Source organism: Aquitalea sp. FG25 (assembly GCF_057809375.1).
In genome coordinates, this window is record NZ_JBMDJV010000002.1 from 1 (window position 1) to 115,343 (window position 115,343).

Sequence of the window (115,343 nt, forward strand, 5' to 3'; positions counted from 1 at the left end):
CTGCGTTTCGTTTCCGTCGCTGCGTTGTCTGCTGAGGAGGCGAACTATACCGCCCTGCCCCACCCTCGTCAACACTTTGCGTGAGAAAAACTGCACGATTTGCTGAGAATCCGGCCCACCACGCGCTAAGTCACTGAGCGGCAATGCTTTATGAAATGCGGGTTTTATGACTGTTTTGCTGCGGGTGCACAGCCAGCAGCGTACTACCACCCATGCCAGCACTGACCAACGGGGAAAACTGGCGCAAAAAGCTGGCCTTAGCACTGGCACAGGCAGCAAAAAGCCCGGCTAGGCCGGGCTTGGATCTTGCGATTACTTATATATAGGCTGACTTGTCAGCGCTGCTTGAGTTTGGCAAAAGCCGCAGCCATGGCAGATTCACCGGCCGGCTGTTGCGTCCTCCCCTGTGACTGGCGGTTGCGCTGCTCACTGGAGCGTCCGGCATCTGGCTTTACACCACGACTGGTCGTGCCCACTTCATCACTCAGCCGCATGGTAAGTGCGATACGCTTGCGTGCCACGTCCACCTCCAGCACTTTGACCTTGACCACGTCACCGGCCTTTACCACCTTGCGCGGGTCGTCGATGAATTTGCTGGACAGTGCAGAGATGTGCACCAGGCCATCCTGATGCACGCCAATATCAACAAAGGCACCAAAGTTGGCCACATTGGTGACCACGCCTTCCAGCACCATGCCGGGCTGCAGGTGCTTGATATCCTCGACGCCATCCTGGAAGGTGGCGGTCTTGAACTCTGGGCGCGGATCGCGACCCGGCTTGTCCAGTTCCTTCAGGATGTCCATGACGGTGGGCAGGCCAAAACGCTCGTCGGTGTAGTCGGTTGCCTTGACCGACTTAAGGGTCACTGAATCACCCAACAGGGATTTCACTTCTCGTCCCAGTTTGGCAACGATCTTTTCCACTACCGGGTAGGCTTCCGGGTGCACTGAAGAAGCATCCAGCGGATTGTCGCCGCCGCTGATACGCAAGAAGCCTGCTGCTTGTTCGAATGTTTTGTCGCCCAGGCGCGGCACTTTCAATAGTTGCTTGCGGTTTTTGAACGCGCCGTTCTGATCGCGATAACTCACGATATTGGCAGCCAGCGTGGCATTCAGGCCGGAGATGCGCGTCAGCAATGGTACAGAAGCAGTGTTCACGTCCACGCCTACCGCATTGACGCAATCTTCCACCACGGCATCCAGTGCACGCGCCAACTGGCTTTGATTGACGTCATGCTGATACTGGCCGACGCCAATGGATTTCGGGTCGATTTTCACCAGCTCGGCCAAAGGGTCTTGCAGACGGCGAGCGATGGAGACTGCGCCGCGCAAGCTGACATCCATATCGGGAAACTCTTTGGCAGCCAGCTCGGATGCCGAATACACCGATGCGCCTGCCTCGGATACCACGATCTTGGTCATGCCCAATTGCGGGTAGGCTTTGATAAGGTCTTGCGCCAGCTTGTCGGTTTCCCGGCTGGCCGTGCCATTGCCAATGGAAATCAGGTCAACATTGTGACGGGTGCACAGCGCGCCCAGGATGGCGATGGATTTATCCCACTCGCGGCGCGGTTCGTGCGGATAGATGGCGGTGGTGTCCAGCACCTTGCCGGTACCATCCACCACAGCAACCTTGACGCCGGTGCGCAAGCCCGGATCCAAACCCAGCGTGGCGCGCTGACCGGCCGGTGCGGCCAGCAGCAGGTCGTGCAGATTATCGGCAAATACCTTGATGGCTTCACCATCAGCCGCTTCTTTCAGCTTGCCCATCAGTTCCAGTTCCAGCGACAGGAAGATCTTGGCGCGCCAGCACAGCCGCACGCTGTCCAGCAGCCATTTATCAGCCGGACGGCCTTTGTCTTGCACACCAAAGCGCTGTCCGATCAGCAACTCATAAGTCGAGCGCTCGGTAATCGGGGTTTCGTCGGGCTGGTATTTGAGCGCAACGCTGAGCACACCTTCGTTACGCCCGCGCAGCAAAGCCAGGGCGCGATGGGACGGTGTGGTGCGGATGGCTTCGCGATGATCAAAGTAATCAGCAAACTTGGCACCCTCCTGCTCCTTGCCCGCCACAACGGTGGCGGCCAGTTCGCCTTCATTCCACAGTTTTTCGCGCAGGCGGCCCAGCAGTTCGGCATCTTCAGCAAACTGCTCGATCAGGATGGCGCGCGCACCATCCAGTGCGGCCTTGGTATCGGCTACGCCAGCTTCAGCGTTGAGATAGCCTTGCGCCAGGGTTTCCGGTTGCTGCGTGGGATCGGCCAGCAAGCTATCGGCCAGCGGCTGCAAACCGGCTTCGCGAGCAATCTGCGCCTTGGTGCGGCGCTTGGGCTTGTAAGGGAGGTAAAGGTCTTCGAGTGCCGTCTTGTTGTCGGCACCGTATAGCGCAGCAGTCAGCGCCGGGGTGAGCTTGTCCTGTTCGCGGATACTGGCGAGGATGCTGTCGCGGCGGTCGTCCAGCTCACGCAGATAAACCAAGCGCTCAGCCAGGGTACGCAGCTGGGTATCATCCAGCCCGCCGGTCACTTCTTTCCGGTAACGGGCAATAAAAGGAACGGTGGCACCACCGTCGATCAGTTCGATAGTGGCCGCCACCTGGTTTTCGCGGACGGCTAGTTCAGTAGCAAGACGGCTGGCAATGCTTTTCAACATCGGTTTTTATTCTTTCGTGCTGAACAAAAACCGCTACTGTACCGTCATTTACCCCAAAATCAAGCGACAACCGGCCCGGCCAGCCACGCCTGGGCTTCCTCGACCGTATCAAAGTATTCAAGATGGTTATGTGAAAGCAGGCCGGCAATGTGCGCTGCCAGCTTGATCCACACATCACTCACCACCAGCGCGATACGGCCAAAGTCCTGCTCGTGCGCACGCACGAACTTGACCTCTTCCACTGCCATGTCCAGGGTAAAGTCCACCAGCTCGGTCAGATCCAGCAGTACGTCCGGCTTGCCTTGTTCGGTAACACGCTTCACCAGCGCGTCTTCAAACAGCTTGAAATCTGCCAGCGAGAATTCATTGAACAACGCCACATCCAGACCATAATCCTGTTCGCGGATAGAAATCATGCTGCATCTCCTAAAGTGTGAGTCCTGCCTGTTATTGTTGAGTCGTGCCAACGCTGACCGCACGGCCATGATTGCATTCTAGCCCCTGTCAGTTGGGATTCTGCTGATAACCATCAAGCTATCGCATGTTTTTGGCATGCTTCAGCGCAAAGCCGCCAGCAAACCCGCCCCGACAATCAGCGCCATGCCCAGCACGGCATCCGGCCCCAGCGCATCACCCCATAGCAGCATTCCCAGCAGGGCAGAAAATACCACGGTGAGGTAGGCAAAGCTGGCCACCAGGTATTTACTTCCCACCTTGTAGGCCATGGTCATGGCCAGTTGCCCCAGCATGCCGCAGACACCCACGCCCAGCAAGGCCGTGACATTGCCAGCATGCACCGGGGAAAAGCCCGGCCCCAGCAACAGCCAGACCGCACCAAACACACTGGCGATGGCAAAGAACCAGAACACCACCCGCCATGACGGCTCGCCCATCTGCCCCAGCTCGCGCACCTGAAACACGGCAAACCCGGCACTTACCCCGGAGAGCAGCCCGATCACCCCCGCCAGCCACTGATCCGAGCTGAAAGTTGGCCGCAGCAGCAGCACAATTCCCAGAAAACCCAGCCCTAGCGCCAAGGCAGCCGGGCGCGACAGTCGGTCTTTAAGTTTAACGACGCAGATCAGCGAAAAGAATAACGAAGAGGTGTAATTGAGGGTAACCGCCGTAGACAGCGGCAAATGCGTCAATGCATAAAACAGTGCCGACATCGACAGATAGCCAACAAAGCTGCGTTTGACATGGCCTTGCCAGTGCGGCGTTGACAATGACAGGCCACGCCAACGGATACCGCCGCCCAGAATGATAGTGCCGATCAGTGTGCGCCAGAACAGCAGCTCCACCGAATTGAAATGCTGCGCACCAGATTTGACAAAAACCCCCATCAGCGCAAAAAAAGCAGCGGCCACCACCATCCAGCCAGCCCCTAACTGACCTCGACACAGCCGGGCAGTCAAGGATTCAGACATGATGGCGACACTTCAGACAAGCGCATTGCACTGCAGAATGCATCATGGTTTGCGCAAACTAGTGGCCGACAGACAGATGGTTTCCATCTGGTGACGGTAGGTTTTGAACTCTGAGGCATTGGCCGCGCAGCGCGCCTCCAGCATCCGCTTGCCAGGCGTTGGCAGGAATACATGCAGATTGAGCCGCACAATCCACAAGCGGCCAGAAACAAAGCGGCCCTCGCGATACTCGGTTACCAGCCGCCCGCTGTGCGGGTTAAGCCGGGTGTAGAGCGCGGCCTCGCGGTCGCCGCTGGCCTGTCGATAGCGGCGCTGCAGCCGCTCCGGCGTATCAGCGCGCCCGGCCTTGTATTCCTGCAGGCTTACCTCGATGGCCGCACGCTCGCGCTGGTCCGCCTTGGGCGGCACCACCTTGATCACGCGCACGCCTTCCTGCACCACGCTGCGGACTTTCCAGCCTGGGGGCAATGTAAAGCTGATTTTGCTGGCCGGGTCGGTAAAGCTGGCGGCCAGCACAGGCCCGGCCAGCAGGCCAAGGGCGAAAATAAGTAAATGTTTTTGCCAGTGCATTGTCATCAAGACAAAGAAAAAGGCGCGGAAACCCGCGCCTTTGCCATTCTGCACTGAAATGTCCGGCTTAGCCAGCCATGGCATCGCCCATCAGGCGACGATAGAACTCGTGGAAGTGTTGCATACCTTCCTCGGTGGGGAATTGATACGGCCCCACTTCGCTCTCGCCACGCAGCCACAGCGCACGGCGGCCCTGGTGCATGCGGTAGCAGATTTCGTCGTCTTCCTTGGCGGTTTCGAAGTAGGCGGCCTGCTCTGCCTCAACGAATTCCGGCTCGAAATACACCACATCTTCCGGGTAGTAAAACTCGGTAAGGACGGTGCATTTTTCCGGACCACGCGGAATCACCACGCTGACCACCAGCACATGCGGATACCACTCCACCATGATGTTGGGGTAATAGGTGAGCCAGATGGCACCGAATTCGGGTTGCTGGTCGGCAAAGCGGCGGCGTACTTCTTCGTGCCACTTGCCATACACGCGGGAACCGGAACGGGCCAGCTGGTTTTTCACCCCCACCGTCTGCACGTGATACTGCGCACCCCACTCCCACTTCAGTTCGGCGCAATCAACAAAATTGCCCAACCCCGGATGGAAGGGATCAACGTGGTAGTCCTCGGAATAGACTTCAATAAAGGTTTTCCAGTTGAAGTCGTACTCAGTGGTATGCGTTGAATGGAAGGCAAACTCTGAAAAATCCAGATGTTTGGCCACACCAAGCTGCGCCAGATCAGCAGCGATATCGCGACCGGCATCAAACAGCAAACCGTTCCAGTTGGTCAGTTGCGTCTGATTCAGGTTCAGGCAAGGCGTTTGCGGGAAATGCGGCGCACCCAGCAGCTTGCCTTCGGCGTCGTAAGTCCAGCCATGCAGATTGCACACCATGTGGTTACCATTGCCGCGACCCTGATAAATCAGTGCCTGACGATGGCGGCAGACGTTGGAAATCAGCTTGATTTCCCCGCCCACATTCTTGAGCATCTTGCCGTGGCCCAGCCATTCCAGCGTGTGATAGTCGCCCTCATTGGGCACCATCAGCGCATGGCCGTAGTACTGCGGAGCAGTAGCAAACAGTTGTTTTTGCTCCAGCTCGTAATGAGCCGGGTCAAAGTAGCTATAGATAGGCAGCTGAGCAGCAGATGCTTGTAGCATCTGCGAAGAAGCCAGATCAGACATTATTCCCACACCTCCGTGGAAGAAGATATAAGACCAGCCGAATCTCGCTAAACGAGTTTACGGAACCATCAAAACAATAATGAAAACAAAGGCCAAGCCCCTGCTTTTCGAGGCCGGGATTATGCCCCGCCCCGAAAGGGGGGGCAAGCTATTTTTGGTGATGGCAAGCATTCGCAGAATGAAACGATGTGGTGACAACATGTGTTTTTGCGGAATTTGACACAACATCTCCACCCGGATCCTTAAAAATCATTGCGTTAGCGCAAATTGTGCGCAGCAATATCAGCACTTCATAATGGCTATGCTATACTCGTCGCACGGTTGAACCGGCCGTATTGCCAGTAGCTAGCTGAAACGTGACAGCACACCTGTACACCACCGGCACTGGCAGACAAGAGCAGCCCGGAGGACGCCGGGCAAAGCCCCGCCAGCAAGGCCATGCGGCTGCAAGGTAAAACCCGTATTGCCGCCTTGCAGGATGCGCTGGATAATCGCCGCCCGGTTCAAGCCGACCAAAGGAAAATCAAGAGGAGCCCGTCTACTGCACAGCCGGTCATCAGGCCGACATAGTCATAACCCTAATATGGCCAATCCACCGGATTGCTGCAGTGATTTTCCCAACGGACCCCTTTTTCGTCATTTACGACCCCCAGCGCCTATGAAATCAAGCATTCTCGTTATCAACTGCGGCAGTTCCTCGCTGAAATTTGCCCTGATCGACACCACCACCCAGCAAGCCGTCCTGACCGGTCTGGCAGAAAAACTGGGGCTGGAGCAAGGCCAGATCAGCTTCAAGCATGCAGGCCAGAAAGATAGCCAGCCGCTGAGCGAAGCCAATCACACCGCCGCCATGCACGCCATCATCGCCCGCCTGCGCACGCTGGATTTGCTGGACAGCGTAAAGGCCGTTGGCCATCGTGTGGTACATGGTGGCGAGCACTTCAAGGCCTCCGCAGTGATCGACGACACCGTCATCGCCGAAATCGAGAAATGCGCCAAACTGGCACCGCTGCATAACCCGGCTCACCTGCTGGGCATTCGCACTGCCATGCAACAATTCCCTGGGCTGACACAGGTGGCCGTATTCGACACCGCCTTCCATCAGACCATGCCCGAGCAAGCCTATCTGTATGCCGTGCCGATGCAGCTGTACCGCGAACATGGCGTGCGCCGCTACGGCTTCCACGGCACCAGCTACCGCTTTGTCACTGGCGAAGCCGCCCGTCTGCTGAACAAACCGCTGGAAGAAACTGCTTTTGTCTGCGCCCACCTGGGCAATGGCGCGTCTGCCGCTGCCATCAAGGGCGGCAAGAGCGTGGACACCACCATGGGCCTGACCCCGCTGGAAGGCCTGGTGATGGGCACCCGCTCCGGCGACATCGACCCGGGCATTTTCGGCTACCTGGCTTCCGAGCTGGGCCTGGATGTGAATGGCGTGACAGATCTGCTGAACAAAAAGTCCGGCTTGCTGGGCCTGTCCGAGCTATCCAGCGACTGCCGTGAGCTGGAAGACGCCGCCATGGCCGGCAAGCCCGAAGCCATCCTGGCACTGGATATTTTCAGCTACCGTCTGGCCAAGCACATTGCCGCCCTCACCGTGGCATTGGGCCGACTGGATGGCGTGCTGTTTACCGGCGGCATTGGCGAGAATTCGTCCTACCTGCGCGCCCGTGTAATCAAACAGCTGGGCTTTTGGGGCCTGCAGCTGGATGAGGCAGCCAATGAAGAGTGCATTCGCGGCAAGGCTGGCCGCATCACCACCGCCGACTCCGTGCCTGCCCTGGTGATCAACACCGATGAAGAACTGATGATTGCCCTGGACACCGCCCAACTGGCGGGCTTGTCCGTCTGAGGCAGCGCAAGAAAGAGTCCGAAGCATGCATACTTTTTTCCTGGCACCGACCGGCTTTGATGCCGGACTCACCTCGGTAGCGCTGGGCATGATCCGCGCGCTGGAGCAATCCGGCCTGCGCGTGGGTTTTGTCAAACCCATCGCCCAGGGTGCAGACAGCTCGCCAGAGCGCTCCACCCACTTTGCCCGCGCCATCTGCCACCTGAACCCGCCAGAACCCTTGGCGATGGAACGGGTGGAGCACCTGCTGTCGCAAGGTGAAATCGACCAGTTGATGGAAGAGGTGGTCTCGCTTTACCAACAGGCCTCGCACAATGTGGACCTGATGATTGTGGAAGGCCTGGTACCCGACCAGAAACAGGTGTTCTCCACCTTCCTCAACACCAAGATTGCCCGCAACCTGCAAGCGCAAACCATTCTGGTGACCGCTGCCGACAAGCTGGCCAGTCATGAAATTGCCGAACAACTGGAACTGAGCGTACAAGCTTTTGGCGCTCAGCCCGGCCACGTGGCGGGTTATATCCTTAACCGCTTGTCCAAGGAGCAAAACGCCCCGCAACTGGCGATGGAAATTCAAGAGTCCGGCCATCTGCTGCAAAAAAACCGCTTGCCGATGATTGGTGCCATCCCCAACGAGCCGGAGCTGCTGGCCCCGCGCACGCTGGACGTAGCCCACTACCTGCAAGCGCGTGTGCTGCATGCCGGACAGATCAGCCGCCGCCGCGTGCGCAGCATGGCGGTAACCGCCCGCACCGTACCCAACGTGGTGCATCTGCTGAAGCCGGGCGCGCTGATTGTCACCGCTGGCGACCGCGAGGACATCGTACTGGGCACCTCCATGGCCGCCATGAACGGCGTACCGCTGGCCGGCCTGCTGCTGACCTGCGACTCCCTGCCCGACCCGCGCATCCAGCAACTGTGCCACCAGGCCTTCACCAGCGGCCTGCCGGTGATGTCCACCACGCACAACACCTTCGAAACCGCCAGCTTCCTTAGCAATATGAGCCGCCAGGTACCGGCGGACGACCTGGAGCGCATGGAACGGGTGATCGACTTTGTCGCCGAACATCTGGACGCCGACAAGCTCAAGCGCAATGTGGGCGCACCGCGCGAGCACCGCATGCCGCCGCCAGCGTTCCGCTATCAGCTGATGGAAAAGGCCCGCCGTGCCGGCAAGCGCATCGTACTGCCGGAAGGCAACGAACCGCGCACCGTCAAGGCCGCCGCCATCTGCCAGGAAAAAGGCATTGCCCACTGCGTGCTGATTGGCAACCGCGTCGAGATCGAACAGATTGCCGAAGCCCAGGGCGTCACCCTGCCCGCCTCGATTGAAATCCTCGACCCCAACGAAGTACGCGGCAACTACATCCAGCCCATGGTGGAACTGCGCAAGGGCAAGGGCCTGAACGCGCCGATGGCCGAGCAGCAACTGGAAGACAATGTGGTACTGGGCACCATGATGCTGGCGCTGGGCGAAGTGGACGGCCTGGTATCCGGCGCGGTACACACCACCGCCAACACCATCCGCCCGGCCCTGCAGCTGATCAAGACCGCACCGGAGGCCAAGCTGGTTTCCAGCGTGTTCTTCATGCTGATGCCGGAACAAGTGCTGGTTTATGGTGACTGCGCAGTCAACCCGGACCCAACAGCAGAAGACCTGGCCGACATTGCCATCCAGTCAGCAGATTCTGCCGCCGCCTTTGGCATTCCGCCGCGTGTGGCGATGATTTCCTACTCCACCGGCAGCTCCGGCAGCGGTTCGGACGTAGAAAAAGTACGTGAAGCCACCCGCATCGCCAAAGAAAAGCGCCCGGGCCTGGAAATTGACGGCCCGATGCAATACGACGCCGCCAGTGTGGAGTCCGTAGGCCGCCAAAAAGCCCCGGACAGCACCGTAGCCGGCCGCGCCACCGTGTTTGTATTCCCCGACCTCAACACCGGCAACACCACCTACAAGGCGGTACAGCGCTCGGCTGGCGTGGTGAGTGTGGGCCCGATGCTGCAAGGCCTGCGCAAACCGGTAAACGACCTGTCGCGCGGCGCGCTGGTGGACGACATCGTCTACACCATCGCCCTGACTGCCATTCAGGCCGACAAGCGCTAACGCTGCTCCACACCCGACAGACAGCCCGACAAGCCTTGCTTGCCGGGCTGTTTTTTTGGCCATGCCCGCTATGCGCCGAAGATGCAGGAACTGCCTTGAATGGTTGAGACAGCCGCGCAGGCTGGCGACAACCCCGACCACACCATCCACCAAGCCACCGCTACCGGTTTGGCTGTCTTGCTACCTAGCCATGGCTAGCGACCGTTACCTTGTGTGCTTCTTGCCTTCCCACCCGCTGCACTAGATAATCCCCTCCGTGCTGTTCAATAGCGGCACCGGGATTGGCGTCCCGTTCCAGACGGACTTTGCACAAGGCCAAGCTTTGTCGCGTCCGTAACCATTGCACGTCTTCTATGGCGGGCCATGGTGGGAGCCTCTCACGAGGCACCGCTCCTGGAACGGTACGCCAATCCTGCCATGTGCCTGCCACCCCCGATTGGCGTCGGGCGGCAGGTAAACATTCCAGGAGACCATTCATGATTTTCCCTGTTTACTTGCTTGCCGCCTCCGCCCTATGCCAACCAACGGGAGGGCGCAGCTCATGACACACCAAACCACCACACACGTCCTCCCCCTGATGCGCCAACACATCGTACTGCTACAAGCCATGTTGCAGCAGGACCGCTTTGCCGCGCTGCGCTGCCCGGTGCAGGAGTTGGCACGCAGTTTTGATCAGCTGGAATCGGCATTACGGGAGCAGGCCCAGACGCTGGAGGCGGTATTGGCCTTGCTTGCCCTGCACCCGTCTGATGCCTATCGCAGGCACTTGATGCAGCGCTTGCAGCGCTTGCAGCAGCAACAACAGCAATTGCTGGCTTAAACCCGCGTAACCCTCCCATGAGTAACAAGCCCGGTGGCCTGATGGAGAACCGGGCTGTTGCTGCTAGCGCCCGAGTGAGCGACAGAACCCGCTTTTAGCGGATAGGCTCATGCCGGTAATGGCTGGTCAGTCATCGCCTGACCATTCCTCACGCACAGGCTGTCGCTGCGTTGCAGAACAAAAAATGCACCGCTTTCACTGACTGACCACCCAGCTATCACGTGCTCAGCTGACACCACGATTGCCGATTTCAAACACTTGTTTTACATTAGCCAATCGCCCGAAATCAGGCGTAGAAATCAAAACAATACTTACAAATCAAGACGCAACGAGGGAGACTCACCACATGACTGCCAAGTCCGTAACCGACTGGTTCATACCGGAATCCATCCGCCAGTCGCCTGCCCAGGCCATCGGCGCACGTACCACCGTAGGGGTTGGCCTGCTGGCCGGCTGTATTGCCCCGCTGTTTTCCATCGAGTATTTCATGCTGCATCACCCGGCCATGGGCACTGGCATTGCGCTGGGTGGCTTGGGTTTGTTGCTGGCACCACTCTTGCTGAAACTCACCGGCGCGCTACGTTTTTGTGCCGAGCTGATTACCAGCTGCATGTTCGTGATGGTGTGCTGGATGGTGTATGTCAACGGCGGCATCATGTCCACCAGCGTGGTGTGGTTTGCTTCCATCCCGTTTACCGCCATTTTTGTGTCCACCCGCCGCTCCGGCATGGTGTGGATGGTGCTGACCATTCTGGCTATCGGGCTGTTCTTCTTGCTGTCGTCCGACCCCGGCGCGCTGCCGCCGGTGCCGATTGACCATGCTGAAATCCCCAAGCTGCAAGCCAAATCCTTGATCGGCCTCACCATCGTGGTGTTGTCGCTGGCCATGGCGTTTGACAAGGCCAAGGTAAAAAGCCTGGAGAAGCTGGAACAGGCGCGCGCCGAGTCCGAGCTGGCCAGCCGCGCCATGCGCGAGATGATGGAACAGGTGGCCCGTTCCATCCGCGCCGCTTCCAGTGCCAGCCGCGATATCGCCAACAGCACCGGGTTGATGGCCGAAACCATGGCCGACCAGCGCAGCCGCGCCGAAGACATGATGGTGGTGGCGCAGCAGATGGCGGTGACAACCAGCCAGAACGCCGCCCAGTCCGACAGCGCCACCCGGCTGGCACAAACCGCAGGCCATGCCGCCAGCAGCGGCGGCCAGGTGATGGACCAGGCCGTGCTGCAGCTGGGTCGGGCCGGGGAAGTTATCTCGCATGCCGCCAGCAAGCTGGAAGACCTGGGCCAACGCAGCACCGAGGTTAACGGCATTGTGCAGCTGATTCGTGACATTGCCGACCAGACCAACCTGCTGGCGCTCAATGCCGCCATCGAGGCCGCCCGCGCCGGTGAAATGGGTCGCGGCTTTGCCGTGGTGGCGGACGAAGTGCGCAAGCTGGCCGAACGCACCCAGAACGCCACGCTGGATATCGAAACCAAGATCAAGCTGATTGTGGATGGTACCAATCAGGCCATCATCGCCATGCGCGACGGCAATAGCCAAATGCAGGCCGGGCGCAGCAATGCCCAGGAGGCACAGCAGAACCTGCAGGGCATCATTCAGGAAACCCGCCAGCTGGCCAGCCTGCTGGAAGAGGTATCCCACGCCGAAAGCAGCCAGAACCAGGGCTTTGCCCAGTTTGCCGGTGACATTACCGCCGTGGGCGAATCTACCCGCTCGCTGTCCACCGAAACCCGCTCCATTGCCGATGCCATCAAACGGCTGGACCAGCTGCTGGACGAGCTGGGCCGCACCTCGCAGGCGCAGCAGCCAGTAACGGCTTAATCGCCAGACGCACACTTCAGCCGCAGACCGCCGCCCAGGCGGTCTTTTGCATTCTGCCCCCCTCCCCCCTCTGCTATACTGGCGGGCTTGTGTAAACCAGTGCTCTTTGCCCGATGACCACCCCAGTCCAGCAGCTGTCCCAACTCAAAACCCGCCTTGCCCATTGTCTGATCCGCGATCGCCATGTATTGCGCCGCAAGTTGAACGATGCCGGTGAGCGCCTGAAAAAAGGACAGCCTGCCGACAAGCAACTGGCCGACATCAGCCAGCAACTGGAACGCTCGATCGCCCGCGCCGAAGCGCGTCGCAGCCACCTGCCACGGCCACAGTTTGACAATGCGCTGCCGGTCAACCAGAAGCTGGACGATATCAAGGCCGCCATTGCTGGCAATCAAGTGGTGATCATCTGCGGCGAAACCGGCTCCGGCAAAACCACGCAGATTCCCAAAATCTGCCTGGAGCTGGGCCGTGGCGTGTACGGACTGATCGGCCACACCCAGCCGCGCCGTCTGGCCGCGCGTTCGGTGGCCACCCGCATTGCGCAGGAGCTGGGCTCACAACTGGGTGAGCATGTCGGTTTCAAGGTGCGCTTTACCGACAAGCTGTCGGAGAAATCCGTCATCAAGCTGATGACCGACGGCATCATGCTAGCGGAAACCCAGACCGACCGTTATCTCGAAGCCTACGACACCATCATCATTGACGAGGCGCACGAACGCAGCCTCAACATCGACTTTCTGCTGGGCTTTCTCAAGCAGCTGCTGCCGCGCCGTCCAGACCTGAAAATCATCATCACCTCGGCCACCATCGATGCCGACCGCTTTGCCCGCCATTTTGATGGCGCACCGGTGATTGAAGTGTCTGGCCGTACCTTCCCGGTAGAAGTGCGCTATCGCCCGCTCAAACAGCGTGACGAAGACGAGCGCGAGATGGAAATGGAAGACGCCATTGTCGATGCCGCCGACGAGCTGTCACGCCAGGGCGCAGGCGACATGTTGGTGTTTTTGCCCGGCGAGCGCGAAATCCGCGAAACGGCGGAAAAGCTGCGCAAGTCCGGCATTCGCGGTTATGAAATCCTGCCCTTGTTCGCCCGCCTGTCCAATGAGGACCAGCAGAAAATCTTCAAGCCATCAGGCGGACGGCGCATCGTGCTGGCCACCAATGTGGCGGAAACCTCGCTTACCGTGCCGGGCATCAAGTATGTGATTGACACCGGCCTTGCGCGCATCAACCGCTACAGCCCGCGCGCCAAGGTGGAACAGCTGCAGGTAGAGAAGATTTCCCAGGCGGCAGCGCGCCAGCGTGCCGGTCGTTGCGGCCGGGTAGAAGCCGGTATCTGCGTGCGCCTGTATGCCGAAGAGGATTTCAACGCCCGCCCGGCGTTTACCGACCCGGAAATCGTCCGCTCCAACCTGGCGGCGGTGATATTGCGCATGGCCGCGCTGCGACTGGGCCAGGTGGATGCCTTTCCCTTTCTGGAAGCCCCCAGCAGCCGCCTGATTGCCGACGGCTACCAGGTGCTGACCGAGCTGGGCGCAGTCACCGACAGCAATGAACTGACCCCGATCGGCAAAGAGCTGGCGCGCATTCCGGTGGACCCGAAAGTGGGCCGCCTGCTGCTGGCCGGTCGTGATTTTGGCTGCATGCGCGAGGTGTTGATCATCGCCTCGGCGCTATCCATTCAGGACCCGCGCGAGCGCCCGTTTGAAGCGCGCGAAGCCGCCGAGCGCGCACAGGCCCGCTTTAACGACGAAAAATCTGACTTCCTGTCTTACCTGCACCTGTGGGACTTCTTCAGCGACGCCATCAAGCACAAAAAGTCCAACCGTCTGCTGGTGAATACCTGCCACGAACACTTTTTGTCCTACCTGCGCCTGCGTGAATGGCGCGAGCTGCATGGCCAGTTGGCGGAAATTGCCAGCGAGCTGGGCCTGATCAAGCGTGAACAGGCCCATGCCGACGCCGAACAGCCTGACGCCCAGATGTCACAGAAAAAGCGCCAGCAGCTGGATGCCGTGGCCTACGAAAATCTGCACAAGGCGCTGCTGACCGGCCTGGTGGGCAATATCGGCATGAAGAATCTGGAAGGTGATGACTACCAGGGCGCGCGCGGCGTCAGCTTCCATGTCTTCCCCGGCTCCGGCCTGAAAAAGAGCAAGCCCAAATGGCTGGTGGCGGCCGAGCTGGTGGAAACCACCCGTCTGTACGCCCGTTGTGTGGCCAAGATTGAGCCGGAATGGGTAGAGAAACTGGCCCCGCATCTGGTGAAGTACCACTACTTTGAGCCACATTGGGAAAAGAGCCGTGGTGAGGTGGTGGCCAACGAGCGCGTCACCCTGTACGGCTTGACGCTGATTCCGCGCCGCGCCGTCAGCTATGGCCGCATTGCACCAGAAGAAGCCCGCGAGCTGTTTATCCGTGGCGCGCTGGTGAATATGGATTACGTCAGCAATGCACCCTTCTTCCAGCGCAACCAGCAGCTGATCCGCGAAGTGGAGCAACTGGAACACAAGGCGCGCCGTCAGGACGTGCTGGTGGATGAAGAGGCGCTGTATGCCTTCTACCATGAGCGCATTGCCGCCAGCGTGGTGGATGCCGCCAGCTTTGAGGCCTGGCGCAAGGAAGCGGAAAAAACCGAACCCAAGCTGCTGCACCTGACCCGCGACGAACTGATGCGTCACGCCGCCCAGCACGTCACGGAAAACCAGTTTCCGGAATGGCTGGAGCTGGAAGACGGCAAGCTGCGGCTGAAGTACCGCTTTGAACCCAAGCACCCGCTGGATGGCGTGACCATGGATGTTCCGTTGGCCATTCTCAACCGCCTACAGCCCGCCCCGTTTGAATGGCTGGTGCCGGGGATGATCCGCGACAAGCTGCAACAGCTGATCAAGGGCCTGCCCAAGCAGGTAAGACGCTGTTGCGTGCCGGTGCCGGATTTTGTCACCCGTTTTCTCAGCAGCAATCCGGACTTGCAACAGCCCATCGCCGCGCAACTGGCGCGCTTTATCTTGCTCGAAACCGGTGGCGTCAAAGTCGACATCGACGAGTTTAATAAACAGGAATTGCCTGAGCATTTGCTGTTCAACTTCCGCATCATCGACGATGGCAAACAGGAAATCGGTCTGGGCCGGGACCTGATCGCCCTGCAAAAGCAGTTTGGCCAGGCGGCACAACTGACTTTCCGCGACAGCAGTGCCGACTTCGAGCGTGACGAAGTCAGCAGCTGGGATTTTGGCGATCTGCCGGAAAGCATCCAGTTTGCCCGTGGCCGCCAGCAACTTACCGGTTATCCGGCGCTGACGCTGGAGCAGGACAAAGTAGCCATCCGCCTGTTTGACACCCAGCCAGAGGCCGAACGCCACCACCGCGCCGGGGTCATCCGCCTGCTGCAATTGCAGTTGAAGGAGCAGATGAAGCAACTGGGCAAGGGCCTGTCCGGCATGACGCAAATCGGCCTCAACCTGCGCAATGTGGCCAATGTGGAGCAACTGCTGGCCGATGCCATCGCCTGCATCTGCGACCGTGCCTTCATTGGCGAAGACGCCCTGCCACGCAGCGAAAAAGCCTTTAACGAGCAGAAAACCCGCGCCCGCACCCGCCTGCCGGCAGTGATTCAGGCGGTTACGCAGTATTTAAGCCAGATCGGCAGCGAATACATGGTGCTGTATACCAAATTGCAGAAACACCGGCTGGGCAGTGAGCTACAACAACAATTGGGCAAGCTGGTTTATGCCGGTTTCCTGCAAGCCACACCGTGGGCGCAACTGCCGCACATCACGCGCTATATGCGTGCCATGAGCCTGCGCATGGACAAACAACCGGCCAACCCACAACGCGATGGCCAGCGCGCGGCAGAAATCCGCGAACTGTGGAACAAGTGGGAAGCCAGGCTGGCTGACGAGCGCGAGCGTGGCGAACCATCCGCCGCCTTGCTGGATTTCCGCTGGCAGCTGGAAGAGCTGCGTGTCAGCCTGTTTGCTCAGGAACTGAAAACACCGTATCCGGTTTCGGTAAAGCGATTGCAAAAAGCATGGCAGGACTTACCTAAACAATGATCATTATCAATATTTAACCAGGGCAAACACTGGCCGGCCTAATGACATATCTATAAAATCCTGCCATTACACGATAACGGCCCGCCATGTCAGACAACCCGCTTTCGGACAAGCTGAAATCCAGCGCCATTTCCATCGGCAAGGAGTTGCCGATGGATGTCTACGCCAAAAATGGCATCCTGCTGCTCAAGCGTGGTCATTATGTGCTGTCGCCGGACATGAAGCACCGGCTGGTCAAGCTGGGTTTTGCCGAGCACCAGGAAGAAAACAAACCGGCAGAAAAACCAGACCCGGACCAGCTCAAGACCCAGTCGCTGTTTGAAGAAATCAACTTCCTGCAACAACGGGTGCGCAGCATGCTGCTGCACGCCTTGAGCCGACCGGGACTGGAAAGCCGCGTCCGCTCCATTGCCCAGAAAATCATGGAACTGAGCGAGCGCCATCCCGACGGGCTGCTGGCCTCCATGCTGCTGCTGCCGTTTCAGGACTACGGCGCGGCACATACCCTGCATACTGCCGCCCTGCTGGCACTCATCACCCGCCACATGCCGCTGCCCGCCGGCCATCGGGAAGTGCTGCTTTGCGCGGCACTCACCATGAATATCTCGCAGATCGAACTGCAAAACGAACTGTTCAGCCACCAAGGCATGCTGGCACCAGAACAGCAGACGGCCATCCGCGAACATCCGTTGCTCAGCTCGGCCATCCTGCGTGAAGCCGGTATCGAGAATGAGCTGTGGCATGCGCTGGTACAAACCCACCATGAAAACTGGCAGGGCAAAGGCTACCCCTTTGGACTGGAGCGCAAGCAGATATTGCCGCCAGCCCATTTGCTGCATCTGGCCGACGTTACCTGTGCCAAGCTGGCCCCGCGCCGCTACCGCCCGGCCCAGCTACCCGCCACCGCACTGGGCAATCTGTTCCAGCGCAAGGATGTCGACTTTGACACCGCCTTCACCACCATGCTGATCCGCGAGCTGGGCATTTACCCCCCCGGCAGCTTCGTCAAGCTGGCCAATAATGAAATTGCCGTGGTGCTGGCCCGCCGCAACAAACCCAGCGAACCGCAAGTAGCCGCACTGCGCAAGGCGGATGGGCCAGCGTATGCTGAAGTGTTGCTGCGCGAAACCAGTCAGTCCGCCTACAAGATTACCGGCGCCTGCTCCGCCAGCCTGGCGGGGGTGCGCATTTCGTTTCTGGCCAGTCTGTGGAAGGGCTAAGCAGCCAGCCCGACACCAGAAGCTGCGGATAAAAAGCAAACGTTGCTTGGTAGTTGGCCCTATAATTGCCACTGTCCGACAGAACTGACCTTTTGGCCATTTGCAAACCCGAGCCGACGATACCCGCCGCATGACCACCCGCTTCAAAAAGCAACTGCATGACAAGGTAGTGCCCGAACAAATCCGCATGGGCAAGGAACTGCCGCTGGATGTCTACGCCCGGAACGGCCTGTTGCTGCTTAGCAAGGGACATTTCGTGCTAAGCGACCGCCAGCGCGAAAAGCTGCTGGAAATGGGTTATTCCGTAGACGGTAACCGCATGGTCGCAGTCAGCCTGCCCGAACAACCGGACACCATGACCGTGCGCGAGAGCGTACTGCATGAAATGGCCTTTCTGCAGCAGCGCACCCGCACCCTGCTCACCTATGCCATGCAGCTGGAGGATTTTCCGCGCAAGGTTGGCCTGCTGGTGCGTGATATCGTCCAGCTAACCGAGCAGCACCCGGATGGCGTGATTGCCAGCTTGCTGCTGGTGCCGTTTAACGAGTACGGCCCGGCGCATGCCCTGCACACCACTGCCTTGCTGGCCTTGCTCAGCCGCCGCATTCCCGACCTGTCCGCCACCCGGCGCAGCAGCATGCTGTCGGCGGCACTCACCATGAACATGTCCATCTGCCAGCTGCAGAACACGCTCTATCATCAACAAGACGCACTGTCACCACAGCAAGAAGATGAAATTGCCGGCCATCCCTTGATGAGTTCCGCCATTCTGCGCGCAGCCGGCGTGGCCGACGAGCTATGGCACTGGCTGGTGCAGACCCACCATGAATCCTGGCTGGGCAATGGCTACCCCTACGGCCTGGCACGCAGTGAAATCGAATCGCTGGCTCATATGCTGCACATGGCCGACATTACCTGCGCCAAGCTCACCCCGCGCAGCTATCGGGCCGGCATGGTACCGGCCGCCGCGCTGGGACATATTTTCCAGCGCAAGGACAGCGAGTTCGACCCGGCCTACACCACCCTGCTGATCAAGGAGCTGGGCATTTATCCGCCCGGCAGTTTCGTCAAACTGGCCAACGATGAAATCGGCGTGGTGCTGGCACGCAGCGAAAAAGCCAGCGAACCGCAAGTGGCGGCCATCCGCCGCAGCGACGGCCCGGCCTATATCGATGCGCTGATCCGTGATACCAGCCTGCCGGCGCACAAGGTGGTGTCTCCCTGCCCGGCGTCCATGGCAGGGGTGCGTGCCTCACACCTGGCACGACTGTGGCGCACTCAGGTCAACTGATGCCATCATCCAGTCCATGAAAAAAGCCGGCTTAATGCCGGCTTTTTTGATTAGATCAACGCACTTAGCTGGCCTCACCCACCGCCGGGCCTTGCAACACATTCTGCGGAATGGTCAGCGCCTTCACCTGCGCCTGACGGGTAGCAAAATCAGCGCTGCGGATTTGCTGCTGCCAGCCAGAAACCGTTCCGGTGCCGGCCATGCGCTGCAGGCGCTCGGCCAAACGCGGCTGCGCGGGCGGCTGCAGTCCGGCCAGCACTTCGTCGGCGCGTTCCGGCTGATTGCATACCAGCACCATATCGCAGCCAGCAGCCAGTGCAGCCTCTGCCCGCTCGACAAACCCACCCACACCGGCAGCACCTTCCATGCCCAGGTCGTCGGAGAAAATCACGCCGTCAAAGTGCAGCTGGCCGCGCAGGATGTCTTGCAGCCATACCGGCGAGAAACCGGCCGGACGGCTGTCCACCGCCGGGTATACCACATGCGCTGGCATCACCGAGCCCATGCCGGCCTGCGCCATGCGGGCAAACGGAATCAGGTCGTCGGCTTCCAGTTCGGCCAGCGTGCGGTCGTCCTGCGGCATCACAAAGTGGCTGTCGCCAGCAACAAAACCGTGGCCGGGGAAATGCTTGCCGCAAGTGGACATGCCGCCTTGCTGCAGGCCACGCTGCAAGGCCAGTGCCAGTTCGCTGACAATGTGCGGGTCACGATGGAAGGCCCGGTTGCCGATCACGGCACAGCGGCCCCAGTTCAGGTCCAGCACCGGGGTGAAGGACAGGTCGATACCGCAAGCGCGCAATTCGCCAGCCAGCACCACACCGACATTTTCAGCGGCAGCACGGGCGGCAGCTTCGTCCTGCTGCCATAGTTCGCCCAGCACATTCATGGGCGGCAGACGGGTAAAGCCATCGAGAAAACGCTGTACGCGGCCACCTTCGTGGTCAACGGCAATCAGCAGTTCCGGCGTGCGCAAGCTGCGAATTTCAGCCGTCAGCGCCTTGAGTTGTTCGATATTGTGAAAATTGCGGCGAAACAGAATGACACCACCCACCAGCGGATGGGACAAACGCGCCCTTTCCTGCTCGCTCAGGGCAAAGCCGTGTACATCCACCATCACCGGACCACGCGGCAAATTCAGCGCTTGCATGGTTGCTTCTCCAGACTGTGCGAAGGCAAATCCTCCGCAATGATTGATTGAGCCAGGCGTCGCCCGGCAGCGCTAGGCTTGCTCCAGCACCACAAAGGCCAGCGCATGTTCCCGTTCATCAGTAATGGAAACATGGCTGCGCACGATACCGCGCTGACTGAGAAATGCCTGCAAGCCAGCAGAAAAGACCAGTTGCGGCTTGCCCAGTTCGTCGTGACTGACCGCAATGGCAGTCAGCAGCACCGGCTCCACCACGCCGGTACCGACGGCCTTGGACAACGCTTCTTTTACCGCAAAGCGCTTGGCCAGAAAGCGGGCCTGATCGCGCGACTGCAGAAAATCCGCCATTTCGGATTCAGCCAGAATGCGCCGCCCGGCCTTGTCGCCCCAGCGCTGCAGCAGGCCCTGCATGCGGGCGATTTCCACCATATCGGTACCGATGCCGTAGATCATGCGCCCGTTTCTCCCTGCCGTGTCTTAGCCGCGACGGGCTTCTTGCATCAGCGCCTTCATGTCGCGCACAGCGCGCTCCAGGCCGATAAACACCGCCTGGCCGATGATGGCGTGGCCAATGTTCAGCTCGCTGATTTGCGGGATGGCGGCAATCGGCTTGACGTTGTGATAGTTGAGGCCGTGACCGGCATTCACCACCATGCCCAGCTCGGCGGCAAAGGCAGCGGCGCCGCGAATACGCGCCAGTTCGGCCTCGCGCTCGGCTGCATGCACCGCGTCGGCATAAGCACCGGTGTGCAGTTCAATCACGCGGGCACCCGCCTCGTAGGCTTTGCTGATCTGGGCGCGGTCCGGGTCGATGAAGATGGACACCCGGATACCGGCCTGCTGCAGGGTTTCGGTGTAATGGCAGACATCGGCATAGTGGCCCAACACATCCAGCCCCCCTTCCGTGGTGACTTCTTCGCGCTTTTCCGGCACCAGGCACACGTCTTCCGGGGCCACCGCCAGCGCATTGGCCAGCATTTCAGGGGTCATGGCCATTTCCAGATTCATGCGGGTCTTGATGACCTGGCGCATGGCCACCACGTCGGCATCCTGGATGTGGCGGCGGTCTTCACGCAGATGCAGGGTAATCAGGTCGGCACCGGCGGTTTCGGACACCAGTGCAGCCTCTACCGGGCTGGGATAGCGGGTACCGCGTGCCTGACGCAGGGTGGCAACGTGGTCGATATTCACACCAAGCAAAATCATGTTCAGCTCCTGTTGGCAGGCCTCAGTCGGCAATGGCGTTGATGGCCTGCAAGAGTTCACGCGAGGCAAACGGCTCCTCGCCCAGCAAATCGGTCAATAACAGCCGTAGCAGGCTGCGCGCCGCACGGCGGGTGCTGATGGCACTGTAGTTGTCGGCCTCGATGTCCAGCAGCGCGCTACCGGGCAGGCGCAAAAACGGGCCAACCGGGTCGAAACCGGCATCACGCTCCGCCAGCGCACCGCCACGGCACAGGTAGTTTGCGGTGGCATCGATGACCTCGCCGTGCTGATCGCAGGCAAAGCTGCCGGCATAACCCAGCGCCTGCAGCAGCCGCAATTCGTAGCGTCGCAGCGTGGCCGCCAGGGAGTCTGTGGTGGCCAGCGCCCGTACTGCCTGGTCGTAGACGGCAAAGGCACGCGGCTCGGCATCATCGCGCGCGGTCAGCTTGAGCATCAGCTCATTCAGGTAGAAACCGCACACCAGGCGAATGCCGGCCAGTTGCGGCACGCCGCCATTCCATTCTGCCGTGTGCAGGGTACGCACTTCGCCCTTGCCAAACCAGGACAGGGTGAGCGGCTGAAACGGCAGCAATACGCCGCGTACATCGGCACGCGGTCGGCGCGCACCACGCGCCACCATGGTGAAGCGGCCATGCTGTGGGGTAAGCACTTCCACCAGCAGGCTGGTTTCCCGATAGGGTTGCGCATGCAAGAGATACGCCTGCTGGCGATCCACCCGTCCCGGCTGGCTCATGCGCCCTCACCTCGGCTGGCATCGGCCACCGGCTCGACACGGTCCACCTGCAAGGAGAACGGCAGCTGGCCCTGAGCGCCGCTTTCGCGTGCTAGCAGGTGTTCGGCATGCACGCGCCAGGCGGCGATGGCATCGATATCATCCCAGTAACAGCGGGTAAGCGGCATGCCGTCGCCATCCTGGACGGCCTCGGCCCCCAGGTAGCCCGCTTGTAACTGAGCCAGGCGCAACATGCGCCCAGCCATGTCGACAGGCTTGGTGGGTGCAGAAAAAATCACCGCCCAACAGGGCGGTCGTGGCGGCTGCAGCGACATCAGTTCAGGCCGAAGTCCCGCAGGAAGCGTACATCGTCGGCCCAGCCGGATTTAACCTTCACCCACACTTGCAGGAAGACCTTGCCATCGAACAGCTTTTCCATGTCCAGACGTGCTTCGGTGGAGATCTTCTTCAGCTTCTCGCCACCCTTGCCGATGACGATGGGTTTCTGGTTATCCTTATCCACCAGAATGGCAATGTGGATGCGGCGCAGCGCACCGTCCATCTCGAACATTTCCACTTCCACATTCATTTCGTAGGGCAGTTCTTCGCCCAGGTAGCGGAACAGTTTTTCCCGCACGATTTCAGCGGACAGGAAGCGCTCGCTCTTGTCGGTCACCATATCGTCCGGGTACAGCGGCATGGATTCGGGCAGGTGCGGACGTACCTTGTCCAGCAGCTCGGACAAACGCTGACCATGCTTGGCGCTCACGACTTCGCAGTCGGCAAACTGGAATTCGGCACGCACGCCATCAATGAATTCCTGCAGCAGAAACTTGTCCTTGACCTTGTCCAGCTTGTTGATCACCAGGATGACCGGGGTGTGCTTGGGCAACAGCGCCATCACTTCACGGTCGGCAGCGCTGCAGCGCATGGCTTCCAGAATAAACAACACGCAATCGACGCTGCCCAGCGAATCTTTCACGCTCTTATTCAGGGTTTCATTGAGCGCCCCCTTGTGGAAGGTCTGGAAACCCGGGGTATCAACAAAAATCAATTGGGCATTGTCTTCGGTATGGATGCCGTTGACGCGATGGCGCGTGGTTTGCGCTTTTTTCGAGGTAATGCTGACTTTTTGGCCGATGAGATGGTTCATCAGCGTGGATTTGCCCACATTGGGGCGGCCCACGATGGCCACAAAGCCACAATGATATGCGTGTTCGTTCATGCGTTTTTCTTGCCTGTGGCCAGTTTTTGTTCAAGGCGCTGCAGCGCGACTTCGGCTGCCTGCTGTTCGGCAGCCCGGCGGCTGCCGCCCTCGCCCTCGGATTCGATCATCAGCTCGCCCAGATCGCACACCACCTTGAACCATTGTTCGTGGGCCTCACCGGTCTGGGTGAGGATGCGGTACTTGGGCAGCGGCCATTTCCGTGCCTGCAGCGCTTCTTGCAGGCGGGTCTTGGCATCCTTGGCATGTTTGGTGGGGTCGATGGCGGCGATGCGGCTGCTGTACAGACGGCGCACCACCTGTTCAGCCCGCTGGAAGTCCGCATCAAAGCTGACCGCAGCAAAGGTTGCCTCCAGCGCATCGGCCAGGATGGACGGGCGGTTGAAACCACCGCTTTTCAGCTCCCCCTCGCCCAGATACAGGTAGTCGCCCAGCTTCAGCTCATGGGCAATTTCTGCCAGCGTGTTCTGGTTGACCAGATTGGCGCGCAAGCGGGACAGCTCACCTTCACTCAGGCGCGGAAACTGGTCGAACAACATACGCGCCACGGTGTAATTGAGGATGCTGTCGCCGATGAATTCGAAGCGTTCGTTATTAGAGGACGCAAAGCTGCGGTGTGTCATGGCCTGACGCAAAAGGTCAGGCTTCTGGAATGAATAATCCAGCGCCTCAGACAGGCGCCGGAATCGGGTATCAACGTGGTTCACTGTAGTTACTGGGGTGACTGTCCGGCCTGGGTATCAAAATCGAAAGCCAGGCTGACATTGGCAAACAGCGGTACTTCGCGGCGATAGGCTGCACGTACGAAGACGGTGTTGGCAGTGGTAATGATGGTGAGGTTTTCCGGTTTGATCGAGGAAATGTCACCCACCATGGCGTGATTCATGAACTCGCGACGCAGTTCGGTTTCACCACGTCCGGGTTGGCTGGCCATAGCCGCTACCGCCTTGCGGACCTCGGCATACTCGCTGTACACCGGCAGCACCTTGCCAGCCAGCAAGAAGCAGGCTCCGACAATAAGCATGATGAACAGTACTGAAATGACTGATAAACCCTGCTGACGCTGCATGTAAGCCCCCTGGCGAAAACGGTTAGCGGATGGTGGTGCCAATGCGGGACAGCGCGCTGAAGTTAATCCAGATCAGGAAGGCCTTGCCCACCATCAGACGATCATCGACGAACCCCCAGTAGCGGCCATCCAGGCTGTTGTCACGGTTGTCGCCCAGCATGAAGTAATGCCCGGCAGGTACCTTGCAGACAAAGCCATTGTCATCATACTGACACTGATCACGCGAGGGGAAGTCAGCAACCTGCCCCAGCGCCACCACCGGCGCATCCGGAATATTCAACACCTTATACGACTTGCCATCCATCACTTCCTTGAACTGGTCGTTGTGAATCATCGCCATTCCTTGTTCAAGATAGTCATAAGTACCATCTTTTTCATCCGGTACGGCCTTGCCATTAATGCTGAGGCGCTTGTTGCGGTACTCCACCACATCACCAGCCACGCCGATGACGCGCTTGATGTAGTTAACCTTGGGATTGGGCGGATAGTTGAACACCACCACATCGCCACGGCTTACCTGACCCACTGGCACCACCACATTGTTAAGCACCGGCACGCGGATACCATAGGCAAACTTGTTCACCAGAATGAAGTCACCCACAACCAGCCCCGGCCGCATGGAGCTGCTGGGAATCTGGAAGGGTTCTACCAGGAAGGAGCGCAGCAGGAACACCACCAGGATGACCGGGAAGAAGCCGCGTGAATATTCAACAAAATGTCCGGGCTCGCCAGCACGTTTCTTTGCCAGCAAAAACTTGTCCAGGCCCCATACCACACCAGTTATCAGCACAAACACCAGCATGACTGCGGTAAAGCTCATGTAGTTGGACAGCAGGCCGAAGGCACCGATCACCAGGGCCAGATAGCCCCACTGTATCGGCACCGGCCAATCCTTCTGTCCGACTTCGCGCTGTCCGCCAAACGCCACCAGCATGCCGCCGATGATGACGGCCACGGTAAATACCCAGAACAGGTTTTCGCCCACTTATTTTTCCCCTACTTGAAGAATGGCCAGGAAAGCCTCTTGCGGGATTTCCACATTACCTACCTGCTTCATGCGCTTCTTGCCGGCCTTTTGTTTTTCCAGCAGCTTTTTCTTGCGGGTGATGTCGCCGCCATAGCACTTGGCCAGCACGTTCTTGCGCAAGGCCTTGACGGTTTCACGGGCAATGATATGGCCGCCAATGGCTGCCTGCACCGCAATGTCAAACATCTGACGCGGAATCAGCTCGCGCATCTTGGACACCAGTTCGCGCCCGCGATACACACTAGAGGCACGGTGCACGATCAGGCTGAGTGCATCCACCTTTTCGCTGTTGACCAATACATCCAGCTTGACCAGATCTGCGCACTGGAATTCCTTGAATTCGTAATCCAGCGAGGCATAGCCACGGCTGGTGGACTTGAGGCGGTCAAAGAAGTCCATCACCACTTCATTCATCGGCATATCGTAAGTAAGCATCACCTGACGACCCAGATACTGCATATTGCGCTGCACGCCGCGCTTCAGGGTACACAGGGTAATCACCGCACCGACATAGTCTTGCGGCACCAGAATATGTGCGGTGATGATGGGTTCACGAATCTCTTCCACCTTGCCCGGGTCCGGCAGACGCGACGGATTGTCCACATGGATCACGCTGCCGTCTTTCAACACCAGCTCATACACCACGGTCGGAGCCGTGGTGATCAGGTCCATGTCGAATTCGCGCTCCAGACGTTCCTGCACGATTTCCAGATGCAACAGACCCAGGAAGCCGCAACGGAAGCCAAAGCCCAGCGCCTGCGACACCTCGGGTTCGTACTTGAGCGAGGCGTCGTTCAGCTGCAGTTTTTCCAGCGCGTCACGCAGTGCTTCGTAATCGTGGCTTTCCACCGGATACAAACCGGCAAATACCTGGGATTGCACTTCCTTGAAGCCTGGCAGCGCCTCGGTGGCCGGGGTTTTCATCAGGGTGATGGTGTCACCCACCTTGGCCGACTTCAGCTCTTTGATACCGGCGATGATGAAGCCCACTTCACCGGCGTTCAGCACATCGCGCTGCACCGATTTGGGCGAGAACACCCCCACCTGCTCCACCAGATGCTCGGCACCGGTGGCCATAAACTTGATCTTGTCCTTGGGGCGAACCTGGCCATCCTTAACGCGTACCAGCATCACCACGCCGACATAGTTGTCGAACCAGGAGTCGATGATCAGCGCCTTGAGCGGGCCATCGGGGTTGCCTTCCGGCGGCGGAATCTTGCTGACCACCACTTCGAGGATGTCCTGAATGCCAATGCCGGACTTGGCCGAGGCACGTACGGCATCAATGGCTTCGATGCCAATGATGTCTTCGATTTCCTGAGACACGCGCTCGGGTTCGGCTGCAGGCAGGTCGATCTTGTTCAGCACCGGCACCACTTCCACCCCCAGATCGATGGCGGTGTAGCAGTTGGCCACGGTTTGGGCCTCTACCCCTTGCGAGGCATCCACCACCAGCAATGCGCCTTCGCAGGCGGACAGCGAGCGGGAAACTTCGTAAGAGAAGTCCACATGCCCCGGGGTGTCGATCAGGTTCAGGTTGTACACCTGTCCGTCGCGCGCCTTGTACTGCAAGGCTGCAGTCTGCGCCTTGATGGTAATGCCGCGTTCTTTCTCGATATCCATCGAGTCGAGTACCTGGGCACTCATTTCACGCAGTTCGAGGCCACCGCAAAACTGGATGAAGCGGTCGGCCAGGGTCGATTTGCCATGGTCGATATGGGCAATGATCGAGAAATTTCTGATATGTTTCATCGGTATCCAGCAAAAAGATAAGGGCACGCTGGCGTGCCCTTGAACAACTCACACTGGCGCGGATTTTAGCCGATTTCGCCCAAATGTGCAGCCAAAGCAGGAATATCCAGATGCCAGTGACAAATCTGGTGTTCACCGTCCATCAATACCGGCACCAGTTCATTGAATCTGGCCTCCAGTTCGGGGTCGGCATCCACATCCACCACATCCAGCTCAAAGCCATGCCTGGCTTGCCATGGCTGCAGCTCGGCCAGCATCTGATGGCACAGGCTGCAGTACTCACGAAAATACAAAGTCAGTTTCATTCTTCTCCACCAATGCCCAAGGGCACAAACAGGATGATGCCCTGACGCCAGAGCTGCAAGGCCAGCGTACTACCCTTGGGTGCACCAGCCACTGCGGCCTTGAACTGGGCAAAACTGCTCAGTGCCTCGCCACCCAGGCCGACAATCACATCCCCCGGCTGCACACCAGCCCGTGCTGCAGCACCGCTGGCACGCTTGACCTGCAAACCGTACTTGACCCCCACCTTGGCCAGTTGCTGCGGCGACAGCTCCTGCAATGCCAGACCGATCTGCTTCATGTTTTGCGAGTCAGGCACGGCTTGCGGGGAACGATATTCGCGCTGGGCGGTACGGGCGTCTTCGGACTTCAGCTCCTCCGGCACCACCGTCAGCTTCTGCATTGCACGATGACGCCACACTTCCAGCACCACCGGCTTGCCCGGACGCATGGCTCCAATCAGGCGCGGCAGATCGGAAGAGGACTCAACCGGCTGACCGGCAACGGACAGGATGATATCACCAGTACGCAAGCCCGCCTTCTCCGCCGGGCTCTTTTTCTCCACATCATTCACCAGCGCACCAGATGGCTTTGCCAGGCCGAATGAAGCCGCCAGATCTTTGTTCAGCTCCTGTATTGCCACGCCGATACGACCACGGCTGACCTTGCCGGTGGCCTTGAGTTGATCTGCCACATTCATGGCCACATCAATCGGAATCGAGAATGAGATGCCCATGAAACCGCCAGAACGGCTGTATATCTGGGAGTTGATGCCAATCACTTCGCCTTTCAGATTAAACAGCGGACCACCGGAATTACCCGGATTAACCGCAGCATCGGTCTGCAGGAAAGGGACAAAGTTCTCATCCGGCAGCAAGCGATTCTTGGCCGACACAATGCCGGAAGTGACGGTATTTTCAAAGCCGAACGGCGAACCAATAGCCAGCACCCACTCGCCCACCTTCACATCCGCCATATTGCCCAGGCGCACCACCGGCAGGTTTTTGGCATCAATCTTGAGCAGTGCCACATCGGTGCGAGCGTCCGAGCCAATCACCTTGGCCTTGAATTCACGTTTATCAGTAAGGGTGACGGTAATTTCATCCGCCCGCGCCACCACGTGGGCATTGGTCAGCAGATAGCCATCCGGCGAAATGATGAAACCGGAGCCCAGCGAGCGCTCCTGCCGCTCCTGTTGCTGCTGCGGCGCAAAACGGCGGAAGAATTCGAAGAAAGGGTCACCTTCCATGCCTTCGGGCATGGCACTGACATTCTGCTTGATGGTGGCAGTGGTGCTGACATTGACGACAGCGCGCCCTTCGGTCTCGACGATGCGGGTGAAATCTGGCAGCTCAGCAGCCCAGGCGGCCTCGGGTTGAACAGTGTATGCAGCTGCCGCCAGCATGGCAGCAACGATCAGCTTCTTGATCGACATGGTCGCTCCATCTTGATGTGGTTTGCACAGGAAACAGCGGTGAAGATTAAAACAGCCCACTCTCCCGAACAAGGCAGGAAAGTGGGCTGGCACCATCATGGCTTGAGTGTGATCTTAAGGTTCCGGATCATGGCCAGCATGGTGGGTTCAGGCAGGTCGCCAACCAGGGTGACCAGGTAATCGCCCTGCATGGCAGTTGCCATATTGACGGCACCATGCAGATTGACCGCCCTCTCGACACGACTATCAGTCTGCGGCTCGATAAACAGGGACAGCATGACCAGCCCATCACTGAACACCATATGCCTTACCGTGCGCTCGGCCTGGCCCGGCAGGCTGCGCTGCACGGCACGCAGCAGCTTGAAGCCAGGCGGCATGCCGCTAACCTCAGAAGGTGCATCGGCATCCAGCGTCATCTGCGGTGCATTGGCACTGCGCAATACATAGTTCTGCTTGTACTGCGGCCGGTAAGCTGATTTGTCTTTCGGCCCCTGCAGCTCGATCTCGGTAAAGGTGAACTGCTCCACCGCATCACCCGCAGCATTCTGGGTAATGACTTTCAGCGGCAAGTTGCTGACCGGCTCGACACACAGGCGCAGCAGATAGCGCTTGCTATCCCTGGGCTTGAGATCAATCCAGTTGCAATCCCGCTGTGCCACCCGGTCCTTACCGCTGCGTTTAAGCGTATAGGATTGCGCAATATTGCCGATGTCATCGGGCAGAATGGCGGGAAACAAGCGCATGGCGCTCACCTTGGCTGCCGACAGCGATTTTGCATCCGGCGCATAGCAAGTCAGCTCCATCCCCTTGCGGATGATTTCCCGCGACGGCCCATCCAGCGAGGTGCGTTTTTCCTGAATGTTATCGCCGGCTCCTCCCCGAACAATACGGAAAGTTTCCAGCGAACCGTTCATCTGGTGCAGGTAGGTTCCCGTCAGAGGCTGCTGCCTTGCGGCAACAGCCGCCTTCTTCACCACCAGCCAATCATCATCTGCATGGGCGAGCATGGCCACGCCCATCAGACAGACCCCGGACAGCTGTGTAAGACGCATCAGTGGCGGGCTCCATTTCCATAAGAGACCTTATAGACGCTTTGGTCCGCCGTCATTTCCTGATGTGCAGTCAGATAAAGGTCGTCATGCTCCTGGGCCGGCTGTACCGCCGCCACCGGAACGCCACGATCAGCCACCGCAGAGGCCGCATTGCCATGCGACAACTGCTGCCATCCCACTACGGCGGCAAAGCTGACGCTGGCCGCCAGTGCAACCGCACCAGCGCGCCGGTTACGCACTGGCGCAAACCAGCGGCGCGGCGCCAGCACGGTGGGCTCGCCGGCAAGGCGTTCGGCCACCTGACGGCGCACATCCACCGCAACATGGGAATTAGCACGCATGGCATCACCGATCAGGTGATAGGCATCCCACACCTGCTTGAGCTCCTCTTCTTCAGTGATGGCTTTGATGGTTCTGTCTGCGGGCTGCCCGTCCAGCTCGCCATCCATCAGTGCAGATAATTTTTCTTTCATACCTACCACCTTCTGTTCTTGGCCGTATCCAGCAATGGCCTCAATTCGGCAGCAATGGCCTCCCGCGCCCGAAAAATGCGCGAGCGGACGGTGCCGATGGGACAATTCATCACTTGTGCAATCTCTTCGTAGGACAGCCCATCCATCTCCCGCAGGGAAATGGCCGTTCTGAGTTCCTCAGGCAGAGCCTGCACAGCGCTGTTCACTGTCGTCACGATTTCCTTGTTCATCAGCTCGGTTTCGGGCGTGTTCATGTCGGGAACTTGCGACGCCAGGTCGAAGCTCTCGCCATCCTCGTCCTCAAACTCGCTGTTCACCACCGGGCGTCGCCCGGCGGAACTGAGGAAATTCTTGGCAGTATTGATGCCGATCCGGTACAGCCATGTGTAAAACGCGCTCTCGCCACGGAAAGATGGCAAGGCGCGATACGCTTTGACGAATGCTTCTTGCGTCACATCTTCGATGTCGGCACCGTCGCGAATGAAACGTGACAAAAGTCTGGCCAGGCGACGCTGATATTTTGCAACAAGCAGGTCGAAAGCTCTTTTTTCACCTCGCTGGGCACGCTCCACCAACTGTTGATCGATCTCACGATCACTCATGTCGTTGTAATGCTCCCTGAATTGTCCACTGGTTTAGTTGTATGTGCGTCTGTGTGGACACAGCACTAGACCGTAGCACTTGCAATGAGTTCCCCCGTGCTTTGCTGCCGGGAAACATACCAGACTGAACCCAAAACTGAAACTTTCCTCCGGCAACACTTGCGATAGAGCATTTGCACTCCAACCAAGCACTTGCTAGAATAATCGCAACATCACCCGCACTCCATATAAGGACCTTGCCATGAGTACTCCCGGTCAACGCTTCCGCCTCGCCGTAGAACAAGAAAAACCGCTGCAGGTTGTGGGTGCAGTCAACGCCTATGCAGCACGTTTGGCCGAACACTCAGGCTTCAAGTCCCTTTATTTGTCTGGCGGCGGTGTCGCTGCCTGCTCCTGCGGCATTCCGGACCTGGGCATCACCACGCTGGAAGATGTGTTGATTGATGTACGCCGCATTACCGATGTCACCGAATTGCCGCTCTTGGTGGATATCGATACCGGCTGGGGTGGCGCTTTCAATATCGCCCGCGCCATCCGCAGCCTGGAAAAAGCCGGCGCAGCTGCCGTGCATATCGAAGACCAGGTACAGCAAAAGCGCTGTGGCCATCGCCCCAACAAGGCCATTGTCAGCCAGGAAGAAATGGTAGACCGCATCAAGGCCGCCACCGATGCGCGCAAGGATGACAGTTTCGTCATCATGGCCCGCACCGACGCGCTGGCCGTGGAAGGACTGGATTCCGCCATCGAACGCGCTGTGGCTTGCGTGGAAGCCGGTGCCGACATGATTTTCCCGGAAGCCATGACCGACCTGGCCATGTACAAGCAATTTGCTGAGGCCGTTGGCGTGCCGGTGCTGGCCAACATCACCGAATTTGGCTCCACCCCGCTCTACACCACGCAAGAGCTGGGTGACAACGGTGTGTCGCTGGTGCTGTACCCGCTGTCGGCCTTCCGTGCCATGAGCCAGGCCGCGCTGAATGTGTACGGCGCGCTGCGTCGTGACGGCACCCAGAAAAACGTGCTGGATCAGATGCAAACCCGCATGGATCTGTACGAACACCTGGGCTACCACAGCTACGAACAAAAGCTGGATGGGCTGTTTGCCGAAGGCAAAAATAAATAACCATCTGCCGAAGGCAAAAACAAGTAATTGTCTGCCGAAGGCAAAAACAAATACCCGCCTGCCAACGGCAAGACAAGCAGCAAAACTAATCAGGCCGGGTAGCCATAGGCTGCCCAGCCATGCGCACAACAGTAAAACCAGAGAAATTGTCCAAGGAGAAATGGCATGACTGAAGTGGTTCTGACTGGCAAGCCGAAAAAATCGGTCGCCCTGTCCGGTGTTGCCGCCGGCAATACCGCCCTGTGCACGGTTGGCCGTACCGGCAACGACCTGAGCTATCGCGGCTATGACATTCTGGATATCGCCGACCAGTGCGAATTTGAAGAAGTGGCCTACCTGCTGGTGCACGGCAAGCTGCCGAACAAGGCCGAGCTGGCTGGCTACAAGCAAAAGCTGAAAGCCCTGCGCGGCCTGCCACAAGTGGTGAAGAGCGTGCTGGAAGCCCTGCCCGCCTCCGCTCACCCGATGGACGTGATGCGCAGCGGCGTATCCGCCCTGGGCTGCACCCTGCCGGAAAAGGACGACCACAACATCGCCGGTGCGCGTGACATCGCCGACCGCCTGATGGCGTCGTTCGGCTCCATGCTGCTGTACTGGTATCACTTCAGCCACAACGGCAAGCGCATCGACGTGGAAACCGACGACGACTCCATCGGCGGCCATTTCCTGCACCTGCTGCACGGTGAAAAGCCGTCCGCGCTGTGGGTGAAGGCGATGCACACCTCGCTGATCCTGTACGCCGAGCACGAATTCAACGCTTCCACCTTTACCAGCCGCGTGATTACCGGTACCGGTTCGGACATGTATTCCAGCATTACCGGTGCCATTGGTGCGCTGCGCGGCCCCAAGCACGGCGGCGCCAACGAAGTGGCGTTTGAAATCCAGAAGCGTTACGACACGCCGGACGAAGCCGAAGCCGACATCAAGGCCCGCGTGGAGCGCAAGGAAGTGGTAATTGGCTTTGGCCACCCGGTGTACACCATCTCCGACCCGCGCAACAAGGTGATCAAGGAAGTGGCGCGCAACCTGTCCGCCGCCGCTGGCGACAGCAAGATGTTCGACATCGCCGAACGTCTGGAGAGCGTGATGTGGGACATCAAGAAGATGTTCCCCAATCTGGACTGGTTCTCCGCCGTGTCCTACCACATGATGGGCGTACCGACTGCCATGTTCACCCCGCTGTTCGTGATTGCCCGTACCAGCGGCTGGAGCGCACACGTGATCGAGCAACGCATTGACGGCAAGATCATCCGTCCGTCGGCCAACTACACCGGCCCGGACGATCAGGCCTTCGTGCCGCTGGCACAACGCTGATGGTCAGGGGAGCACGCCGCAAGGTCTGCTCCCCGCTTTGCTTCCACCCTTAGAGCTTTAGCGACGCCATGAACAAAAACTACCGCACCCAATTGCCCGGCAGCCAGCTGGACTACTACGACACCCGCGCCGCCGTTGACGCCATTGCGCCCGGTGCCTATGCCACCCTGCCCTACACCTCGCGCGTTTTGGCCGAGCAACTGGTGCGCCGTTGCGAACCGGAACTGCTGACCGACGCGCTCAAGCAACTGATCGAACGCAAGCGAGACCTGGACTTCCCCTGGTACCCGGCGCGCGTGGTATGCCATGACATTCTGGGCCAGACCGCGCTGGTCGACCTGGCCGGTCTGCGCGACGCCATTGCCGACAAGGGTGGCGACCCCTCGCTGGTCAACCCGGTAGTGCCGACCCAGTTGATTGTCGACCACTCGCTGGCGGTGGAATGCGGTGGTTTCGACCCGCAGGCTTTTGAAAAGAACCGCGCCATTGAAGACCGCCGCAATGAAGACCGTTTCCACTTTATCGAGTGGACCAAAACCGCCTTCAAGAATGTGGACGTGATTCCGGCTGGCAACGGCATCATGCACCAGATCAATCTGGAAAAAATGTCGCCGGTGATTCAGGTGCGTGACGGCGTGGCCTTCCCCGATACCTGTGTCGGCACCGACAGCCACACCCCGCACGTGGATGCGCTGGGCGTGATCGCCATCGGCGTGGGCGGTCTGGAAGCGGAAACCGTGATGCTGGGCCACCCGTCCATGATGCGCCTGCCGGACATCGTCGGCGTCAAGCTCACCGGCCAGCGCCAGCCCGGCATTACCGCCACCGACATCGTGCTGGCGCTCACCGAGTTCCTGCGCAAGGAACGTGTGGTCGGTGCTTATGTGGAATTCTTTGGTGATGGCGCTGCCAGCCTGTCCATCGGCGACCGCGCCACCATCTCCAATATGTGCCCGGAATATGGCGCCACCGCAGCCATGTTCTACATCGACCAGCAAACCATCGACTACCTCAAGCTGACCGGCCGCGAAGCCGAGCAAGTGGCACTGGTGGAAAATTATGCCAAGGTGAGTGGCCTGTGGGCCGACAGCCTGGCGACGGCACAATACGAACGTGTGCTGGAGTTCGACCTGTCCAGCGTGGTGCGCAATATGGCGGGCCCGTCCAACCCGCACAAACGCCTGCCCACCTCGGCACTGGCCGAACGTGGTATTGCCGTTGATCTGGCCAAGGCCCAGGCAGAAGAAGCCGAAGGTCTGCTGCCGGATGGCGCGGTGATCATTGCCGCCATCACCAGTTGCACCAACACCAGCAACCCGCGCAATGTGGTGGCCGCTGCCCTGCTGGCCAAGCGCGCCAATGAACTGGGCCTGGTGCGCAAGCCGTGGGTGAAATCCTCGTTTGCACCGGGTTCCAAGGTGGCCAAGCTGTATCTGGAAGAAGCCGGCCTGCTGCCGGAACTGGAAAAACTGGGTTTTGGCATCGTCGCCTATGCCTGCACCACCTGTAACGGCATGTCCGGTGCGCTGGACCCGAAAATCCAGCAGGAAATCATTGAACGCGACCTGTACACCGCCGCCGTGCTGTCGGGCAACCGCAACTTTGATGGCCGCATCCACCCCTATGCCAAGCAGGCCTTCCTGGCCTCGCCGCCGCTGGTTGTGGCTTACGCCATTGCCGGTACCGTGCGTTTTGACATCGAAAAAGACGTGCTGGGTGTGGTGGATGGCAAGGAAATCCGCCTGCAAGACCTGTGGCCGTCCGATGATGAAATCGACGCCATCGTGGCGCGCTGCGTGAAGCCAGAACAGTTCAAGCAGATTTACATCCCGATGTTCGATCTGGGTCAGGTGGAAGAAGCCAAGAGCCCGCTGTACGACTGGCGTCCGATGTCCACCTATATCCGCCGCCCGCCCTATTGGGAAGGCGCGCTGGCCGGGGAGCGTACGCTCAAGGGCATGCTGCCGCTGGCAGTGCTGCCGGACAACATCACCACCGACCACCTGTCGCCGTCCAACGCCATTCTGGCTAGCTCGGCCGCTGGCGAATACCTGGCCAAGATGGGCTTGCCGGAGGAGGACTTCAATTCCTACGCCACCCACCGTGGCGATCACCTCACCGCCCAGCGCGCCACCTTTGCCAACCCGCAACTGGTGAACGAAATGGCCGTGGTGGATGGCGCGGTGAAGAAGGGTTCGCTGACGCGGATCGAGCCGGAAGGCAAGGTCACCCGCATGTGGGAAGCCATCGAAACCTATATGGCGCGCAAGCAGCCGCTGATCATCATTGCCGGTGCCGACTACGGCCAGGGCAGCTCGCGTGACTGGGCCGCCAAGGGCGTGCGTCTGGCCGGGGTGGAGGCCATCGTGGCCGAAGGCTTCGAGCGCATCCACCGCACCAACCTGGTGGGTATGGGCGTGTTGCCGCTGGAATTCAAGCCCGGCACCAACCGCAAGACGCTGGGCATTGATGGCACCGAAAGCTACGACGTCAAGGGTGATATCTCGCCGCGCTGCACGCTGACGCTGGTGATTCACCGTCGCAATGGCGAAACGCTGGAAGTGCCGGTCACCTGCCGTCTGGATACCGCCGCCGAAGTGCGGGTGTATCAGGCTGGCGGCGTGCTGCAGCGCTTTGCCCAGGACTTCCTGGAGTCCACCACCGTTTGAGTTTTGCTGCCCCCGGCCTGCAGGTATGTCCCTGCCGGCAGGCCGGATTCAGGGCAGCCCCCAACCGCAGGGCGGCGCGAAAGTAAGTTTCGCAGCCGCCCTCTTGCTTATCACCCAATACCGGCACAGGCTGCTTGCCCGCCTTGCCCACAGCATTACAGGAGAGACTGCATGGCCCATGCTCCGCAAATCCGCATTCCTGCCACTTACATCCGTGGCGGCACCAGCAAGGGGGTGTTTTTCCGCCTGCAAGATCTGCCTGCCGCCGCGCAACAAGCCGGCCCGGTGCGCGATGCCATCCTGATGCGGGTGATTGGCAGCCCCGACCCCTACGGCAAGCAAATCGACGGCATGGGCGGTGCCAGCTCCAGCACCAGCAAGACGGTTATTCTGGCCCAAAGCAGCCGTCCTGATCACGACGTGGATTATCTGTTTGGCCAGGTGGCTATCGACAAGGCCTTTGTCGACTGGAGCGGCAACTGCGGCAATCTGTCTGCCGCCGTCGGCTCCTTCGCCATCATGAGCGGGCTGGTGGATGCCAGCCGCATTCCGGCCAATGGCGTGGCCACCGTGCGTATCTGGCAAGCCAATATCAGCAAGACCATCATCGCCCATGTGCCCATTACCAATGGTGAAGTACAGGAAACCGGTGATTTCGAGCTGGACGGCGTGACCTTCCCGGCGGCCGAAGTACAGCTGGAGTTCCTCGATCCGGCAGATGAGGGCGAAGGCGATGGCGGCGGCGCCATGTTCCCCACCGGCAATGTGGTGGACACGCTGGAAGTACCGGGCGTGGGCAGCTTCCAGGCCACCATGATTAACGCGGGCATCCCCACCATCTTCCTTAACGCAGCCGAGCTGGGTTACAGCGGTAGCGAGCTGCAGGAAGCCATTAATGGTGATGCAGCCGCGCTGGCCCGCTTTGAAACCATCCGCGCCCACGGTGCCATCCGCATGGGGCTGATCAAGGACATTGCCGAAGCGGCCACCCGTCAGCACACCCCCAAGATTGCCTTTGTCGCCCCGCCGGATGGCTATACCGCTTCCAGCGGCAAACAGATTGCCGCCAGCGACATCGACCTGCGCGTGCGCGCCATGTCCATGGGCAAATTGCACCATGCCATGATGGGCACCGCTGCGGTGGCCATCGGCACGGCTGCGGCCATTCCCGGCACGCTGGTGAACCTGGCTGCCGGTGGTGGCGAACGCCAGTCCGTGCGCTTTGGCCACCCGTCCGGCACCTTACGCGTGGGGGCAGAGGCCAAGCTGGTGGCTGGCCAATGGCAGGTGAGCAAGGCCATCATGAGCCGCAGCGCCCGCGTACTGATGGAAGGCTGGGTGCGCATTCCCGGCGATAGTTTCTGAGCCTTAGCTGCTACTAAATAACAATGGCCACCTTAGCGTGGCCATTGTTATTCCGACACCAGACAAAACCAGATTCAATCCGCCTCCACCACCTGGTTGCGCCCTGCCCGCTTGGCCTTGTACAAGGCCATGTCCGCCTGCTTTACCCAGGCCGCCTTGTCCTGCATCACAATAGACGTTACGGCAACACCCAGGCTTATCGTGACCGAAATTTCCCTCTCATTGCAGTGCAGGGTTCGCGCTGCCATTTGCTGACGCAGGCGCTCGGCCAGTTGCATGCCACCTTCCAGCGTGGTTTGCGGCAGCACCAGCAAAAACTCCTCGCCACCATAACGAATGGCGGTATCGATAGCGCGGATATGCTCTAGCAACAACATGGCAACGCGCTCAATCACCCGGTCACCCACATCATGACCATATTCATCATTCACCTGTTTGAAATGGTCGATATCCAGCATGATCAGCACCGCCGGTAACCCCGAGCGCTGGCTGCGCAGCCACTCCTGTTGCAACACCTCATCACCAGAGCGCCGGTTGAGCAAACCGGTCAGGCCATCCAGACGCACCAGCCTGGCCAGGTAATCATTACTCTGCCTGAGTGCATCCAGTAGCTGTTGATTGCGCCCCTGCCAGTGCAGAAACAGTCGATAGGCAAAAAAAGCATTGAACAATACCAGCAGGGCAAACACCCAAAAGAATACCCAGCCGGTCTGGGTCATCACCAGCGCTGCATGGCGGATATCCGGCGGCAAGCCATGCTGCAGCTGCCCCAGCAGCAGGCTGCTGCCCAGGCTGAGCGACAGATAGCCATACACCAGCGCACCCACGCTAACCAAGGCCAACAACAGCACAATCAGGTGCCGCGACTCCCCCTCGGCTGCCGATTTCAGGACAATGTAGCGACTTAGCCAGCGATCGGTCACTAGCCAAGTCAAGGACAACACCGGCCCCACCAGCAACAGGTTCTGCAGAAAAAAGCCCAGCCACCAGCCCTGCCAGATGGGCAGCAGCTCGCTGAATGGCTGATTATTGCAATAGGTCCAGATCAGCGCACCGCTGGAGCTGAAGATGCTGCCAACGAAGGACAGCTGGATGAAGTGCACTACCGACTCCATGCTGCGCAGACCGCGCAACATGGGAAGCGCGCGAAAACCCAGCACCATCACCGCCACGCCCAGCGGATCGGCAAAGGCAAACAATAGCGCCCAGTGCCACGCCATACCGGCATAAAGCGCCAGCACCAGCGTAGTCAGATACGCTTGCAGCGCGCCCCACCACCACCCCAGGCACAAGCTCCACCACAGGCTGATCAGCAAGGCCGGATACAAGGTGATATAGACCGTCACGCCGCCAAACTGCAGCGGAATGCCAGACCAGTCATCCACCACCGACAACAAACCCAGGCCCAGCGAGAGCAACAGGCTGAACAGCCAGCCACCAAACAGGCAGCACCGCTCATGCCGGGAAATCACGCGCCACAGCCGCCATGGCGTCATGGCGGGTGGCCGCAGTACAGCGTCCGGAGCTGTCAGCGGCAGCACAGGAGAAGAGTCTGGCACGTCTGTATTCATGAGCGAGGTCGAATCACCGCAATAAGGAAGTAGCCCATCACTCGCCCCGGGGAGAAGGGCGCGCCACCTTGTCACATCAAGCAGCAGTGACATTAGCATAGTTCAATGCAGACCATCATGGCGCATGTGCGTTACCGCCGGATATAAAAAAACCGCCCGGGGCGGTTTTGTGTCTCACGCAATATCGGCCATGCACTCGCCAAGCCTAACCGGGCAAGCCGGCTGCCAGCCCGCATTAAAATGCAAGCCTACGCTGGCCGGGAACAACAGCACCACGGTGGAGCCCAGCTGGAAGCGCCCCATTTCCTCACCCTTGCGGATGACAATCTGCTGATCCTGATAATCCCAGCGCTGAATCCGGCCCGGGCGCGGCGGATTCACCAAGCCATGCCATACCGTGGCCATGCTACCCACAATGGTTGCCCCCACCAGCGTCAGTACAAAACGGCCATGCGGGCCGTCAAACTCACACACCACCCGTTCATTACGGGCAAACAGGCCGGACACCCCGCGCGCGGTGGCCGGATTCACCGAGAACAGCGCACCGGGCACATAGGTCATGCTCAGCAAGCGCCCGTCGCAGGGCATGTGGATGCGGTGATAGTCGCGCGGGCTCAAATAGATGGTGGCAAAGCAGCCATCCTGATAGCGCGCCGCCATGTCGGCATCACCGCCAACCAGCGCGGCGGTGGAATAGTCATGCCCCTTGGCCTGGAAAATCTGATCAGCACGAATGGCCCCAAACTGGCTGATGGCACCATCCACCGGACAGATCAACGCGCTATCAGCCAGTGGTCGCGCACCGGCACGCAATGGCCGGGTAAAAAACTGGTTGAAGCTGGCATAGCTGGCAATATCCGGGTTAGCCGCCTCGGCCATGTTCACCTGATAGCGTCCGACAAACCAGCGGATGACCGCCGTGGTCAGGCTGCCGGCCTCGGTGCCAGCCAGTTTGCCGGCCAGAATGGTCAGGGCCTGTTTAGGCAGAAGATACTGCAGCCATACGGCAAAGCGTTCGGACACGATGTAAAACCTTGAATGCGGACAGCCGGACATTATAAGCCCGACTCAGGGTGAAGCGAAACGCTGGCACGCAATCGCATTGCAAGGTGGTCGCCACGACTGGCAAGGAAGGCAGCCGCTGACTAGAATGCACAGGCAGACTTTACCCCTCGTTTAATCCAATGCAAGGAATCAAGATGAGCACGTTGAAAGTCCTGGCCATTTGCGGCAGCCTGCGCCGCGCGTCCACTAATATGGGCCTGCTACGCTACGCCAAGGCACACGCACCGGCAGGCGTGGAAATCACCATTGCCGATCTGAGCAGCATCCCCTTCTATAACGCTGATATCACCGACAAACCGGCTGCCGTACAGCAACTGCTGGCTCAACTGGCACAGGCTGACGCCTTGCTGCTGGCCTGCCCGGAATACAACTATTCCATGGCCCCGGCACTGAAAAACGCACTGGACTGGGCCTCGCGCGAGCCAGAAAACAAACTGCTGGCCGGCAAGGCCGTGGCCATTCTGGGCGCAGGTGGCGGCATGGGCACCTCGCGTGCGCAATATCACCTGCGGCAGAGCTGCGTGTTTCTCGACCTGCACCCACTGAACAAGCCTGAAGTATTTGCCAATGCCTTTGCCGGTGGTTTCGATGCCGAGGGCAATCTCACCGACGAGCGCCTGCAAGGCCTGGTCCAACAACAACTGGCAGCACTGCAAGCCCTGGCCGGCAAACTGACCGCCTGATTCCCGGACTCCGCAGCAAGCAACGCCGGCACGGAATAATCCTGCCGGCGTTTTGCATGGATTTTTACTTCATTTTTCACCCATCCTGCCGATAATCAAGCATCAGCTTGCCCTGTTGCCGACAGACTACCCCTGGCCCGGCCTGCATTGCGCGCAAGCATTCTTGTTGTTGTGAGCAGGAGCCTCCCATGACCATCAACAGCGTCAACAGCAGCCTGCTGCTGAATGCCACCCTCAGCAGCAGCACCGTAACCGACAGCAAAACCGGCAACAGCATCAGCAGCAGTACCCTCACGGTGGATGAGGTGGTAACCATCGGGCAAAACAACGCAGACAGCAGCGCCCTGACCTATGGCAAACCCACCGCCAGCAACCCGCAAAGCACGCCGGTGGATGTGTCAGCCTTGCTGGCCAAATCCAACCAGCAGGTGTCGGATTTCCTCAAGCTGCTGGGCAATCTGGTGCAGCAACAAGGGCTGCAATGGAACAAGGTGGTCAGCGGCGAACAACAGCTGACTGTCGATCCGCAAACCAAGGCGGAAGCCACCCAGGCACTGTCCGAAGATGGCGAGATGGGCATCAAGAACACCGCGCGCCGCATTCTGGACTTTGCCCGGCTGGGCATAGGCAACGACCCCAGCAAGCTGGACACTATTCGCGCCGCAGTGCAGCAGGGTTTTGACGAGGCGAAGAAGGTATTTGGCGGCAGCCTGCCGGAAATCAGCAACCAGACGCGGGATGCCATCATGGCCACGCTGGACGACTGGCAGAAAAACGGCCTGCCCAGCAATAACGACTACACGCTGATCCGCCCGGACTTGCAGCAGGACCAGCAGCAAAACTCACAAAACACCAGCAGTTGAAGCATGCCCGCAGCCTGTGACCGGGCTGCGGGGAAAACCCATTAATCAGTAAATATCGCGGCCAAAGTACTGCACGCTCAGCTTCTTGAAAGTACCGTTGGCACGCACGGCAGCAATGGCCTTGTTCAGCTTATCCAGCAAGGCCTTGTCTTCCTTGCGCACCGCCATGCCAGCACCGGAGCCCAATACCTCGCGCTCGGCGGCGTTATCCCCATTGATGGAGGGACCGACCAAGGCAAACGCCTTGCCCGGCTCGCTCTTGAGAAAACCCGCCTCCACTTGCAGCTCATCCTGGAAGCTGGCATCCAGCCGGCCATTTACCAGGTCGGCATAGGCCTTGTCCTGATCTTCATAGCGCACCACATCCATGCCGCGCGGCCCCCAGAACTTGCTCAGGTACATGTCGGCGGTGGTGCCGCGCTGCACCCCTACCCGTTTGCCTTTCATGCCTTCCACCGTAAATTTCAGCGCGCTGCCCTTGGCGGCAATCAGCCGCTGTGGCGTGCGGAAATAGCGCTCGCTGAAACTAACTGTCTTGGCGCGCTCGGCGGTAATGGTCATCGACGACATGATTACATCGTACTTTTTCGCCATCAGCCCCGGAATGATGCCATCCCAGTCCTGGTTGATCAGGCTGCAGCGGGCTTTCATTTCCTTGCACAAGGCAACGGCCAGATCCGCCTCGAACCCGACAATCTGCCCGGCGGGGTTGAGCGATTCGAACGGCGGATAGGTGGCATCCATGCCGATACGCAGATTGTTCAGATCCGTCGCGCCCGCTTGCAGGGCCACAGTAGACAACAACACGGCACACCAGGATTGCAGCTTCATCTTGATTCCTCCGGACGGGGTGAGTAGACAAACGCACGACAAGGGACGGCTTGGTGTTATCACGCCACACCCGTCAAGGGGCGTGGCGGTACGGCAAGACAGTTCTGGCAATCAGGACAGATCACACTCCAGCAGCAGCATGTCGTCAAAGCGCTCCTGACGGCGGATCAGGCGATATTGACCCGGCCCGTCAATCAGCACGGCTGCGGAACGCGGCTGGGCGTTGTACACGGTCTGGTTTTCCAGCTGGTAAGCACCCACGTCCAGGAAGGCCAGCACATCGCCCGGCACACTGGCCTCGGGCAGCAGAAACTGCTCGCCCAGCGGGCCATGGCGGAAGTAATCGCCACCGTCACACAAGGGGCCGCCCAGCTTGACTGGCTGATGGTGGCTGTCCGTCATGCGACTGGCGTTGTAGACATAGAAATACCAGTCCTTGTAATCCGGAATGGCATTGAAACCGGCATCCAGCATGCACCACTGCACCTGGCCTTCCACGCTGCCATCCTCGCGCAACAAGGTTTTGCGCTTGGCCGTTACCATGCGGGTGAGCAATACCCCGGCACTGCTCACCACCTTGCGGCCCGGCTCGATGCATATTTCGATATCCTCACGCCAGGCATGCACTTCGCGAATGATGGCAGCGGCAAATTCGTCAGCGCCGATCTGCGGTTGCATATTGTCCGGCCCGCCCAGGCCACGGTCGGTCGGGTAGCGGTACGGTGCCGGAATGCCACCACCAACATTGATCATGTCAAAGCGCACACCCAGTGCGGTTTCCAGCTGGCGGGCACAATCCACCAGCACGCGGGTGGCGGCGCCAAACGGCTCGGCATCCGGCACCTGGTCACCCACGTGCATGTGCAAGCCGCACAGCTTTACATAGGGCATATCCAGCGCCAGGCGGCAAATACGCTCGGCATCGGCCAGATCCACCCCGGACTTGGCGCGGAACGCTGTCATCAGGCCCTCATGGGTGGCGGCTTTGACATTGGGTTCCACCCGCAGGCAGATGCGTACCGGAATTTGCAGCTGGCGGCTGATGCGGTCGATCGCCAACAGTTCGTGCTCGCTGTCCACATTGATGGCATGCAGCTGCTGGCGGATGGCGAATTCCAGTTCGTCATCACGCTTCACCACGCCGTTGTACACAATCTGGCTGCCGGCAAAACCTGCGGCCAGGCAGCGGCGGATTTCATTGGCCGAATTGGCTTCGATGCTGATGCCGGATTCGCGCACCACCTGCAGCACCGCCAGCAGCGAGCAAGCCTTGGAGGCATAGCAGATGCGGGTATTGGCATGGCTGGCAAAAGCCTGCTTGATTTCGTCGACATTGCGGCGGATTTCCGGCGCGGAATACACAAATAGCGGTGCGCCGAATTCTGCTGCCAGCGCGGGCAAATCCACCCCCTCCATCTGCAATTGTCCAGCAGCGGCAGACAGGCGACGGTCGTGTTGCAGGGTGTATTGCCGTTGGGAATCGAAATTGTGGTGCATGCTATCTCCGTATGATGGTGCTGTTTGTTGCCAAACATACGGAAATCGCCTAGTTTTCACGAACGAATAATTGGCATGAAACTATTCCAATCTGTCATGAATGAAACCCACCACCTCCCCTCACTCAGCGCCTTGCGCGCCTTTGTCACCGTTGCAGACACCAGCAGCTTTACCGAAGCGGCCCGCCGCCTGTTTCTGACCCAGGGCGCCATCAGCAAGCAGATCCGCCTGCTGGAACAGCATTACGGCACGGCACTGCTACAACGGCAAAGCCGACTGATCCAGCTCACCCCCTCTGGCCGCACCCTGCTGCCGGTAGCACGTGATGTGGTGGAGCGGCTAAAGGAAGTGGAGCGCAAGTTGAAAACGCAAAGCGACATCCTCAGCCTGCAGGTGTATGTGAGCTTTGCCGTGCGCTGGCTGATGCCACGGCTGGGCAGCTTTTATCAGCAACATCCGCTTACCCAGCTGCGCATAGACAGCATGGTGTACGAACCCGCCGAGCTGGACCCGGCCATCAACCAGGCTTACATCCTGTTTGGCCATGGCCAATGGCCTGATATGCAGGCCGAACTGCTGCTGCCCGAGCTGCTCAGCCCGGTATGCGCACCAAGCATGCTGGCAGCGCTCCCCTCGCTGGACGCACTGGCCGGCCACACCCTGTTTCATACCACCCGGGACTATGAAGAATGGATTGCCTGGTTGGCCACACAGGATATTCGCTCGCTGACACAGTACAAGCATCAGGTGGTGGATCTGCATCACCTGGCCTGGACTGCCGCCGCCAACGGCTTGGGCGTGGCTATTGGTGACATGGAATTACTGCAGGACGAACTGGAACAAGGCCGTCTGGTGCGGCCCTTCGACAGCGTGCTGCGCACCGGTGCCGGGTACTGGCTGGTGTATCCGTACAGCTATGCCGAGCATCCCGGACTACAGGCCTTGCTAAGCTGGCTGCGCGAGCAAGCCGCACTCAAACGGCTGCCGCAATAGAAAAAGCCCGGCATAAGGCCGGGCCACAAGTCAACAACACAGGAGAAATTACAAGGGAAGATGGCTGGACAAGGCATTGAGCTTGCGTAATGCCAGCCGAAAGCGGGTATGGGCGCGCGACACGGTGGATTCGCTGATATCCATCTGCTGGGCAGCAAAATAACCGGTCATGCCTTCCACTTCCATCAGCCATACTGCTTCACGTGACCGCTTTTTCAGGCCGATCAGGTCGGCCACCTGGTTGAAATCATCAAGTTTCATGGCGCTGATCTCCTACATCATGGGTGGGGGATGATGTACTTGGCCAGTGCTGCTGGACACTGGCAACCCCGGCTGACATCCAGGCACGGGGTCCATATCTGCAGCATAGATGCTTGCATTAAAAATGCATCATCAGATTTTACCCGCAGGCAAAATCCTTACCCCTTAGGCTGCTCCAGCCAGTCCAGCACCCCCAGGCCCGCCGCCCGGCCACTGGCCAGGCAGCCGGTGAGCAGGTAGCCGCCAGTGGGGGCTTCCCAGTCCAGCATTTCGCCAGCACAGAACACCCTGGGCAGCGCCGTCAGCATTTGCCGCTGGTCCATGGCTTCAAATCGCACCCCGCCAGCCGTGCTGATGGCTTCGTCGATGGGGCGGGTGGCATACACCGTCAGCGGCAGGCGCTTGATGCCGGCAGCCAGGCTGGCCATGTCATTAAAAGCCTCCTTGCTCAGGCACTCGCGCAACAGACCGGCGCGTACGCCTTTCAGGTTGAGCCGGCTTTGCAGATGGCTGGAGAGCGAACGGGAACCACGTGGGTGCATCACCTCTGCCGCCACCTGTTCGGCATTTTTTTGCGGCAGCAAATCCAGATACACCGTGGCACTGCCATTGGCCAGCAAGCTGTCGCGGATGGGCGAACTGAAGGCGTAAACCAGATTGCCCTCTACCCCATAACTAGTGACCACGCACTCGCCGGTCTTGCGCACGGTATTGCCAGCCAGATCAGTAAACTCCAGCATTACCGACTTGAGCGGCTGGCCGGCATACTTGTCGGCAAAGTGTGCACTCCAGTTACAGTCAAAACCGCAATTGGCCGGCAGCAATGGCCGCACCTCCACGCCACGCGCAGCCAGCACAGGCAGCCAGCTGCCATCCGAGCCCAGCTTTTTCCAGCTGCCACCGCCCAAGGCCAGCAGCACCGCATCTGGCCGGGCTTCAATCTCGCCCTCTGGCGTGGCAAAGCGCAGCGCCCCTTGATCGTTCCAGCCCAGCCAGCGGTGGCGCACGCAAAACCGCACCCCGGCCTCGCGCAAGCGCGTCAGCCAGGCACGCAACAGCGGCGCAGCCTTCATTTCGCGCGGAAATACCTTGCCGGAACTGCCGACAAAGGTCTCCACACCCAGGCCATGTACCCAGTCACGCAGACGGTTGGCATCAAACCCGGCCAGCAAGGCCGTCATTTCGGCCTCACGCTCCCGATAGCGCCCCAGAAAATCCACCTGGGGTTCGGAATGGGTAATGTTCATGCCGCCCACTCCGGCCAGCAGGAACTTGCGCCCCACCGATGGCATGGCGTCGTACACCGTTACCCGCACGCCTGCGCCGGACAACACTTCTGCGGCCATCAGCCCGGCAGGGCCACCCCCGATAATGGCAACATGAAACGAGGACGCGGATGAGGGCATGACAACTCCTGATTCCTGGCCGGGAAGCCAGCGCTAAAGCACATAAAGCGGGCAGCGGTAAATACCCGCCACGCGATGGAGGGCGGATTGTTGCAGAAAACCCGCCAGAGCCCAAGCGTGTTGATGATTGGCCTCTGCAGCACGGCAGATATTTGATATAAGCCAAGCATTGGTCATATGTGATGCGCTAGGCTGCGCGCTGTCAGCAGCGCATCACATTGCCATGTAACAATAACAACGCTGCAACATAACAACAGAAAACAAAACCAAAGGAGGCGGGATTTCCCGTTTGCAATGAAGAAATTTTCCGAGTGGCCGATCTGGCTCAGGCTGACCAGCGCCATCTGGTGCTGTCTTGTCATTGCATGGAGTGGTCTGATTGCCTGGGAAACCACAGTCAGTCGTGATATTGCCGTATCGCAGGCCAAGGATCTGGCCAGCAGCATGAACGAAATGACCCTGGCCGGGCTTACCGGCATGATGATGACCGGCACCGTCGGCCAGCGTGATGTGTTTCTGGATCAGATCAAGGAACTGTCCGCCGTCCGCGAGCTGCGCGTCATTCGCGGCGATGCCGTCAGCAAACAGTTTGGCGCGGGCAATGCCGGTGACAAGGCCCATGCTGCGGATGCCGCCGAAAAGAGCGCCCTCTCCAGTGGCCAGCCCTTTGTTGCCATCGAATCCAGCCCGCAACTGGGCGAGCACCTGCATGTGATTTATCCGGCACGTGCCGCCAGCAACTACCTGGGCAAAAACTGCATGGGCTGTCATCAGGTGAGCGAAGGCACCCCGCTAGGTGCGGTCAGCATGCGCATCTCACTGGAAAAACCCTATGCCTCGGTGGCACAGTTCCGTAACCAGAGCATCCTGTTTGCCTTGGTGGCGTCGCTGCCGCTGATGCTGGTGGTGTTCCTGTTCATCCGCCGCTTTGTCACCCGTCCGCTGCAAGCCATGGCTTCCGGTCTGTCCGAACTGGCCAAGGGTGAAGGCGACCTTACCCATCGCCTGGAAGTAAAGCACCAGGATGAAATCGGCAAAACCGCCAGCCTGTTCAACCAGATGCTGGCGTCGATTGCCGACCTGGTCAGACAAGTGGGCACCGCCGCGCGCAGTGTGGCTACCTCGTCCGCGCAATTGCGCCAGGGTGCCGAAAAGCTGGCCGATGGATCGCGTGCGCAAAACGATCAGTCACGGGATGCCGCTCAGGCAGTAGAACAGCTGGCCGAGCATATCGGCGATATCGCACGTCATGCCGAGCAGGTACTGGTGCAATCGGACGAAAGCCTGCAACGCTCGCAGCAGGGACGGCAGAACCTGGCCCAGTTGCAACAGGAAGTAGGCCAGATTCAACAGGCAGTCGAGATGATGTCCGAAGCGGAAACCGAGCTGATGCAATCCACCAGCTCGATTACCAGCATGACCCAGCAGGTGCGCGACATCGCCGAGCAGACCAATCTGCTGGCACTGAATGCCGCCATTGAAGCCGCCCGCGCTGGCGAAGCAGGCCGTGGCTTTGCCGTGGTGGCAGACGAAGTACGCAAGCTGGCGGAAAAATCCGCCCTGTCTGCCCGCGAAATCGATACCGTAACCAGCACACTGAACAACAAGACCGAAGCCGTACGCCAGGCCGTGGCCGCCAGTCTGACCTCGCTGGAAGCCAGCCACCAATCGGCCGGCCAGGTTGCCAGCGTACTGGATGCGGCCAGCGCCTCGGCCACCTCGGTACGCAACGGCCTGCGCCAGATCGTGCAAGTGACCGAGCAGCAACGCGAAGCCAGTCAGCGCGTAACCCGCAATATCGAAAGCATTGCCGAGCTGGCCAGCACCAACGATGCCGCCATCCAGCATACGGTTCACTCCGCAGAAGCACTGGAAGAACTGGCAGGTGGACTGAATGATTCGGTAGCACGCTTCAAGGTATAACTTTCCGGCCTTGCCGCTTACACCACGCCAGTGCGCCACCGCCCACTGGCGTTTTTCATCTTCGCAAGCGCACCGGGACATGGGCAAAACCACACAAAGCAGCTGGAATTGCCAATGTAGCCAACACCTTGTTTGGACAATGCGCCGCCAACTGTTACACTGCCCACCCTTTCTGTCGTTACATCGCCAAGTCCGTGAAAAAAATCGCCTTTTCCAGCCTCACCGCGCTGCCTGAAGCCCTGCTCTCCAACCTGGACAGCCTCGGTTACCACAGCATGACCCCCATCCAGGCCGAAAGCCTGCCGGTGATTCTGGAAGGCCGCGACCTGATCGCCCAGGCCAAGACCGGTAGCGGCAAGACTGCTGCCTTCGGCCTTGGCATGCTGGCCGGTATCAATCCGCGCTGGTTTGCCGTACAGGGGCTGGTGCTGTGTCCCACCCGCGAACTGGCCGACCAGGTAGCGCAGGAAATCCGCCGCCTGGCGCGCAGCATCGACAATATCAAGGTAGTCACCCTCACCGGTGGCTCGCCCATGGGCCCGCAGCGCGGCTCGCTGGAACACGGTGCCCACATCGTGGTGGGTACGCCGGGCCGCTTGCAGGACCACCTGTTCCGTCAGTCGCTGGATCTGTCCAATGTGAAAATGCTGGTGCTGGACGAAGCCGACCGCATGATTGACATGGGCTTTATCGAAGAAATCGTCGGCATCGTGCGCGCCTGCCCGCGCACCCGCCAGACTCTGCTGTTCTCCGCCACTTACCCGGACACCATCCGCAAGGCCAGCGCGCAATTCCTGCGCCAGCCGGTGGAAGTGAAGGTGCAGGCCCTGCACAGCGGCGATCACATCGAGCAATGGTTCTACAAGGTAAAGCCGGAAACCCGGCTGGAAACCGTTACCCGCATCCTGCAGCATGTGCGCCCTGCTTCCGCGCTGGCCTTTTGCAATACCAAGGAACGCTGCAAGGAGCTGGTAAAAGATTTGCAAGCGCGTGGTTTCTCCGCGCTGGCGCTGTATGGCGATCTGGAACAACGCGACCGCGACCAGATCCTGCTGCGCTTTGCCAACAAGAGCACCACCGTGCTGGTGGCCACCGACGTGGCCGCGCGCGGGCTGGACATCAAGGAGCTGGATCTGGTGATCAATGTGGACGTGAGCCACGACCCGGAAATCCACATCCACCGCATTGGCCGTACCGGTCGCGGCGAGCTGCACGGCCTGGCCATGACCCTGACCTGCGAAAACGACGCGCGCCGTCTGGTGCAGATCGAGGACTATCAGAAAGCCCCGCTCACCTGGGCTGAAGTGACCGAACTGACCCCCGCGCCGGGTGGCCAGCTGGTACCGGCCATGGTGACGCTGGAAATTGCCGGCGGCAAACGTGACAAGCTGCGCCCCGGCGACATTCTGGGCGCACTGACCGGTGAAGGCGGCATTGCCGGCAGCCATGTCGGCAAGATCAATGTGCTGGAAGGTGCCAGCTTTGTTGCCCTGCAACGCGACATCGCCCAGCAAGCCTTCGAGCAGCTGTCGGTCAGCAAGATCAAGGGCCGCCTGTTCAAGATGCGTTTTGTCGAATAAACCTTGCGCGACGCACTATGCAAAAGCCACCCCAAGGGGTGGCTTTTTGTTTGGCTGACGCACACTTGGTTGTTCAGAACGGCTTGTCACCCAGAATGGTCGCCCTGTGCATGATGCGACGGTTGGGACGGTAATCATCCACCGCATAATGGCTGGTGGAGCGGTTATCCCAGAAAGCCACATCCCCGGCCTGCCAGCGCCAGCGGATGGTGAACTCCGGCCGCGCCTGATGGGCGAGCAGGAAAGCCAGCAAGGCCGCGCCCTCATCTTCCGGCAGTTCGTTGATTTCGGTGGTGAAACCACCATTGACGAACAAGCCCTTGCGCCCGCTCACCGGATGGGTACGCACCACCGGATGACTCAGCGGCGGATTGTCGCGCCGGGTTTGCTCCCATTTTTCCCGGTCGGCTGGCGTCAGGCCAAAGCGCTTGAGCGGGAAGGTCTTGGTAAAGTCATGGGTGGCGGTCAGCCCTTCCAGCAGGGTTTTCAGGCGGTCGGACAGCGCATCCCAAGCGGCAAAGCTGCTGGCCCACAGCGTGTCACCGCCAAACTCAGGCAACAGCCGGGCAGCCAGCACTGCCGCCGCAGGCGGGGTTTCGATAAAGGTGACATCGGTGTGCCAGATGGCATTGTCCTTCAGGTCGAAGGCATCGGTGTCCAGAATCATCACCTGCGGGGCATCCGGGTGTTGCGGGTAGATAGGGTGGGTGTGCAGATCGCCAAAGCGCGCGGCAAAGTCACGCTGCTGACGCGGGCTAATGTCCTGATTGCGGAAAAACAGCACCTGATGCTGCAACAGCGCCTGCTGCAGATCTTGCTGCAGGCGGTCCGTCAGCGGCTGTGCCAGATCCACGCCTTCAACAATCGCCCCCAGCGCCGGGGACAAACGGGTAAGAGACAGACTCATCTTGCATTCCTTGTTCTTTGAATTCGATGACGGCAACGCGCCATCCGTTTGCTGATGCGATCAATCCGGCCGTCAATCCAGCTGGCCATGCCAGGGCGCAAGCCGCCGCTGCAACAGGCGCAAACCCAGTTCCAGCGCAAAGGCAATCACCGCGATGACGGCAATGCCCAGAATCACCACATCCGTCACCAGAAACTGCGCCGCCGACTGCACCATGAAACCCAGCCCGCGCGTGGCTGCCACCAGCTCGGCCGCCACCAGGGTGGACCAGCCGGTGCCAAGGCCAATGCGGATGCCGGTGAGGATTTCCGGCAAGGCTTCCGGCAGGATGACAAACCACAGCAACTGGCGGCGGCTGGCCCCCAGTGTCTGGGCGGCACGCAGGCGGTTACGGCTGACCTGTGCCACGCCATGGCTGGTGGCGATGATGACCGGGGCCAGTACCGCCAGGAAAATCAGCAACACCTTGGACAATTCGCCAATGCCGAACCAAATGACAATCAGCGGCAGATAGGCCAGCGGCGGCACCGGGCGATAGGCTTCGATCAGCGGATCCAGCAGGCCACGCGCCACCGGGCTGACGCCCATCAGCACCCCCAGCGGGATGCCCAGCAACACCGCAGCCAGCAAGGCCAGCACAATACGTTGCAAGCTGGCCGCCAAATGCTGCCACAAGGTGGCATCCATAAAGCCCTGGGTGCTGACGGTGATCAGCTTGGCCAGCACCGCTTCCGGTGATGGCAAAAACAGCGGCGGTACCATGCCGCTATGCGACAGGCCCCACCAGCCGCCCAGCACTGCCAGCAGGCTGATCAGGCTGAGCCAGCCTTGGCGGTATTGCCGCCACCACGCGCCACGTGGCGGCCGGGTGCTGACCGGCAACTCATCCGGCACCGGTTTGCTGGCAACAACGCTGGCCAACTTGTGCTGCAGGGTGTTTTCCAGTGTGTTCATGCGGCAATCTCCTCAGCCTGGCGGCGATGATCAAACAGCGTGGTCAGCAATTGCTCGCGCAGCGCGATAAAGGCCGGGTCAGACTTGATAGCCCGCGCCGACTCCCCCGCCCGGTAGCGCTGGCTAAAGCCCGGACGCAAGCTGTGCACGATGCGGCCCGGCCCCGGCGACATCAGCACCAGTTCGGTGGCGAGAAACAGCGCCTCTTCGATATCGTGGGTAATCAGAAAGATACGGCGGCGTGCCTGCTGCCATACCTTGAGCAGCAGTTCCTGCATTTGCTCGCGGGTAAAGGCATCCAGCGCACCGAAAGGCTCATCCATCAGCAATACCTGCGAATGACTGGCCAGCGCACGGGCAATCCCTACCCGCTGACGCTGGCCGCCGGACAGCTGCCAGCTATAACGACTACCCGCTTCCGGCAGATCAACCAGACGCAGCACCTCGTCGGCCCGCGCCAGCCGTTCGGCCTTGGCCACGCCTTGCAGACGCAAGCCAAAAGCCACGTTGTCACGCACATTCAGCCAGGGCAGCAGCGCGTCGTGCTGAAACACCACCGCCCGCTCGGCCCCCGGCCCGGTCACCCTGCTATCACCAAAGCGCAGCTCGCCGCTATCCGGCTTAACAAAACCGGCAAACAGATTCAGCAAGGTGGTTTTGCCGCAACCGGACGGCCCCAGTGCCACGGTCAGGTCATCCGGGCCGATGTCCAGCGACACCTCGGACAAGGCGGGCCGCTGCTGACCGGGATAGCGCACGCTCACCTTGTTGGCGGAGAGAATGGCCATGATTATTTCGCCGCTTTGACAAACTGGCTTGTGACATAGGGGCTGTAATCAGGCTGCAGGCTGTCCACCTTGCCTTGCGACTTCAAAAAGGCTGCGGTATTGGCCACCGCCTGCACAAAAGGCTTTTGCAGCAAGGCAATCTGGTCTTTCTGGGTGAGGAAGCGGTTGCCCTGCAAGCCCAGCACCACGTCGGACGGAGCCGCGCCGGTCAGGCGGCTGATCTTGTCGATATTGTCCTTGTTGGCAATAAAGGCCTTGGGGTTGGCCACATAGCCAGCGATGGCATCCAGCGATACCTTGGTAAATTTGTTGACGAATTCCGGATGGGCATCGGCAAAGTCCTTGCGCACAATCCAGATATCGTAAGTGGGTGCCCCCCACTTGGACACTTGTGCCGAGCTGGTCAGCACCTTGCCACTGGTCTTGAGTTTGCCCAGCGCCGGGTCCCACACATAGGCGGCATCAATATCGCCACGCTGCCAGGCAGCGGTGATTTCGCTGGGACGCAAGTTCAGCACATTGACCTTGGTCGGGTCGACCTTCCAGTGTTTCAGCGAAGCCAGCAGGCTGTAATGGGTGGTGGACACATAGGGTACGGCCACTTTCTTGCCGATCAGGTCTTGCGGCTTGGCAATCTTGCTGCCATTGCGCACCACCAGCGCCTCGGCGTCACCGATTTCATCGGCCACCAGGAAGGTGACGATGGGCAGGCCACGGCTGGCGGCAGCGGCCAAGGGGCTGGACCCCAGATTGCCGATCACCACGTCGCCGGAGGCCACGGCGGCAATCACTTCCGAGCCACTTTCAAACTTGCGCCAGTTAATTTTGCTGCCGGTAGCTTTTTCGTAACTGCCATCGGCTTGTGGAATTTTGGTAGGGTCGATGCCGGTCTGGTAGGCGATGGTGACAGTATCGGCGGCGTGGGCCAGATTACCCAGCAGGGTAAGGGAAGCGGCAATCAGGGACAGTCGGATTATCTTGGCTTGAGTCATGGTGTATTCCGCAATTGGCTGTGTGTTTGATGGACACCAATCTAGCAAGCGGCACCACGAAAACTAAGCAAGAAAAAACGGTTTGCTTAGCAGAAAATTGCAATAAGCTCACCCGTCTGGCAAGGCGGGCCAGCCTGTCCACACCACAGCAAAAATAACGGGATATCGCAGCCCTGATTGATATTACGCAAATCGCAGACCATCACTCCGCGTCACTATTTAAACCATTACTCAGTAAAATTAATATCCAGCTAAAAGATATTCTTGTAATTTTCAGTAAAATATAGGGCGCAGTACAAATACTTTGCCGATTTCCTACCAAGCCAAGTAAAGTAATTGAAAATAACAAAATTAGTTTCAACAAAATATAACAACTCACCAATAGTCGGAGACCTGCATGTTTGGGACAGCAAAAAATAGACGCATTGAAGAACTACAACAACGCGTACACCAACTGGAACAGGATCTGCAGCAAAGCCAGGCACGCCAGCATGACAGCGAACAGGCGCGTCAGCAGGTCGAGCAGCAACTGCAGGACCTGCAGCTTTCCAGCCAGCGCAATCAGAGCTATATCGAACCGTTTGGCGACTTCTGCGGCAGCCTGGCCGGTATCCGCAGCTCTTTTGCCGACCTTGCCACCCTGATGGAAAACAATTTCGGAGCCGCTGCCGATGCCGTCAGCACCCTGCATGCCACCCGTGGGGCAGTGGACACGCTGGCACACAGCTTTGATGAAATTGCCCAGGCGCAGCAGAAAACTGCCGAATCGATGGATTCGCTCAACAGCAAAACCGGACAAATCCGCCAGTTTGTGCAGTTGATCAAGGACGTGGCCGACCAGACCAATCTGCTGGCACTCAATGCCGCCATCGAAGCCGCCCGTGCCGGCGAGCAAGGACGCGGCTTTGCCGTGGTGGCCGACGAAGTACGCAAACTGGCCGAACGCACGGCCAATGCCACCAATGAAATTTCCAGCCTGGTAGGTGATGTAGAAAATGCCTCGCTAAGCACCAAGCAGCAGGTAACCGAGGCCGCCAGCCAGGTGGCAGGCTATCGCGAAACCGGCATCAATACCGCTGATGCCATCCGCAGCATGGTGAATGTCAGTGAGCAGATGGCGCGCGTGATTGCCCAGGGCACCAACACCAGCTTCATGGAGGTGGTGAAGCTGGATCACATCGTGTTCAAGCTGGATGTCTACAAGGCCTTCATCGGCTATCACGATCTGTCGTCGGACAAGGTGTCCTCGCACCAGCACTGCCGCCTGGGCAAGTGGTACTACGAAGGCCGTGGCGCACAGGAGTGCAAGGGCAACAACAACTACACCCAGCTGGAAGCGCCACATGCCAATGTGCACAATTTTGGCAAGGACGCGCTGGATGCCTTCCACGCCAAAGACTTTGCCAAGGCCCAGCAGGCACTGCGCCGTATGGAAGAGGCTTCCCATCAGGTCATGAACATCCTCACGGCCATGGAACACGAACCCTGCACCCGCCAGGTCTGAAGCCGCTGGCGGCTCAAACGTAGTAACAAGAAAAAGCCGGTCCGTGACCGGCTTTTTGCTTATCCCCCTCCGCTATTCAGACTGGCACGCAAAGCGGCAATATGCGCAGGCCCGGTGCGGCAGCAACCGCCAATCAGCCGCGCACCGGCCTGTCGCCAGCACCGGGCCTGTGCAGAAAAGTCGTCGGTACTGGCGATGCCATGCCAGCACTTGTGCACGCCATCCCACTGCTCGCCGGAATTGGGGTAGGCCAGCAAGGGCTTGCTGCTGACCGATGCCGCCTGCCGTAGCAGGCTTTCCACCCAGCGCGGGTCGGTACAGTTCACCCCCACCGCCACCACTTGCGGCACGCTCTCCAGCATGGCAATACAATCGGCCAGCCGCTCGCCCTGCCACACATGCTCGCCATCGCAGCAACAAAAGCTGAACCAGGCGGGTGTCTGCGGAAATTCGTCCTGCAGCAAGCGTGCCAGCGCTTCGGCCTCCTCTGGGCAGGGAAGGGTTTCGCAGGCCAGCAGGTCCGCACCGCTGGCCGCCAGCACCGCCAGCCGGGGACGGTGAAAATCCATCAGCTGCTGCACGCTCAGGCCGTAATCACCCCGGTATTCCGAGCCATCCGCCAGCATGGCCCCATAAGGCCCGATGGATGCCGCCACCAGCGGCACTGTCGCCCGGCCTGGCTGGCCTGCCATGAAGCTGCGACGCGCCTGCAAGGCCAGGTCAACCGACAGCTGCATCAGCCCGACCGCCTGCACTGCACTCAGTCCACGCCGGGCAAAACCCTCAAAGGTAGCCTGATAACTGGATGTGGTGATGATGTCGGCCCCGGCCAGCAGATAATCCAGATGCAGCTGGCGGATCTGCTGCGGTGCCTCCAGCAGCACCCGCGCCGACCACAGCGGATCAGCCAGATCACACCCGCGCGCCTCCAGCACTGTTGCCAAGGCACCGTCCAACAACAGGCAGTCGCGTTGCTGCAGCCTGTCTTGCAGCAGCGTCAAGGCAGCACCACTCATGCGGCACTCCCCGGCTTTTGCTGCATGCGCTGGCGCAAGGCTTCGATGGCATAGCGCACCTTTGCCGGTTGGGCATCACGCCGTGGCGTCACCACAAATATGCCCAATACGGGCAGGCGCCATTGCGGCAGCACCCGCAGCAGCCGCCCCTCGGCCAGCTCTTGCCTGACTTCAGGCTCGGGCTGAATGGACAGGCCCATGCCAGCCAGCACAAACTGCCGGGCAGCCAGAATATTGTTGCTGCCCACCCGCCGCTCTACCACCGGGCGCATTACCTCGCCCGCTGCATTTTCCATGGTTAGCCAGGTGTGGCTGCGTTCATGATCCAGCATCACCCATTGATGCTGCTCCAGTTGCTGGGGGGTGGTGATGGCAGGATGGCGCGCCAGATAGGACGGTGCCGCACACAACACGCTTTCCCAGTCCGCCAGATGACGCGCCACCAGCGAGGAATCTTTCAGATCGCCAGCGCGCAAGGCCAGATCAATACGGTGCTGTACCAGATCAATCATCTCATCGTGGAAAAACAGCTTCAGCGTCAAGCGCGGATGCGCCGCCAGCAAGGGGGCCAGCGCTTCGGTCAGCATCGGTCCGGCAAAGCCGGTGGGCGCAGACAGGCGTAGCTCGCCCACCGGGGCGTCACGCATTTCGTTCAAGCGCTGCTCAGCCAGCCGGGCGGCAGCCAGCATGTCGGCGCAGCCCTGATAAAACAGGCTGCCGGCCTCGGTCAGGGTCAGGCTGCGCGTGGTCCGGTGCAGCAAGGACACGCCATGCTCCGACTCCAGCTTGCTGATGTGCTGGCTAACCGCCGAGGGTGTCATGCCCAGGCTACGCGCAGCGGCCACCATCGACCCCTGCTCCACCACGGTGGCAAACACCGCCATACGGCGCAAGATATCCATATTGTTAAGCCCTGCTAATTTATCAATGCCAGTATTGCCAGATTATCAGCTGGCCCGCAAGCAATTACACTGCAATCCATCCACTATCGAAAGGAAAGCAAGATGAAAATCGCTCTGATTGGTGCCACCGGTTTTGTTGGTTCTGCCGTACTGCAAGAGCTGCTGACACGCGGGCATCAGGTATCCGCCATTGTCAGCCGCCCGGAACGCCTGTCCGCCCACCCGCAACTGACCGCCGTCAAGGCCGATGCCTATGATGCTGCCGCTATTGCCCAGGCCGTGACCGGCCACGATATGGTAATCAGCACCTTCAACCCCGGCTGGGACAAGAGCGACATCCGCGCTCTCTTCCTCAAGGGCCATGCCGCCATCGTTGCCGGGGTGAAACAGGCTGGCGTAGCCCGCTTTCTGGAAGTGGGCGGTGCCGGTAGCCTGTATGTGGCCCCCGGCCTGCAATTAATCGACACCCCGCACTTCCCCGCCGAATACAAGGAAGGTGCCGAAGGTGCGCGTCAGGCACTGGCCAACTTGCAACAGGAAACCGGGCTGGACTGGGTATTCCTGTCGCCACCGGCACTGCTGGCACCGGGCGAGCGCAGCGGTCAGTACCGTCTGGGTGGTGATCAACTGCTGATGGATGGTGACAATCCGGCTGGCATCAGCGTGGCCGACCTGGCGGTGGCCATTGCCGACGAGGTGGAAACGCCGCGCCACAGCCGCCAGCGTTTTACGGTCGCACACTGATTTCTGCCTCCCCCGCCTTAGCCGCCTTGCTCCTGCAGGCGGCTTTTTTCATTCGCCAGCGCATGCTGCAACTGCACATCAAAACCCGCACCAATATTGGCGTTGACAGGCATTCCCGGCTTATCTACAGTGCCAGCCAGCCGTACTGGATGGCGCAGGAGAGATCACCCCGGAGGTGACGCCGAAGGGGTATCGCCCCAGAAACTCTCAGGCAAAAGAACTGCGCCATCGTCTGGCTCTCTGGAGAGAAGGTCCGGGCTTGTTTTCAGCCCTGCGGCCTCGCCGAAGGAAGATCGCGCTGCGATCACAATCTCTCAGGCAAAAGGACAGAGGGGGCTGCGCTGCGTGAAGTCTGCATGGCTACCCTGCCCGGCTGGCCAGCAAGCGACGGCCCATGCCTGCTTGCCCCTGCCTGGCAACTCATCTGCTGCAGACCCGCGCCTGTCTGCCACCCCTTGACCGCCGTTGACGCTTCACGACGCCTGATGGCCGGAAGCAGAACAGTCAGCCGGCACAAAGCATGACACGCTGACGTATAACACCAGGCTGGCTCCCCTGACGGAGACGGCCTCCCTACCCGCAACACCCGCAGCCCGCGTGGCGGACTGCCCGCATCAGACAAGAGAACATCATGGCAATCAGCGTTTTTGACTTGTTCAAGATTGGTATCGGCCCATCCAGCTCCCACACTGTGGGCCCCATGCGCGCCGCGCGCCAGTTTGTCACCCGGCTGGAAAAAGACGGCCTGCTGGCCACCACCAGCCGCGTACGTAGCGAAATGTATGGCTCGCTGGGAGCCACCGGCAAGGGCCACGGCTCGGATACTGCCGTTTTGCTGGGCCTGGCGGGCGAACTGCCAGACATGGTGGATACGGATGCAGTGCCAGACATCCTGGCCAATATCCGTCGTGAGAAACAATTGAAGCTGCTGGGCGAGCACGCCATTGCCTTTAGCGAAGCAGACGACCTGATCCTGCACAAGCGCAAAACCCTGCCCTACCACCCCAACGGCATGATTTTTGAAGCCTTCGACGCTGAGGGCAACAGCCTGTCCAAGCGCGCCTACTATTCGGTAGGCGGCGGCTTTGTGGTGGATGAAGCCGCCATCGAGGCTGGTTTCACCCCGCCGGGCGTCACCGAACTCAAGCACCAGTTCAACAGCGCCGCCGAACTGCTGGCGCTATGCAAGGAACAGGGCAAGAGCATCAGCCAGATCATGCTGGAAAACGAACTGGCCTGGCGCAGCGAGGAAGAAGTGCGCCGCGACCTGCTCACCATCTGGGGCGTGATGCAAGCCTGCGTCAAACGCGGCTGCCAGCGCGAAGGCATTCTGCCCGGCGGCATGAAGGTAAAACGCCGCGCTGCCGACATGTACCAGAAACTGCTGGCCGCACCGGAAGCCGCGCTGCGCGACCCGCTAACCGTGATGGACTGGGTCAATCTGTATGCGCTGGCCGTGAACGAAGAAAATGCCGCCGGTGGCCGCGTGGTAACCGCTCCCACCAATGGCGCGGCTGGCATCATCCCGGCGGTGATGCATTACTACGCCCGCTTTGTACCGGGTGCCAGCGAAGACGGCATCGTGCGCTATCTGCTGACCGCTGGTGCCATCGGCATCCTGTTCAAGCTCAATGCCTCCATCTCCGGTGCCGAAGTCGGCTGCCAGGGTGAAGTGGGCTCGGCCTGCTCGATGGCGGCAGGCGCACTGGCCGAGGTGATGGGCGGCACGCCGGAACAAGTGGAAAATGCAGCGGAAATCGGCATGGAACACAATCTGGGCCTCACCTGCGACCCGGTAGGCGGCCTGGTACAAGTCCCCTGCATCGAGCGCAATGCCATGGCTTCGGTCAAGGCCATCAACGCCGCGCGCATGGCCTTGCGTGGCGATGGCCAGCACTGCGTGTCGCTGGACCGCGTCATCAAAACCATGCGCGACACTGGCCGCGACATGAGCACCAAGTACAAGGAAACCGCGCGTGGTGGCCTGGCCATCAATGTGATTGAAGTGCCGGTCAACATCGTGGAGTGCTGAGCGCACTACCCATCCCACAGACCCAAACAAAACGCCGTGGACAATGTCCACGGCGTTTTTCATGTGCATATCGGCCAGAAAACTAAACCGCCAGCGGCTCCAGCTTGCGCAGCTTCAGGGCAATCAACAGCAACATCAGCAGGCCCAGCGCAATCATCGCCGCCACGCCGCTCCACTTGCCCATACCCCACAGCAAGCCGGAGAACGAGCCCACCACACTGGAACCCAGATAATAGGCGGTAAGGTAAAAGGCCGATGCCAGCGCCTTGCCACGCAGCGCCCGGCGGCCTATCCAGCTGCTGGCCACCGAATGGCCACCAAAAAAGCCAAAGGTAAACAGCGCAATGCCCGGCACCATCAGCCATAGCGAATCACTCAGCGTACTGGCCAAGCCTGCCGCCATCAGCAGCACCATCAGCCACAACATGTTGCGGCGGCCAAAGCGGTCGGCCATGCGCCCCACCCAGGCCGAGGCCCAGATGCCCACCATATACAGCGAGAACACAAAGCCCAGCACGCTGTGGCTGAGGTTGAAGGGCGCGGCCAGCAAGCGGAAGCCCAGGTAGTTGTACAGGCTGACAAAACAGCCCATGAACAGGAAGGCACACACATACAACCAGGGCAACCCGCCGTCGGCAAAATGGCTGCCGACGTCACGCCGCAGTTCGGCCAGATTCAGCGGCACCGGCTTGAAGTGGCGCGAATCCGGCAGGCTGCGCCAGAATTCGATGGCACCCACCACGCCCAGCACACCCAGGGCCAGCACTGCCGCGCGCCAGCCAAAGTGGTCGGCAATCACCGCTGCCAGAAAGCGCCCGCTCATGCCGCCCAGCGCATTACCAGCGATATACAGGCCAATGGAATGGCCCAGTGACAAGGGCTCCACTTCTTCGCTCAGATAGGCCATCGCCACCGCAGGCAAACCCGCCAGCACCACGCCGAAAATGGCGCGCAGATAGAGAAACTGCTGGAAGCTGCTGGAGAAAGCCGCCAGCAGCATCAGCAAGGCGGCAAGGCTCAGCGCAATATTCATCACCGGCTTGCGCCCCACCTTGTCCGCCAGAAAGCTGGCCGGAATCAGCGCCAGCGCAAGGCCGGTGGTGGGCACCGACAGCACACTGCTGGCCGCAGCCGGGCTCAGGGCAAAGTCTTGCGCAAACATCGGCATCAGCGGCTGCATGCTGTACAGCATGGAAAACGTGCAGAAACCACCAACAAACATGGCGCGTGCAGTAGCACGAAAAGCTGGCGTATTTGCTTGCAGACGTGTGCTGGGGGGAATGGGGTTCTCCTGTGCAGATGCAGTGCCTGCATGTAGCGTAGCAGCACAGGAAGCAGAATCGGGAGGCATGATGAAACCAGTAGCAGTGATACAGGATTCGAGCTTAATCCTTGACAAAACAGCAGTCCAATATATCTTTATTCAATTATTAATACTTTAAAAGTATCAATATGGAACTGCGCCACCTGCGTTATTTCGTCACTGTCGCCGAAGAGCTGCACTTTACCCGCGCCGCAGAACGGCTGCACATGGCCCAGCCGCCCTTGTCGCAGCAAATCCAGGCGCTGGAAGCCGAGCTGGGCGTGGCCCTGTTTCTGCGGGAAAAACGCAAGGTCATGCTGACCGCAGCCGGTCAGCAATTTCTGCAGCGTGCCCAGCGCATTCTGGCTGATACCGAAGACGCCGCCGAGCAGGCGCGTCGCGCGGCACGCGGGGAAATCGGCGAGTTGCGTATCGGCTTTACCTCCTCCTTGCCGCTTACCCCCATTCTGCCAGCCACCCTGCATGCCTACCGCCAACACTACCCGGCGGTACGGCTGACCCTGCGCGAAATGTTCACTACCGATCAGTTTACCGCCTTGCAGCAGCAGGAAATCGACGTGGGCTTTGTGCGCTTCAACGGCCTATCCCCCGCCGACAACATTCTGGTACAGGAGCTGCGGCGCGACCCGCTGCTGGTGGTGATCAACAGCAACCACCCGCTGGCGGGTGAGCCCAGCCTGTCGCTGGCGCAACTACGTGACGAGGGCATGGTGTGCTACCCACGCAGTGCCGGTACCGGCCTGCACAGCGTGATACGCCAGTTATGTGAGGCCAAGGGCTTTGAGCCGCGCATCACCCAAGAAGCGGGCGAAGCCACCACCCAGGTGGGGCTGGTGGCCGCAGGCCTTGGCATCGCCATCCTGCCCTCCCCGCTCAACTGCGTGCAGCTGCCAGGAGTGCGCTATATCCCGCTGACCGACGAGGGGGCGTATCTGGCCATGGGTATTGCCACCCGCGAGGGCGATAGCTCACCACTGGTGACCGGATTCATCGCCCGTTTGTGGGACGAAATTCCTGTCAACTGATCCACTGCTGGCAGGCTGTTGCATTTTGTCTATCCAAAATTGGCAAAAATGGCGGATTTTTCATCCCCGGCAGCCGTATTTTTCACTGATGGCGGCTTATCCCGCATTTGCAGGATAGTCAGCCGTGAATTGCTGCATGACACTGGCTCCATAACAACAGCACAGACGGCAGGCCATGCAGCCACCGCACGCCAAACAGAGGAGAACACCATGCAGCAGCCATCAGACCGGCAGCCGGATCTGGCCATGTTCAGCGCCATCTTGCTGGAAATATATCGACTGGCCCGCGAGGAGTCACTGGAGCGCTTTCATCACACCGTGCTGGAATGCCTGCGCCCGCAACTGGCCTTCGACAAAGCCTGGTGGGGCCGCGCCGCCCAGGCGGTGGATGGCCCGCACGAGCACAGCTCCTTTCTGTTTGGCCTGCCGGATCACTACATCGACGACTGGAAGTCCATCCGCCAGCACGATGTCACCGTGGCACGGGTGCATGCCCGGCCCGGACAGGCCGTGATCGTTGACATGCAGGCCGACAATGCACCACCGCAACTGCAATGGCTGGGCCAGCGTCACGACATTGGCGAATTGCTGTGCGTGATCCACATCGACCCGGTCACGCAGCTGAGCGACCATCTGGCGCTATACCGCCGCCCCGGCACCCCGCGCTTCACCGCCGCCGACTGCCTGCTGCTGTCCTGCCTGATGCCGCACCTGGCTTCCACCGTGGCCATCAACCAGATCCGCACCTTGCAAGCGCTGCGAGAAACCATCAGCGGACCACGACTGGCCATGGCGGTGTGCGACCAGCACGGCACCCTGCACTGTGCCGAACCCGGTTTTGTCGACCTGTTACTCACCGAGTGGCCGCGATGGACCGGCCCCGCCCTGCCTGATGGCCTGTCGCCACAAGGCCATGATGGTGCCCGGCTGAATATCGAGGCGCGCCGCATCAGCGACCTCTACCTGCTGACCGCGCGCTACCGCTGCGCCATGGAGCAGCTTTCCAGCCGCGAAAACGATGTCGCCCGCCTGTTCGGCGAAGGGCTCACCTACAAGGACATCGCACGCAAGCTGGGCCTGTCGCCCCATACCGTGCGCCATCACATCCGCACCATCTACGCCAAGCTGGGCATCAACGGCAAGGCGGGCATTGCCCATCTCTTGCACCAGCAAGCGCCATTCGGCTGATCTCCTCAGCCTGCTGATTCCCCCCGTACGTCGCTGAAGCTGCCATGGCCCGCCATGGCTGGCAGGGATAGCTGCGTCCACGATTTTTCGCCCACCCACCCAAAGGAGCATGCCATGACCCCGTTTCGCCCCGTTCCAACCACACTGGCAGCCAGCCTGCTGCTCGCCAGCCTGCCCGGCCATGCCGCCGACACCAATGCCCGCGACTTTTTCAGCGCGCCGGTTGGCACCTCGCTGGGAGTGCTGTACCTGCCCGCCACCTGCGGCCGACAGTTTTCACTCCGCCAGCGGCAACGACAACCATGCCCGGCTGAATGTAGAAGCCCTGGCCTGGCGCCAGCTGTGGTTTTCCGATGTCTGCGGCACGCTGTGCACACCGCAGTTCATTATCCCGGCGGCTCACATCAAGGCCACCCTGCCCGGCAGCCAAACCAGCCAGCAAGACAGCGGCATCGGTGACCCACAAGTAGGCGGCACGCTGTTCTTCATCAACCAGCCGGACAAACGCGAATACAGCGGCCTGCTGACGCTGATCACCCTGCCGGTGGGCAGTTACGATGCCCAGCACCCGGATGTTTCCGCCGGGGCAAACCGCTGGGGTGCCACTTTTCTCTACAACTACACCCGTGGCGTGGGCAAAAACTGGGTGCTGGAAGCCTCGCTGGAGGCCCAGTTCTACGGCAACAACGACAACTATCTCGGCAGCAGCCTGAAACAGCAGCCCTTGTATCGCCTGCAGGCCTTTGCCTCCTACGACTTCACACCAGGCACCTATGGCGCACTGCGGCTGTACCACACCCGTGGCGGCACCCTGCGCCTGAACGGACAGGACCTGGCCGACACCCGGCAAAACAGTACCCAGCTGGGCGTGGAACTGGGCCACTGGGTCAGCAAGCAAGACCAACTGCTGCTGATGCTGGCGCGCAATGTACATACCAGCAACAGCTTTGACAGCAGCCAGGCCATGTTGCGTCTGGTTCATGTTTTTTGAGCTGGCTGCCAACAAGAAAATCCGCCCGACGGATCACCCACTACAGAGGAAAAACCATGAACACGCTCTCCCAGGCCAAGCCTGCCGAGGTTCCGCACCATACGCGCCCGGCCATGGCCGCCATTGTCGGTTTTGCCACCATCGTCCCCGCCGTGCTGATGATGGCCCCCGCCGTCGCCAGCCAGTTGGCCAGCCAGCTGCAACTGGGGCCGGTCGATATCGGCAATCTGTTTTCCGCCGAACTGGGGGCCATGAGTCTGGCCACCCTGCCGGCATTGTTCTGGCTGCCTCGCGTCAACTGGCGTAGCGCCGCCTGGCTGGCGGTGGCCATTTTCATCATCGCCAACCTGCTGTCCGCCACCACCATCAACTACCCGCTACTGCTAGCCCTGCGCTTTGTCAGTGCACTGGCCGGGGGATCGCTGATGATTTTGTGCCTGTCGGCAGCGGCCACCCTGCCCACCCCGGACCGGGCCTATGGCTTGTGGGTGATGGGCCAGCTGGCGCTGGGTGCCGTGGGGCTGATGGTGATGCCGACGCTGTTTGCCCACTTCGGCATTGCCGCCTGTTATGTGGGGCTTGCCTTGCTGATGGCCCTGTGTGCGCCGCTGGCACGCTGCTTTCCCCAGCGCCAGCAGAACGCGCGGCCAGCCAGCGTGCCAACCGCTCCCGGCCCACACCGGGGCCGCGCCACCCTGGGCATCATCGCCACGCTGGCGTTTTACATCAGCCTGAGCGGGGTGTGGACCTTTGTCGGCCAGATCGCCCGGCAATCCGGTATCGATGCGCAGCAAAGCGGCACCATCTTCGCCATTGCCACCCTGCTGGGCGTGGCTGGTGCCGGTAGCGCCTCGCTGATTGGCCGCCGCCTGCCACGCGCCCGGCTGCTGCTGGCCGGTTTCGCCATGATGATGGCAGCCATGCTGCTATTGCTGAATAACCCGGCCCTGGCGCGCTTTGCCAGCGCCGCCTTGCTGTTCAAGTTCAGCTGGACCTTCATCCTGCCCTTCATCCTGGCCACGCTGGCCGACATCGACCACAGCGGCAAGCTGATGAATGCCACCAACCTGGTGATCGGCGGCGGCCTGGCCATTGGCCCGGCGCTGGCCGGTCAGCTGATCGCCGCCAATGGCGGCAGCCTGCACTTGCTGTTGCTGCTGGCCACCCTGGTAGCCGCCCTGTCGCTGGCCTTGTTGCTGTCCTTGCAGCAACGCCGCACCACCCCTGCCCACGCCTGAACACAAGGAGAAGCCATGACTGCCCGTACCGCCTTTTATTTTGATGAACTGTGCATGTGGCATAGCGCTGGCCTGCATGCACTGACGCTGCCAGTGGGGGGCTGGGTGCAGCCGCCAGCCGCCGCCGGCCATGCCGAATCGCCGGAAACCAAGCGCCGCCTGAAAAACCTGCTGGATGTGGCCGGCATCAGCCGCCAACTGCTACAGCGCTCAGCCGAACCAGCCAGCCGTGACGACCTGCTACGCGTGCATGGTGCCGCCTATCTGGATGAATTCAAGCGCCTCAGCGATGCCGGTGGTGGCGAACTCGGCCCGCAAGCGCCGGTCGGGCCGGGCAGCTATGACATTGCCTGCCTGTCTGCCGGATTGGCCATGGCAGCGGTGGATGCAGTGTGGCGCGGCGAGGCGGCCAATGCCTATGTGCTGACACGCCCGCCAGGCCACCATTGCCTGCCGGATGCCGCCATGGGTTTTTGCTTCCTGTCCAATATCGCCGTCGCCATCGAAGCGGCCAAGGCGCGCTACGGCATAGAACGAGTAGCAGTGCTGGACTGGGACGTGCACCACGGCAACGGCACTCAGGCCATCTACTACCAGCGCCCGGACGTACTCACCATGTCGATTCATCAGGATGGCTGCTTCCCACCGGGCTACAACGGCAGTGAAGACCGGGGCGCAGGAGCCGGACTGGGTGCCAATATCAATATCCCGCTATTGCCGGGCAGCGGCCACGATGCTTATCTGTACGCCATGCAACGCATCGTGCTGCCGGCGCTGGAGCGCTATCAGCCGCAGCTGATCATCGTGGCCTGCGGCTATGACGCCAATGCGGTGGACCCGCTGGCGCGCATGCTGGCGCACAGCGACACCTTCCGCCAGATGACCACCCTGCTGCGCAACTTTGCCGAACAACACTGTGAGGGCAAGCTGGTGCTGGCCCATGAAGGTGGCTACTCCGAAGCCTATGTACCGTTCTGCGGGCTGGCCACCATCGAGGCCCTGTCCGGCCTCTGCAGCGAGGTAGTGGACCCGCTGCAGGACTTCATCCGCCAGCAACAACCCTGCACGGCCATGCTGCAATTGCAGCGCCAGTTGCTGGATGGCATGGCTGCGCTACACGGGCTGTAACAGGCGGAAATGACCATGCACAAGGCCCGCCATTGGCGGGCCTTGTGCATGGCGATGGATGACGCCCTACATGACTAAAGCTGTACTGCAGCATGGCCCGTCATGGACTGCACCATGCCCCAGCACCGACTCAAGCATTGGAATGGGTCTTGTCATGGCGCTGCCGGGCTGCAAGCGGTGCCGGGACAGACGGAGTCAGCAAGGCAGGACTGCTATTCAGCGTGAAAGGCACTTTGGCATCCAGATAACGGGCAAAACGCATGGCGCTGGTGGCAAACACGGCATACACCAATGTTTCATCGTTGTCGGCTGCAATTCCGCTTGGATAGCAGTGATGCTCCTGATCGCAGCGCCACTGCAAGGGGAGGTCTTGTTCATGTGCATCCTCATAATGCGTGAACAAGGCAGTAATGCGCTGCCTGTTGGCATCAATTTCCAGGCTGGTCTTACTCGCATCAATAGGAATGAGTGGCAAATCAGCCTTGCCACCGAAAGCATGATTAAGCATTTCCTGACTCAGGTGAATCACCCGCTTGGCCTTGATGGCAAAAATCACCGGCAATTGGTGATTGGGCAGGCAGGACACGGTTGCCAGGCTGCGCTCATCACCCTTTTTGTCACAACGCACACTGCGCTTGGCCATCTGCTGCAAGAAACGACGGTAGTCACTGCCCGGTACCAGTTCATAAATGGCCGGATCTACGGCCAATAGTGCCTGTATGTGGTGGCTAGCCATATTGACTCCCCCACTCAGAAACTGCGCTGCATTTTCCAGCTTGATGCCACCAGACTGATCTTGCTGATACAGAAACAGAATGGCTGGTGGCATATCGGGACTTAACCAGGCGTCCAGGGCATCAGGTTTGTCCGGCATCACCACCGCTCCCGGACTACCTTTTTTACTGTAGCTGCGCCGAATGACATAGGAGTCAGAATGGTAGCCCTGTAACAGCTGGCCATCATCCAGCCTGACCCCGCCCTCAAGTGGACGAACCGACTCCAGCTCCCCATCCTGATTGAGTTTGGCATAAACAAATGGCAGTTCACCCACATCAATATTTACCACGCCTCCATTATCAAACAGCATAGAAATAAACGGAATCGCCTGATCGGTATCCGTATATTGACCACTCCCGGAATGGCGAAATGAATCCAGAAAACCAGTCAGATTGGCACTGGCACAGCCTGCCAGCGTCGAGGCAATCACAACAATGGATGCAAAGTCTTTTAATTTCATCGAATACTCCTTGAATATATAGGCAAGACAAACAGGTATTCAGATAGAGAATATTCATTGCATTACGTTCCATTAAGGGTAATTGCAACAAGCAGGCCAATTCAGCTCAAATCCTTTTCAAATGTCATCACATCGTGAATATCAGTTACCGCCCTGCTTATTTACAGGCAAATCCGATCGCTAATATAGGCTCAGGAATTTACATGACATACTCCGACGATACTGAACTAAAGTGCAGTTAATAAGAAAAATCCAATATAACCCATTGCTAATTCAGTGCAATGACTCAACAATTCATACCGCAGGGCAAGAAAATTCTCAGCAATGAGCCGCCTTGCTGCTTGATTAACAATTGATTGGATTCATCATGAACAAGATTGAAAGCAACAATAAAACATACGTCGCCCTACAAAAGGGTTTTAATTTGCGCTGGCCGATTACCAGCGAAGATGGAGCGCAGCGAATTTATATTTGCAGCACCCCGGAAGAAGTGCAGACCGCTGCCAATGAAGCCCTGAATGAAGGTTTCCGCATTACTGTACGCAGCGGCGGCCATTGCTATGAAGGCTTTGTTTCCAACCGTCTGGATAGTGCAGAAAAACTTGCCATCATTGACGTTGGTGAAATGAAAGGCATGGATCATGATGCCGCTGGCAAGGTCAAGTCACCTTATGACAAGGATGGGCACGGCTATCAGTTCCGTATTGCAACCGGTAATCAAAACTGGGATGGATACATTTCACTATACAGACAAGCAGGAAAAACCATTCCAGGCGGCTCTTGCTATTCGGTTGGTGTTGGCGGGCACGTTAGCGGCGGTGGCTATGGCCTGCTGTCGCGTCTGCAAGGTTTGACCGTAGACTGGGTCAGCGGTGTGGATATCCTGGTTGCAGCAGCCGATGGTAAAAGCTTGCAATTCAAGCATGTGCGCGCCGATAGCACTGACGAAACCGACCGCATGCTGTTTACTGCCTGCTGCGGTGCGGGTGGTGGCAACTTTGGCATCATCATCAATTATTACTACGCAGAACTGCCTGACGCTCCGCAACAAGCATATTGGTATCCGCTTAAATATGACTGGAAATGGTTCCAGGAGCACCCGGAAAATCTCACCAAACTGCTGCAGGCTTATTGGCAATGGTTTCATGACAATGATGCCAATTCCAATAACCCGGACCCGGCAATTGGCAATGGTGGCTTGTTTACGCTGTTCAAACTGAATCACATCAAGAGCGATGACAATATTGTTCTTGCCATTCAGTACACCGGTATTGACGGTCTGGTTGGCGGCGAGCGCGACAAGCCACTGAATGACTTCATCCAGAAGATGAATGATGCAGCAGGCAAACCCGGCGTGGTTCATGATGCCTTCCTGCTTCCCAATATCAACCCGTTGGGACGCCGTGATGCCGGCATGACCCTCAGCCAGGCAGACCCGCTCATGGCCATGGACTGGATTTATGTGACCCAAAGCATCAATGGCTCTGGTAATAATCAGCGCGGCAAATACAAATCTGAATATCAGATTGAAAACTTCAGCGATGAAGTATGCAAAGCGCTGTTTGAAAACCTGACCAATGTTAACGACACGGCAATGACGCAATCCCTGGTGCAGATTGACTCCTATGGCGGCAAGATCAATGCCAACGGCACTGGGCATACTGCTGTACCGCAGCGTCAATCCATCCTCAAGGCACAGTATCAGACCTACTGGACTGACCCGAAAGAGGATGACGTGCAAGTAGCCTGGATTCGCCGCATTTACAATGCTGTGCATGCCTCGACGGGTAATCGTCCGCTACTGCCTGCATACCAGGGGTGCTATATCAATTATCCTGATGTGGACATGAAATATGTCCAGGATGGCTCAACCCAGATTGATCCCAACTGGCTGCATCTTTACTACCAGGATGAGGCATTGATTGACCGGCTGATTGCGCTGAAAAACAAGGTTGACCCGCATAATCTGTTCCGGCATGAAATGTCCATTCCATTGCAACGCCCTACCCGCTAATGGGCATGGTTTTGCCATCTGAGACAGGCTGAGCCTGTTCAGCGCAGGCCCGCAATTTTGCGGGCCTTTTTGCATGGCAGGTACGCCAGGGGCAAGGTGCGCGGAAGCCAGGCTTGGCTCGCGGGCGAATCAGGGGTTTGCCAATAATATGACGGCCCGCCATTGGCGGGCCTTGTTACATCACCGGTTCACACCCGGCGTGGCAGCTTTACTGCTGTTGTCCAGCGGGCTGCGGCATGCTGCAGCCCTGCTCCGGTGCTGCATCAGGCAGATTGCCTTGTGGTGCCGAAGCCTCTGGCTGCTCTGACTGTGTCTGCGGCGCGGGCGTGGCGGCATAGACCAGATTGATCAATCCCAGGCTGGCCGGGGGCAGGGAAAGCATGGCAACAACAAGCAATTTCTTTTGCATGAGCTTCTTTCAATGTGGTTGGAAGACAAGCCTGTCTTTGCAAACACCATGCCAGCCACGCATTATCATTTTAAAACAATGACTTATATCCATACACACCAACCCAAACCATGCCAGTTGTCGGCAATGAGCGACAAGCATTGCAACAATTGACCCAAGCCATTGAAATGGCAGCACTTTTGGGGTCGTCAATTGGCGACAGCCAGGCGCCGCCTGACGCACCTTCTTGATTTGACGGACTTTTCCAGCACAGCAGCCATAAAAAAACCCGCCGTAGCGGGTTGATGGGTAATGCGGCAGCAGAAAGCCGGTCAGGCCGGTTTGCTGGCCAGCTTGAGCTTGCCTGCCAGCCAGGTATGGTCGTAGCTGACGATCTCGAACGGGTTGCCAAACGGGTCGACAAAGCTGATGGAACAGAAAAACTGGTGATCCATCACCGAGTCACGCGCCACGGTCTGACCGGCGCGGTCAATCACCCGCTCGCCAGCCAGCTGGTCTATCCACTCCAGGAAATCCTGCCCGCTTACCAGAAAGGCCACCGAGCCGGGTTCGCATACCGGCTTGTCTTCCTGAGAAATGGCCAGACGCACCGAACCATTGCTGTTCATCAGCATCACGACGCCGTGCGGGCCGCTCTGCATGTGCTTGTAGCGGGTGTCGGGGGCCAGGTTCAGCACACGCTGGTACCAGCCCTGCGCCTTTGCCAGATCGGTGACACGGATATGGATATGGTCAATCTTGCCAAGCGATAGCATTGCATCCTCATCGGGTGTGGGTGACGCGCCAACAAGTGGCGCGTGCTCATTCTACGGTGTTTGCCGCAGCCGGCAACGAATGGCATTTGCCGCCGACTGCAGGTTTGTACTGCGCTGCGCTTGCCGCACTCAAGTGCGCGGTTGCAGCAGGGGCTTGAGATAACGCCCGGTATGACTGACCGGATTATCCGCCACCTGTTCCGGCGTGCCGGTGGCAATAATCTGGCCACCGCCCGCACCGCCTTCCGGGCCAAGGTCGATCAGCCAGTCGGCGGTCTTGATCACGTCCAGATTGTGTTCGATCACCACCACGGTATTGCCGTTTTCACGCAGACGGTGCAGCACTTGCAGCAGCAGGTCGATATCGTGGAAATGCAGGCCGGTGGTGGGTTCATCCAGAATATACAAAGTGCGGCCAGTGTCGCGCTTGGACAATTCCAGCCCCAGCTTCACCCGTTGCGCTTCGCCGCCAGACAAGGTGGTGGCACTCTGCCCCAGGCGGATATAGCCCAGGCCCACGTCCATCAGCGTTTTCAGCTTGCGCGCCACTGCCGGTACCACGCTGAAGAACTCCAGCGCCTGCTCCACCGTCATGTCCAGCACTTCGTAAACGTTCTTGCCCTTGTACTGCACTTCCAGCGTTTCGCGGTTGTAGCGCTTGCCGTGGCACACATCGCACGGCACATAGATGTCCGGCAGGAAGTGCATTTCCACCTTGATCACGCCATCGCCCTGGCAGGCTTCGCAGCGACCGCCCTTGACGTTGAAGCTGAAGCGGCCCGGCCCATAGCCACGCTCACGCGACAGCGGCACCCCGGCAAACAGTTCACGGATGGGGGTGAACAGGCCGGTATAGGTGGCCGGGTTGGAACGCGGGGTGCGGCCGATCGGGCTCTGGTCGACGTTGATCACCTTGTCCAGCAGCTCCAGCCCTTCGATGCTGTCGTAATGCGCCGGTTCTTCGCTGGCCCCGTTCAGGTCACGCGCAGCAATCTTGTACAGGGTGTCGTTGATCAGCGTGGACTTGCCGGAACCGGACACGCCGGTAATGCAGGCCAGCATGCCCAGCGGCAGTTCCAGCGACACATTCTTCAGATTATTGCCGGTGGCACCATGCAGCTTCAGCACCCGTTCCGGGTTGACTTCACGGCGCTCGCCCGGCCAGTTAATACGGCGGCGGCCAGACAGGAAAGCACCAGTCACCGAATTTTCACTGGCGGCCACATCCGCCGGCGTACCGGCCACCAGCACCTCGCCACCGTGTTCGCCAGCGCCGGGGCCCATGTCCACCAGGTAATCCGCCGCGCGGATGGCGTCTTCGTCGTGCTCCACCACAATCACGCTGTTGCCGATGTCGCGCAGGCGCATCAGCGTGGCCAGCAGGCGGTCGTTATCGCGTTGGTGCAGGCCGATGGACGGTTCGTCCAGCACATACATCACCCCGGTCAGGCCGGAGCCGATCTGGCTGGCCAGACGGATACGCTGCGCCTCGCCACCCGACAGTGTATCGGCGGAACGTGACAGATTGAGGTAATCCAGCCCCACATTATTAAGGAAGGACACCCGCTCGCTGATTTCCTTGACGATTTTTTCCGCTACCGCATGCTTGTGGCCGCTGATATTCAACTGGGAGAAGAAAGCGGCAGCCTCTTTGAGCGGCAGCTGGTTCAATTCGTGCAGGGTACGTCCGCCAATGAATACGTGACGGGCTTCCAGCCGCAGGCGGGAACCGGCGCAATGCGGGCAGGGCTGGTTGTTCTGGTATTTGGCCAGTTCTTCGCGCACCGCGCTGGAGTCGGTTTCGCGGTAGCGGCGTTCCAGATTGGGAATGATGCCTTCAAACGGATGGGCGCGGGTAAAGCGGGTGCCCTTCTCCGACATGTAGACAAACTCGATGCTGTCGCGCCCGGAACCGTGCAGCACCACATGGCGCACTTTTTCCGGCAGGTCTTCAAAAGACAGCTCGGTGGGCGAGAAACCGTAATGCTCGCCCAGCGCCAGCAGCATCTGGAAGTAAAACTGGTTGCGCTTGTCCCAGCCTTTGATGGCACCGGCAGCCAGTGTCAGTTCCGGGTGCGCCACCACGCGTTTGGGGTCGAAAAAGGTAATTTCACCCAGGCCATCACACTTGGGGCAGGCACCCATCGGGTTGTTGAAGGAGAACAGGCGCGGCTCCAGCTCCGGCAGGCTGTAGCTGCACACCGGGCAGGCAAACTTGGCCGAGAACCAGTGCTCCTGAGCGCTATCCATTTCCACGGCGATGGCGCGGCCTTCGGCATGGCGCAAGGCAGTTTCAAAGCTTTCCGCCAGGCGCTGTTTCATGTCCTCACGCACTTTCAGGCGGTCGATCACCACTTCGATGGTGTGCTTTTTGTTCTTGTCCAGCTTGGGCAGGCTGTCGATTTCGTACACTTCGCCATCCACCCGCACGCGAATAAAGCCCTGAGCACGCAGATCATCAAACAGATCCAAATTTTCGCCCTTGCGGCCCACAATCACCGGGGCCAGAATCATCACCCGCGTTTCTTCCGGCAGCGCCAGCACGTGGTCCACCATCTGGCTGACGGTTTGCGATGCCAGCGGCACGCCGTGCTCCGGGCAGTGCGGTTCGCCCACGCGGGCAAACAAGAGGCGCAGGTAGTCGTGGATTTCCGTCACCGTGCCCACGGTGGAGCGCGGGTTGTGGCTGGTGGCTTTTTGTTCGATGGAGATGGCCGGTGACAGCCCTTCGATCAGGTCGACATCCGGCTTTTCCATCAACTGCAGAAACTGGCGGGCATAGGCCGACAGGCTCTCTACATAGCGGCGCTGGCCCTCGGCATACAGGGTGTCAAAAGCCAGAGAGGACTTGCCGGAACCGGACAAGCCGGTGATGACGATCAACTGGTTGCGCGGCAGGTCCAGATTGACGTTTTTCAGATTGTGCGTCCGAGCGCCACGAATGCGGATGGTGTCCATGTGTGAGAGCGTTACTCTGTCGGTCGGGGAACCTGATAATATACCCGACTTGGCGACCACTGCTCCACCAAAGTATGCGCTGCAGCAAAAAAGCTAGTCGCATGGCAATGGCCCGCGCGGTAAACCGGCAGCGTTTATAGCCTGACTCCTGAATCGATAACGACAACACACATGAATTCGCTTGAATTGCGCGCCAGCCTGGGGCTGGCCGGTATCTACGCCCTGCGCATGCTGGGCATGTTCCTGATCCTGCCGGTGTTTGCCATCTATGCGCAAACCCTGCGCGGGGCCGACAACCACACGCTCATTGGCCTGGCACTGGGCAGCTACGGCCTCATCCAGGCCTTGCTGCAACTGCCGCTGGGCATGCTGTCCGACCGCATCGGCCGCAAAAAGGTGATTTACGGCGGGCTGGTGCTGTTTGCCATTGGCAGCTTCGTGGCTGCGGGGGCGCACGACATCGTCACCCTCACCATCGGCCGCGTGATTCAGGGCTCAGGGGCTATCTCGGCCGCCATTACCGCCCTCTTGGCCGACCTGACCCGCGAAGAAAACCGCACCCGTGCCATGGCGATGATTGGCATGAGCATCGGCACCACCTTTGCCGTCAGCCTGGTGCTGGGGCCGGTGCTGGCGCAGTACATCGGCGTCAACGGCATCTTTGCGCTAACCGGCGTCCTGTCGCTGGCCGCGCTGGTAGGCGTATGGCTGATCATCCCCAACCCGGCCATTTCGCGCTTCCACTCCGATACCGAGGCCAATACCAAGCGCCTGCCTGCAGTGCTGAGAAATCCGCAGCTGCTGCGGCTCAATTACGGCATCTTCGCCCTGCATGCGGCGCAAATGGCCATGTTTGTCACCATTCCCTTTGCCCTGATCAAGACCGCAGGCCTGGACAAGGCACACCACTGGGAGGTGTACCTGCCGGTCACGGTAATCGGCTTTCTGCTGATGGTGCCGGCCATTATCTATGGCGAGAAAAAAGCCAAGCTGAAACAGGTATTCATCGGTGCCATCGCCATCATGACTGCCGCCCAACTGGGCATGGCGCTGGCGCTGGACAGCTTCTGGCAGATCGTGGTGTGGCTGGGCCTGTATTTCATCGCCTTCAACATCCTGGAAGCCACCCTGCCCTCGCTGATCTCAAAAATCGCCCCAGCCGATGCCAAAGGAACCGCCATCGGTGTGTATAATACGGCCCAGTCTTTTGGCCTGTTCATGGGTGCCGCTGCTGGCGGCTGGCTGTACACCCATTACGGCCCGTCCGGCGTGTTCGGCTTTACCAGCGTGCTGATGGCCAGCTGGCTGCTGGCATCGTTCAGCATGCAGGCCCCACAGGCGGTGCGTTCGGTCATGTTTCACATTGGTGAAGACTGGCAAGGCAACCCACAGCAGCTGTCACAGCAACTATCCACTCTGGCCGGCGTGACAGAGGCCGTGGTGGTGCTGGAAGACCGGGTGGCCTACCTCAAGGTAGCCCAGCAAGGCTGGGACGAGGAAGCCGTCAAGCAAATGGTAGAGGCTACTTATTCCTGACGGTGCGGCGCTTGCCAGCACGCACCTCACCCTGCAATCATGCGTCGGCCAAGACCGGCGCAGCATTATCGAATTGAATCGGAGACCCACATGAACAGCATCACTTTTGACGGACGCCTGGCGGCAGACGCCGAACTGCGCTACACCCCGAGCGGCGAACCGGTGCTGAGCTTCCGCGTGGCCAGCGACATCGGCTTTGGCGAGCGCAAAACCACCAACTGGTTCAGCTGCCAGGTATGGGGCAAGCGCGGCGAATCGCTGAAAAACTTCCTCAGCAAGGGCCAGCAAGTGACCGTATATGGTCAGCTCACCCTGCGCGAATGGCAGAACAAGGAAGGCCAGAAGCAACTGTCGCCGGATGTGCGCGTGAACGAACTGAGCCTGCAAGGCGGCAAACGCGAAGGCGGTTCGTCCATGGACGACAACTACGCCTACGGCGAACCGGCAGCCCAGTCCCGCCCCGCAGCGGCACCGGCTGCCCCGCGCCGCATGGAAGCCAAACCGGCACCGAAGCTGGACGACATGGATGACGACATCCCGTTCTGAGGCGGAACCCTATATCAAGAAGTGAACAAAGAGCCCGCTCCCTGATGGAAGCGGGCTCTTTTGTCATTTGGTCACGCCAATCAGGCATGCATCGTATTACTGCAATTCCGCGCAACCACAAATTTACCTCAACGCACATCCAAGCCAAAGCTGAGCAGCATCCACCACACCACGCGCAGAGATAAACCGAAACCTGCTCTAGAAAAACCTGCCGAGCCAAGAATGCCAAGCTGCATCCTTTTCCGGTGCAAGTCACGTTACAGTACAGCCTATGTTCCAGACCGCAACAACAAGTAATTAAGTGTAGCGGCTCGCTTTAAACCACCAACCGCCATCTTTAATCATCCATTGTTTCGACTTATCGCCAACGGGTCGAGAATACCTGCGATAAATGCAGGTCAGCAGATTCCCTGGCCTGAGCAAAGGTGGTCAACTCATACATGCCATATCGTCAACAGACAAGTTCGTGCTGACTCCCCCTCCTGTCTCCAGGTCGAACACAAAGTCCATCAACCAGGCCTGATTAACAGCAAGCTAGTCTTCCAACAGAAATAATCCGCCATCAGCACACCTACACTGCCTCAGCACGCATTCACGCCACCAACTGCATGAGTCGCTAGTCAATCGCAATCTTCACACCCAAAACCAATACAGCCTGCGCTATTAACCGGCTTCCGACTAAGCGTGCTTGCATACACCGCCCAAGACAAAACCATCCCAGTTAGCACTTTCCACGCTTCGCATAAAAAGATGATCTGTATTTAAGCGAGACATCTCTCCAGGGCTGGTTTCCATGCCTAATTGAATGAACACGAGATTCCCGAACTAGCGAATGCCCAAAGAGCTTGCAGTAGCCTAGTAAAAATCTTGTGCCATATAAGCCTCACCACATCAATCATGACAATAGAATTCAAATCAACTACAAGCACTCGAAAGTAAAACCCTTAAAAACCGCAAATAAAGATAAATATTTACTAATAAGTAGAAATTTCCACAAGCAAACTAGATAAATCAATAGTCTGTTAAGAAATTTCTTATTATTTAAAATAAATATTTCCAATAGGTTCTAAATGCGTTTGAAATTTCAAATGCCAGCCACCAATAAAAGGAGTTACCCATGAAGAATATAGTGAAGCTATCTCTTATTATCGCAACAAGTGTAATGGCAAATGAAACGATTTACGCCGCATCAAACACTGGTCAAATTTCATTTACCGGAAGCATTGGAAGTAGCACCTGCCTTATTGATGGGGAGCTACAAGGCTTCAAAACAGTTGATTTTGGTTCTTTGCAACCTTCAGAAGTACCAGCAGCGGGTGCAACCCCTATTCCATTCACACTGACGATTTCCGGAGATGCCGCATCCTGCAACAGAGACACCGTATCTATAGCATTTAATCCGAACAATCCAAATATCGACAAATCAACAGGCAACCTCAAATTAAATGGACCATTACCTGCAGGCAATGTAGGAATCGAGCTTGCAGCTATTCCATCAGGAGGCGGTGCAGCCACAAAAATTCGACTAGGTGGAAGTAATGGATTTACCAATGTAAACATCACCCCTGCCATGTCAACCACACCAACGGGAAATCGTTCAGGGACGGCAAATCTACAAGCCAGATTAGTACGCGTGGATCCAACTTCAGCGCCAACACCTGGTTCGATATTTAGTCAGATTGACTATGTATTAGTTTATCAATAACTAATCGCAGCCCATCACTTCAACATATCATTAATCGCAACAACCTCAGCTTCGCCCAACAAAATGAGCGAAGCTTTTTTATCCATAAAAAGCAAAGCGACATACATGATATTAAACTCCATAAATAAATTCACCTTTATAGGTGGATGCATAACCCTGCTAATGTCCACTCAACAAACACATGCGGCAATAGTGATGAAAGGCACTCGAATCATACTTGAATCAAACGAGCAAGAAACAAGCATAGAAATTAATAATAAAGGCGCAGAGCCATCACTAGTACAAACATGGATAGACAGAGGAAACATAGAAAAAACACCTACCAATATACAAGTTCCATTTATTTTATCCCCACCCATATTTAGGATAGATGGAAACAAAAGACAAATATTAAGGATAATCTACACAGGAGAAAAATTACCAGACGATAGAGAATCAATTTTCTGGCTAAACATCCTGGAGATACCACCCAAAAATAGCGAAAACAATAAACTACAGTTCACTTATAGAAGTCGAATAAAGTTATTTTTCAGACCTCAATCACTCTCATCCGAGGCAAATGATGGGATAAAAAACCTATCGTGGAATTTATTACAAGAAAAGAACAAGTATTTCCTAGAAGCAAAAAATACCAGCCCTTATTTTGTATCGCTAGTAAACATAAAAATTGCAAACACAAATTTAATCACTGAAATAAAGCCAAACATGGTAGCCCCATTCGCAAACGAAAAATATGAACTGGACGAAAAAAACATCAAAATGCCGCTAAAAGTAGAATACAAGGCGGTAAACGATTTTGGAGGAATCACCACAGAAAATATAGAAATAAAAGATACCAAAAAAATACCGTAGCACGAGAGAAACTTGAAGAAAATGGCAGGCAATGCAAATGGAATAGCACGATGCACATGCGAGGAATTGGAAAAACAAAAATAATACGCCCAAAACATTTGCCATATATATCTTACTACATATAGCAAGTCAGTGTTCAATGGCTGAAGTTTCAAATCAAGACACAAGTTATTCCAAAAAAGATTCTGCAATCAAGAATAAAGATATTGAATTTGATCCTGCATTTTTATATCAAGACCCAAACACGCCCACTATAGATCTAACAAAATTTAGTAAAAGTGCGAAATTAATAGCTGGAAAATACAGATTTGAAATATATATCAACAACACACCAAAAGGTTTAAAGGAAATATCAATAAATGACAATACGGACATATCCAATCAAATTTGCATAAGCAAAGAACAATTGATTGAACTAGGTGTTAATTTCAACAAAATTAATCAACTAGCAAAATTAAACGATAAGCCAATAATTTCAGATCAAAATAATAATTGTTATAACATTTTAAAAGGCATACCAGGAGTATCGATTGACACCGACCAAAACTCCCAAAAAATTTCATTAACTATTCCAGAAATATTCTTAACAAATCCACAAATTGGCACATACGCCGACCCGGCCACTTGGCACCAGGGCGAAAATGGATTGCTGGTGAACTATAACAGTAATTTTTTTCAGAGCAATGCAGCGCAAAGTGCATATATAGGAATAAACAGCAGTATCAATTTCCAAAGATGGCGACTTAGGCAGTCAGGATCATTCAGCTGGAACAATCAAGACAAATCTAAAATTCAATACAACTCAAACAATACATATCTACAGACAGATAGCACAACACTGAAATCACAAATAATTCTCGGAGAAACCATCACAGGTGACGGTTTATTTGACAGTATTCCATTCAAAGGCATGCAATTATACAGCGATGATAGGATGCTCGAAGATATTGCACAGAGCTACGCACCAATAGTTCATGGAATTGCAAATAGTAATGCAAAAGTATCTGTTTATCAAAACGAACAACTTATTTACGAAACAACAATAGCGCCCGGGCCATTTGAGCTCGACGACATTAATGCTCAAACTGATGGCGGAGATTTAAAAGTAATCGTAACAGAATCAACGGGTACTCAGCGTAGCTTTATTGTCCCTTATGCATACTCCCCAGAATTATTACGTTCTGGCCAATATCGTTACAACATAGCGTTAGGAAAAGTGCGTCTCAATTCAATATCAAACCATCCCAACATTTTCCAAGGCGTATTAAGGCATGGTTTTAGCGGAAACTGGACAGGATATAGCGGCCTGATTTATTCAGGGAATTATTCAAGCGTATTGGCAGGAAGCGCACTCAACACAAAATTTGGAACATTTTCGGCAGATCTTACACAATCAATGTTTAGACCAAGTCATGATGAATCACAGATTGGAAATAGCTTGCGCCTTGCATTTACCAAGTCACTACCTGACAGCGGGACAAATATTTCTATTATTTCATACAAATACTTATCGAGTCAGTATTTAACTCTGCGCGACGCAATCAGATTAATGGAGCAGCGCACGACATGGTCAAGTCCACAACTGTTAGCTCCCAAACAACAAATTGAAATCAATCTCAACAAAACCATAAAATCAAAATATTTATATATAAATAGTTCTATTTTGCAATTTTGGGAAACGAATGAAAAGAAAATAAATATATCCGCAGGATACAGCGATACTTGGAATAACATAAGTTACAGCCTAGCACTACAAAGAAGTAAAGAAATTTACAACAACACCTCCTCATTAAAAAATAGCATTAGCTTAAATATTAGCATTCCATTCGAAAAAGAATCCTCAAGATCATTTATTAACAGCCTACTTACTTATGAAGGAAATGAAGTTTCACAGGTAAACACAAGCATATCCGGGAGATTTCATAGTAATAATAATGCTTCCTATACAGCATATAGCAACTCAGACAGTAATAAATCGCTAAATGGAGGCCTACGGCTTGGATATATACTTCCGCAAACTACCGTATCAGCAGGAATAAGTTCAGGGCCTGGATATCAACAATACTCTGCAACTGCGACGGGTGCCTTAATTGTACATTCTCACGGGATAACCATGTCACAAGCAACTGGAGAAACCGTTGCACTAGTCCATGTACCAAATGGAGAAGGTGCCGCTATTGGTACATCTGCCGCCTTAATAGATAAATATGGGTATACCATTATTGGCAACCTCACCCCATATCACACTAACAAAATTAACCTTGTAACCAAGAAAATGCCATTAAACATAGAACTTGCTCAAGACAGCAATACCGTTGTAACTCCACGCGCTGGTGCAATTATGCACATAGAGTATGCAACACAATCATCCTACAGCACGATAATTAATAGCACATTAGATAATGGAGACCCGCTACCGTATGGAGCAAGTATATTCGACGAGAATGGAGAAGAAATTGGCATTGTTAGCCAGGGAAGCCAAGTACTAGTAAAAACGACAAAGCAAAATGGGACATTGCTAGTTAAATGGGGAAATCAATCAGATGCGCAATGCACTATTAAATACACAATGGAAACCAACGCAAAGGCAAGTGGATTTAAGTTTAATCACACATCAGAGACATGTCATAAAAATATCAAATGAAGACATTTCATATTCCATAAGAAACAAACCCATACAAATAAAATGATATATGAATCAAAGTGCCATTAAAATCAATACGCGTTACAAAAAAAATAATCTTTACTTTATTACTTTCGGACTTGGCATGTACTCATGCATCGGCAGTGCACTAGCAGCCCCATCCGGTGGTGAATTGATTCGAGAAATTGATCAACAAAACAAAAATGAAATTCGCCCCAAACAAGCACCATTGCAACTCGATATAAACAGCAATATAAACAAAAAAAGTGCCACTTCTGGAAGTGATATAACAATTTTCATTGCCAAGATCATAATAAGAGGAAATCATGCATTTAGCCAGAATGAATTAAACACAATCATCAAGAATGATACCGGCAAGAAACATAGCCTTAAGGAATTGAAAGAAATTGCTCAGAAAATTGAGGATTTCTATCACAAAAATAATTATGCATTTGCACATGCATATATTCCACCACAAGAAATCAATGATGGAGAATTAATCATAGAAATAAAAGAAGGCAAGTATGGAAAAATTAAATACGAAAATAAATCCAGACTTAAAGAATTTGTCATACTCAACACAATGCGCTCTATTAAAAAGAATAAATTAATTCAAACAGCCGATCTAGAAAGCACCTTGACTAGGTTAAATCAAATAGCTGGGATTCAAGCAACATCCACCCTGGAACCTGGCGCAGAAGATGGTCAAGCCGACCTAACAGTAAGCATAGAAGATACAAAATATCTCAGCGTAAATATCAGCGCAGACAATCTAGGCGACAAAAGTACAGGTCTCTACAGAACCATAGGGGACTTTACACTCAATAATCCATTAAAGATTGGTGATCAAGTAAATATAAAAACGCTGATAAGCAATCCAAAAAATTTATATAAAAGAATAAATTATTTGATGCCAACCAATATTGGCGACTCAAAAATTGGAATGACTTACTCCAAAATGCAGTATGCAATTGACGGGGCAATGGCAGAACTGGAAATGCATGGATATGTTAATTCAACCAGCTTTTATCTACAGCAACCTATTATTACTCAAAATAATAAATACTCTGAATTGAAAATTAGATATGAAGAAAGATTATTTAATGACATGACAGACTTTGACAAAGACACAAACAAGAAGAAATCTAAAATCATTACCACATCATTCTCAGCCAGTGGGTCAAGTATTTTTTCTGACAGACCTTAAGTATTTTCTCGGCAAGTTACAGCATTGGTCGTATTACAGTACTTAGTCCATGGTGGGAAGACTATTACCAAAAATCAACAAGAATACAAGGCGGCTTCAGTAAATTAGCAATTAATGGCAGTCACGCGCAATGGATAACAAATAGTACAAGTATATTCGGGCAAATATACATGCAATGGTCTGATAAAAATATGATTTCTGCTGAGAAAATTGGCCTGGGCGGAGTTTATGCAGTCCGTGCTTACTCTGCCAATGATGCTTCGGGTGATGAAGGTTTTATCGGCAGTATTGAATTACGGCATTCAATCAAACCAAGAATTCAAGCTTCCTGGTTTTATGATTATGGACAAACGCATGCAAGCAAAAATGGATGGGGTGAAGCAAACCCCCTTATCCGTAGAGCCGCCATTGGAACGACATTAACATTTGCAAACAAGGGAGGTTCAATCAAGCTTACCGCTGCATTACCGGTTGCTCCTGGAAAATCTAATGCAACACGGAAAGCACCATCCGCATGGGTTCAAACGAGCTATATATTTTAATACATTAAAACCAACAAGAAAGGAGAAAAGAGAATTTATCGTAAGGCTAATTAAATGCAGTGCCTGTTTTAGAGCGGAATATTGATACCGAGCCAAAATTACCACGCCAAGGACTCCATCATGAACACTATCTTCAGCCGTATCTGGAATGCACATAAAGGATGTTGGGTTGCCTGCAGTGAAAAAGAAAAAGCCTGTAGGAAAACAGGAGGCATCAATCGCTCTCAGCTGCAATTGTTAACTAGTATTAGTATCATCTCCATACCATCTGCATTTGCACTGCCAACCGGTGGAAATATTACATCTGGAGCTGGTAATATTCAAATATTTAACAACGGAAAGCAAATTTCCGTCAATCAAAACTCTGATAAAATTATTATTAATTGGGATAAATTTGGGATTAAATCCGATGAGAAAGTGCGTTTTAATCAACCAAATCAAAATTCGATTGCATTGAACCGCGTACTGGGCCTTGAAGGCACAATGATATTAGGTCAGTTATCCGCAAATGGTAAGGTATTCATCATCAATCCGAATGGAGTAGCATTTGGGAATGGATCACAAATCAATGTCGGTGGCCTGCTTGCATCCACACAAAACATATCTGATGCTGATTTTAATGGTGGAAATTATAAATTCTCTGGAATTTCCAGATCAACCATTATAAACCAAGGAACAATCAACAGCACAAATGGCAGTGTGATACTTCTTGCCAATCAAGTCAGGAATGCAGACACAATTAATACGCCAAATGGGAGTACTGTATTAGCTGCAGGCAGTGCATTCACTCTCAGTCTTGATGGCGCTGGGTTGGTTAATGTGAAAGTTGATAGTGCCATCATGGATGCTCTGGTTCAGAACACTAATAAGATAAGCGCCAATGGTGGGCAAGTTATTCTTACTGCACATGATAGCTCTAACTTGATGAAAACAGTGGTTAACAATAGCGGCACTATTGAAGCAAATACACTGAATTTCATATCCGGAAAAATTATTCTTGATGCTGGTCCTAAAGATCGGGCTGATGTGAATGGACAGATAAGCGCAAGCGCTCAAGGACAAAATATTGGCGATGGTGGATCAATTGACATTAGCGGTAAACATGTACGGATAGGATTGAGTACTCTTTTTAATACAACTGCTGAGAATGGGAATACCGGATTAGTCTCAATCAAAGCAGATGATTTTGAAATTGCCACTCGTGGCAATAGCGCTCCATACTCTGATAGCTATATTGCTTCTGATACTTTGTCGCGAGGCCTGGCCTACTCCAATATTTCCATCACCAACTCAAATGGAGATTTAGCCTTAAATGGCCCTGTGGCATGGTCCAGCAAAAACAAACTTGCACTAACCGCGCAGAACAATATCTTGATTAACGATAATATTTCCTCAACTGGAAAAAATGCTGCTTTTGCACTCAACCCAGGCTCTGATAATTATATACTAGCAAAAGGAAAATCAATCACACTTGCAGGTACGGATACCACGTTCAGCATCAACAACAAGAACTATAAAATTATTCAAAACTTTGATCAGCTGCAGCGAATCAATAACAATCTGTATGGTCTCTATGTAATCGGCAATGATATAGATGGTTCTTACAAAAGATTTGACTCGATCGCAAGCGGTAGCAACCCATATGCTTCGTTCAAGGGTGTATTAGATGGTTTTGGCCATACAATAACAAGGCTTTCAATTAATTCTGCCGGTCCTAATTCCGGCTTGATAGCAACAAACGATGGCACTTTGAAAAATATCAACCTAACCTCAAGTACGGTTTCAAATACAGTATCTAATACTTCAGCGGCAATTGCTTCACTTATTGGCTATAACCGTGGCAACCTGATCAACAGTAGTAGCAATGTCTCCATCCAAGCTCCGTATTCATCCAGCCAAACCAACACCCTTGGCGGTTTGGTTGGTATTAATAGCGGGAAAATTGATAGAAGCACATTTACTGGTACTGTATCAGGTAATACCGCTACCCGCGGGATTGGCGGCATTGCGGGGGAGAACAGCCGAGGTACTATCTCCAACTCTATGAACACTGGTTCAATTACCGGAAGAATGAATAATAACTCTGGTTCTGGCAATGGATCTGGTGGATTGGTTGGAATTAACTTCCAAGGGATAGTTGAATCTTCTAAAAACACGGGAAATGTCAAGGTTAGCTACTCACCCAATAGTGGCGGCCTTGTTGGCATAAGTCTTGGAGGTATTATCATAGACTCAAGCAGCTCTGGTACTGTTGGAACTAGTTACAATTATTACTCTCCCGATAGTTCATATATTGGCAGTGCCGGTGGACTTATTGGTTACTTGAGCAACGGTACCGTTTTGAACTCTCGTTCTAATAGTGTAATTGAAGGTGGAATAGGCACAGTGGCCGGTGGACTTATAGGCACTAACTTGGCTGGCACTGTTAGTAATGTTGCCACCAATGCAACCATTAACAACAGTCGAGGACGAGAAACAGGCGGATTGATTGGTATAAACAATTTGGGTGACGTTACCGACGCTATTGCTGCAGTTATTGCAACTGGAGGTAGTAACACTAGTGTAGGCGGTTTGATAGGCAGCAATAACGACGGTAACGTTTCAAACTCATCCGTAAGAAAGATAACCGATGCTGGTGTGGTATCTAGGGTTTCTGCGCGCACGAATACAAATATTGGTGGAGCAATTGGAACGAATACAGGAACAGTAACCGGAGTATCTGCTGAAAATAATATAACAGGAGATTCGTATAGTAATGTTGGTGGCCTGGTCGGATTGAACAGCGGCAGCCTGATGGAAGGAAGCATTTCCTTCAGTAACGCTTATGGAACAGTTATAGGAGGCAGTTCTGCATCTACCGGCGGCTTGGTTGGCTTGAATCAGGGCCTGATTAGCAATTCCTACTCTTACTCTGATGTCACTTCAGGCTCGTCCAGCAAGATTGGAGGCTTAGTGGGTATAAACGAAACTATTGGCAGGGTAGTGGATGCTCAAACTTATGGACTAGTTAAATACTCGAGCAATCAGACTTACGGCGGTGCTGTTGGCATCAACATGGGGAGTATAGAAGGCGTGCAGGTTTTTGGGGATTCTGCACGTCTTAGCCTAATCGGAATCAACCGAGGAATAGTCAGGGATCAATTTTAACAACATACAATAATTTAAGTGCAAGGCCTGGTAACCTGGCTTTGCATTTTTTAATTCAGAATAAAATAATTAAAAATTATCGGCATTACATTCTTCATCTCAATATTGAATACAATGCGAAACCCATTTACCTCACTCAAAATATCATTAAAATATCTAATTTTAGTGCTAAGTTTTATATTTCTATCAAATCCTTCTTTTGCGGGGGCCACTGCAAGTCAGTGTTATTTTGACAATACCCTTGGCGGTCCATGGAATATATATACTGAAGGCAACAGTATAAAAATATTTAACAGCACGCCTATCGGAACCGTTTTGGCTGCACGTGGCATTACCGTTCGTGGAGTTTACACTGGAAAGGCTGGAGAAGCTGACACTGTCAGAATAAAGGGAAGTTGGATTAGCGGTGGCGTTGGTGGTGGTTTAGCAGACTATTACACCGTAGCAACCAATATCCCTGGCATTGGCTTACGCTGGCGATATAGCTCATCCAGCACTGCCAATGGCATATTGCCACGCAATGCTGTGCCAATCATATTAGCGGAAGAAGCAGCCGAACCCAGTGCCGTAGGAACAGGTGCCATTCAGCTTGCAACAGTACAAGAGCTTATATTAACAGGGAATGCTTCAAGTGGAGTAGTTACCAATACGCCTGGTGCAGCGACAAATTTCATCATTGATGCGGTGAACAGTGCAGGTGTAGCATCCAGAATATGCAATGCAACTGGTGACTTTGGCGACAAATACACTCTAAACCTTGACAATGTACCAATCCAAAATACTTGCGAAATAGAGACACCTGCCATTCAAGTAATGATGGGCTATTTCAGTACGATAGATTTTCCTTCTATCAACTCACCTTCCCTGCAAGGGGGAACTCAGTTTAGCATACGCCTAAATAATTGCTCCGCCGCAGCCAAACCAAGTATTTATTTTATCGATATTAACAATCGCAGCAATTCCAGCGACTTACTTGGCTTATCCCCCGCAACAGATTTTGGTGCCCCACCGGCTCAAGGCATTGCGATACGACTAAAATTACTAGCCAACAATCAGACCATCCGCTTTGGCACTAACAATAGTTATTCGATGGGATCGGCAAGTGGAAGCATGGTTGAAATGCCATTGCAAGCTGATTACATCCGCACCGGTGCAGTTACTGCAGGGCATGGCAATGCTGTTGTTGAATTTTTTATTGATTACCCATAGCAAATCATGCCAATTGATGTTGAACGTCTTTTTCGGCCAGCCTAATCTGATTGCCACTAAGCATAATGCAATTACTGCGCAGAAAATTAAATGTCTTTACCCAGACAAAATCTTGCATAGCGACAAACCTTGCCAAGCTTGATCAGGCATCCGTCATGACGGGTAAGGCATGTCGCCTCCCCGTCAGCCTCATTCATACCCCAGGCACGCCATAAGCCGGTGCCTGCTGTGGTGCTTCGGCACGGGTGATGTAGTCCTGCATCTGCGGCTGATAGCGTTGCCACAGCTGCTGTAACTCTGCCACCGGTTCGCCATCGCTCCAGTCCACCCGCAAATCCACCACCGGCCAGCTTTGCGTCCACACCAACTTGAGCCCGGCGGCATGGATGGGCCCGACCTCGCCCCCCGCAGCCACCGCAGCCTGCATGGCAGCCAGCAGACGCTCGGCCAGATGGCCGCGACTGTCCTCGAAGGCCTCCACCATGCGCGCGGGCAAATTGGCATCGGCCAGGATATTGCCACCAGCAGCACAATGCTCCCCCTGTGCCGTGGCAAACACCCCCAGCGCATGCTGGCCGCTGAAGGTGGCGATTTCCCCCTGCGCCGGTACCAGCAGCAGTTGCCGCCAGGCCAGATAGCCATCAGCCTGCGCCAATGCCTGGCACAAGGTGCGGCCCCGCTCCCCTCTTGCCATCAGCGCCAGCGCCTGTGGCCCCAGGGCGGGGTTGGTGACATTCTGGCTCATCACCGCGCCCACCCCGGCTTCTACATGGCAGCAGCGGCTGGCTACAGCAATGCTGGACGATGCCGCCGCCACCCCCAGCATGCCGGTGTGCGGACAGCGTGCTGCAATGGAAAAGGTCATGGCTGGTAGCCTTCCGGAATCACCGCAGTGATGTCGATTTCCACCAGCCACTCAGGCCGTGCCAGGGCAGAAATCACTAGTCCGGTGGACACCGGATACACGCCCTTGAGCCAGCGGCCTACCACCTGATATACCGCCTCGCGGTAGCGGGTATCCACCAGGTAGATGACGATCTTGCACACGTGGTCCAGATGGCTGCCGGATTCTTCCAGCAGCATTTTCACATTGGCCATGGCTTTTTCCGCCTGGGCGGTGACATCGCCGATGCCCACCGACTCGCGGGTATCCAGGTCCTGACCGATCTGGCCGCGCAAAAACACCATATTGCCCGCCACCACGGCCTGGCACAGATCGTTGTCCAGCTTTTGTTCCGGGTAGGTTTCGCGGGTATTGAACGGACGAATGCGTTTGTGAACCATGTTTCACCTCATTGCTGTGTGTGGGGTGGCGGTCTTGCCGCCACCACAGGTTATTGACAATCTCTTCTCGCTTTCTGGAGAGAAAGCGAGGCGCCCTTCTTCAATTGGCAGAGCAAGGCGGGGGGATTGGGAACAGATGGCAAGGCTGCGGAATCAATCAGTTAGTCAGCAGCCTGACACACCGTTTCACGCACCGGCGCTGCGGTGGTTGGGCTACTGGCGTGATAGGCCTGGTATTTGCGCTGGGTGGCAATATGGTCGGCAATGAACTTGGCGTCATGCCATACCCCCCAGATAAAGCTGGAGCCACGCCGTGACAGCCAGGGCAGACCCAGGAAGTACACGCCCGGCTCGCTGGAAATGCCACGCTGATGGCTGGGCTTGCCCTTTTCGTCAAAGGCATTCACTTGCAGCCAGCGGTAATCCACGGCAAAGCCGGTGGCCCAGATCACGGTGCTGACACCGCTGGCAGCCAAATCCAGCGACAGGATGGGCTCCCGCACGCAGGCCGGGTCCGGCGGCAGCTGCCGGGCTTCTGGTTCTGGCGGCAGGTCTAGTCCGTTCTGGGCGATATAGGCATCGGCAGCGTCCAGCAGCCCCAGATAATTTTCATCACCACGCGCAATGTTTTCCGCCAGGTCCGGCTGGAATTGCATCACGCCGTTTTCGCAAGAGCGGGTCATGCCCAGCAAGGTGATGCCCTGTTCGGCCAGGCGGCGAAAATCCACGGTATGTCCGCCGCGTGCACCGCTCACCGCGATGGTGACGTGTTCACGTCCGGGCTTTACCTTTTGCGCATCCCACTCACCCAGTACGCCCAGCCACCAGCAGAAGTCGCGTTCGCGGTAACGGCGCGGCGGCCTGTCGTGCGGGCCGACAGACAAATAGACGGTACGGCCAGCGCGCTGCAGCTCGTCGGCAATCTGTACCCCGGACGAGCCCGAGCCCACCACCAGCACCGCTCCGGCAGGCAGTTGCTGCGGGTTGCGGTATTCCGCCGAGTGCATTTGCCTGACCGGGCTGTCAGCCGGGATGAGTTGCGGGATCAGAGGCTGCTGGAATGGTCCGGTCGCCGCCACTACGCGATTGGCCTCAATCACACCGGTGGATGTTTCCACGGTAAAGCCCGGACGGCCGCTGTTGCGCACCACCTTGAGTACCTCTACCCCAGTACGGATGGGGGCATGAAATTTGCGGGCGTAGGCCTCCAGATAGTCCGCCACCCGCTCCTTGCCGGCAAAGGCATCCGGTGTGACATCATCAAAATCCAGGCCGGGAAATCGGTCGTGCCAGGCCGGGCCGTTACAGACCAGTGAATCCCAGCGCTCCGAGCGCCAGCGTTCGGCGATGCGCTTGCGCTCCAGCACCAGGTGCGGCACATCCAGCTTGCTCAGGTGCTCGCTCAGGGCAATGCCGGCCTGGCCGGCACCAATCACCAGCGTATCGGTCTTTTCCATCACCATTTCACTTCCTTCCCTGTATTAGGCCCCGAACACCGCAAACGAGGGTGGCATGGGGTAGTGCCGCTACGGCGATGCCGCACAGTGCACATCAGCCAGCCGGCTACCGTTCAAGGCCATTGGCTGACTGACCACTGCAGTCTATGGAAGCAATTTGAATACCGAAAATATATAAAATCTCTTGATTGAATAATTTTTAATTATCCAATGTACGCGAAGCCTAAGCCGCGCAAGTCATGCAGACAGGCAGGAAAACGATGGATGACCAAACGGAGGGAACCACGCAGAAAAGATGAAATCCGGCAAGACGTGACCGCAACCAACCGGCATGGCCAGCACCGGCAGCGCTGCCGGAATGAAATGCCGACATCATCAAGAATAGATTTTTTGCCAGCAGCTTGTAGAATGTTTATCAGTAATGGATTCTCTGTAGTTTCCATTTCTTATGGCTGTTCAATCCACCAAGGAACACCCCATGGCCAATACCCGCCACGCCCTGCTGCTGGCTTCCCTGCTGGTACTGCACACCACCTGCGCGCTGGCACTGGAAAAACCAGCCGGCCCCCCTATCGTCACCATCACCGGTCTGATAGCTGAAAAGAACAGGGGTGCCGATGCCCAATTCGACAGCGCCATGCTGGACAAACTGCCACAGGTAAAAATGACAGTTCCCACTCCTTGGTACAAACAGGAAGAAACCTTTGAAGGCCCGCTATTTCGCGATGTGCTCAAGGCTGCGGGCAGCAGGGGCAGCAAACTCTATGTGGTTGCCCTAAACGACTACGCAGCAGAGATTCCGTTGGCTGATCTGGAAAAATATGATGTTATCCTGGCGCGCAAGATTAATGGCAAGGTGCTGACCGTGCGCGACAAAGGGCCGCTGTTTGTCATGTATCCCTTCGACAAGAAGCCGGAATTGCGCACCAAGGAAATCTACTCCCGCTGCGTATGGCAGGTTAACCGCATCCGCGTCGAATAAACCCTTACAAGGCTAGCTAGTGTCATTGTTCTCGCATCAATCCCGCATCAACAACCAGGTATGGCTGCTTGGCATTCTGATGGTGGCCGCCCTGCTGGTGGTCGGCATGCTGTATCAGCGCCAGCAGGCAGAAATGAAGCGCTTTGCCGAGCAGGGGCAGGACAATGTGGTGTGGGTATATTCTCAGCTGGGTATCGATTACTTCCGCACCGTGGGCGCAGCCAAGGTAGCCCAGGCCACCAGCCGGGCTGCCGATCTGGACGAACTGCAGCTGCGCTACAGCATCCTGGTATCGCGCATCGACCTGCTCAAGGACTACCGCTACGCCAATCTGTTCCAGAACAAAGCCTGGTATCAGCAGCAGATAAACAAGCTGGTACTGCTGGTGCGGCGAACCGACCAGAGGCTGTCGGCCCATGATGATCATTTTGATCAGGCACAAGCCACCGCCTTGCTCAACGAGCTGGACAATGTGGTCGAGAACATCCGCGAACTGACCATCGGTGCCAACAGCCAGCTGACCGATGCCGCCAACGCCAGCAACCAGAGCCTGCAGGAACTCAACACCATGGTGGCCATCACCGCAGCCCTGCTGATGCTGGTGGCTGCGCTGATTGCCGCCCTGGCCTGGCGCAACCTGTCGCACAGCGAAAAACGGCGCGCGGAAGCCGAGGCGCTCAGCCGCAAGCTGGACCGCGCGCTGGAACAGGCCGAGGCCGCCAATGTCGCCAAGGGCGCGTTTCTGGCCAATATGAGCCACGAAATCCGCACCCCGATGAATGGCATCATCGGCATGACCGAGCTGACGCTGGATACCGAACTGACAGCCGAACAGCGCGAGTATCTGGAAATCGTCAAATCCTCCGCCGATTCGCTGCTGACCATCATCAACGACATCCTCGACTTCTCCAAGATCGATGCCGGCAAGATGGAGCTGGAGTCGCTCCCCTTCTCACTGCGCAACTTGATCAGCCAGACGGTCTATCCCTTTGCCCTCAAGGCCGAAGAACACCAGCTGGAAATCATCTGCCAGCTAGCCCCCGACCTGCCCGACCGCTATATCAGCGACCCGTCCCGCCTGCGCCAGGTGCTGAACAATCTGCTGGGCAATGCGGTGAAGTTCACCAAACAGGGGGAGATCGTGCTGGACATCAACGGCCAGCAGCAGGGGGATAGCTACCTGATGACTTTTTCGGTGCGCGATACTGGCATCGGTATTGCACCGGAAAAACAGCGCGTCATCTTTGATGCCTTTGCCCAGGCTGACAACAGCACCACCCGCCGCTATGGCGGCACCGGGCTGGGCCTGTCCATCACACAGAAACTGGTCGCCTTGCTGGGCGGGGAAATCCGGGTAGACAGCCGGCCACAGCAGGGTTCGGAATTTGTCTTCAGCATTCCCTTGCAACTGGCAGACAAACAGGCCGCAGCCCGCCCGCCCGCCGACCTGGCCGGACTGCACGTGCTGGTGTGCGACGACAATCCCACCAACCGCAGCTGGCTGGCTGCCTTGCTGAAAAACTGGGGCATGCAGGCCACGCTGGCCGAAGACGGCTTTGCTGCCCTTGCCATCCTGCAACAACAAACCTTCGACTTTATCCTGCTGGATGGCCACATGCCGGGCATGTCCGGTTTCGAGGTGGCACGCCAGCTGCAACTGCAAGACTGCCAGGCCGACATCATCATGCTGACATCGTCTGGCGAACGGGGTGATGGCCGACGCTGCCTGGAGCTGGGCATAGGCGCTTACCTGACCAAGCCGGTTCCGCAGGAAGAATTGCTCGCCACCCTCTGTCAGCTGCGCGGCGAACCGGGCGACAACCAGGCCCGGCTGGTCACCCGCCACAGCGTGCAGGAAGTCAAACAGCAGCGGCATGTGCTGCTGGTGGAGGACAACGAAGTCAACCAGAAGCTGGCCCAGGCTATCCTGAGCCGTCGCGGCTGGCTGGTTAGTGTGGCCGGTGATGGTGCGCAGGCGCTGGACATGATTGCCGCGCAAGCCTTCGATCTGGTGTTGATGGACATGCAGATGCCGGTGATGGATGGCCTGGAAGCCAGCCGCCGCATCCGCCAGCACGAAGGCGATGCCCATCTGCCAAGGCTGCCCATTGTCGCCATGACGGCCAATGCCATGAAAGGCGACCGCGAACGCTGCCTGGCAGCGGGCATGGATGGCTATGTCAGCAAGCCGGTGGAAGCCCGGCGGCTGTTTGACGAAATCGAGCGGGTATTTGCCGGACAGCACCCGGATCAAGACCCTGGGCAAGAAACCAGCCAGCCCGACATCACGGTGGCCGACTGCCAGCTGCACTACCAGCAGACCCTGGCCAATTGCGATGGCGACGCCGACTTCCTGCTGACCCTGCTGCAAGCCTTCATCCGAGATGCCGCCCTGCGGCTGGACAAGCTGCGCCAATCACTGGCGGACAACAAACCACAAGACATGGCCCTCTATGCCCATGCACTGCGCGGGGCCGCCCTGTCGATTGGTGCCCTGCCATTTGCCAGCTTGTGTCAGCACGTTGAAAGCGCCGCCCAGCAGGAGGATGCTGCAGCACTGGGCACGCTACTGCGGGAGCTGGAAGCCTGCCATCAGTTGTTGCTGGTAGAAATCCGCCCCCACCTGCCAGCCAACAGCAGTCAGGGCTGAGCATCTGCCGTTGCTGATGTAAAACTTCATCAAGTTACTGCCTGCTGCATGGCCACATCCGGCAGCGGCATTACTGCCGCCCCGCTACACCATGCTTCATGGGGTGCCGGGATGAAAGCAAGGTGGTCATCAGCCAGTAAGCGGTGGTTTCAGGGCAGCCAGGCTGCCAGCGGTGTCAAATCCAGATGCTGCTCCAGCATGTCGGCCAGCCGCTCGATATGCGCTTCACGGATGGCCGGATAATCCAGCGGCTGCGGCGTAGCCAGCCCGGCCCATTGCAACAAGGCCGCCAGGCTTTCCGGCTGATCAAACACGCCGTGCAGATAGGTGGCCAGAATCTGGTCATCGGCACTGATGGCCCCATCACAGCGGCCATCCTCCAGCCGCACCGCCGGGCGCGCCAGCGCCGCACCAGTACTCACCCCCATGTGGATTTCATAACCGCTCACCGCAGCACCGGCCAGTGTCAGCTGGCCATTCACCCGCGTCAGCTGCTTGTGCGTAGCCAGCGTGGTTTCCATCGCCAGCCAGCCCAGGCCTGCGCTGCTGCCCGCCTCGCCTTCCAGGCCCAGCGGGTCGTGCAGCTGCTTGCCTAGCATTTGCAGGCCGCCACAAATACCAATCAGCTTGCCGCCATAACGCAGGTGACGGGCAATGGCCGCTTCCCAGCCGGCAGCGCGCAGGCTGGCCAGGTCGGCCCGCACGCTCTTGCTGCCCGGCAGGATGATCAGGTCAGCCGGGGGCAAGGGCTGGCCGGGTTTGACCAGCAGCAGCTCCACTTGCGGATGCAGGCGCAGCGGGTCGAAATCGGTATGGTTGCTGATACGCGGCAGCACCGGCACCACCACGCGCAGCGTTTGCTGCGGGGCATGCTCTGCCTGGGGACGGTTCAGCGCCAGGCTGTCTTCCGCCTCGATATGCAGGCCGTTGAGATAGGGCAGCACGCCCAGCACCGGCTTGCCGGTGCGCTGCTCCACCCATTCCACGCCGGATTGCAATAACGCAGGGTCGCCACGGAAGCGGTTGATCACCAGCCCCACCACCCGCGCGCGTTCGCTGTCGGACAGTAATTCCAGCGTACCCACCAGGTGGGCAAACACCCCGCCGCGCTCGATATCCGCCACCAGCACCACCGGGCAGTCCACCGCCTCGGCAAAGCCCATATTGGCGATATCGCCCTCGCGCAGATTGATTTCCGCCGGGCTGCCCGCGCCTTCCACCACGATGCACTGGTATTGCGTGGACAGCCGTGCGTGCGATTGCAATACCGACTGCATCGCCACCGGCTTGTATGCGTGGTAGGACACCGCGTCCATATTGCCCACCGCCCGCCCCTGGATGATGAGCTGGGAGCCGGTATTGCTATTGGGCTTGAGCAGCACCGGGTTCATGTCGGTATGCGGCTCCACACCGCAGGCCAGTGCCTGCACCGCTTGCGAGCGGCCAATCTCGCCGCCATCCACCGTCACCGCGCTGTTAAGCGCCATGTTTTGCGGCTTGAACGGCACCACACGCAGGCCGCGCCGGGCCAACAGGCGGCAGAAGCCGGTGGCGAAAGTGCTCTTGCCGGCATCCGAGGTGGTGCCCTGAATCATGATGGTTTTGGCAGTCATGCTGTTCTCCGGCGCGCATTTTTTTGGGAAGCCCCCTAGAATGTCGCTCTTCAATGCGTGGGCAGCCGGATTGGCCGCTGCCCTGAAGCCGGCGATTATATAGGCGTGTGATGTGATTTCTGCTGTTTTTCTGTTGTTGGCGGTGCTGCTGGACCGCCTGCTGGGCGAGCTGCGCCGCTGGCATCCGTTGGTGGGTTATGGCTATCTGGTACGCAAGGTGGAGCAGGCACTGTATCCGGCCGCGCCGCAGGCCGAACCGGTGTGGCGCATGCGGCTGCGCGGCGTGCTGGGCATCAGCCTGTTGCTGCTGCCGCTAACCGGCCTGGCCTGCGGGCTCTCGCGCCTGCCCTGGCTGGGCCAATTGGCTTCGGTAGTGCTGCTGTACCTGGCCATTGGCGCACAAAGCCTGCGCGAGCATGCCCAGGCGGTGCTGGATGCGCTGCGCGCTGGCGACCTGCCGCTGGCCCGCTACAAGGTGTCGATGATTGTCAGCCGCAACACCAGCGAACTGGACGAAACCGCCGTGGCGCGCGCCACCATCGAATCGGTGCTGGAAAACGGCAGCGATGCCATCTTTGCCGCCGTGTTCTGGTTTCTGCTACTGGGCGCGCCCGGCGTGGTGCTGTACCGCGCCGCCAATACCCTGGACGCGATGTGGGGCTACCGCAACGAGCGCTTTTTGCACTTTGGCTGGGCTGCCGCCCGCTTTGACGATGTGCTCAACCTGATTCCCGCCCGCCTCACCGCGCTGACTTACATCCTGCTGGGCCACACCCGCGAGGGCTGGCAGTGCTGGCGCGCCCAGGCCCCCACCTGGTACAGCCCCAATGCCGGCCCGGTGATGGCAGCCGGGGCCGGGGCGCTGGGTGTGCTGCTGGGCGGTGCCGCCAGTTATCACGGCAAACTCAAGCAACGCCCCACCCTGGGCCTGCAACGCGCGCCGGTAGCCGAGGACATCGCCCGCGCCATCGCGCTGGTGCAGCGCAGCCTGTGGCTGTGGGTAGCACTGGCCTTGCTGGGCGGCAGCATTTTTTGGAGCGTCACACATGCTTGAACATGGAGGCGGCATCCTGCGTGCCGCAGCGCAATACGGTATTCCGGTAGCGGACTGGCTGGACCTGTCCACCGGGCTGAACCCGCAAGGCTGGCCAGTGCCAGCCTGCAGCCCGCGCAGCTGGCAGCGCCTGCCGGAACAGGACGACGGGCTGGAGCAAGCCGCAGCGGAGTACTACGGCAGCCCGCTGTTGCTGCCGGTGGCCGGGTCGCAACCTGCCATCCAGCTGCTGCCCACGCTGCGCCCGCCCTGCCGGGTGGGCATGTTGCCCTTGTGCTATGCCGAACACCCCTGGCACTGGGAGCAGCACGGCCATCGCCTTAGCCGCCATGCGCCGGACGACATTGATGCAGTCATTGATGAACTGGACGTGCTGCTGCTATGCCACCCCAACAACCCCACCGGTACCACCTTTTCCCGCGAGCAGTTGCAGGACTGGCGCGCCCGGCTGGCCAGTCGTGGCGGCTGGCTGATACTGGACGAAGCCTTCATGGACGCCACGCCGGATCACAGCCTGCTGGACGAGGTAGGGCTGCCGGGGCTGATTGTGCTGCGCTCGGTGGGCAAATTTTTTGGCCTGGCCGGGGCGCGGGTGGGGTTTGTGTTTGCCTGGCCAGCCCTGTTGCAGCAACTGGCCGAGGCCATCGGCCCGTGGAGCATCAACGGCCCGGCGCGCGAAGTGGTCAAACTGGCCTTGCAGGACAGCAGCTGGCAACAAGCCATGCGCGGACAACTGGCCGCCGACAGCCAGCGCCTGCAGCAACTGTTACACGAGTATGGCCTGCCACCGGCCGGTGGCAGCCATCTATTCCAGTGGTTGCAAGGCGTGCACTGCCCGGCCTTGTTCGACTTTCTGGCGAGCAAAGGCATCCTGGTACGCCAGTTTGCCGACGGACCCAGCCTGCGCTTTGGCCTGCCGCCGGACGAGGCTGGCTGGCAGCGGCTGGCAGCGGCGTTGGCACAATGGGAAAAGCCTTGAAAATCAGCGGGAAGAATTCCCATTTTCTGCGTTGTCACGTATCATGCGCGCTTCAAATGACGGTGCCCCGCCAGGGGTGAAACGGGAATGCGGTGAGACACCGCAGCTGCCCCCGCAACTGTAAGCGACGAGTCCGCATCACATGCCACCGGCCCACCCGGGAAGGCGATGCCGGGTAAAGAAGCGCGAGCCAGGAGACCGGCCGTCATACGTGTCGACGCAGGCTGAATCCGGGCGGGGTGTACCGGGGGAATGCACAGTACCGCCCTGCTTGGCGGACAGTGCCCTCGCTTGCGGCGACGTATCGTCACCGAGGGCATCATGCAAGCAAACCTGAATACATCAATATCGTCAGCCGGTCCGCGCCGCTCCCGTCATCTGTGGGTGCTGCTGCCGCTGCTGGCTGCCAATCTGCTGGCCTGGGGCTGGGCACTGAGCGCCTTTGCCGACCATCCGGCTCAACTGGGCACCGCCTTGCTGGCCTACCTGCTGGGCCTGCGCCATGCGGTGGATGCCGACCACATCGCCGCCATCGACAATACCGTGCGCAAGCTGATGCAGGAAAACCAGCGCCCGCTGTGCGTGGGGTTTTTCTTTTCCGTCGGCCACTCCATGCTGGTGATTGCCGCCGTTGCCGCCGTGGTGTTTGCCACCCGCGCCCTGCAGGATCAAATCAACGGTTTTCGTGAAATCGGCGGTGCCATCAGCACCGGGGTTTCTGCCTTCTTTCTGCTGGCACTGGCCGCGATGAACCTGTCTGCCCTGCGCGGCATCTGGCACAGTTTCCGTCGCGCCCGCGCCGGTCAGCCGGTATGTGAGGAGCAGCTCAACATCCTGCTGGGCAATCGTGGCCTGCTGGCGCGTTTGCTGCGCCCCTTGTTCCGCATGGTGAGCAAGAGCTGGCACATGCTGCCCATCGGCCTGCTGTTTGGCCTGGGTTTTGATACCGCCACCGAAATCGGCCTGTTTGCACTGGCGTCCTCGCAAAGCGCCGATGGCATTCCGCTGTGGAACATCATGGTATTCCCGGTGCTGTTTGCCGCTGGCATGGCACTGGTGGACACGCTGGACAGCATGCTGATGGTGGAGGTGTACGGCTGGGCCTTCATCAACCCCATCCGCAAGCTGTGGTACAACCTCACCATCACCCTGGTGTCGGTGATTGTGGCGGTGTGCATAGGCGGGCTGGAAACCCTGGGCCTGATTGCCGACAAGCTGAAACTCAGCGGCGGTGCCTGGGATGTGGTGGCCATGCTTAACGAAAACCTGGCCCACTTCGGCTATTTTGTCGTGGCACTGTTTGCCCTCACCTGGGCACTGTCCGCCGCCATCTACAAGTGGAAACGCTTTGACACCCTGCCCGGCCAACAAGCCGGCTGACGCCCTCAAGAGAATACATGCGACTGCATTACAAACACGTGCTGATGTGTACCGGCCCGCGCTGTACCGAAAACGGCCAGCAGGCCGAAGTCATGTTCAAGCAACTGGGCCAGGCCATTGATGCCTGCGACGGCCTCAAGGTAAAGCGCACCCGCAGCCATTGTTTTGCCGTGTGCAAGGAAGGCCCCATCATGGTGGTTTACCCGGAAGGCGTGTGGTACCGCAAGGTGGATGCCAGCGCAGTACAGCGCATTGTCAGCGAGCATCTGCAAGGCGGCGTGCCGGTAGAACCCCTGATTTTCCATCGCCTGGGCTCGGGCGATGTCAGCAGTGAAAGCGCGCAATGAAGCATGAAAACAATGGCGGCATCGTGCTGCTAAGCCATGCTGGCACCGACCTCACCGCGCTGGGCCGCGCCCGTTGGCCGCAGGACTTCAGCCCGGTGTCGGGCATTGCCCTGCAGCACATCGCCGACGAACAGCAGATGCAGCAACTGCTGGATGGTCAATTATCCAGCGCCCGCATCCTGCTGCTGCGCGTGCTGGGCCGGGTCCAGGCCATTCCCGGTTTCGACCTGCTGCGCCAGCACGCCATTGCCCGTCGTCAGGCGCTGATCATCCTCAGCGGCACCGGCGAGCCGGACCCGGAACTGGCCGCGCTCAGCACCGTTCCCCCAGCCATCCAGCAAGATGCCAATGCCTATCTGCAAGCCGGTGGCAGCAGCAATATGGCGCAGCTGATGCGCTATCTGTCCGACCGCCTGCTGTTGACCGGCCACGGCTATCTGCCCCCGGCGGCACTGCCGGAACACGGCCTGTATCACCCGGAACTATCCGACGGCTGCAGCCTGGATGACTGGTGTGAAATTCGCCAGCCCGGCTGGCCCACGGTAGCCATCAGCTTCTACCGCGCCCACTGGCTGAGCGGCAACACCCGCTTTATCGACATGCTGGTGGACATGCTGGCCGAACGCCAGATCAACGCGCTGCCCTTGTTTACCTCCTCGCTGCGCAGCCAGGACGCGCAGGGCCTGCCCGCCGCGCTGCAATTGCTGCGCGACCCACGCGCCGCTGAGCCCTGCGTGCTGATCAACACCACATCGTTTGCCATGGGCGAAGTCAATGCCGAGGGTGCCACCCAGGCCAGCTGGGCGGTGGAGGCTTTCGAGCAGCTGGACATCCCGGTACTGCAAGCCATCACCAGCAGCATGAACCAGGCGCAGTGGGAGCAATCCGAACGCGGGCTGAACCCGCTGGACACCGCCATGAATGTGGCGCTGCCGGAATTCGACGGCCGCATCATCGGCGTGCCGGTATCGTTCAAGCCGGAAGACCCGGCCAGCAGCGACTACCAGCCACTGCCAGACCGCATGCGCCGCCTGGCTGGTATTGCCGCCCGACTGGCGCGGCTGAAGCACACCCCGGTTGGCGACAAGCGGGTTGCTTTTATCTTTACCAACTCCAACAGCAAGGCCTCGCAAGTGGGCAATGCGGTGGGGCTGGATTCCGCCGCCTCGCTGTATGCGCTGCTGCAAGCCATGCAAGCCAATGGCTATGGCATCGGCACCCTGCCGGACAGCAGCGACGCGCTGATGCACAGCCTGATCGACCGTGGTTGTTACGACACCGACTACCTCAGCGCCGACCAACTGCGCCAGGCCATCGCCCGCGTGCCGCTAGCGCGCTACCAGCAATGGTTTGCCGAGCTGCCCACCCCGCTGCAACAGCGCATGCTGGAGCGCTGGGGTGCCGCGCCGGGCACGGCTTATGTGGATGGCGACCAGCTGATATTCGCCGGTATGGAGCTGGGCAATGCCTTTGTCGCGCTGCAACCGCCGCGTGGCTATGGCATGGACCCGGACGCCATCTACCACACGCCGGACCTGCCGCCCACCCATCACTACTACGCGCTGTACTGCTGGCTGCGCGACGAATGGCAGGCCGATGCCATTGTTCATGTGGGCAAGCACGGCACGCTGGAATGGCTGCCCGGCAAGGGCGTGGGCGTGTCGGAACACTGCTTCCCAGATGCGTTGCTGGGCGACATGCCCATGTTCTACCCCTTCATCCTGAACGATCCGGGCGAGGGCTCGCAGGCCAAGCGCCGCGCCCATTCGGTGATCATCGACCACCTGACCCCGCCGATGACCACCGCCGACACCTACGGCCCGCTGGCGCAGCTCACCCAGTTGGTGGACGAGTATTACCAGGTGGAAATGCTGGACCCGAACAAGCTGCCGCTGCTGCAGCAGCAAATCTGGGACTTGATCAAGGAAGCACGGCTGGACAGCGATCTGGCTGCCATGCTGGGGCACGACCATCATCACCATGATGAACATGAGCACGGTCACCATCATCACAACCACCATGACGACCATGACCATGCCCACCCGCATCCACCCAAGGCAGCGCAAGCGGGCTATCGCCTGAGCCAGCCCACCAAGACAGAAAAAGCAGCACCCGCCAAGGCAGCTGGCATGCAGTTCCGCCCGGTGGCCAAGGGCGCAGCGCACAGCCACGGCGCGCATGATCATCACCATCATGACCACAACCACGATCACCATGGTCATGCACACGGCCATCACCATCACGACCACGACCACGACCACGACGACCATGATCACGGCCATGCCCACGAATGGGATAACACGCTGAATGCCGATGGCGTGCCGCTGACGCTGGCCAAGATGGAGGGCGTGGATGTGGCCCACCTGATCGAAGACATCGACGGTTACCTGTGCGAGCTGGGCGCGGCGCAAATCCGCGACGGCCTGCACATTCTCGGCCAGGCGCCGCAAGGCGAGGCGCTGATCGACATGCTGTGCGCCCTCACCCGCCTGCCCAATCTGGCCGTGCCCAGCCTGCCCGCCAGCGTAGCCCAAGCCTTGGGCGTGAACTGGGAGGCATTGCAGGACGACAAAGGCCGCCGCCTGGAAAACGTGCCGGTGGCACTGGAGATGAGCAGCACCCAACTGCTGCACACCCGCAGCGACGCCATCGACCATATCAACCAGCTGGCACGTCAGCTGGTGGCACAACTGCTGAGCGCGGAGGCGGCTTCGATTCCCGCCGCCGTTGCCACCGTACTGCCACAGGCCGGTGACAGCCACGCGCTGCAACAGGTGCTGGCCTACATCCAGCGCGAACTGCTGCCCAATCTGGCGCGCACCCACGAGGAAATCGACAATCTGCTGCGCGGTCTGGCCGGTGGCTATGTGCCGGCAGGCCCCAGCGGCGCGCCCACCCGTGGCATGGCGCACATCCTGCCCACCGGGCGCAATTTCTACTCGGTAGACCCGCGCGGCCTGCCCTCGCAAGCCGCCTGGCAAGTGGGCAGCCAGCTGGCCAATGAAATGCTGGCGCGCCACCGCAAGGAAACCGGCAGCTATCCGGAATCGGTCAGCATCAGCGTGTGGGGCACCAGCGCCATGCGCACCCACGGCGACGACATTGCCGAAATCCTCGCGCTATTGGGCGTGCGTCCGCGCTGGCAAGCGGAAAGCCGCCGCGTGGCCGGTATCGAAGTGATTCCGCTCTCTGAACTGGGCCGCCCGCGTATTGACGTCACGGTACGCATCAGCGGCTTTTTCCGCGATGCCTTCCCGCAGCTGATTGCGCTGGTGGACGACGCAGTACAGGCGGTGGCCATGCTGGACGAAGACCCGGCGGACAACTACCTGCGCAAACACTATCTGGACGACATCCGCCAGCAACTGCTGCACGCCCTGCCGGGCAGTGCTGCCGATCCGGCGCTGCTGCGCGTGTTCGGGGCCAAGCCGGGCAGCTACGGTGCGGGTATTTTGCCGCTGATCAACGAGCAGAACTGGCAGACCGACGCCGACTTCGCCACCGCCTACCTCAACTGGGGCGGCTATGCCTATGGCCGCAACGTACAGGGGGCCGATGCCCGCGACGCGTTACGCCATCGCCTATCCGGCGTGGAAGTGGCGCTGCACAACCAGGACAATCGCGAACACGATATCTTCGACAGCGACGACTACCTGCAGTACCACGGCGGCATGATTGCCACCATCCGCAGCCTTACCGGCCGCCAGCCGCGCGCCTTCTTTGGCGACAGCCATAACCCGGACCAGCCGCAAGTGCGCGGGCTGAAGGAAGAAGTGCTGCGCGTGTTCCGCTCACGGGTGGCCAACCCCAAGTGGATTGCCAGCATCCAGCAGCATGGCTACAAGGGCGGGCTGGAACTGACCGCCACCGTGGACTACCTGTTCGGCTACGATGCCACCGCCCACGTGGTGGACGACTGGGTCTACGAAGAACTGGCCGCCCGCTACGCGCTGGACCCGGCCATGCAGCAGTTTTTTGCCGACAGCAACCCGTGGGCGCTCAATGCCATCAGCGAACGCCTGCTGGAAGCCGCCCAGCGCCAGCTATGGCAGCAGCCCAAGCCAGAGACGCTGGCCGCGCTGCAACAACTGCATCTGAATAGCGAAGCCATGCTGGAAGCGCGTGGCGAACATCCGCAAGGCCGCTCATGAAACAGATTTATCCGTTTGCCGCCATCGTCGGACAAGAACAACTGAAACAGGCCCTGCTGCTGTGCGCGGTGGATCCGTCACTGGGCGGCGTGCTGATCCGTGGCGACAAGGGCAGCGCCAAGAGCACCGCCGCACGCGGGCTGGGGGCCATTTTGCCGCCCATCCGCCGCGTGCCCGGCTGTGCCTTCAACTGCGACCCGGCCTCTCCCTTGCCCGAATGCAGCTGCTGTCAGGGCGAACACGCAGTGGCGGAAGACGCCGCCGTCCCCTTCGTCAACCTGCCGCTGGGTGCCAGCGAGGACCGCGTGCTGGGCAGCCTGGACTTTGAACAGGCACTCAAGCAAGCCCGCCAGGCCTTCAAGCCCGGCCTGCTGGCCAATGCCCACCGTGGCCTGCTGTATATCGACGAGGTAAACCTGCTGGCCGACCACCTGGTGGACGTGCTGCTGGACGTGGCCGCCATGGGCGTCAACACCGTGCAGCGTGAAGGCCTGTCCATCAGCCACCCGGCGCGCATCACCCTGCTGGGCACCATGAATCAGGAAGAAGGCGAACTGCGCCCGCAACTGCTGGACCGTTTCGGCCTGATGGTGGACGTGGCCGCCCCGCGCGATGCCGCCATCCGCAGCGAGGTGGTACGCCGCCGTCTGGCCTTCGAAGCCGACCCGCAAGGCTTCGCCGCCCGCTGGCAGGCCGAAGGCAGCGCGCTGCAGGAGCAGATTCGTCAGGCCCAGGCCATGCTGGCCACGGTAACGGTAAGCGACCACCTGTTCGACTTCATCAGCCAGCTGTGCTGCGAATTCGAAGTGGCCAGCCTGCGCGCCGACATCGTGCTGCACAAGGCGGCCCGCGCACTGGCCGCGCTGGATGCGCGGGCGCAGGTCAGCGCCGAAGACATCCGCACTGCCGCCATGCTGGTACTGCCACACCGCCGCCGCCGCAAGCCGTTCGAGCAAAGCGGGCTGGATCAGGACAAACTGGATGAGCTGACGCAGCAAGCGCAAAACCCGCCCCCGCCCGCCAGCGCAGCGGATAATACCGCCGCCACAGAACAACAGCCGGACGAGCAGCAAGACACGCCCGCCGACGACGAGCAGGACCAGCAGTCACAACAAGACAACGGCGGCGAACAAGTTTTCGCCGCCCGCGCGCCGCAGGACATTAGCACCATCCGCCTGGCCAGCCACAGCAGTGACAGTGAAGCCAGCGGCCGCCGCAGCACGGTGCTGAATGCACGGCGTGGCCACAGCGTGCGCGCCGTGCCCAACGCCCAGCCGCAGGCCCTGGCACTGGACGCCACCCTGCGCCATGCCATCCAGCGCAATCCGGCAGAATTTGCCGTCACCCGCGCCGACCTGCACGACAAGGTGCGTACGGCAAAACAGGGCAATCTGATTGTGCTGGTGGTGGATGCCTCCGGCTCCATGGCCGCCCAGCAGCGCATGGAACAGGTAAAGGGCACGGTGCTCAGCCTGCTGCAAGACGCCTACCAGCGCCGCGACCAGATTGCCGTCATCGCCTTCCGTGGCCGTCAGGCCGAGCTGGTGCTGCCGCCCACCCGGCAGGTGGAACAAGCCGAACAAGCGCTGCACGCCCTGCCCACCGGTGGCCGCACACCGCTGCCGCATGCGCTGCAACTGGCCGCCGCCACGCTGGGCCGTCAGGGTGCACAGGGCTTGTCGCCGCTGCTGGTGTTGCTAAGCGATGGCCGTGCCAATGTGGCACTGGGTGAAGACCATGCCGACCCGTGGCAGCAAAGCCTGCAACTGGCGGGCGAGCTGGCCGACGCCGCCATCCCGGCGCTGGTGCTGGATACCGAACAAGCCTATGTCAAGCTGGGCCGCGCCCGCCAACTGGCCGAAGCGCTGCAGGCGGAATACCTGCCGTGCGAGCAGCTGTCCAGCGAACAACTCACCATCACGATTCAGGCGCGACTGGGCTGATGCCGTCGCGCTGCATAAAGGAATAGACATGATTATCTGCATCGGAGCAGGCCCAGGCGATATCGGCTACCTGCCGCGCCGCTCGGCCGACCTCATTGCCAACGCCGACGTTGTCGCCGGTTTCAACGCCGTTATCGACGTGGTACGTCCGCTGATTCCGGACACGGCTCAGGTGATCCAGATGGGCTACCGCGACCAGGTGGCCCAGCTGGACGAAGTGGCCAAGCTGCACCACGCCGGTAAAAACTGCGTGGTGGTGTTCATGGGCGACATTCACTTCAGCGGCTTCCAGTATCTGGAACGGGTGGAACGTGCCTGTGGCCACCCGGTGGAAACCATGCCCGGCCTGTCCTCGGCCCAGGTACTGGCCTCGCGCGCCAAGGTGTGTTTTGACGAAACCACCTTCATCACCTTCCACCGCCGTGGCGACCTCACCCCGTTCAAGCGCCATCTGGTGCATGTGCTGCAAGACCAGCGCAATGCCATCGTGATTCCCTGTCCCTGGGACGAAGCCCGCTCCTTCATGCCCTGGCATATCGCCGCCTATCTGCTGGAAAACGGCATTCCGGCCGACCAGCAAGTGGAAGTGTGGGAAAACCTCACCCGTGGCGAAGCCGAATGGCACGGCACGCTGGCCGAGTGCGCCGAACACCGCTGCTCGGACATGAGCATCATGCTGATCCGCACCAAAACGCCGATGGACAGCCAGATCGAGCCCAGCCACCTGCCCACGCCGGAGCAGGCGCAATGAGCACGCAGGATTACAGCATCGTGCTGGCCGGGCATGGCAGCCGCGACCCGGCTGGCATCGCCGAATTCATGGCGCTGGTGGACATCATGCGCCAGCGCGCACCGCAGCGCCGCATCTACCACGGCTTTCTGGAATTCGCCACGCCCACCATCGACCAGGCCGTGGCCCAGGCCATTGCCGATGGTGCCAAAACAGTGGTGATGACCCCCGGCGTGCTGCTGGCCGCCACCCACGCCAAAAACGATATGCCCAGCGAACTGCTGGCACTGCAACAGGAACACCCGGATACCAACTTCCACTTTGGCGCGGCGATGGACTTGCACCCGCGCCTGCTGGAATTGTGCCGCCTGCGCATCATCGAGGCCGAAGCGCGCTCGCCGCGCACCGTGGCGCGTGGCGACAGCTGCCTGGTGGTAGTGGGACGCGGCACCACCGACCCGGACGCCAACTCGGAAATCGCCAAACTCACCCGCATGCTGGAAGAAGGCATGGGCTTTGGCGCGTCCTTTGTCTGCTATTCCGGCACCGCGCGCCCGCTGGTGGCCGATGGCCTGAAAGCAGCCAGCCTGCTGGGCTTTGAGCGCATCGTGGTACTGCCTTACTTCCTGTTTGATGGCGTGCTGGTCAAGCGCATTTACGGCGCGGTGGATGATCTGGCCGCGCGCTGCCCGGACATCGAAGTACTGGCCGCGCCGTATCTGGGCGTGCACGAACAAGTGGCCGAAGTGTTTCTGGAACGCGCGCAGGAAGGCGTGGAAGGCCGCGCCAGCATGAACTGCGCGCTGTGCAAATACCGGGTGCAGATCATCGGCTTCGAGCAGCAAGTGGGCACGCCGCAGCAAGGCCATCACGGCAAGGTGCGCGGCCTGCTAGCCAAAGACAGCAGCCCTGCCGCCGCCCCTGCATGGCCGCCCTATGTGCCGCACCCCATCGAAGCGGAAAGCATGCGCATCATCCGCGAGGGGCGCGACTGGTCGGCCTTTCCGGCGGAACAGCACACCGCGCTGCACCGGCTGGTACACACCACCGGCGACTTCAGCAGCGTGGACGAGCTGTACTTCTCGCCCGGCGCGGCCGACATCGGCATGCGCGCCCTGCTGCGCTGCCGCCGCATCGTCACCGATGTCACCATGGTGGAAACCGGCCTCAAGCGCGCAGTGCTGCAACAACTGGAAGTGGAAACCTGGTGCGGCGTGCACGACCCGGAAACCTATCTCTTGGCCGAAGCCCATGGCCTCACCCGCTCCGCCGCTGGTATCCGCCGCGCCTGGGAGAAGTTTGGCAATGACGTGATCGTGGCCATTGGCGATGCTCCCACTGCCATCATGGAACTGGTGCGGCTGGTGCGCGAACACGGCTGGCGACCGCAACTGGTGGTAGGCCTGCCGGTGGGCTTTGTCGGTACCCGCGAATGCAAGGACGCTCTGCGCGGCCTGCTGCAAGTGCCGCGCATCACCAATAGCGGCACCCGTGGCGGCTCGCCGTGGGCGGCCACCATCGTCAATGCGCTGATGATTGACGCCATCGGCCACGTGTACCAGCAGCAACAGGCGGCGCAAGACGCATGACCCACGAACGGCGCGTCCCCTACGACCTGTCGGTACTGGCCCCCAACGGCCTGCGCCGGGGTCGCACCACCGGCAGTTGTGCCACCGCTGCGGTCAAGGCCGCGCTGGCCTGCCTGCTGGACGGGGTGCGCGCCAGCGAAGTGGACATCAGCCTGCCCGACCCGGACTACTACCTCACCGTACCCATCCAGGCGGTGGACCTGCTGGAGCCAGACACCGCCCGCGCCGAAGTACTGAAAGACGGTGGCGACGACCCGGACAACACCCACGGTGCCACCATCTTTGCCCAGGTGCGGCGCAATGGCAGCGGCCAGCTGCGCTTTATCGCCGCCGAGGGCGTGGGCACCGTCACCCTGCCCGGCCTGCGCATTCCACCGGACGAACCAGCCATCAATCCGGTACCACGGCAGATGATGCAATGGGCGGTGGCCGAGGTGCTGGCCGGGCGGCCCGACCCCGGTTTTGATCTGGCCATCGGCTGCGTGGAAGGCGGGCGCATTGCCAAACGCACCTTCAACCCCATGCTGGGCATTGTCGGCGGCATTTCCATTCTGGGCACCAGCGGCATTGTCGAACCGATGTCGCTGGCAGCGTGGATGGCTTCCATCGAGGTGTATATCCGCGTGGCACTGGGCGATTTGCCCGCCGCCATCGCCTTCACCCCCGGCAAGATAGGCCGTGGCTACGCCGCCGATGTGCTGGGCCTGCCGAAAAAACAGGTGGTGCAGATTGCCAACTTTGTCGGCAGCTCGCTGGAACAGGCCGAGGCCATCTTGCAGGAACAGGGCCGCGTGCTGGACACGCTGTGGGTGCTGGGCCACCCCGGCAAGCTGGCCAAGCTGCTGGACCCCACGGTATGGGACACCCATTCCGGCAAAAGCGCCATGGCCATGGACGATGTGGCACAACTGGCGCAGGAGCTGGGCCTGAGCGCGGCACTGGTACAGGCCATCCGCCAGGCCAATACGGTGGAAAACATCGTGCAAATATTGCAAGGCCATCCGCAGGCGCAAGCCTTCTGGATGGAGGTAGAACAGCGGGTATCCACCCGCATGCACAGCCGACTGCCCAGCGCCCGCCGCGTGGCAGTACGGCTGTTCAGCATGGACGGCACGCCGCTGGGCGAAGCCGTCGGAGACACACATGAGTGAACTGGGACATTTCATTGGCGTGGGCGTAGGCCCGGGCCAGGCCGGGCTGATACCGGTGGCTGCGCTGCAGGCCCTGCAGCAGGCCGACATCATCTACCTGCCGCGCGCACGTGGCAGCGAGCAATCGGTGGCACAGCAATGTCTGGCCGGTCTGCCCATTGATGCTGGCAAATTCCGTGACGTGGAATTCATCATGGACCCGGACCGCAGCCTGCTGGCCGACCACTATGCCGCGCTGGCCGCCAGCGTGGCCGCCGAGCTGGAGCAAGGCCACAGCGTTGCCTATCTCACCATCGGCGACAGCATGACCTACTCCACCTACGGCTATCTGCTGGCCGCGCTGCGCGAACGCCTGCCCGGCCTGACCCACACCACCTTCCCTGGCGTCACCAGCTTTGCCGCCACCGCCTCGGCGCTATCCTGGCCGCTGGGCGAAGGCAAGGAACGCATGCTGATTCTGCCCTGCCCGGACGACATGGCCGCGCTGGAAGCAGACATCGCCAGCCACGACATCGTGGTGCTGATGAAGATAGGCCAGCGCCTGCCAGACGTGCTGGCCCTGCTGGCGCGGCTGGGCATTGCCCAGCATTGCGCCTTCGCCCGCCGCATCGGCCTGACCGATGAAATCCTGTGTCCGGATGTCAGCCAGCTGGACGCCTCGGCCAGCGGTTATCTGGCCACCATGCTGATCCGCCGCCAGGCGAGAGAGAAACGTCATTCATGAAAGTCTATTTCATTGGTGCCGGCCCCGGTGCCGCCGACCTGATCACCCTGCGCGGCGCGCGCCTGCTGGGTAGTTGCGGCATGGTGCTGTACGCCGGTTCGCTGGTGCCCACCGACATGCTGCAGCATTGCAGCGCGGGGGCGGAGATTCTGGACACCGCCGAGCTGTCGCTGGACCAGCAGGAAGACTGCTACCGCCGCGCCCAGGCCGCCAATATCGACGTGGCGCGGCTGCACTCCGGCGACCCGGCCATCTACGGTGCCACCGCCGAGCAAATGCGTCGGCTGGAAGCGCTGGGCATAGCCTACGAAATTGTCCCCGGCGTGTCCTCCTTCACCGCAGCTGCGGCAGCACTGGGCAGCGAACTGACCCGCCCGGCCATCTCGCAGTCCATCATCCTCACCCGCGTCTCTGGCCGTGCCAGTGCGGTGCCGGAGCTGGAGTCCATCGCCCGCTTTGCCGAACACCAGGCCACCATGTGCATCTTCCTGTCCGGCCAGCGGCTGAAATACACCGTGGCCGACCTGCTGCTGCACTACCCGCCGGATACCCCGGTGGCACTGGTGCGCCGCGCCAGCTGGCCGGACCAGTCCATCCACCGCAGCACGCTGGGCACGCTGCTATCCGAGGTGAAACAAAAAGACTGGCTGCTCACCACCCTGCTGCTGGTAGGCGCGGCGCTGTCGCGCGAAGGCGGGGTGGAATCCAGCCTGTACGCTGCTGGCTTCACCCATATCTTCCGTGATGGCAACGACCGCAAAACCCCGCGCCCGAGCAAGCGCAAGCCGGAACTGGCGGAACAATCCGAGCAGGCCCCGGAACAGGCCCCGGAACAGGAAGCCTCGTGAGCCACACCGCCATCTGGACCGTGCGCGAATCCGCCCTGCCGCTGGCGCGGCAACTGGCCAGCGCGCTGGATGCCACCGTCTACCAACCCTGGCAGCAGCCGGATTACAACGCGCGCCAGCAGTTTGCCAGCGTATTCCACCAGCACCGCCAATGGGTGTTGCTGATGGCCAGCGGCATTGCCGTGCGTTATCTGGATGGCCTGACACACAGCAAACTCACCGACCCCGCCGTGGTGGTGCTGGACGAAGCCGCGCGCTTTGCCATTCCGCTGCTGTCCGGCCACGAAGGCGGTGCCAATGCGATGGCCTACCACGTCGCCCGCCTCACCGGCGCCACCCCGGCCATTACCACCGCAACAGAAGCACTCAAACCGCTGACGCTGGGCATAGGCTGCCGCCGAGGTAAAAGCGCCGACGCCATCGAACAGGCAGTGTTGCAAGCGCTGGCCAGGCGCAGCCTCAGTGAAGTGCGCGAGGTGGCCACCATCGACCTGAAGGCCGATGAACTGGGCCTGCTGGAATTCTGCGCCCGTCACGACTTGCCCTTGCGGGTGATTGCCCGTGCCGACGTGGCCGCCCGCGGCTGGACCGGCCAGCCCTCCGCCTGGGTACAGCAGAATGTAGGGGTGGACGGGGTATGCGAGCCCTGCGCGCTGATTGCCAGCCCGCGCGGGCGCTTGCTAGTGCCAAAGATGGCGTGCGAGGGGGTGACGGTGGCGGTGGTGGAGGATGTGTTTGCTGATTTTGGCGCAGTTGAATAAGGGGTGTTGTATCCGCTTACGCGGATGATGGTTTTGATGCCGCTTCCGCGCGGCAGGCGGGAAAGAGGGCTTGCGTGGCCAAGCCCTCCTTCACCTCCAAGGCCACCCCGGCAAGCATGGCCTGCGGCTACCCTCCGGGGCCTGACACTGTTGCGGCACGGCTGGAACTCGCGATTGGCTAACGTCCAATCGCTCAAACAGCCAGCCGCTTAAAACCGCAGCAGCGTCACCCGTCGGCATGCTTGATGGGGACAAGGGTGGCGTCGGTGCGGTGCGTATTGATATGAATGCTGGTCGGAGCTGGCCCAGTCCCGTCAGCGCGAGCCGATACAGACGTGCTGCCCAAGGTGTTAAGCGGCTGCATGTTTGAGCACCGTGACGCTAGCACGGTGCGAGTTCAGCCGCGCCTTGGGCGGGATGGCTGTGGCGGGAATTCGATGCGCTGCGGGTCGCCTTTTCTTTGGGTACTTTCTTTTTGGCGAAGCAAAAGAAAGTACCTCGATGTAGCGTCGCGACCTTATTTGCACACTTTCGCGCGGTTATTTGCACAGATCCATTTTAAAATCATGTGCAAATTAGCCTGCAAAACAGGCTAAGTCCTCCCGCCAAATATCACCAGACTAATCGTGTCGTAATCGGATAGAGAAGTTACCCCACCCGGTCCGGTCACAATCTCCACATAGTCAACAGTCATCCCCCCTCCACGTGCACGCAGAATACCGTTTGCATCAGTCATGCTGGCTCCCGTCGGTGATCCAGCCATGATGTAATTGATGCTTGCCATTTTGGTGGCAAAGTAAACCCGGTAACGCCCTGTGGATACTTTGGTAATGCTGGCAACGTTATAGCCCCAGCGAACGGTTGGAGTACTTACCGCACCATTGAAATTCACCAGACAGCTCGGGCACAGTTGCTGCAATGCCTTGATATCACTTCCGACACTCTGAAGTGCAGTCAAAAACCGACTGACAAGGGTTGCCATCGCTAGGCTTTCGCTGCAGTGTAAGCGGCAACGAAATCTGTCGTGGGATCACCGATGCCGAGATTGGTACATGCCTGAGGCTGCTGCGCCGCAGTCAGTGACTGGGCGTCAGCAAAGCTGACCCGGTTTCCTACAGCCGTCAACAGGTTGGCCAGTGCCGTACCATTACTCCCCAGCTCTGCTTCAATTTCCTGCAGCGTGTCATAAGCTGCTGACGCACCACCAAGAATCTGAGTTTTCAGATCAGCAAGCAGCGCCGTGACTTTAGTAGAAGAGAAGGTTTTGTCATTACTGGCGGCAGTGTCGTCAATAGATGCACCAGCAGCACCTGCCGCCGCCTGGACCAGCCCCAGTACTTCATTGATCGCCGCTACCAAGCTGGTTTTTGCCGTCGTATTCAGGACATTCAAATTGCCTTGAGCCGCCTTCAGCAACTTGATATCAGCCGCAATGCTTTGCGCAAGCGCGGTGATTCTATTTTCGAGGGACATGGGCACTCCTAAAATTTTGCTATCTGATAAATAAGGTTGAGATCGATGTCGAATACATCGGAACCGGCAGGGCCTGGTGGTCCCGGAGGGCCTTGCCGAGCGACATCAACAATTGTTTCCCGCTCGGTGATAGTGACTTCAAGAACCTCGCGGGCTGGGGTCGGAGTCAGTTCAATCACTTCAGTCATGCCAATACCCCCGGCAAAACTTCAATCCGGCCTGTCATGAACGGGTCAACCCGGCGCGGCTCCGGCCCAGGCCATTTAACGCGCAGGTTAAACACAGCATCACGCCAGGTGTAAGTGCGGGTGATAGCCTCTTCAATGCGGAGGGTGATGGCGTTGCCGTTCACAGCGATACCGGCATTTGCAGTCGTGAGATGAATCAGAGTGGTAGCTTTATCCGTGCTGGACTTAGCCACCAGTTCAAACTCGGCCCCGGTCAGGTCGACCGGCTGGCCACCGGCCAGCCATTCCCAGGTATGCAGGAAGGTGCAGCCCTGGACGATGATCAGCGGTTCTTTACGGGCAAAGGGGAGCAAGGTGGCCTCTCAAAACAAAACACCGGACATTGAGTGCCAAGTGTCCGGTGTTTCTGCTTAGGAGGAACGGGGGAAGGGGTTCGTACAGATAGTCAGACAAAGAAAAACGACTGGTCCTTCTCATTGTCCGACAGGTAGATTTTTCCTGGTGCAATCGCCCGCAGGTACATCGCATCAGAACTGGACTTGATGACCGCATCACTAGGAAACGGTGCTGCCGCCAAGGCATCACCGAAGCCAGCATAGTCCACATGCTTGGCACCACCGTACGGGATGTCCCAGCACTGCAGGCTGAACACATTGCCAGCGTTCAGGGCAAAGGTATGGCCCAGCATTGAGGTCCGAGGGAAAGTGACTTCGGAAATAACCTCTTCCCCCAGAAACCAGGCAGACATCGTCCTATCGTAGATACCTTGCTGCTGTAGATAGGCATCCACATCAATCTGCTTGATGTTCGGGTGCTCACCCACGTCATGAACAACAGTCTTGAACTCGGCCAGCGCTTTACCATTGAATTCGTAGCGAAGATGAAATACCTGCTGGTAGAGCTGTACGGTATCCGACAAGCCAGAGGATGCCGTAATGGTGACGCTTCCCAGCATGATGGCCTCGTTGAGATTGACGATATCAATGCCGTACAGCGCGTTATTTTCAATATCGACCACGCGGCCGATGCTGTCGATATAGCGCGTATAAGCCAAGGTGACCTCGTAGCGAACCTTGCTGGTCGTACCCGGAGTGGTAACGCCTGTTTTCTTCACCACACTGACGGCAACATCATAGAAATAGATCCCGTCATAGATCACAGCACAGCTGCCATCCCACGACGAACACACCCACTTGGGGCTGAGCGGAATATCGCCGGAAACCGCCACGGTGAATGCTGGGCGTACCGCCTGGTCGCCCATATCCGCCATACCTGCTGCGCGAGGCGCTCCCAGCCACAAGACTTCACCAGGTGCAATCGGGTACAACCAGGCGACCAGGGCAGAGCCGGTAAAGATATTGGCCGGGTACTTCCCTGCATACACGCAGCCATTAGGACCATACGACCACACTTCTTGGCGGGCACCGGGTACGTTATGGGGTGCTCCTGGTACGCGGGCACGATTGCAATAGGCTGGCCATGTGGAGCCGTCAAACCAGGTAAAAAACGGGCTATAGCCATGCCAGGCAAAGCGACTGCCATCATCCCGCACAAACGCCCCGACTCCGTTGGCTGCACCTTCAACGTGGCCACCAAAAAAGCCCATGCTGACCGGCACCATCATGATGGCAGCTTCCCGCTCAAGGTAATGGTGACGGATGTCCCGGTAATGGCATTGCCTGAGGCATCGGACTCGGCCAGGGTGATGGTTTTAACCGGCACCATCCCGATGGCGAATAATCCATCAGACGTAAACCTGGTAGTCAGTTCCGTAGAGGTATCCCCCCAGGTCCTTGCGGTCTCCACGTAGGCCGATGCCAGCCCGGCACCGCCAGAGGCGCTGGCCGCTTCTTTGGCCTTCCCCCTGAAGATACCCCCGGCAATGCCACCCGGCCCGCTGACTGCCGGCAGGCTGCTGGCCGTGGTCGTTTGATTGTTCTGCCGGGCGAGAGCCTTGGCAACTTCTGCTGCCTGCTGTGCATTCATCCGTGCCATGGCTCAGCTCTCATAGATCGGGTTGGTGACCAGGGAGACATTGCTGTATTCCCCATCCGCCAGCGCGGACTGGTCGACCAGCAGCCACAAGGCCTGCATGCCACTGACCACCTGGCCCAGATCGACGGATGCACTGGCGCTGGCCAGCGCAGACAGTGAGGTGGCCAGGTGAATGGCGCTGGCCAGCACACCAGGCTGCACGGCATTGGCAGTCAGCGTGATGCTGCCGCCACTCGCGGCCTGGGCTTGGGCCGTGCCATCTGTTCCCACCCAGATACGGGTCGCGGTACCGCCCTTGATTGCCAGGCTGGCCAGCGGCATGGTCCGGGCTGCATCTTCATAAAAACCAAAGGTCAGACTCATCGCATTTCCAGGGTATCGACCGGGATGGCCACGCTGATGTTGTAG

At 58.4% G+C, this 115,343-nt stretch carries 97 protein-coding genes and 2 riboswitches (1 of these 99 running past the window's edge); of the genes, 48 read left to right on the forward strand and 49 right to left on the reverse strand.

The annotated features are described in order from the left end of the window. Positions 1–335: 335 nt before the first annotated feature. The 5 genes from ACODR9_RS01745 to ACODR9_RS01765 form a co-directional block, all read right to left on the reverse strand. On the reverse strand, positions 336–2,651 hold the full coding sequence (locus ACODR9_RS01745) for a Tex family protein (protein ID WP_488807284.1): 2,316 nt from the start codon (positions 2,649–2,651) through the stop codon (positions 336–338). 59 nt (positions 2,652–2,710) lie between these two features. Beyond that, positions 2,711–3,067, reverse strand: a complete 357-nt coding sequence (locus ACODR9_RS01750) for a SpoIIAA family protein (RefSeq protein ID WP_488807285.1) — start codon at positions 3,065–3,067, stop codon at positions 2,711–2,713. 141 nt (positions 3,068–3,208) lie between these two features. Then, on the reverse strand, positions 3,209–4,078 hold the full coding sequence (locus tag ACODR9_RS01755) for a DMT family transporter (RefSeq protein WP_488807286.1): 870 nt from the start codon (positions 4,076–4,078) through the stop codon (positions 3,209–3,211). Positions 4,079–4,120: 42 nt separating this feature from the next. Beyond that, positions 4,121–4,702 (reverse strand): hypothetical protein, encoded by a 582-nt coding sequence (locus tag ACODR9_RS01760; protein WP_488807287.1) that lies wholly within the window; start codon positions 4,700–4,702, stop codon positions 4,121–4,123. Between the two features lie 13 nt (positions 4,703–4,715). After that, on the reverse strand, positions 4,716–5,825 hold the full coding sequence (locus tag ACODR9_RS01765) for an aromatic ring-hydroxylating oxygenase subunit alpha (RefSeq protein WP_488807288.1): 1,110 nt from the start codon (positions 5,823–5,825) through the stop codon (positions 4,716–4,718). Positions 5,826–6,483: 658 nt separating this feature from the next. Here ACODR9_RS01765 and ACODR9_RS01770 point away from each other — a divergent pair. The 7 genes from ACODR9_RS01770 to ACODR9_RS01800 all read left to right on the forward strand — a co-directional run bounded on the left by ACODR9_RS01770 (position 6,484) and on the right by ACODR9_RS01800 (position 18,995). Further along, the gene (locus ACODR9_RS01770; RefSeq protein ID WP_488807289.1) at positions 6,484–7,677 is read left to right on the forward strand and encodes an acetate/propionate family kinase; all 1,194 of its coding nucleotides are present in this window, start codon (positions 6,484–6,486) and stop codon (positions 7,675–7,677) included. A 25-nt stretch (positions 7,678–7,702) separates the two neighbouring features. Further along, a complete protein-coding gene (pta, locus tag ACODR9_RS01775) occupies positions 7,703–9,781 on the forward strand; it encodes a phosphate acetyltransferase (protein ID WP_488807290.1) in 2,079 nt (692 codons plus the stop codon). Positions 9,782–10,322: 541 nt separating this feature from the next. Beyond that, positions 10,323–10,601: a hypothetical protein gene (locus tag ACODR9_RS01780; RefSeq protein ID WP_488807291.1), complete on the forward strand. Its 279-nt coding sequence runs from the start codon at positions 10,323–10,325 to the stop codon at positions 10,599–10,601. A 346-nt stretch (positions 10,602–10,947) separates the two neighbouring features. Continuing rightward, a complete protein-coding gene (locus tag ACODR9_RS01785; RefSeq protein ID WP_488807292.1) occupies positions 10,948–12,429 on the forward strand; it encodes a methyl-accepting chemotaxis protein in 1,482 nt (493 codons plus the stop codon). 113 nt (positions 12,430–12,542) lie between these two features. Beyond that, positions 12,543–16,484 (forward strand): ATP-dependent RNA helicase HrpA, encoded by a 3,942-nt coding sequence (gene hrpA / locus ACODR9_RS01790; protein ID WP_488807293.1) that lies wholly within the window; start codon positions 12,543–12,545, stop codon positions 16,482–16,484. Positions 16,485–16,570: 86 nt separating this feature from the next. Next, on the forward strand, positions 16,571–17,704 hold the full coding sequence (locus ACODR9_RS01795; protein ID WP_488807294.1) for an HD-GYP domain-containing protein: 1,134 nt from the start codon (positions 16,571–16,573) through the stop codon (positions 17,702–17,704). 130 nt (positions 17,705–17,834) lie between these two features. Further along, positions 17,835–18,995, forward strand: a complete 1,161-nt coding sequence (locus ACODR9_RS01800; protein ID WP_488807295.1) for an HD-GYP domain-containing protein — start codon at positions 17,835–17,837, stop codon at positions 18,993–18,995. A 64-nt stretch (positions 18,996–19,059) separates the two neighbouring features. Here the strand turns inward: ACODR9_RS01800 and nagZ are convergent, their stop codons facing one another. From nagZ to rpoE, 15 genes are all read right to left on the reverse strand, one after another. Continuing rightward, the gene (gene nagZ, locus ACODR9_RS01805; RefSeq protein WP_488807296.1) at positions 19,060–20,142 is read right to left on the reverse strand and encodes a beta-N-acetylhexosaminidase; all 1,083 of its coding nucleotides are present in this window, start codon (positions 20,140–20,142) and stop codon (positions 19,060–19,062) included. Positions 20,143–20,214: 72 nt separating this feature from the next. Beyond that, the gene (acpS, locus tag ACODR9_RS01810; protein ID WP_488807297.1) at positions 20,215–20,595 is read right to left on the reverse strand and encodes a holo-ACP synthase; all 381 of its coding nucleotides are present in this window, start codon (positions 20,593–20,595) and stop codon (positions 20,215–20,217) included. Positions 20,596–20,619: 24 nt separating this feature from the next. Further along, positions 20,620–21,348, reverse strand: coding sequence for a pyridoxine 5'-phosphate synthase (pdxJ, locus tag ACODR9_RS01815; protein ID WP_488807298.1), 729 nt, complete (start codon positions 21,346–21,348; stop codon positions 20,620–20,622). A 22-nt stretch (positions 21,349–21,370) separates the two neighbouring features. Then, positions 21,371–22,102 carry a DNA repair protein RecO gene (gene recO, locus ACODR9_RS01820; protein WP_488807299.1) on the reverse strand — a complete coding sequence of 244 codons (732 nt, stop codon included), beginning with the start codon at positions 22,100–22,102 and terminating at the stop codon, positions 21,371–21,373. Then, positions 22,099–22,335, reverse strand: a complete 237-nt coding sequence (locus ACODR9_RS01825; RefSeq protein ID WP_488807300.1) for a hypothetical protein — start codon at positions 22,333–22,335, stop codon at positions 22,099–22,101. Before ACODR9_RS01825 ends, recO begins: the two co-directional genes overlap by 4 nt. An 80-nt stretch (positions 22,336–22,415) precedes the next feature. Beyond that, positions 22,416–23,306, reverse strand: a complete 891-nt coding sequence (gene era / locus ACODR9_RS01830) for a GTPase Era (protein WP_488807301.1) — start codon at positions 23,304–23,306, stop codon at positions 22,416–22,418. Further along, a complete protein-coding gene (gene rnc, locus ACODR9_RS01835) occupies positions 23,303–24,013 on the reverse strand; it encodes a ribonuclease III (protein ID WP_488807302.1) in 711 nt (236 codons plus the stop codon). The genes era and rnc overlap by 4 nt, the downstream gene beginning before the upstream one ends. A 5-nt stretch (positions 24,014–24,018) precedes the next feature. After that, positions 24,019–24,375 (reverse strand): DUF4845 domain-containing protein, encoded by a 357-nt coding sequence (locus ACODR9_RS01840; protein ID WP_488807303.1) that lies wholly within the window; start codon positions 24,373–24,375, stop codon positions 24,019–24,021. Between the two features lie 22 nt (positions 24,376–24,397). After that, positions 24,398–25,360 (reverse strand): signal peptidase I, encoded by a 963-nt coding sequence (gene lepB, locus ACODR9_RS01845; protein WP_488807304.1) that lies wholly within the window; start codon positions 25,358–25,360, stop codon positions 24,398–24,400. Further along, a complete protein-coding gene (lepA, locus tag ACODR9_RS01850) occupies positions 25,361–27,154 on the reverse strand; it encodes a translation elongation factor 4 (RefSeq protein WP_103525228.1) in 1,794 nt (597 codons plus the stop codon). Between the two features lie 65 nt (positions 27,155–27,219). Then, positions 27,220–27,459, reverse strand: coding sequence for a glutaredoxin family protein (locus ACODR9_RS01855; RefSeq protein ID WP_488807305.1), 240 nt, complete (start codon positions 27,457–27,459; stop codon positions 27,220–27,222). Beyond that, positions 27,456–28,871 (reverse strand): DegQ family serine endoprotease, encoded by a 1,416-nt coding sequence (locus tag ACODR9_RS01860; protein ID WP_488807306.1) that lies wholly within the window; start codon positions 28,869–28,871, stop codon positions 27,456–27,458. Before ACODR9_RS01860 ends, ACODR9_RS01855 begins: the two co-directional genes overlap by 4 nt. A 95-nt stretch (positions 28,872–28,966) precedes the next feature. Beyond that, a complete protein-coding gene (locus ACODR9_RS01865; RefSeq protein WP_488807307.1) occupies positions 28,967–29,923 on the reverse strand; it encodes a MucB/RseB C-terminal domain-containing protein in 957 nt (318 codons plus the stop codon). Next, positions 29,923–30,396: a sigma-E factor negative regulatory protein gene (locus tag ACODR9_RS01870; protein ID WP_488807308.1), complete on the reverse strand. Its 474-nt coding sequence runs from the start codon at positions 30,394–30,396 to the stop codon at positions 29,923–29,925. The genes ACODR9_RS01865 and ACODR9_RS01870 overlap by 1 nt, the downstream gene beginning before the upstream one ends. A 2-nt stretch (positions 30,397–30,398) precedes the next feature. After that, positions 30,399–30,998 carry an RNA polymerase sigma factor RpoE gene (rpoE, locus tag ACODR9_RS01875; RefSeq protein ID WP_488807309.1) on the reverse strand — a complete coding sequence of 200 codons (600 nt, stop codon included), beginning with the start codon at positions 30,996–30,998 and terminating at the stop codon, positions 30,399–30,401. A 241-nt stretch (positions 30,999–31,239) separates the two neighbouring features. On the opposite strand from rpoE, the gene prpB reads away from it, so the two are divergent. The 4 genes from prpB to prpF all read left to right on the forward strand — a co-directional run bounded on the left by prpB (position 31,240) and on the right by prpF (position 37,469). Beyond that, positions 31,240–32,121 (forward strand): methylisocitrate lyase, encoded by an 882-nt coding sequence (gene prpB / locus ACODR9_RS01880; RefSeq protein ID WP_488807310.1) that lies wholly within the window; start codon positions 31,240–31,242, stop codon positions 32,119–32,121. A gap of 165 nt (positions 32,122–32,286) precedes the next feature. After that, positions 32,287–33,435 (forward strand): bifunctional 2-methylcitrate synthase/citrate synthase, encoded by a 1,149-nt coding sequence (gene prpC, locus ACODR9_RS01885; RefSeq protein ID WP_488807311.1) that lies wholly within the window; start codon positions 32,287–32,289, stop codon positions 33,433–33,435. Between the two features lie 68 nt (positions 33,436–33,503). Then, positions 33,504–36,104 (forward strand): Fe/S-dependent 2-methylisocitrate dehydratase AcnD, encoded by a 2,601-nt coding sequence (gene acnD, locus ACODR9_RS01890; protein WP_488807312.1) that lies wholly within the window; start codon positions 33,504–33,506, stop codon positions 36,102–36,104. Positions 36,105–36,275: 171 nt separating this feature from the next. Next, complete coding sequence (gene prpF, locus ACODR9_RS01895) at positions 36,276–37,469, forward strand: 2-methylaconitate cis-trans isomerase PrpF (protein WP_488807313.1); 1,194 nt, start codon at positions 36,276–36,278, stop codon at positions 37,467–37,469. A 74-nt stretch (positions 37,470–37,543) separates the two neighbouring features. Here the strand turns inward: prpF and ACODR9_RS01900 are convergent, their stop codons facing one another. Further along, positions 37,544–39,040 carry a GGDEF domain-containing protein gene (locus ACODR9_RS01900; protein WP_488807314.1) on the reverse strand — a complete coding sequence of 499 codons (1,497 nt, stop codon included), beginning with the start codon at positions 39,038–39,040 and terminating at the stop codon, positions 37,544–37,546. A 174-nt stretch (positions 39,041–39,214) separates the two neighbouring features. Beyond that, complete coding sequence (gene asd, locus ACODR9_RS01905) at positions 39,215–40,063, reverse strand: archaetidylserine decarboxylase (protein ID WP_488807315.1); 849 nt, start codon at positions 40,061–40,063, stop codon at positions 39,215–39,217. A 176-nt stretch (positions 40,064–40,239) separates the two neighbouring features. On the opposite strand from asd, the gene ACODR9_RS01910 reads away from it, so the two are divergent. Together ACODR9_RS01910 and ACODR9_RS01915 are read left to right on the forward strand one after the other, a co-directional pair. Continuing rightward, positions 40,240–40,788: an NADPH-dependent FMN reductase gene (locus ACODR9_RS01910; RefSeq protein ID WP_488807316.1), complete on the forward strand. Its 549-nt coding sequence runs from the start codon at positions 40,240–40,242 to the stop codon at positions 40,786–40,788. Between the two features lie 188 nt (positions 40,789–40,976). Beyond that, positions 40,977–41,651: a hypothetical protein gene (locus tag ACODR9_RS01915; protein ID WP_488807317.1), complete on the forward strand. Its 675-nt coding sequence runs from the start codon at positions 40,977–40,979 to the stop codon at positions 41,649–41,651. A gap of 45 nt (positions 41,652–41,696) precedes the next feature. Here ACODR9_RS01915 and ACODR9_RS01920 read toward each other — a convergent pair whose 3' ends face one another. Both ACODR9_RS01920 and dokD read right to left on the reverse strand, forming a co-directional pair. Continuing rightward, positions 41,697–42,482 carry an ABC transporter substrate-binding protein gene (locus ACODR9_RS01920; RefSeq protein ID WP_488807318.1) on the reverse strand — a complete coding sequence of 262 codons (786 nt, stop codon included), beginning with the start codon at positions 42,480–42,482 and terminating at the stop codon, positions 41,697–41,699. Positions 42,483–42,593: 111 nt separating this feature from the next. Further along, positions 42,594–43,979, reverse strand: coding sequence for an ornithine/lysine decarboxylase DokD (gene dokD, locus ACODR9_RS01925; protein ID WP_488807319.1), 1,386 nt, complete (start codon positions 43,977–43,979; stop codon positions 42,594–42,596). A 75-nt stretch (positions 43,980–44,054) separates the two neighbouring features. Between dokD and ACODR9_RS01930 the strand changes: the two genes are divergently transcribed. After that, positions 44,055–44,972, forward strand: a complete 918-nt coding sequence (locus tag ACODR9_RS01930) for a LysR substrate-binding domain-containing protein (protein ID WP_488807320.1) — start codon at positions 44,055–44,057, stop codon at positions 44,970–44,972. Between the two features lie 48 nt (positions 44,973–45,020). Here ACODR9_RS01930 and ACODR9_RS01935 read toward each other — a convergent pair whose 3' ends face one another. Next, positions 45,021–45,233 carry a sigma factor-like helix-turn-helix DNA-binding protein gene (locus tag ACODR9_RS01935; protein ID WP_089084870.1) on the reverse strand — a complete coding sequence of 71 codons (213 nt, stop codon included), beginning with the start codon at positions 45,231–45,233 and terminating at the stop codon, positions 45,021–45,023. A gap of 158 nt (positions 45,234–45,391) precedes the next feature. Then, positions 45,392–46,639 carry a TIGR03862 family flavoprotein gene (locus tag ACODR9_RS01940; protein WP_488807321.1) on the reverse strand — a complete coding sequence of 416 codons (1,248 nt, stop codon included), beginning with the start codon at positions 46,637–46,639 and terminating at the stop codon, positions 45,392–45,394. A gap of 294 nt (positions 46,640–46,933) precedes the next feature. Here ACODR9_RS01940 and ACODR9_RS01945 point away from each other — a divergent pair, with 294 nt between their 5' ends. Next, positions 46,934–48,562 carry a methyl-accepting chemotaxis protein gene (locus ACODR9_RS01945; RefSeq protein ID WP_488807322.1) on the forward strand — a complete coding sequence of 543 codons (1,629 nt, stop codon included), beginning with the start codon at positions 46,934–46,936 and terminating at the stop codon, positions 48,560–48,562. A gap of 194 nt (positions 48,563–48,756) precedes the next feature. Beyond that, entirely contained in the window at positions 48,757–50,142 is a 1,386-nt protein-coding gene (dbpA, locus tag ACODR9_RS01950) for an ATP-dependent RNA helicase DbpA (protein ID WP_488807323.1), read from the forward strand. 73 nt (positions 50,143–50,215) lie between these two features. Here dbpA and tauD read toward each other — a convergent pair whose 3' ends face one another. The 4 genes from tauD to tauA form a co-directional block, all read right to left on the reverse strand. Then, complete coding sequence (tauD, locus tag ACODR9_RS01955; RefSeq protein WP_488807324.1) at positions 50,216–51,049, reverse strand: taurine dioxygenase; 834 nt, start codon at positions 51,047–51,049, stop codon at positions 50,216–50,218. A 72-nt stretch (positions 51,050–51,121) separates the two neighbouring features. Then, on the reverse strand, positions 51,122–52,003 hold the full coding sequence (gene tauC, locus ACODR9_RS01960) for a taurine ABC transporter permease TauC (protein WP_488807325.1): 882 nt from the start codon (positions 52,001–52,003) through the stop codon (positions 51,122–51,124). Then, positions 52,000–52,791, reverse strand: a complete 792-nt coding sequence (gene tauB, locus ACODR9_RS01965) for a taurine ABC transporter ATP-binding subunit (protein ID WP_488807326.1) — start codon at positions 52,789–52,791, stop codon at positions 52,000–52,002. The genes tauC and tauB overlap by 4 nt, the downstream gene beginning before the upstream one ends. 2 nt (positions 52,792–52,793) lie before the next feature. Beyond that, positions 52,794–53,783 (reverse strand): taurine ABC transporter substrate-binding protein, encoded by a 990-nt coding sequence (gene tauA, locus ACODR9_RS01970; protein ID WP_488807327.1) that lies wholly within the window; start codon positions 53,781–53,783, stop codon positions 52,794–52,796. 397 nt (positions 53,784–54,180) lie between these two features. Between tauA and ACODR9_RS01975 the strand changes: the two genes are divergently transcribed. Continuing rightward, a complete protein-coding gene (locus ACODR9_RS01975; protein WP_488807328.1) occupies positions 54,181–55,287 on the forward strand; it encodes a methyl-accepting chemotaxis protein in 1,107 nt (368 codons plus the stop codon). Positions 55,288–55,346: 59 nt separating this feature from the next. Here the strand turns inward: ACODR9_RS01975 and mmuM are convergent, their stop codons facing one another. Both mmuM and ACODR9_RS01985 read right to left on the reverse strand, forming a co-directional pair. After that, the gene (gene mmuM, locus ACODR9_RS01980; RefSeq protein WP_488807329.1) at positions 55,347–56,303 is read right to left on the reverse strand and encodes a homocysteine S-methyltransferase; all 957 of its coding nucleotides are present in this window, start codon (positions 56,301–56,303) and stop codon (positions 55,347–55,349) included. Beyond that, entirely contained in the window at positions 56,300–57,205 is a 906-nt protein-coding gene (locus ACODR9_RS01985) for a LysR family transcriptional regulator (RefSeq protein ID WP_488807330.1), read from the reverse strand. Before ACODR9_RS01985 ends, mmuM begins: the two co-directional genes overlap by 4 nt. A 102-nt stretch (positions 57,206–57,307) precedes the next feature. Between ACODR9_RS01985 and ACODR9_RS01990 the strand changes: the two genes are divergently transcribed. Further along, positions 57,308–57,949: an NAD(P)-dependent oxidoreductase gene (locus ACODR9_RS01990; RefSeq protein ID WP_488807331.1), complete on the forward strand. Its 642-nt coding sequence runs from the start codon at positions 57,308–57,310 to the stop codon at positions 57,947–57,949. A 145-nt stretch (positions 57,950–58,094) separates the two neighbouring features. Beyond that, a riboswitch (glycine riboswitch) is annotated at positions 58,095–58,182 on the forward strand. A gap of 398 nt (positions 58,183–58,580) precedes the next feature. Then, positions 58,581–59,981 carry an L-serine ammonia-lyase gene (locus tag ACODR9_RS01995; RefSeq protein WP_488807332.1) on the forward strand — a complete coding sequence of 467 codons (1,401 nt, stop codon included), beginning with the start codon at positions 58,581–58,583 and terminating at the stop codon, positions 59,979–59,981. 82 nt (positions 59,982–60,063) lie between these two features. Here ACODR9_RS01995 and ACODR9_RS02000 read toward each other — a convergent pair whose 3' ends face one another. Then, entirely contained in the window at positions 60,064–61,332 is a 1,269-nt protein-coding gene (locus ACODR9_RS02000) for an MFS transporter (RefSeq protein WP_488807333.1), read from the reverse strand. A gap of 101 nt (positions 61,333–61,433) precedes the next feature. Here ACODR9_RS02000 and ACODR9_RS02005 point away from each other — a divergent pair, with 101 nt between their 5' ends. From ACODR9_RS02005 to ACODR9_RS02025, 5 genes are all read left to right on the forward strand, one after another. Further along, positions 61,434–62,330 carry a LysR family transcriptional regulator gene (locus ACODR9_RS02005; RefSeq protein WP_488807334.1) on the forward strand — a complete coding sequence of 299 codons (897 nt, stop codon included), beginning with the start codon at positions 61,434–61,436 and terminating at the stop codon, positions 62,328–62,330. Between the two features lie 210 nt (positions 62,331–62,540). Next, positions 62,541–63,518: a helix-turn-helix transcriptional regulator gene (locus ACODR9_RS02010; RefSeq protein WP_488807335.1), complete on the forward strand. Its 978-nt coding sequence runs from the start codon at positions 62,541–62,543 to the stop codon at positions 63,516–63,518. A 196-nt stretch (positions 63,519–63,714) separates the two neighbouring features. Further along, a complete protein-coding gene (locus ACODR9_RS02015; protein ID WP_488807336.1) occupies positions 63,715–64,509 on the forward strand; it encodes a transporter in 795 nt (264 codons plus the stop codon). 56 nt (positions 64,510–64,565) lie between these two features. Then, on the forward strand, positions 64,566–65,747 hold the full coding sequence (locus ACODR9_RS02020) for an MFS transporter (protein ID WP_488807337.1): 1,182 nt from the start codon (positions 64,566–64,568) through the stop codon (positions 65,745–65,747). 15 nt (positions 65,748–65,762) lie between these two features. Then, the gene (locus tag ACODR9_RS02025) at positions 65,763–66,875 is read left to right on the forward strand and encodes a class II histone deacetylase (protein ID WP_488807338.1); all 1,113 of its coding nucleotides are present in this window, start codon (positions 65,763–65,765) and stop codon (positions 66,873–66,875) included. A gap of 130 nt (positions 66,876–67,005) precedes the next feature. Here the strand turns inward: ACODR9_RS02025 and ACODR9_RS02030 are convergent, their stop codons facing one another. Continuing rightward, positions 67,006–68,112, reverse strand: coding sequence for a hypothetical protein (locus tag ACODR9_RS02030; RefSeq protein WP_488807339.1), 1,107 nt, complete (start codon positions 68,110–68,112; stop codon positions 67,006–67,008). Positions 68,113–68,479: 367 nt separating this feature from the next. On the opposite strand from ACODR9_RS02030, the gene ACODR9_RS02035 reads away from it, so the two are divergent. Beyond that, a complete protein-coding gene (locus ACODR9_RS02035) occupies positions 68,480–70,126 on the forward strand; it encodes a BBE domain-containing protein (protein ID WP_488807340.1) in 1,647 nt (548 codons plus the stop codon). Positions 70,127–70,334: 208 nt separating this feature from the next. On the opposite strand, the gene ACODR9_RS02040 is transcribed toward ACODR9_RS02035, so the two are convergent. The 3 genes from ACODR9_RS02040 to uvrA form a co-directional block, all read right to left on the reverse strand. After that, positions 70,335–70,535 (reverse strand): hypothetical protein, encoded by a 201-nt coding sequence (locus ACODR9_RS02040; protein WP_488807341.1) that lies wholly within the window; start codon positions 70,533–70,535, stop codon positions 70,335–70,337. 311 nt (positions 70,536–70,846) lie between these two features. Continuing rightward, the gene (locus tag ACODR9_RS02045; protein WP_488807342.1) at positions 70,847–71,290 is read right to left on the reverse strand and encodes a VOC family protein; all 444 of its coding nucleotides are present in this window, start codon (positions 71,288–71,290) and stop codon (positions 70,847–70,849) included. A 129-nt stretch (positions 71,291–71,419) separates the two neighbouring features. After that, a complete protein-coding gene (uvrA, locus tag ACODR9_RS02050; RefSeq protein ID WP_488807343.1) occupies positions 71,420–74,248 on the reverse strand; it encodes an excinuclease ABC subunit UvrA in 2,829 nt (942 codons plus the stop codon). A 171-nt stretch (positions 74,249–74,419) separates the two neighbouring features. On the opposite strand from uvrA, the gene ACODR9_RS02055 reads away from it, so the two are divergent. The 9 genes from ACODR9_RS02055 (at position 74,420) to ACODR9_RS02095 (ending at position 87,636) form a co-directional block, all read left to right on the forward strand. Further along, positions 74,420–75,784 (forward strand): MFS transporter, encoded by a 1,365-nt coding sequence (locus ACODR9_RS02055; protein WP_488807344.1) that lies wholly within the window; start codon positions 74,420–74,422, stop codon positions 75,782–75,784. Between the two features lie 90 nt (positions 75,785–75,874). Continuing rightward, on the forward strand, positions 75,875–76,330 hold the full coding sequence (locus tag ACODR9_RS02060) for a single-stranded DNA-binding protein (protein WP_045848297.1): 456 nt from the start codon (positions 75,875–75,877) through the stop codon (positions 76,328–76,330). A gap of 1,117 nt (positions 76,331–77,447) precedes the next feature. Further along, positions 77,448–78,035: a fimbrial protein gene (locus ACODR9_RS02065; RefSeq protein ID WP_488807345.1), complete on the forward strand. Its 588-nt coding sequence runs from the start codon at positions 77,448–77,450 to the stop codon at positions 78,033–78,035. 162 nt (positions 78,036–78,197) lie between these two features. Further along, positions 78,198–78,887, forward strand: a complete 690-nt coding sequence (locus ACODR9_RS02070; RefSeq protein ID WP_488807346.1) for a fimbrial biogenesis chaperone — start codon at positions 78,198–78,200, stop codon at positions 78,885–78,887. A 139-nt stretch (positions 78,888–79,026) separates the two neighbouring features. Further along, positions 79,027–81,531 (forward strand): fimbria/pilus outer membrane usher protein, encoded by a 2,505-nt coding sequence (locus tag ACODR9_RS02075; protein WP_488807347.1) that lies wholly within the window; start codon positions 79,027–79,029, stop codon positions 81,529–81,531. 49 nt (positions 81,532–81,580) lie between these two features. Beyond that, the gene (locus tag ACODR9_RS02080) at positions 81,581–82,738 is read left to right on the forward strand and encodes a POTRA domain-containing protein (protein WP_488807348.1); all 1,158 of its coding nucleotides are present in this window, start codon (positions 81,581–81,583) and stop codon (positions 82,736–82,738) included. Positions 82,739–82,821: 83 nt separating this feature from the next. Continuing rightward, entirely contained in the window at positions 82,822–83,280 is a 459-nt protein-coding gene (locus tag ACODR9_RS02085; RefSeq protein WP_488807523.1) for a ShlB/FhaC/HecB family hemolysin secretion/activation protein, read from the forward strand. 120 nt (positions 83,281–83,400) lie between these two features. Beyond that, a complete protein-coding gene (locus tag ACODR9_RS02090; RefSeq protein ID WP_488807349.1) occupies positions 83,401–86,427 on the forward strand; it encodes a two-partner secretion domain-containing protein in 3,027 nt (1,008 codons plus the stop codon). 114 nt (positions 86,428–86,541) lie between these two features. Further along, a complete protein-coding gene (locus tag ACODR9_RS02095) occupies positions 86,542–87,636 on the forward strand; it encodes a fimbrial protein (RefSeq protein ID WP_488807350.1) in 1,095 nt (364 codons plus the stop codon). Between the two features lie 193 nt (positions 87,637–87,829). On the opposite strand, the gene ACODR9_RS02100 is transcribed toward ACODR9_RS02095, so the two are convergent. The 3 genes from ACODR9_RS02100 to ACODR9_RS02110 form a co-directional block, all read right to left on the reverse strand. After that, complete coding sequence (locus tag ACODR9_RS02100; protein ID WP_488807351.1) at positions 87,830–88,501, reverse strand: DUF1028 domain-containing protein; 672 nt, start codon at positions 88,499–88,501, stop codon at positions 87,830–87,832. Continuing rightward, positions 88,498–88,920: a RidA family protein gene (locus ACODR9_RS02105; RefSeq protein WP_159876067.1), complete on the reverse strand. Its 423-nt coding sequence runs from the start codon at positions 88,918–88,920 to the stop codon at positions 88,498–88,500. Before ACODR9_RS02105 ends, ACODR9_RS02100 begins: the two co-directional genes overlap by 4 nt. Positions 88,921–89,081: 161 nt before the next feature. Next, positions 89,082–90,377: a flavin-containing monooxygenase gene (locus tag ACODR9_RS02110; protein ID WP_488807352.1), complete on the reverse strand. Its 1,296-nt coding sequence runs from the start codon at positions 90,375–90,377 to the stop codon at positions 89,082–89,084. A gap of 478 nt (positions 90,378–90,855) precedes the next feature. Here ACODR9_RS02110 and ACODR9_RS02115 point away from each other — a divergent pair, with 478 nt between their 5' ends. Further along, positions 90,856–91,359: a putative pterin-binding protein gene (locus ACODR9_RS02115; RefSeq protein ID WP_488807353.1), complete on the forward strand. Its 504-nt coding sequence runs from the start codon at positions 90,856–90,858 to the stop codon at positions 91,357–91,359. Between the two features lie 19 nt (positions 91,360–91,378). Next, a complete protein-coding gene (locus ACODR9_RS02120) occupies positions 91,379–94,009 on the forward strand; it encodes a response regulator (RefSeq protein WP_488807354.1) in 2,631 nt (876 codons plus the stop codon). Positions 94,010–94,158: 149 nt separating this feature from the next. On the opposite strand, the gene ACODR9_RS02125 is transcribed toward ACODR9_RS02120, so the two are convergent. Further along, the gene (locus ACODR9_RS02125) at positions 94,159–95,622 is read right to left on the reverse strand and encodes a cobyric acid synthase (RefSeq protein ID WP_488807355.1); all 1,464 of its coding nucleotides are present in this window, start codon (positions 95,620–95,622) and stop codon (positions 94,159–94,161) included. Between the two features lie 112 nt (positions 95,623–95,734). Here ACODR9_RS02125 and cbiB point away from each other — a divergent pair, with 112 nt between their 5' ends. The 12 genes from cbiB to ACODR9_RS02185 all read left to right on the forward strand — a co-directional run bounded on the left by cbiB (position 95,735) and on the right by ACODR9_RS02185 (position 111,279). After that, positions 95,735–96,676, forward strand: coding sequence for an adenosylcobinamide-phosphate synthase CbiB (cbiB, locus tag ACODR9_RS02130; RefSeq protein ID WP_488807356.1), 942 nt, complete (start codon positions 95,735–95,737; stop codon positions 96,674–96,676). Then, complete coding sequence (gene cobD / locus ACODR9_RS02135) at positions 96,669–97,655, forward strand: threonine-phosphate decarboxylase CobD (protein ID WP_488807357.1); 987 nt, start codon at positions 96,669–96,671, stop codon at positions 97,653–97,655. Before cbiB ends, cobD begins: the two co-directional genes overlap by 8 nt. 43 nt (positions 97,656–97,698) lie before the next feature. Continuing rightward, positions 97,699–97,876, forward strand: a riboswitch (cobalamin riboswitch). A gap of 100 nt (positions 97,877–97,976) precedes the next feature. After that, positions 97,977–99,035, forward strand: a complete 1,059-nt coding sequence (locus ACODR9_RS02140; RefSeq protein ID WP_488807358.1) for a HoxN/HupN/NixA family nickel/cobalt transporter — start codon at positions 97,977–97,979, stop codon at positions 99,033–99,035. 17 nt (positions 99,036–99,052) lie between these two features. Beyond that, complete coding sequence (locus tag ACODR9_RS02145) at positions 99,053–99,382, forward strand: (2Fe-2S) ferredoxin domain-containing protein (RefSeq protein WP_488807359.1); 330 nt, start codon at positions 99,053–99,055, stop codon at positions 99,380–99,382. Then, complete coding sequence (locus ACODR9_RS02150; RefSeq protein WP_488807360.1) at positions 99,379–103,533, forward strand: cobaltochelatase subunit CobN; 4,155 nt, start codon at positions 99,379–99,381, stop codon at positions 103,531–103,533. Before ACODR9_RS02145 ends, ACODR9_RS02150 begins: the two co-directional genes overlap by 4 nt. Next, positions 103,530–105,476, forward strand: coding sequence for a putative cobaltochelatase (locus tag ACODR9_RS02155; RefSeq protein ID WP_488807361.1), 1,947 nt, complete (start codon positions 103,530–103,532; stop codon positions 105,474–105,476). Before ACODR9_RS02150 ends, ACODR9_RS02155 begins: the two co-directional genes overlap by 4 nt. Next, the gene (locus tag ACODR9_RS02160; RefSeq protein ID WP_488807362.1) at positions 105,361–106,227 is read left to right on the forward strand and encodes a cobalt-precorrin-7 (C(5))-methyltransferase; all 867 of its coding nucleotides are present in this window, start codon (positions 105,361–105,363) and stop codon (positions 106,225–106,227) included. Before ACODR9_RS02155 ends, ACODR9_RS02160 begins: the two co-directional genes overlap by 116 nt. After that, on the forward strand, positions 106,224–107,795 hold the full coding sequence (locus tag ACODR9_RS02165; RefSeq protein ID WP_488807363.1) for a precorrin-8X methylmutase: 1,572 nt from the start codon (positions 106,224–106,226) through the stop codon (positions 107,793–107,795). Before ACODR9_RS02160 ends, ACODR9_RS02165 begins: the two co-directional genes overlap by 4 nt. Next, a complete protein-coding gene (gene cbiD / locus ACODR9_RS02170) occupies positions 107,792–108,946 on the forward strand; it encodes a cobalt-precorrin-5B (C(1))-methyltransferase CbiD (protein WP_488807364.1) in 1,155 nt (384 codons plus the stop codon). Before ACODR9_RS02165 ends, cbiD begins: the two co-directional genes overlap by 4 nt. Continuing rightward, positions 108,939–109,670: a precorrin-2 C(20)-methyltransferase gene (gene cobI / locus ACODR9_RS02175; RefSeq protein WP_488807365.1), complete on the forward strand. Its 732-nt coding sequence runs from the start codon at positions 108,939–108,941 to the stop codon at positions 109,668–109,670. Before cbiD ends, cobI begins: the two co-directional genes overlap by 8 nt. Further along, positions 109,667–110,518: a precorrin-4 C(11)-methyltransferase gene (gene cobM, locus ACODR9_RS02180; protein WP_488807366.1), complete on the forward strand. Its 852-nt coding sequence runs from the start codon at positions 109,667–109,669 to the stop codon at positions 110,516–110,518. Before cobI ends, cobM begins: the two co-directional genes overlap by 4 nt. Then, on the forward strand, positions 110,515–111,279 hold the full coding sequence (locus ACODR9_RS02185) for a cobalamin biosynthesis protein (RefSeq protein WP_488807367.1): 765 nt from the start codon (positions 110,515–110,517) through the stop codon (positions 111,277–111,279). The genes cobM and ACODR9_RS02185 overlap by 4 nt, the downstream gene beginning before the upstream one ends. A 592-nt stretch (positions 111,280–111,871) precedes the next feature. Here ACODR9_RS02185 and ACODR9_RS02190 read toward each other — a convergent pair. The 8 genes from ACODR9_RS02190 to ACODR9_RS02225 all read right to left on the reverse strand — a co-directional run. Then, positions 111,872–112,261 carry a hypothetical protein gene (locus ACODR9_RS02190; RefSeq protein ID WP_488807368.1) on the reverse strand — a complete coding sequence of 130 codons (390 nt, stop codon included), beginning with the start codon at positions 112,259–112,261 and terminating at the stop codon, positions 111,872–111,874. 2 nt (positions 112,262–112,263) lie between these two features. Then, positions 112,264–112,752: a hypothetical protein gene (locus ACODR9_RS02195; RefSeq protein ID WP_488807369.1), complete on the reverse strand. Its 489-nt coding sequence runs from the start codon at positions 112,750–112,752 to the stop codon at positions 112,264–112,266. Positions 112,753–112,760: 8 nt separating this feature from the next. Continuing rightward, positions 112,761–112,940 carry a hypothetical protein gene (locus ACODR9_RS02200; RefSeq protein WP_488807370.1) on the reverse strand — a complete coding sequence of 60 codons (180 nt, stop codon included), beginning with the start codon at positions 112,938–112,940 and terminating at the stop codon, positions 112,761–112,763. Then, positions 112,937–113,293 carry a hypothetical protein gene (locus ACODR9_RS02205; RefSeq protein ID WP_488807371.1) on the reverse strand — a complete coding sequence of 119 codons (357 nt, stop codon included), beginning with the start codon at positions 113,291–113,293 and terminating at the stop codon, positions 112,937–112,939. The genes ACODR9_RS02200 and ACODR9_RS02205 overlap by 4 nt, the downstream gene beginning before the upstream one ends. A 92-nt stretch (positions 113,294–113,385) precedes the next feature. After that, the gene (locus ACODR9_RS02210; RefSeq protein WP_488807372.1) at positions 113,386–114,564 is read right to left on the reverse strand and encodes a hypothetical protein; all 1,179 of its coding nucleotides are present in this window, start codon (positions 114,562–114,564) and stop codon (positions 113,386–113,388) included. Continuing rightward, positions 114,561–114,935, reverse strand: coding sequence for a hypothetical protein (locus tag ACODR9_RS02215; RefSeq protein WP_488807373.1), 375 nt, complete (start codon positions 114,933–114,935; stop codon positions 114,561–114,563). Before ACODR9_RS02215 ends, ACODR9_RS02210 begins: the two co-directional genes overlap by 4 nt. A 3-nt stretch (positions 114,936–114,938) precedes the next feature. Continuing rightward, positions 114,939–115,298, reverse strand: coding sequence for a hypothetical protein (locus ACODR9_RS02220; RefSeq protein ID WP_488807374.1), 360 nt, complete (start codon positions 115,296–115,298; stop codon positions 114,939–114,941). Beyond that, positions 115,295–115,343 carry the end of an Ig-like domain-containing protein gene (locus tag ACODR9_RS02225; protein WP_488807375.1) on the reverse strand. Its footprint extends 2,006 nt past the window's final position, so only the last 49 of its 2,055 coding nucleotides appear in the window; the start codon falls outside the window, past its right edge — the gene reads right to left on this strand; it ends in the stop codon at positions 115,295–115,297. Before ACODR9_RS02225 ends, ACODR9_RS02220 begins: the two co-directional genes overlap by 4 nt.

Bases quoted from the DNA above. Each gene is read 5' to 3' on its own strand.
- ACODR9_RS02195 (WP_488807369.1), bottom strand. From the start codon at position 112,752: ATGTCCCTCGAAAATAGAATCACCGCGCTTGCGCAAAGCATTGCGGCT.
- ACODR9_RS02055 (WP_488807344.1), top strand. From the start codon at position 74,420: ATGAATTCGCTTGAATTGCGCGCCAGCCTGGGGCTGGCCGGTATCTAC.
- ACODR9_RS02015 (WP_488807336.1), top strand. From the start codon at position 63,715: ATGCCCGCGACTTTTTCAGCGCGCCGGTTGGCACCTCGCTGGGAGTGC.
- ACODR9_RS01785 (WP_488807292.1), top strand. From the start codon at position 10,948: ATGACTGCCAAGTCCGTAACCGACTGGTTCATACCGGAATCCATCCGC.
- hrpA (WP_488807293.1), top strand. From the start codon at position 12,543: ATGACCACCCCAGTCCAGCAGCTGTCCCAACTCAAAACCCGCCTTGCC.
- ACODR9_RS01750 (WP_488807285.1), bottom strand. From the start codon at position 3,067: ATGATTTCTATCCGCGAACAGGATTATGGTCTGGATGTGGCGTTGTTC.
- ACODR9_RS02070 (WP_488807346.1), top strand. From the start codon at position 78,198: ATGTCCACTCAACAAACACATGCGGCAATAGTGATGAAAGGCACTCGA.
- tauA (WP_488807327.1), bottom strand. From the start codon at position 53,783: ATGACTCAAGCCAAGATAATCCGACTGTCCCTGATTGCCGCTTCCCTT.
- ACODR9_RS02100 (WP_488807351.1), bottom strand. From the start codon at position 88,501: ATGACCTTTTCCATTGCAGCACGCTGTCCGCACACCGGCATGCTGGGG.
- ACODR9_RS02020 (WP_488807337.1), top strand. From the start codon at position 64,566: ATGAACACGCTCTCCCAGGCCAAGCCTGCCGAGGTTCCGCACCATACG.
- ACODR9_RS02210 (WP_488807372.1), bottom strand. From the start codon at position 114,564: ATGATGGTGCCGGTCAGCATGGGCTTTTTTGGTGGCCACGTTGAAGGT.
- ACODR9_RS01860 (WP_488807306.1), bottom strand. From the start codon at position 28,871: ATGTCGATCAAGAAGCTGATCGTTGCTGCCATGCTGGCGGCAGCTGCA.
- ACODR9_RS01995 (WP_488807332.1), top strand. From the start codon at position 58,581: ATGGCAATCAGCGTTTTTGACTTGTTCAAGATTGGTATCGGCCCATCC.
- ACODR9_RS01915 (WP_488807317.1), top strand. From the start codon at position 40,977: ATGACCATCAACAGCGTCAACAGCAGCCTGCTGCTGAATGCCACCCTC.
- ACODR9_RS02040 (WP_488807341.1), bottom strand. From the start codon at position 70,535: ATGCAAAAGAAATTGCTTGTTGTTGCCATGCTTTCCCTGCCCCCGGCC.
- ACODR9_RS02035 (WP_488807340.1), top strand. From the start codon at position 68,480: ATGAACAAGATTGAAAGCAACAATAAAACATACGTCGCCCTACAAAAG.
- ACODR9_RS01920 (WP_488807318.1), bottom strand. From the start codon at position 42,482: ATGAAGCTGCAATCCTGGTGTGCCGTGTTGTTGTCTACTGTGGCCCTG.
- ACODR9_RS01765 (WP_488807288.1), bottom strand. From the start codon at position 5,825: ATGTCTGATCTGGCTTCTTCGCAGATGCTACAAGCATCTGCTGCTCAG.
- ACODR9_RS01825 (WP_488807300.1), bottom strand. From the start codon at position 22,335: ATGTTGCGCCTGGCTCAGTTACAAGCGGGCTACCTGGGGGCCGAGGCC.
- ACODR9_RS01900 (WP_488807314.1), bottom strand. From the start codon at position 39,040: ATGAATACAGACGTGCCAGACTCTTCTCCTGTGCTGCCGCTGACAGCT.
- ACODR9_RS02165 (WP_488807363.1), top strand. From the start codon at position 106,224: ATGAGCACGCAGGATTACAGCATCGTGCTGGCCGGGCATGGCAGCCGC.
- cobM (WP_488807366.1), top strand. From the start codon at position 109,667: ATGAAAGTCTATTTCATTGGTGCCGGCCCCGGTGCCGCCGACCTGATC.
- ACODR9_RS02065 (WP_488807345.1), top strand. From the start codon at position 77,448: ATGAAGAATATAGTGAAGCTATCTCTTATTATCGCAACAAGTGTAATG.
- ACODR9_RS02095 (WP_488807350.1), top strand. From the start codon at position 86,542: ATGCGAAACCCATTTACCTCACTCAAAATATCATTAAAATATCTAATT.
- tauC (WP_488807325.1), bottom strand. From the start codon at position 52,003: ATGAACACACTGGAAAACACCCTGCAGCACAAGTTGGCCAGCGTTGTT.
- recO (WP_488807299.1), bottom strand. From the start codon at position 22,102: ATGAGCCAGCCGGGACGGGTGGATCGCCAGCAGGCGTATCTCTTGCAT.
- ACODR9_RS01930 (WP_488807320.1), top strand. From the start codon at position 44,055: ATGAAACTATTCCAATCTGTCATGAATGAAACCCACCACCTCCCCTCA.
- acpS (WP_488807297.1), bottom strand. From the start codon at position 20,595: ATGATCTACGGCATCGGTACCGATATGGTGGAAATCGCCCGCATGCAG.
- ACODR9_RS01780 (WP_488807291.1), top strand. From the start codon at position 10,323: ATGACACACCAAACCACCACACACGTCCTCCCCCTGATGCGCCAACAC.
- ACODR9_RS02000 (WP_488807333.1), bottom strand. From the start codon at position 61,332: ATGCCTCCCGATTCTGCTTCCTGTGCTGCTACGCTACATGCAGGCACT.
- ACODR9_RS02215 (WP_488807373.1), bottom strand. From the start codon at position 114,935: ATGGCACGGATGAATGCACAGCAGGCAGCAGAAGTTGCCAAGGCTCTC.
- ACODR9_RS02200 (WP_488807370.1), bottom strand. From the start codon at position 112,940: ATGACTGAAGTGATTGAACTGACTCCGACCCCAGCCCGCGAGGTTCTT.
- ACODR9_RS01940 (WP_488807321.1), bottom strand. From the start codon at position 46,639: ATGCCCTCATCCGCGTCCTCGTTTCATGTTGCCATTATCGGGGGTGGC.
- ACODR9_RS02125 (WP_488807355.1), bottom strand. From the start codon at position 95,622: ATGACTGCCAAAACCATCATGATTCAGGGCACCACCTCGGATGCCGGC.
- acnD (WP_488807312.1), top strand. From the start codon at position 33,504: ATGAACAAAAACTACCGCACCCAATTGCCCGGCAGCCAGCTGGACTAC.
- dokD (WP_488807319.1), bottom strand. From the start codon at position 43,979: ATGCACCACAATTTCGATTCCCAACGGCAATACACCCTGCAACACGAC.
- ACODR9_RS02155 (WP_488807361.1), top strand. From the start codon at position 103,530: ATGAAACAGATTTATCCGTTTGCCGCCATCGTCGGACAAGAACAACTG.
- ACODR9_RS01985 (WP_488807330.1), bottom strand. From the start codon at position 57,205: ATGGATATCTTGCGCCGTATGGCGGTGTTTGCCACCGTGGTGGAGCAG.
- ACODR9_RS01910 (WP_488807316.1), top strand. From the start codon at position 40,240: ATGAGCACGTTGAAAGTCCTGGCCATTTGCGGCAGCCTGCGCCGCGCG.
- ACODR9_RS02080 (WP_488807348.1), top strand. From the start codon at position 81,581: ATGAATCAAAGTGCCATTAAAATCAATACGCGTTACAAAAAAAATAAT.
- mmuM (WP_488807329.1), bottom strand. From the start codon at position 56,303: ATGAGTGGTGCTGCCTTGACGCTGCTGCAAGACAGGCTGCAGCAACGC.
- tauB (WP_488807326.1), bottom strand. From the start codon at position 52,791: ATGGCCATTCTCTCCGCCAACAAGGTGAGCGTGCGCTATCCCGGTCAG.
- ACODR9_RS02140 (WP_488807358.1), top strand. From the start codon at position 97,977: ATGCAAGCAAACCTGAATACATCAATATCGTCAGCCGGTCCGCGCCGC.
- ACODR9_RS01935 (WP_089084870.1), bottom strand. From the start codon at position 45,233: ATGAAACTTGATGATTTCAACCAGGTGGCCGACCTGATCGGCCTGAAA.
- cbiD (WP_488807364.1), top strand. From the start codon at position 107,792: ATGACCCACGAACGGCGCGTCCCCTACGACCTGTCGGTACTGGCCCCC.
- cobD (WP_488807357.1), top strand. From the start codon at position 96,669: ATGCTTGAACATGGAGGCGGCATCCTGCGTGCCGCAGCGCAATACGGT.
- pdxJ (WP_488807298.1), bottom strand. From the start codon at position 21,348: ATGATTTTGCTTGGTGTGAATATCGACCACGTTGCCACCCTGCGTCAG.
- ACODR9_RS01990 (WP_488807331.1), top strand. From the start codon at position 57,308: ATGAAAATCGCTCTGATTGGTGCCACCGGTTTTGTTGGTTCTGCCGTA.
- ACODR9_RS01800 (WP_488807295.1), top strand. From the start codon at position 17,835: ATGACCACCCGCTTCAAAAAGCAACTGCATGACAAGGTAGTGCCCGAA.
- ACODR9_RS02075 (WP_488807347.1), top strand. From the start codon at position 79,027: ATGGCTGAAGTTTCAAATCAAGACACAAGTTATTCCAAAAAAGATTCT.
- ACODR9_RS02010 (WP_488807335.1), top strand. From the start codon at position 62,541: ATGCAGCAGCCATCAGACCGGCAGCCGGATCTGGCCATGTTCAGCGCC.
- uvrA (WP_488807343.1), bottom strand. From the start codon at position 74,248: ATGGACACCATCCGCATTCGTGGCGCTCGGACGCACAATCTGAAAAAC.
- prpB (WP_488807310.1), top strand. From the start codon at position 31,240: ATGAGTACTCCCGGTCAACGCTTCCGCCTCGCCGTAGAACAAGAAAAA.
- ACODR9_RS02145 (WP_488807359.1), top strand. From the start codon at position 99,053: ATGCGACTGCATTACAAACACGTGCTGATGTGTACCGGCCCGCGCTGT.
- ACODR9_RS02220 (WP_488807374.1), bottom strand. From the start codon at position 115,298: ATGAGTCTGACCTTTGGTTTTTATGAAGATGCAGCCCGGACCATGCCG.
- lepA (WP_103525228.1), bottom strand. From the start codon at position 27,154: ATGAAACATATCAGAAATTTCTCGATCATTGCCCATATCGACCATGGC.
- rpoE (WP_488807309.1), bottom strand. From the start codon at position 30,998: ATGAGTGATCGTGAGATCGATCAACAGTTGGTGGAGCGTGCCCAGCGA.
- prpF (WP_488807313.1), top strand. From the start codon at position 36,276: ATGGCCCATGCTCCGCAAATCCGCATTCCTGCCACTTACATCCGTGGC.
- ACODR9_RS02025 (WP_488807338.1), top strand. From the start codon at position 65,763: ATGACTGCCCGTACCGCCTTTTATTTTGATGAACTGTGCATGTGGCAT.
- ACODR9_RS01755 (WP_488807286.1), bottom strand. From the start codon at position 4,078: ATGTCTGAATCCTTGACTGCCCGGCTGTGTCGAGGTCAGTTAGGGGCT.
- era (WP_488807301.1), bottom strand. From the start codon at position 23,306: ATGAACGAACACGCATATCATTGTGGCTTTGTGGCCATCGTGGGCCGC.
- ACODR9_RS01865 (WP_488807307.1), bottom strand. From the start codon at position 29,923: ATGCGTCTTACACAGCTGTCCGGGGTCTGTCTGATGGGCGTGGCCATG.
- ACODR9_RS01795 (WP_488807294.1), top strand. From the start codon at position 16,571: ATGTCAGACAACCCGCTTTCGGACAAGCTGAAATCCAGCGCCATTTCC.
- pta (WP_488807290.1), top strand. From the start codon at position 7,703: ATGCATACTTTTTTCCTGGCACCGACCGGCTTTGATGCCGGACTCACC.
- ACODR9_RS01855 (WP_488807305.1), bottom strand. From the start codon at position 27,459: ATGAAACTGACTTTGTATTTTCGTGAGTACTGCAGCCTGTGCCATCAG.
- ACODR9_RS01770 (WP_488807289.1), top strand. From the start codon at position 6,484: ATGAAATCAAGCATTCTCGTTATCAACTGCGGCAGTTCCTCGCTGAAA.
- nagZ (WP_488807296.1), bottom strand. From the start codon at position 20,142: ATGCAAGCGCTGAATTTGCCGCGTGGTCCGGTGATGGTGGATGTACAC.
- ACODR9_RS01975 (WP_488807328.1), top strand. From the start codon at position 54,181: ATGTTTGGGACAGCAAAAAATAGACGCATTGAAGAACTACAACAACGC.
- ACODR9_RS02045 (WP_488807342.1), bottom strand. From the start codon at position 71,290: ATGCTATCGCTTGGCAAGATTGACCATATCCATATCCGTGTCACCGAT.
- ACODR9_RS01840 (WP_488807303.1), bottom strand. From the start codon at position 24,375: ATGCAGCGTCAGCAGGGTTTATCAGTCATTTCAGTACTGTTCATCATG.
- ACODR9_RS02110 (WP_488807352.1), bottom strand. From the start codon at position 90,377: ATGGAAAAGACCGATACGCTGGTGATTGGTGCCGGCCAGGCCGGCATT.
- ACODR9_RS02105 (WP_159876067.1), bottom strand. From the start codon at position 88,920: ATGGTTCACAAACGCATTCGTCCGTTCAATACCCGCGAAACCTACCCG.
- ACODR9_RS01870 (WP_488807308.1), bottom strand. From the start codon at position 30,396: ATGAAAGAAAAATTATCTGCACTGATGGATGGCGAGCTGGACGGGCAG.
- cobI (WP_488807365.1), top strand. From the start codon at position 108,939: ATGAGTGAACTGGGACATTTCATTGGCGTGGGCGTAGGCCCGGGCCAG.
- ACODR9_RS02060 (WP_045848297.1), top strand. From the start codon at position 75,875: ATGAACAGCATCACTTTTGACGGACGCCTGGCGGCAGACGCCGAACTG.
- ACODR9_RS02115 (WP_488807353.1), top strand. From the start codon at position 90,856: ATGGCCAATACCCGCCACGCCCTGCTGCTGGCTTCCCTGCTGGTACTG.
- ACODR9_RS02090 (WP_488807349.1), top strand. From the start codon at position 83,401: ATGAACACTATCTTCAGCCGTATCTGGAATGCACATAAAGGATGTTGG.
- ACODR9_RS02190 (WP_488807368.1), bottom strand. From the start codon at position 112,261: ATGGCAACCCTTGTCAGTCGGTTTTTGACTGCACTTCAGAGTGTCGGA.
- ACODR9_RS01745 (WP_488807284.1), bottom strand. From the start codon at position 2,651: ATGTTGAAAAGCATTGCCAGCCGTCTTGCTACTGAACTAGCCGTCCGC.
- prpC (WP_488807311.1), top strand. From the start codon at position 32,287: ATGACTGAAGTGGTTCTGACTGGCAAGCCGAAAAAATCGGTCGCCCTG.
- ACODR9_RS02030 (WP_488807339.1), bottom strand. From the start codon at position 68,112: ATGAAATTAAAAGACTTTGCATCCATTGTTGTGATTGCCTCGACGCTG.
- ACODR9_RS01945 (WP_488807322.1), top strand. From the start codon at position 46,934: ATGAAGAAATTTTCCGAGTGGCCGATCTGGCTCAGGCTGACCAGCGCC.
- ACODR9_RS02160 (WP_488807362.1), top strand. From the start codon at position 105,361: ATGTCAAGCTGGGCCGCGCCCGCCAACTGGCCGAAGCGCTGCAGGCGG.
- ACODR9_RS02150 (WP_488807360.1), top strand. From the start codon at position 99,379: ATGAAGCATGAAAACAATGGCGGCATCGTGCTGCTAAGCCATGCTGGC.
- tauD (WP_488807324.1), bottom strand. From the start codon at position 51,049: ATGAGTCTGTCTCTTACCCGTTTGTCCCCGGCGCTGGGGGCGATTGTT.
- ACODR9_RS02005 (WP_488807334.1), top strand. From the start codon at position 61,434: ATGGAACTGCGCCACCTGCGTTATTTCGTCACTGTCGCCGAAGAGCTG.